The sequence below is a fragment of the Variovorax sp. PDC80 genome (assembly GCF_900115375.1).
Classification (GTDB): Bacteria; Pseudomonadota; Gammaproteobacteria; order Burkholderiales; family Burkholderiaceae_C; genus Variovorax.
The window spans coordinates 331,533-441,148 of sequence record NZ_FOWG01000003.1; the positions used below are offsets into that span (position 1 = coordinate 331,533).

The window sequence follows — 109,616 nt, forward strand, 5'->3', positions numbered from 1 at the left end:
CGCTTGTTCAGGCCGATCTGCTCGAACAGCAGGTCGGCCAGATGCGCCTTGGTGAGCGCGGGCGTCTCGAGTGCTTCGAGCGTGAATTCGACGGCATTCATTCGGGTCATCCTCTCAGGCGTCCGCCCACCTTCGCAGCCAGTTGATCGACGATGGCGCGCACGGCCGGCTCGACCTGCTCGTCGGTCAGGGTGGCGCTGTCGCCCTGGAAGCTCAGGCGCACCGCCATGCTCTTCTCGCCGGGTGCAAGGCCACCGGCCGCGGCCACCGTGCCGTCGCGCGCGGGCTGCGGACGGTAGATGTCGAACAGCACCGCGTCGCGCAGCAGGCCCTGCGCGCCACCGGTCGAACGGATGGCGTCGATCAGCGCATCGTGCGTGACGGCTTCCGCCACCACCACCGCGATGTCGCGCTCGACCGCCTGGTGCTTGGGCACGGCTTGCGCCACCGGCACGGGCCGCGCGGTGACGGCATCGAGGTCGAGTTCGAACAGCACGGCGGGCTGCGCGAAATCCCACTTCTGGCGCCAGCGCGGATGCAGCTCGCCGACGAAGCCGATGGCCTTGCCGTCGATCGTCACGCGCGCCGAGCGGCCCGGATGCAGCGCCGGATGCTCGGCAGGCTCGAAGCGCGGCACCAGCGGCGCGAGCAACGCCTCGACGTCGCCCTTCACGTCGTAGAAGTCGACGCGCTGCGCCTTGCCGTCCCAGCGCGCTTCGTCGGCATCGCCCCAGGCGAGGCCGGCCACGCGCATCGGCTGGTGCACGCCGCGCACGGTGCTGTCGGTGGTGGCCACGCTGTCGTCACGCAGGAACACGCGGCCCACCTCGAACACGCGCACGCGCGGCGCCTTGCGATCGAGGTTGAACTTGAGCACCTGCAGCAGCGAGCCGAGCAGCGACGAACGCATCACGCTCATCTGGCTCGCGATCGGGTTCAAGAGCTTGACCGGGTTGTCGTTGCCCGCGAGCTCCTTCTCCCAGTCGGCTTCGACGAAGCTGAAGTTGATGGTTTCCTGGTAGCCCAGCGCGGCGAGGCCGCGGCGCACCGCGAAACGGCTGCGCTGCGCCTCGGGACGCACGCGCGCGGTGATCGGCGCGAGCGGCGCGGTGGTCGGCAGGTTGTTGAAGCCGATCAGGCGCGCGACCTCTTCGATCAGGTCTTCCTCGATCAGCAGATCGAAGCGATGCGGCGGCGGCACGATGGTCAGCGTGCCATCGCCCTCGGTCAGCGCGAAGCCCAGCCGGCGCAGCGCGTCCACGCACTGGGCCTGGGTCAGCGGCATGCCGATCACGCGCGCGGCGCGCGCCACGCGCAGCGTCACGGGCAGCGCCTCGGGCACGCGCAGGATCTGGTCGTCCATGGCGCCGGCCTGGCCGCCGCAGATCTCGACGATCAGCTGCGTGATGCGCTCGATGATCTCGACGGTGCGGCTCGGGTCGACGCCGCGCTCGTAGCGATGGCCGGCGTCGGTCGAGAAGTTGAAGCGGCGCGAGCGGCCCTGCACCGCTTCGGGCCACCAGAACGCGGCCTCGACGTAGATGTTGCGCGTGTCGTCCGAGACCGCGGTGGCGTCGCCGCCCATGATGCCCGCGAGCGATTCGACCTCGCGTGCATCGGCGATCACACCCACCTTGTCGTCGACCGAGATGGTGTTGCCATTGAGCAGCTTGAGCTGTTCGCCAGCCTTGCCCCAGCGCACGGTGAGGCCGCCGTGGATCTTGTCGAGGTCGAAGATGTGGCTGGGCTGGCCGTACTCGAACATCACGTAGTTCGAGATGTCGACCAGCGGCGTGACGCTGCGCTGGCCGCAGCGCGCGAGGCGCTCGACCATCCAGGCCGGGGTGGCGACCTGGGTGTCGACGCCGCGCACGATGCGGCCCGAGAAACGGCCGCAGAGCTCGGGCGCCTCGACCTTCACGGGCAGCTTGTCGGCGAAGGCCACCTCGACCGGCGCCACGGTGCGCGGCTTGAGCGGCGCGCCGGTCAGCGCGGCGAGTTCGCGCGCCACGCCGTACACGCTGAGGCCGTGCGCGAGGTTGGGCGTGAGCTTGAGCGTGAGCAGCGTGTCGTCGAGCTTGAGCACTTCGCGCACGTCGACGCCGATGGGCGCGTCGGCCGCGAGTTCGAGCAGGCCACCGTGGTCTTCGCTCAGCTGCAGTTCGCGTGCCGAGCACAGCATGCCCTGGCTCTCGACGCCGCGCAGCTTGCCGAGCTTGATGAGGAAGGGCTTGCCGTCCTCGCCGGGCGGCAGTTCGGCGCCCACCAGCGCGCACGGCACCTTGATGCCGACGCGCGCATTGGGCGCGCCGCACACGATGTTGAGCAAGGCGCCCTGCCCCGCGTCGACCTGGCAGACGCGCAGGCGATCGGCGTTCGGGTGCTGGACGGCTTCCTTGATCTCGCCCACCACGATGCGCGTGAAGGGCGGCGCCGCCGGCCGGCGCTCCTCGACCTCGAAGCCGCCCATGGTGAGGGTCTCGGCCAGTTCGGCGCTGTCGATGGGCGGGTTGCAGAACTCGCGCAGCCAGGATTCCGGGAATTGCATCTCTTCGATCTCGATCTGTTTTTCTGGTGTGGAAGGTCTCGTTTCGTCTCGCGCGTCAGCCGATCACTGGAATTGCGAGAGGAAGCGCAGGTCGCCGTCGAAGAACAGGCGAAGGTCGTTCACGCCGTAGCGCAGCATCGTGAGGCGGTCGGGGCCCATGCCGAAGGCGAAGCCGATGTAGCGCTCGGGGTCGAGGCCCATGTTGCGCACCACGTTCGGATGCACCTGGCCCGAGCCCGACACCTCGAGCCAGCGACCGGCCAGCGGGCCGCTCTGGAACTGGATGTCGATCTCGGCGCTGGGCTCGGTGAACGGGAAGAAGCTCGGCCGGAAGCGCAGCACGAGGTCGTCGCGCTCGAAGAAGGTGCGGCAGAAGTCGGTGAAGACGACCTTGAGGTCCTTGAAGCTCACGTTCTCGCCGAGCCACAGGCCTTCGCACTGGTGGAACATCGGCGAGTGGGTGGCGTCGCTGTCGACGCGGTAGGTGCGGCCCGGCGCGATCACGCGGATCTCGGGCGCCTTGACCGTGCCGGTGGTGTCGGCGGCCGCGGCCGCGAACTCGGCCGCGTACTTCTTGATGTGCTGGTGGGCGTAGCGCACCTGCATCGGGCTGGTGTGCGGACGCAGGTTGTAGGGGATGCCGTCCTCGCCGTTCAGGTCGACGTAGAAGGTGTCCTGCATCGAACGCGCCGGATGGTTCGGCGGGTTGTTGAGCGAGGTGAAGCTGTGCCAGTCGCTCTCGATCTCGGGGCCGTCGGCCACGTCGAAGCCCATGCTCGAGAAGATCTCCTCGATGCGCTCGAGGGTGCGGCTCACCGGGTGCAGGCCGCCGGGGATGCGGCGGCGGCCGGGCAGGCTCACGTCGAGCGCCTCGGCGCGCAGTTGCTGCGAGAGCTCCTCGTCGGCCAGTTGCTGGCGGCGTTCGTTGAGGGCGGACTCGATCGCCTGCTTGGCCACGTTGATGGCGGCACCGCGCGACTTCTTCTCGTCGACGCTCAGTGCGGCCATGCCCTTCATCAGCTCGGTGATGCGGCCCGACTTGCCCAGGAACTGGGCCTTGGCGTTCTCGAGCTCAGCGGGGGTCTTCGCCTGCGCGAAGGCGGCACGTGCGGTGTCGACCAGGGAGTCCAACTCGTTCATAGCAACAACAGATTTCTTCGGGGAAAAATAAAAAAGGGCTGGTGCTCTTTCAAGCGCCAGCCCTTGTGCCGTGGGCGCAGGAAACTGTCCGGGGACGGTTTCCCGCTGTGCAGAATCAAGCAGCCAGCTTGGCCTTGACCTGCTCCACGATGCCCGCAAAAGCGGCCTTGTCGTGCACTGCGATGTCCGCAAGCATCTTGCGGTCGATCTCGATCCCGGCCTTGCGGATGCCGTTGGCGAACTGGCTGTAGGTCAGGCCCAGTTCACGCGAGGCGGCGTTGATACGCGCGATCCACAGTTGACGGAACACGCGCTTCTTGGTGCGGCGGTCACGGTAGGCGTATTGGCCTGCCTTCATCACCGCCTGTTTGGCGATGCGGAAGACATTGCCGCGGCGACCGCGGAAACCCTTGGCGAGTGCGAGAACTTTCTTGTGGCGGGCGCGAGCCGTTACACCACGTTTGACGCGAGGCATGTGATTACTCCTTGTTCGTCAGTTGATCAAATGCCCATGCCGGGCAGCATCGCGGCCATCGAAACCATGTTGGTTTCGTGCACCGACACCGCACCACGCAGGTGACGCTTGTTCTTGGTGGTCTTCTTGGTCAGGATGTGACGCTTGAAGGCTTGACCGCGCTTGACGGTGCCACCGGGACGAACGCGGAAACGTTTCTTCGCGCTGCTCTTGGTCTTCATTTTGGGCATGTGAATGCTCCTTTAATTTGTGCTCGTGAGGCGCCTTGGATGAACTCCATGGACTTGTTGGCCCCGAGACACTTCTTCATCCCGCCACCGCCTGCGCTTGCCTTTCGGCACGCGCCGGCGATCGACGAAATCCCTTCAAATTCTCACTTCCGTCGGCACCCGGGGCTTTCGCCGCCGGGCCCGGCCGGATCCTTCACTCAGGCGCCGACGGTGGTCGGTGCCGCGGCGGCTTCCGTCGCCGACTTTGCCGGCGCGCTGCCGGGCTTCTTGCGGCCCGGCGCGATCATCATGATCATCTGCCGGCCTTCGAGCTTCGGAAACTGCTCGACGAGGATCGTGTCGCCGAGCTCGTCGCGGATGCGCTGCAGCAGGGCCAGACCGAGTTCCTGGTGCGTGATCTCGCGCCCCCGGAAGCGCAGCGTGATCTTGCACTTGTCGCCATCCTCAAGAAAGCGCCGGATGTTGCGCATCTTGATGTTGTAGTCGCCATCGTCGGTACCGGGCCGGAACTTGATTTCCTTGACCTCGATGACCTTCTGCTTGGACTTCGCCTCGGCCGCCTTCTTCTGCTCGTGGTACTTGAACTTGCCGTACTCGATCAGGCGGCACACCGGTGGATTGGCCGCCGCGACGACCTCCACCAGATCCACGTCCTGCTCACCGGCGAGACGCAAGGCCTCCGCAAGACTCACAACACCCAATTGCTCGTTATCCGGGCCGATCAGGCGGACTTCCGGGGCCATGATTTCCCGGTTCAGGCGATGTTGGCGTTCCTCGCGGTGGCGGCGGTCGCGAAATGCAGTAGCGATGGTTGGTATCCTCTAAGTTTTGCTACAAAAAAAGTAGCGAAAGCCGCTCAGTCCTCGCGGGCAAGCGGTATATTTGGCACAGAAACATGTGGGGTGTTTCGACGACAAATCAACGCTTGTCAGCAATATCCTGGACGACCCGTTGCACGAACGATTCGAGGGACATTGCACCGAGGTCTTGGTTGCCCCGGGCGCGCACTGCGACGGCGCCAGCTTCCTTTTCCTTGTCGCCCACGACAACGATGTAAGGGAGCTTTTGCAACGAATGCTTGCGTATTTTATACGTAATCTTCTCGTTGTGCAGATCAAGCTGGACCCTAAGCCCTTGATTTTGCAGCGTTTTCGCAACTTGCGCAGCGTAGTCGGCCTGTCCTTCGCTGATATTGAGCACCGCCACCTGCACTGGCGCGAGCCAGGCGGGCATCGCGCCGGCATGGTGTTCGATCAGCATGCCGATGAATCGCTCGAGGCTGCCGACGATCGCGCGGTGCAGCATCACCGGGTGCGCGCGGCCGCTCGACTCTGTCACGTACTCGCCACCCAGGCGCTCGGCCGTGTTGAAGTCGACCTGCATCGTGCCGCACTGCCACTGGCGGCCGATCGCATCGCGCAGCGTGTACTCGATCTTCGGGCCGTAGAAGGCGCCATCGCCAGGGGCGATCACGAACTCCACGCCCGAGCGGCGCAGCGACTCCATCACCGCGTGCTCGGCCTTGTCCCAGAGCTCGTCGGAGCCCACGCGGTTCTCGGGCCGCGTCGCGACCTTGTAGAGGATGTCCGTGAAGCCGAAGTCCGCGTACACCTTCTGCAGCTGCGCCGTGTAGGCGATGCATTCGTCGAGGATCTGGTCCTCCGTGCAGAAGATGTGGCCGTCGTCCTGCGTGAAGCCACGCACGCGCATGATGCCGTGCAGCGCGCCGCTCGGCTCGTTGCGGTGGCACTGGCCGAACTCGCCGTAGCGCAGCGGCAGGTCGCGGTAGCTGCGCAGGTCGCTCTTGAAGATCAGCACGTGACCCGGGCAGTTCATCGGCTTCAACGCGTACTCGCGCTTCTCCGACTCCGTCGTGAACATGTTGTCGCGGTAGTTCTGCCAGTGGCCCGTCTTCTCCCACAGGCTCTTGTCGAGGATCTGCGGACCCTTCACTTCCCAGTAGCCCGTGTCGCGGTAGATGCCGCGCATGTACTGTTCGACCTGCTGCCAGATCGCCCAGCCCTTGGGATGCCAGAACACCACGCCCGGCGCCACTTCGTCGATGTGGAACAGGTCGAGTTCCTTGCCGAGGCGGCGGTGGTCGCGCTTCTCGGCTTCCTCGATGCGCTGGATGTACTGGTCGAGCTGCTTCTTGTCGGCCCAGGCCGTGCCGTAGATGCGCTGCAGCTGCTCGTTCTTGGCATCGCCGCGCCAGTAGGCGCCGGCCAGCTTCATGAGCTTGAAGACCTTGAGGAAGCGCGTGTTCGGCACGTGCGGGCCGCGGCACATGTCGACGTATTCCTGGTGGTAGTACAGGCCCATGGCCTGCTCGTCGGGCATGTCCTCGACCAGACGCAGCTTGTAGTCCTCGCCGCGCGACTTGAAGACCTCGATCACCTCGGCGCGCGGCGTCATCTTCTTGACCACGTCGTAGTCCTGCGCGATCAGCTCGCGCATGCGCGCCTCGATCGCCGCCATGTCCTCGGGCGTGAAGGGGCGCTCGAACGCGATGTCGTAGTAGAAGCCCTCCTCGATCACCGGGCCGATCACCATCTTGGCCGTCGGATAGAGCTGCTTGACCGCGTGGCCGACCAGGTGGGCCGTCGAGTGGCGGATGATCTCCAGGCCCTCGTCGTCCTTGGGCGTGATGATCTGGAGCTTGGCATCGTGGTCGATGACGTCGCTGGCATCGACCAGACGGCCGTCGACCTTGCCGGCCACCGTCATCTTGGCGAGGCCGGGGCCGATGGACTTGGCAACGTCGGCCACCGAGACCGGGCCGGGGTACTCGCGCTGCGAGTTGTCGGGGAGCGTGATGTGGATCATGAAAAACCTCGGGCGAAAAACAAAAAAGCGCGGTGGATGACCGCGCTTTGCTGTGGCAGGGAAGCTGGCTCGAACCAGCGCGCGCGGTTTAGCGGGCGCTTCCTTCGAAGAAGAAAACACCGCAGGTGGCTTGCGGAGTAGTTCGCGGTGTCATAACCAAAGTGCCTTTCTCGCCCTTGTTGACAGTGGAGCCTCGGATTCTAGCCGCTCGGCGCGCGGGCCGTGCCGAGCGGCCCATTACGCCACGCCCGCCGCGTTCTTGAGCCCCAGCACGTCGATCGGCTCGATCGCTGGCGGTTTGGCGAACAGCTCTGGCGCCTTCGCCATCAGCGCCTGCGCGATCGGGCCGACGAGGTGCGCCTGGCGGCCCGCCTCGGTCTCGAACGCATCGAACACGCCAAAGGTGGTCGGCGACAGCCGCAGCGCGAACCAGATCGGCGTGGTGGCTTCGTCGCGCGCCATCGCGAGGCCGGCCTCGAGGAACTGCTGGACCTCGGCCTCCTTGCCGGGCTTGGCTTCGAGGCGGGCGAACAGGGCGAACTTGATCATGGACATCTCCGGTCGTTGCAAGGTGGAAGCGGCGCGCGGATCGCAACCGCTGTGGCGACTCTAGAGTCGCCCCTCGCTCTCACCTATTGGCATTTTTGACATCTTTGATATTGTTATTGCCATGCGACTCGACATCCTCGCGCTCGACGGCGTGTTCGACACCGGCCTGGCCACGGTGGCGGACGTCTTCACCACCGCCAACGAACTGGCGGGCCTGCTCGCGCTCGGCGTGCCGCCGTTCGAGGTCCGCCTTGCCGGCTTGCGCAAGCGCGTGCGCACGGCACAAGGCCTGAGCGTGCCGGTCGTGCCGTTCGCCGCCGCCAAGGCACCCGACTGGATCGCGATCCCGGCCATCGGCGAGAAGATGCCCGAGGGCCTGGCGCGGGCGCTCGAACGCAAGGACATCGCCGATGCCGGTGTCGCGCTGCGCGAACGTGCCGACGAGGGCGCGAAGATCGCCGCCGCCTGCATCGGCACCTTCGTGCTGGCCGAATCGGGCCTGCTCGATCGTCAGCAGGCCACCACCACCTGGTGGCTCGCCTCGATGTTCCGCCAGCGCTATCCCGAGGTGCGGCTCGACGACACGCGCATGCTCGTTCCCTCCGGCCCGTCGCTGGTCACCGCCGGCGCGGCGCTCGGCCATGTCGACATGGCGCTGTGGCTGGTGCGCCAGGTCAGTCCCGAGCTGGCCGCCACGGTGGCGCGCTACCTGATCGTCGATTCGCGGCCCGCGCAATCCGCCTACGTGATCCACGACCACCTGAGCCATGCCGATCCGATGGTCGAGCGCTTCGAGCGCTGGGCGCGCGCGCGGCTGGCCGACGGCTTCTCGCTCGACGACGCGGCGCGCGCCGTCGGCACCAGCAAGCGCACGCTGGCGCGCCGGCTGCAGCAGGTGCTCGGCAAGAGCCCGCTCGGCTACGTGCAGGACCTGCGCGTCGAGCGCGCGGTGCACCTGCTCAAGACCAGCGACCGGAGCCTCGAGCAGATCGCCGCGCTGGTCGGCTATGCCGACGGCGTGACCTTGCGCACCCTGTTGCGCCAGAAGCTGGGCCGCGGCGTGCGCGAAGTGCGCATGCGCGACTGAGGCGGGCCGGGCACGGACGAAAAAAAGCCCGGCACGCGGCCGGGCTTCAAGGTGACAGCGAATGTCGAGTCAGTTGCTCAGTGGAACTGCTCTTCTTCCGTCGAGCCGGTCAATGCCTTCACGCTCGACTGGCCGCCCTGGATCACGGTGGTCACGTCGTCGAAGTAACCCGCGCCGACTTCCTGCTGGTGCGACACGAAGGTGTAGCCCTGTTCGCGCGCCGCGAATTCCGGCTCCTGCACCATGTTCACGTAGTGCTTCATGCCCTCGCCGCGTGCATAGGCGTGCGCGAACTTGAAGGTGTTGTACCAGTTGACGTGGATGCCGGCCAGCGTGATGAACTGGTACTTGTAGCCCAGGTCCGAGAGGTCTTCCTGGAAGGTGGCGATCTGCTTGTCGTCCAGGTTCTTCTTCCAGTTGAACGACGGCGAGCAGTTGTACGACAGCAGCTTGCCCGGGCAGGCGGCATGCACGGCCTGCGCGAACTCGCGGGCGAAGCCGATGTCGGGCACGCCGGTTTCGCACCACACCAGGTCGGCATAGGGCGCGTAGGCGACGCCGCGGCTGATGGCCTGCTCGAGGCCGTTCTTCACGCGGTAGAAGCCTTCCGAGGTGCGCTCGCCGGTCAGGAAGGGCTTGTCGTTGGCGTCGTGGTCGGAGGTGATCAGGTTCGCGGCTTCGGCATCGGTGCGGGCCAGCACGATGGTGGGCACGCCCAGCACGTCGGCGGCGAAGCGCGCGGCGATCAGCTTCTCGCAGGCTTCGCGCGTCGGCACCAGCACCTTGCCGCCCATGTGGCCGCACTTCTTGACGGCGGCGAGCTGGTCTTCGAAGTGCACGCCGGCAGCGCCCGCGGCGATCATGTTCTTCATCAGTTCGAAGGCGTTGAGCACGCCGCCGAAACCGGCTTCCGCGTCGGCCACGATCGGCAGGAAGTAGTCGATGAACTCCTTGTCGCCCGGGTTCACGCCACGGCCCCACTGGATTTCATCGGCGCGACGGAAGGTGTTGTTGATGCGACGGACCATGGTGGGCACCGAGTCGTACGCGTAGAGCGACTGGTCGGGGTACATGGTTTCCGAGCTGTTGCCGTCGGCGGCCACTTGCCAGCCCGACAGGTACACGGCTTCGAGGCCAGCCTTGGCCTGCTGCATGGCCTGGCCGGCGGAGATCGCGCCGAAGGCGTTCACGTAGCCCTTCTTCGAACCGCCGTTGATCTTGTCCCAGAGCTTCTCGGCACCGCGCTTGGCGAGCGTGTAGTCGATCGGGAACGAACCGCGCAGGCGCACCACGTCGGCCGCGCTGTAGCCGCGCTTCACGCCCTTCCAGCGGGGGTCCGTGGCCCATTCTTTCTCGAGGGCGGCAATCTGCTGTTCGCGGCTGAGTTGTTCGGTGAGGGTCTGGGGCATGGTCACTCCGTGAGTTGATTGAAGGGTTGGTTTTGAGCGTTTCGGCGCTGCGGCCATGGGCTTACTGTAATCGCGTCGCCCACTCTTATGTCTTATAGAAGACATATTTTTGCATCAACAAAATCAACAACTTACGGAGATATTTCTCAATGAGAAAACAACTTTCTCATATCGAGAAAAAATACTGCGGTGCAGCAGCGGTGATTTTCACGATGCGCAATCACTCTTTCGTCTGTGAAAAACGCGGGCAGGAACGCGCACCGTCAACGCCGCGAATGCGCGATCCAGTCGCCGCCCGTGATCACCGCACGCCCCTCGATGCGCGACGGATGGATCTCGTAGACCAGGCAATCGAACGCGCGGCCGTCGCTGGCCTGCACGCGCAGCCAGCGTTTGATGTACTCGCCCGAATCGTCGTCGGCGACTTCCTCGAGCCGGTCGAGCGCGGCCTCCACCTGCGCATCGATCGCGTAGATCTCGCCCGCGACGCGGCCCTCGCCACCGAGCACCATGCCCGGATAGGCACCGAGGTCGTATAGCGTGCCCGCGACCTCGGCATCGGCCACGCGGCGCGGCAGCGGCGCGAAGCGCGCGATGTCGTTGCGCCCACCCGCGCGCAAGGTGCCGTAGACGAAGACGTGGCGCACGCCCGGCGCGTGCGTCGGTTGCGGCATCATCGATGCCTCCTTTGGCATCATCGATGCCTCCTTTCCCAAATCACCCCAGTCTATTGAACCCCGCCGCACCCGCCCCAGGCCGGCTCATGGCCTACGGCTGCCTCGCGCTGAGCATGTCGCTCGTCGGCTGCTATGTCGCCCTCTCCAAGCCGCTGGTCGCGGCCTTCCCGGTGCTGCTGCTGGCCTGGCTGCGCTTCGGCATCGCGGCGCTCGCCATGCCGCACTGGCTGCGCCGCGCGCCCGACGAACCGCCGATGACGGCGCGCACGCGCTGGCTGGTGTTCCTCGAATCCTTCCTCGGCAACTTCCTGTTCTCGATCTGCATGCTGTTCGGCGTGAGCCTCACGAGCGCGGTCTCGGCGGGCGTGATCATGGCGTCGATCCCGGCGGCGGTCGCGGTGGCGAGCTGGCTGTTCCTGCGCGAACGCATCACGCTGCGCATCGGCCTCGCGATCCTCTGCGCGGCGATCGGCATCGGGCTGCTCGCGCTCGCGCCGGCGCATGCGAGCGCGCATCCGGGCACGGGAGCGTCCTCGTCGATGCCGTGGCTCGGCAACCTGCTGGTGTTCTGCGCGGTGCTCTGCGAAGCCGCCTACGCGGTGATCGGCAAGTCGCTCACCGGGCGGCTCGGCCCCAAGCGGATCTCCTCGCTGATCAACCTCTGGGGCTTCGTGCTCAGCACGCCGCTGGGCATCTGGTTCGCGCTGCAGTTCGACTTCGCCGCGGTGCGCCCCGGCCTCTGGCTGCTGTTGGTCGCCTATGCCCTCGCAGCGAGCATCTGGACCGTGTGGCTCTGGATGACCGGACTGCGCCACATTCCCGCCGCGCAGGCCGGTGTTTTCGCCGTGATGCTGCCCGTGAGCGCGGCCCTCGTGGGCGTGCTCGTGCTCGGCGAAAGCCTCTCCCTGGTGCAGCTGTTCGCGTTCGCGCTCGCTCTCGCTGGCGTCTTCCTGGCGACCTGGCCCGCGCGCCGCAGGCAAAACGGGCGCTCTCCCCTCTGAAAAAACAACAGCCTCCAATGAAAAAACCGCTTTTTCCCTTGGAAACGCGTTTTTTCTCATTTAGCATCCGCGATGCCAGTGGAGACCCTGTTTTTCATTGGTGACTGTTCAACCAAAAAAGGAAATCAACCATGGCAACTGCAAAGAAGGCTCCGGCCAAGAAAGCTCCGGCAAAGAAGGCCGCTGCTCCCGCGAAGAAGGCTGCTGCTCCCGCGAAGAAGGCCGCTGCACCGGCGAAGAAGGCTGCTGCTCCTGCCAAGAAGGCTGCTGCACCGGCGAAGAAGGCTGCTGCTCCTGCCAAGAAGGCTGCACCCGCGAAGAAGGCTGCTGCGAAGGCTCCCGCCAAGAAGCGCACCCCGAACGCCGCCTTCATGAAGGCCCTGACCCCCAGCCCCGCACTGGCTGCCGTGGTCGGCTCGACGCCGCTGCCGCGCACCGCCGTCGTGAGCAAGCTGTGGGACTACATCAAGAAGAACAACCTGCAAGACAAGGCCAACAAGCGCAACATCAACGCCGACGCCAAGCTGAAGGAAATCTTCGGCAAGGCCCAAGTGTCGATGTTCGAACTGGCCGCGCTGATCGGCAAGCACGTCAAGTAAGCGCACCACTCGAACGACCTCCGGGTCGATCAGGAAAGCCGGCGACAGCCGGCTTTTTTTCGTCCCTACCTTTTGCGAGCGCCTCAGCGCGAAGTGTCGGCACCCTGCGCAAAGAAGCGCGAGGGCGTGCAGCCGAAATGGCGCCGGAAGGTCTCGATGAACGCGCTCACCGAGCTGTAGCCCACCGTCAGCGCCACCGCCGTCACGGGCTCACCCATGCCCAGCAATTGCACCGCCTTGAGCAGCCGCGCCTGCTGGCGCCACTGCGCGAAGCTCAGGCCGGTCTCGGCGGCGAAGCGGCGCGTGAGCGTGCGGCGTGCCATGCCGATGCGATCGGCCCATTGCTCGAGCGTGTCGTCGCGCGCGGGATCGTCGGCCAGCGCGGTGGCCAGCGCGAGCAGGCGCCGCTCCTGCGGCAGCGCGAGGTGCAGCGAGGTCCGCGCGCCCGCAGCCAGTTCGTCGACCAGCACGGCCACCAGCCGCAGGCGGCGCGCTGTCTCCCCCTCTTCGCCAAGCGACACCAGCCGCCCCACCAATTCACGGATCAGCGGCGTCGACGCGAACACATGCGGCTGCGCGGGCAAGGCCGTCGTCAGCGCCGGATCGAGATAAAGACTCCACCCGGCCGTCGCGCCGTGGCTTTGCGCCGCGTGCGCGCAGCGCGGCGCGATCCAGCCGATCCATCCGGGCGGCAGCACCCAACGCCCCGCGCTGGTCTCGATCAGCTGCAGGCCGGCGCGCAGCGCGAACAGCTGGCCTTCCTCGTGCGCATGCGCGCCCGTGGTGCGCGGTGCCTCGTAGGCGTTGAGATCGAGCCGCACCACGGCCTCAGCCATCGCGTCGCTCCATCTGCGGCATGGCCCGATGGCGATACCGATTGGCACCGCGCCGCAAGCCCGCAACGTGGCGCCTGCCTAGCATCGAAGCCATCGATCCACCCTTCCCTTTCTTCTTCAAGGAGTCGCCATGAAAGCCCAGGATGTCCTGCCCGATGACCAGAACTTCGCCGTCCTCAACGGCCAGCCCGTGCGCAAGGGCTCGGTCGGTGCCTTCCTCGCCAACGTGCGCGTGCTGGAGGACGCCCAGGCCGGCGAGGCGCAGCGCCAGGCCGCGCACGAGGACCTCGTCGCGCTGATCCCCGCGCTCGAGGCGCTCGGCCTGTTCGATGTGTTCGAGCTGCGCTCCGCAGCCCTGCGCGCGGAGGTCGCGAGGCATCGCGCCGCGCTCAGCCCCGCGCCTGCTGCTGCGCCGCGCGCCTGATCGACGACAGCGTGCCGCGCGTGGTGATGACCTCGGGGTCGAGCGGAATCTCGATCAGCGTGCCGGTGTCGGCCGCCAGCGCGCGCAGCAGCGCGGCCTCGAACTGCGCGGTCTCGGTCACGCGCTCGGCCGCGTAGCCGTAGGCGCGCGCCAGCCCGCAGAAGTCGGGATTGCGCAGCGCGGTGCCGCTGGTGCGCTCGGGATACTCGCGCTCCTGGTGCATGCGGATGGTGCCGAACATGCCGTTGTTCAGCAGCACGACGATGCTCTTGCCGCCATGCTGCGCGGCCGTGGCCAGTTCCTGGCCCGTCATCAGGAAATCGCCGTCGCCCGCGATCGTGAAGGCCACCCGGCCGGTCGCGAGGCTGGTGGCGATGCCGGCCGGCACGCCGTAGCCCATGGCGCCGCTGGTGGGCGCCAGCTGCGTCTTGTGGCCCTTGGCGAGGCCGTGGTAGCGGAAGTAGCGGTGCACCCAGCTCGCGAAGTTGCCGGCGCCGTTGGTGATCGTGGCATCGGCCGGCAGGTGCTTCTGCAGCGTCGCCACCACCGCCGCCATGTCGACCGCGCCGCGCGGCGTTTCCGTGGGCATGCCGGCCAGTGCCTGCGGCTCGAGCCAGGCCTGGTAGTCGGCGTTCGCCTGCAGCGCCCAGTCCTCCCAGGGCAACGTGGGCGGCGCGCTCAGCACCTCGAGGCTGCGCGCCGCGGCGCTCATGCCGGCATTGATCGCGAGGTCGGCCTGGTAGACGCGGTTGAGCTCCTCGGCGCTGGCATGGATGTGGACCAGCGTCTGCTTCGCCTTCGGCGCCTCGAGCAGCGTATAGCCACCGGTGGTCATCTCGCCGAGGCGCGGGCCGATGGCGAGGATCAGGTCGGCGTCCTTCACGCGCTGCGCCAGCTTCGGATTGATCGCGATGCCGACGTCGCCCGCATAGAGCGGATGGTGGTTGTCGAAGGTGTCCTGGAACCGGAAGGCATTGGCCACCGGCAGGCGCCAGTTCTCGGCGAAGCGCTGCAGCGCCTGCGCGGCCTGCGCGGTCCAGCCGCCGCCGCCGGCGATCACCAGCGGCTGGCGCGACTTCAACAGCAGCTCGCGCAGGGTGCGCAGCGCGCCCGGGTCGCTCCAGGGCTCGACCGCCTCCACGCGCGGCAGCGGCCGCGCGGCGGTCTCGCTGCGCAGCATGTCCTCGGGCAGCACCAGCACCACCGGGCCGGGGCGGCCGTTCATCGCGGTCGAGAAGGCGCGCGCGATGTACTCGGGGACGCGGTTCGCATCGTCGATGCGCTCCACGCGCTTGGCGAAGCCCTTGGTGCTGGGTCCGAAGAAGCTGCCGTAGTCGACCTCCTGGAAGGCCTCGCGGTCGCGGAAATCGCTGCCCACGTCGCCGACGAACAGCACCATCGGCGTGGAATCCTGGAAGGCGTTGTGCACGCCGATCGAGGCATTGGTGGCGCCCGGGCCGCGCGTCACGAAGCAGATGCCGGGGCGGCCCGTGAGCTTGCCGTGCGCCTCGGCCATGAAGGCCGCGCCACCCTCCTGCCGGTTGACGATGAAACGCGCTCGCTCGCCGTAGGCATGGAAGCCGTCGAGCACCGCGAGGAAGCTCTCGCCGGGCACGCCGAACGCGATCTCCATGCCCTGTTCGAGCAGGCACTCGACGATCAGGTGGCCTGCGGGTTGTGATGTACTCATGAGCAGTAGAACTCCAACACTTTGTCCGCGGCGATTATGTGCGCCCGCCCCGCCTCCCTTGTTTTAATTCCCCAAATGGTTAAATTCGCGCCATGAAGGCCACCGCCCCCGACACGCTGGAACCCCGCTCGCGCGATGCCGACCGTTCGCAGCTCGCGATCCTCGCCTCGGCGCGCGACGAGTTCTCGGCGCGCGGCCTCGCGGGTGCGCGCATGGACAGCATCGCCGAGCGCGCGGGCCTCAACAAGCGGCTCATCTACTACTACTTCGGCAGCAAGGACGACCTGTTCCTCGCGGTGCTCGAGCGCACCTACGCCGACATCCGCGAAGCCGAGCAGCGGCTGCACCTCGACGAGATCGATCCGGTCGAGGCGATCCGCCAGCTGGTGTCCTTCACCTGGCACTACTACCTCGAGCATCCCGAGTTCATCACCCTGCTCAACAGCGAGAACCTGCACCAGGCCTCGCACCTCAAGCGCTCGGAACGCATCCAGGAGATGAACTCGCCGCTGGTGCAGCTGCTCGACACGGTGCTCGAGCGCGGCCGGCGCGACAACCTGTTCCGCGCGGGCGTCGATCCGGTGCAGCTCTACATCTCGATCGCCTCGCTGTGCTACTTCTACCTCTCGAACAACCACACGCTCTCGGCCATCTTCGGCCGTGACCTGCGCGCGCCCAAGGCGATGGCGCAGCGCCTCTCGCACATGACCGACCTCGTGCTCGGTTACGTGCTGCACTGACAAGCCCTTCCTCAGCCTCCCGCCGCCCCTCTCGCGGCGGCAGAGCCGCGCGCGCCATCGCCGCGCGAGACGCCTCCCATCGCCGTCCTGATCTACGGGTATCCACCAGGGTCCACCCGTTGACGCTGCCGCGCCCGCGTTCCTAGAATCAGCAATTCACTTATTGGTGAATTAAGCTCGCAACGACACCAGCGGCCTCGCCGCGCGGAGACACCACCCATGAAGCAACTCGCACGCACCGCCACGCTGGCCGCGATCGTCGGCCTGGGCGCCCTGCTCCCCGCCCTCGCCGGCGCGGAAGCCGCCTATCCCAGCAAGCCGATCCGCGTGATCGTGCCCTTCGCGGCCGGCAGCACCACCGACATCATTGCCCGCGCCATCGCCGACAAGATGGGCGCGAGCATGGGCCAGCCGCTGGTGATCGAGAACCGCGGCGGCGCCAGCGGCACCATCGGCCAGCAGGCGGTGGCCACCGCGGCGGCCGACGGCTACACGGTGATGATCCATTCCTCGTCGCACACGGTCAGCCCCTCCACCTTCGCCAAGCTGCCCTTCGACACGGTGAACGACTTCGCGGGTGTCACGCCGATCTCCTCGCTGCCCAACGCGCTGGTGATCGCGCCCTCGAAGAACATCAAGACGCTGCCGCAACTGCTGGCCGCCGCGCGCGCCAAGCCCGGCAGCATGAACTTCGCCTCGGCCGGCCAGGGCAGCGCCACGCACCTGAACGCCGAGAAGTTCAAGATGGCCGCCAAGATCGACGCCACCAACATCCCGTTCAAGGGATCGGGCGAGGCCGTCACCGAGGTGCTCTCGGGCCGCGTCGACTACTACTTCTCGCCGATCGCGCCGGTCATCGGCCAGATCAAGGAAGGCCAGTTGCTGGCGCTCGCCGTGGGTTCGCCCAAGCGCGCGGCCGCCCTGCCCGACGTGCCCACCACCGCCGAGGCCGGCGTGCCCGGCTCCGAATTCAACTTCTGGATCGGGATGATGGCGCCCGCGAAGACGCCGCGCGCCGTGGTCGACCGCCTGCACGACGAGGTGGCGAAGGCCCTCGCCACGCCCGAGGTGAAGGAGCGCTTCCTCAAGCTCGGCGCCGATGCCTGGACGCTCAAGCCCGCGCAGTTCGATGCCTACATCAAGCAGGAGATCGCGAGCAACGCCGAGCTCGTGAAGGCCGCCGGCCTCGCGGTCCAGCAGTAACGCCGCTTCCGCCAACGCCCGCCTCCCCCGCTCCGCCCGCAGCCCACCGACTTCCGACCGAACGTCCCGCGCCGCCACCGGCGCGCTCTCCATGATCCGCAAACTCCTGCTCTCCCCGGCGCTGCGCCCCTTCCTGCTGATCCTGCTGCTGCTGGTGCTGTGGGACCTGGCGATCCGCCTCTTCAAGATCCCGGCCTACCTGATCCCGCCGCCGTGGGAGGTGGTCAAGCAGCTGATCAACGAATGGCCGCGCCTGCTGGCCGAGAGCTGGAAGACCACGCTGGCCACGCTCGGCGGCTTCGGCCTCACCATCCTCATCGGCATTCCGATGGCGATGGTCATCGCCTACTCGCGGCTGGTCGAGTCCTACGTCTATCCGCTGCTGGTGTTCTCGCAGAGCATCCCCAAGGTCGCGATCGCGCCGCTGTTCGTGGTGTGGTTCGGCTTCGGCATCTTCCCCAAGGTGATCTCGGCCTTCCTGCTGGGCTTCTTCCCGGTGGTGGTCTCCACCGTGATGGGCTTCAAGTCGGTCGAGCCCGACATGCTCGACCTCGCGCGCTCGATGGGCGCGAGCCGGCTGCAGACCTTCTTCAAGATCAGCCTGCCGCAGGCGCTGCCGCAGATCTTCAGCGGCCTCAAGGTCTCGGTCACGCTGGCCGTCGTCGGCGCGGTGGTCGGCGAGTTCGTCGGCTCCAACTCGGGCATCGGCTACGTGCTGCAGGTGGCCAACGGCAACTTCGACCTGCCGCTGATGTTCGCCGCGCTGGTCGTGCTCTCGAGCATCGGCGTGATCCTGTTCGTGGCGGTCGACCTGGTCGAGCGCCTGATGATTCCCTGGCACGCCTCGCAGCGCCACGCGGACTGATCCATCCCGCCCCTTTTTCTTTCTGGTTCCTTCGCCCACGCCAACAACTCCCTGGAGACAAGACATGAAGAAACTGCTTCCCTCGCTGCTCGCCGCCGCCGCGCTCGCCACCTTCGCCATCGCCCCCGCGCATGCGCAGGGCGACAAGCCCAAGGACAAGGTCACGCTGATGCTCAACTGGTACCTCTACAGCGAGCACGCGCCCTTCTTCCTCGGCAAGGAAAAGGGCTTCTACGCCGAGGAGGGCATCGACCTCGACATCCAGGAAGGCCGCGGCTCCGCCGTCACCGCGCAGGCGGTGGCCGCCAAGTCGGCGACCTTCGGCTACATCGACGTCACGACCATGATCAAGGCCGCCGCCAAGGGCGCGCCGCTGAAGTCCACCGGCGTGCTGTTCCAGGTCAGCCCGATGTCGGTCATGGGCTTCACCGAGAAGAACATCAAGACGCCGAAGGACATCGTCGGCAAGACCGTGGCCGTCACGCCGGGCGACTCGATGTCGCAGATGTGGCCGCTGTTCCTCAAGGTCAACGACATCAAGCCCGACCAGGTGAAGATCGTCTCGGGCGACGGCCAGACCAAGCTCAATGCGGTGATCAACGGCCAGGCCGACCTGCTGCTGGGCTACGTGATGGACCAGGCCATCAAGCTGCAGGACGCCACCGGCAAGCCGGTGTCGCCGATCCGCTTCGCCGACTCGGGCGTGAACCAGATCAGCTCCGGGATCATCACCAACAAGAACCTGCTGACCGAGAACCCCGACCTGGTGAAGCGCTTCATGCGCGCCTCGACCAAGGCCGCCGAAGCCGCCGAGAAGAGCCCCGAGGCCGCGGTCGACGCGATGCTCAAGGCCAACCCCAAGGCCGGCGTGCGCGACACGCTGATCGTGGGCATGAAGCAGAGCGTGGCGCTCTATCACACCAAGGACACGGCGAACCAGCGCCCCTTCCGCGTGGCGATGAAGAACGTCAACGACTCGCTGGACCTGCTGGTGCAGTACGGCGGCATGGACGCCTCGACGCGCGGCAAACCAGAAGACTACGTGACGCTCGATTTCCTGCCGTAAACGGCTCGCCCCCAGGCTCCGCGCACTTCGTGTCGCTTCTCCCACCCCCTACCGGGGGCAACACCAGCGGCCCGGCAAAGCCGGTTCCGCGGTGTTCCCCGAAAACGCCACAAGCGCCCCGTCACCTCGTTCGCTTCGTCCTTTACTACGCTCCATGTCTCCAGTCCAACTGATCGAAGCGCGCGGCGTCTCGAAGATCTACCAAAGCAAGGATGGCCCCGTCGAGTCGCTGAAGCCGCTCGACTTCGCCATCAAGGAAGGCGAGTTCGTCTCCGTCGTCGGCCCCTCGGGCTGCGGCAAGAGCACCTTGCTGAAGATGGTGGCGGGCCTGCTGCCGATCAGCGGCGGCAGCCTCACCTTGGCCGGCAAGCCGATCCAGGGACCGCAGAAGGACGTGGGCATCGTGTTCCAGAGCGCGGTGCTGCTGCCTTGGCGCAGCGTGGAGGACAACATCCTGCTGCAGGCCGAGATGCGCCACCTGCCGATGGACGCCGCCAAGGCGCGCGCCCACGAACTGATGGCCATGGCCGGCCTCAAGGGCTTCGAGCGCAAATACCCGTGGCAGCTCTCGGGAGGCATGCAGCAGCGCGCCTCGATCTGCCGCGCGCTGCTGCACGATCCGTCGGTGCTGCTGATGGACGAGCCCTTCGGCGCGCTCGACGCGATGACGCGCGAGAAGATGAACCTCGAGCTGCAGCGCATCTGGATGGCCTCGAAGAAGACCGTGATGCTGATCACCCACAGCATCCCCGAGGCCATCTTCCTGTCGGACCGCGTGATCGTGATGAGCGAGCGCCCGGGCTCGATCGCGGCCGTCTACGACATCGAACTGCCGCGCGCCCGCACCCTGGACATGATGGCCTCGAGCGAGTTCGGCCACTACACGAAGCTGGTGCGCGCGCATTTCTTCTCGCAGGGCATCCTGGACCACTGACCATGGACGCGCCCCGTTTCCACGTCGAGGAGATCCGCTTCGCCGAGCGCGACGTCGCGCTGCGGCTGCCGTTCCGCTTCGGCGCCGCCACCGTCACCGCCTGCCCGCAGGTCTACGTGCGCGCGCGCATCCGCTTCGAGGACGGCCGCACGGCCAGCGGCTGCGCGGCCGAGATGATGGTGCCCAAGTGGTTCGACAAGAACCCCGCGCTCACCAACGAACAGAACTTCGAGCAGTTGCGCTTCGCGCTGCGCGACGCGCGCGAGGCCTACACCGGCGAGGCCGATGCCCAGACCGCGTGGACGCATTTCGCCGCCAACTACGCCGCCCTGATGGCGCGCGCCCGTGCCAAGGGCCTGCAGCCGCTGGTGGCGGGCTATGGGCCGGCCCTGATCGACCGCGCGATCTTCGATGCGCTGTGCCTGCATGCCGGCACCGGCTTCGCCGCCGCGATGAGCGCCAACCTCGGCGGCATCGACATCGCGGGCAGCGGCCTGGCCGACGACCTCGCCGGTTTCGACATGCCCGGCTTCCTCGCGCGGCAGCACCCCGCGGAGCGCATCGCCGCGCGCCACACCGTGGGCCTGGCCGACGCGATCGACGACGGCGATGCATTGCCCGATGCGCCGGCCGACGGCCTGCCCACCACGCTCGTGGCCGCCGTGCGCCGCTACGGCCTCACGCACTTCAAGCTCAAGCTCTGCGGCGACACCGCGCGCGACATCGACCGGCTCGAGCGCATCGCGCGCGCCATCGACGGCCATGCGCAGCTGGTCACGCTCGACGGCAACGAGCAGTACGCCGATGCCGATGCCTTCGCCGCCTTCCTCGACCGCCTGCTGTCCACGCCCGCGCTGTGGACGCTCGCGAAGAAGACGGTGTTCGTCGAGCAGCCGATCCGGCGCGACGCCGCGCTCGAGCGCGACGTGCGCGCGCTCGGCCGGCGCATCCCGCTGCTCATCGACGAATCCGATGCCACGCTCGATGCCTTCGTGCGGGCGCGCGAACTCGGCTACACCGGCGTGTCGAGCAAGAGCTGCAAGGGCTTCTACAAGTCGGCCGTCAACGCGGCGCGCTGCGCGCGCTGGAACGCAGCCGACGACGGCACGCGCTACTTTCTCTCGGGCGAGGACCTGACCATGCAGGCCGGCCTCGGCGTGCAGCAGGACCTGGCGCTCGTGAGCTGGCTCGGCCTCTCGCATGTCGAGCGCAACGGCCACCACTACGTCAACGGCCTCGCGGCCGTGCCCGAGGCCGAGCAGCAGGCACTGCTGCGCGCCCACCCCGATCTCTACGAATCCAGCGATGGCGCGGTGCGCCTCGCGATCCGCGGCGGACAGCTCGCCCTGTCCTCGCTCGCTTCCGCGCCCGGCTTCGCCACCGGCCAGCCCGGCGCGGGCATCTCGTGGGACGCCATGCGTTCCGTCTACTGAAGCAGCGCTTCTCCGTCCCCTCTCTCACTCAAGGAAAGAACATGCCCACCCAACGTCTAGGAATCATCATGCACGGCGTCACAGGCCGCATGGGCATGAACCAGCACCTGATCCGCTCGATCTGCGCCATTCGCGCCCAGGGCGGCGTGACGCTGTCGAACGGCGACAAGGTGATGCCCGACCCGATCCTGATCGGCCGCAACGCCGAGAAGATCGAGGCGCTGGCCAAGGCCCACGGCATCCAGCGCTGGGGGACCGACCTCGACAAGGCGCTCGAGAACAAGGACGACACCGTCTTCTTCGACGCCGGCACCACGCAGATGCGCCCCACCCTGCTGGCCAAGGCGATCCGCGCCGGCAAGCACGTCTACTGCGAGAAGCCCATCGCCACCAACCTCAACGAGGCGGTGGAGATCGCGCGCCTGGCCGAGGAAGCCAAGGAGAAGCAAGGCCTCAAGCACGGCGCGGTGCAGGACAAGCTGTTCCTGCCCGGCCTGCGCAAGCTCGACATGCTGCGCCGCGCCGGCTTCTTCGGCCGCATGCTCAGCGTGCGCCTGGAGTTCGGCTACTGGGTGTTCGAGGGCGACCTGCAGCCGATCCAGCGCCCGAGCTGGAACTACCGCAAGGAAGATGGCGGCGGGATGATCCTCGACATGATGTGCCACTGGCGCTACGTGCTCGACAACCTGTTCGGCGAGGTCAAGTCGGTGTCGTGCCTGGGCACCACCCACATCCCGAAGCGCTGGGACGAGGCCGGCCAGCCCTACGAGGCCACCGCCGACGACGCCGCCTACGCCACCTGCGAGCTCACCGGCCACAACGGCGAGCCGGTGATCGCGCAGATCAACATGAGCTGGGTCACGCGCGTGCGCCGCGACGACCTCGTGACCTTCCACGTCGACGGCACCGACGGCTCGGCCGTGGCCGGCCTGTCGAGCTGCCGCGCCCAGTCGCGCGTGGCCACGCCGCGCCCGGTGTGGAACCCCGACGAGAAGCAGACCATGAACTTCCTCGACCAGTGGCAGGAGATCCCGGACTCGCAGGTCTACGACAACGGCTTCAAGATCCAGTGGGAACACTTCATCCGCCACGTGGTGGAGGACGCGCCCTACAAGTGGACCCTGCCCGAGGGCGCCAAGGGCGTGCAGCTGGTCGAGGCCGCGCTCGAATCGTGGCAGGACCGCCGCTGGGTCGACGTGCCCGCGCTGAAGGTCTGAGACCCGGAGACCCGACCGCATGGCCCTCTCGCTCAAGCTCCCCACCGCCGGCGGCGCGCTCGCCGACTACGCGCTGCGCGGCAGCACGCCGCCGAAGCCGCCCGCGGGCGTTCGCTTCGACCGCATCGCCTACTCGGCCGCGCACGTCGTGGCCGACCCGTTCGCGGCCATCGATCCCTGGCTGCAATGCGCGGTCGACTGGGACGCCACCCTCGCCTACCGGCGCCACCTCTACGCGCTCGGCCTGGGCGTGGCGGAGGCCATGGACACCGCGCAGCGCGGCATGGGCCTGGACTGGCCGACCTCGCTCGAGCTGATCCGCCGCTCGATCGACGCCGCCAGCGACATCCCCGGCGCGCTCGTGGCCTCGGGCTGCGGCACCGACCACCTCGACCTCGATGCGGTGAAGAGCGTCGACGACGTGATCCGCGGCTACGAGGAACAGATGGCCGCCATCGAGAAGCTCGGCGGCAAGCTGATCGTGATGTGCAGCCGCGCGCTGGTGCGCGTGGCGAAGGGCCCGGCCGACTACGAGCGCGTGTACGACCGCATCCTGAGCCAGGCGAAGCAGCCCGTGGTGCTGCACTGGCTCGGCGAGATGTTCGACCCCGCGCTGGCCGGCTACTGGGGCACGACCGACGTCGATGCCGCGATGGAGACCGCGCTCGGCGTGATCGCGGCCCATCCCGACAAGGTCGACGGCATCAAGATCTCTTTGCTCGACAAGGACAAGGAGATCGCCATGCGCCGGCGCCTGCCGACCACCGGCGGCCCCGACGGCCAGGGCGTTCGCATGTACACCGGCGACGACTTCAACTACGCCGAGCTGATCGCGGGCGACAGCCACGGCAGCCATCCCACGCACGGCAAGAGCGACGCGCTGCTGGGCATCTTCGACGCCATCGCGCCGGCCGCCAGCGCCGCCCTCGGCGAACTGGCCGCGGGCCGCGTCGAGCGCTTCCACGAGATCCTCGGCCCCACCGTGCCGCTGTCGCGCCACATCTTTGCCGCGCCCACGCGCTTCTACAAGACCGGCGTGGTGTTCATGGCCTGGCTCAACGGCCACCAGAAGCACTTCACCATGGTCGGCGGCCAGCAGAGCACGCGCTCGCTGCAGCACTTCGCCGAGCTGTTCCGGCTGGCCGACGCGGCCAACCTGTTCGAGCAGCCCGAGCTCGCGGTGCGGCGCATGAAGACGCTGCTGTCGCTGCACGGCGTCGAGTGAGCCCGTCCATGCGCGATTTCTCGCAGAACCATGACTGGCTCTCGATCAACACCGCCACGGTGCGCAAGCAGTCGGGCGTCGAGGCGCCGCTCGACCGCATCGTCGACCAGTGCGCCGAGCGCGGCATCCGCGCCATCAGCCCCTGGCGCGACCAGATCGCGGCCGTCGGCATCGACAAGATCGCGCGGCAGTTGAAGGCGCACGGCATCGGGCTTTCGGGCTACTGCCGCGGCGGCTTCTTCCCGGCGCCCGATGCTGCGGGCCTGAAGGCCGCGCTCGACGACAACCGCCGCGCCATCGACGAGGCCAAGACGCTCGATGCGCCCTGCCTCGTGCTGGTGGTCGGCGCGCTGCCCGGCGCGCTCGACGGTAAGGCCGCCTACCGTGACATCGCCCGCGCACGTGGCGAGGTGCGCGACGGCATCGCGGCCTCGCTCGAGTACGCACGCGAGGTCGGCATGCCGCTGGCCATCGAGCCCCTGCACCCCATGCAGGCGGCCGACCGCGCCTGCATCAACACGCTGGAGCATGCGCTCGACCTCTGCGACGAGCTCGATGCCGGCAGGAGCGGCATGCTCGGCGTGGCGCTTGACATCTACCACGTGTGGTGGGACCCGAAGCTCCAGCAGCAGATCGCGCGCGCGGGCCGCGAGCGCCTGCTGGCGTACCACGTCTGCGACTGGCTCACGCCCACGCGCGACCTGCTGTCCGACCGCGGGATGATGGGCGACGGCGTGGTCGAACTGAAGAAGATCCGCGGCTGGGTGGAAGACGCCGGCTTCGCGGGCTTCAGCGAGGTCGAGATCTTCTCGAACCTCGACTGGTGGCAGCGGCCGGGGGCCGAGACACTCGACGTCTGCATCGAGCGGCATCGCAGCGCGGTCTGAGCACGGCCCCGGGGCGAGCAAGCCATGGCGGCCTGTGCTGCAATGCGCCCATGCCCGCCCCCAGCCTCGACGACCTGCGCCGCTACGCCGTGGCGCGCACCCTGTTCAAGCCCACCACGCTCCCCGGCGCGATCAAGAAGCTCGGCTTCGTGCAGGCCGATCCGATCCGCGCCCCGGCGCGCGCGCAGGACCTGACGCTGCGCCACCGCGTCAACGACTACCGCGCAGGCGATCTAGAGCGCCGCTACACGCGGCTCGCGATCGAGGAGGACTGCCTGGTCAACTACGGCTTCCTGCCGCGCGAGCACCTGGCGCTGATGCATCCGCGCGAGGCCGCCAAGCCCTGGGACGCCGAGACGCGGCGCAAGGCCGCCGAGGTGCTGGCCTTCGTGCGCGAGCGCGGCCGCGTGCATCCGCGCGAGGTCGAGCAGCACTTCGCGCACGGCCGCATGCGCAACTACTGGGGCGGCTCGGGCAATGCGTCGACGCATTTGCTCGACGGCATGCACTACCGCGGCCTGCTGCGCGTCGTGCGGCGCGACAGCGGCACGCGCATCTACGAGGCGGTCGAGCATGCGCCGGCCGACGAAAGCCCGGCCGGCCGCGCGCGCCGCGCCGCCGCGCTGATCGAACTGATCGTGCGCAAGTACGCGCCGCTGCCGGCCGGCAGCCTGACCTACCTGGTGCGGCTGCTCGGCTACGGCGCGCCGCACCTGGCAGCACAGACCCAGGCCGCGCTGCGCCTCGCGCGCGAGGAGCTCGCGAGCCTGCGCATCGACGGCACCACCTGGTACTGGCCGGCCGACGAGAACCCGGCCTCGCGCCGCCATGCGCCCGACGACGCGGTGCGCCTGCTCGCGCCCTTCGACCCCGTGGTGTGGGACCGCCGCCGCTTCGAGCTGCTCTGGGGCTGGACCTACAAGTTCGAGGCCTACACGCCCGCGCCGCAGCGCCAGTTCGGCTACTACGCGCTGCCGCTGCTGTGGCACGACCGCGTGATCGGCTGGGCCAACGTGAGCGCACCCGAGGGACGGCCCCAGCCCGCCTTCGGCTACGTCGAGGGCCGCAAGCCGCACGGCGCGGCCTTCCGCGCGGCACTCGACGACGAGCTCGGGCGCATGGCCGAGTTCCTCGCGGCGCGCTGAGCCGGCCGCGGGCCACCCCCGGCGGCCTGGGGTCTTGGCCCGTGCGCGACAGGGCCGGGCGCGCCGCCTGCCTAGAATCGCCCTCGCCCCGGTGCGAGCCGGGGCAAGCGTTCTCAGGGCGGGGTGCAATTCCCCACCGGCGGTGATGGCGGTGTTCTTCGAAAGAAGGTACTGCATGAGCCCGCGAGCGCCCGCGGCTTGCAACGAGCCGCGGGGTCAGCAGACCCGGTGCGATCCCGGGGCCGACGGTCACAGTCCGGATGAAAGAGAGCGCGAAATGCGGGCCGGCCCGCGCGCTTCTGCCATGGAGCGTGCGGTCTGCTCCGTGGTTTCGTGCGCCCTGATTCAGGAAACCTGCTTTTGAAGAGGCACACCATGAGTCAGATCAACGACCTTCCCCTTTCCGCCATCGCCGCGACGGACGCGCCGCGCGGCCAGCGCATCGCCTTCGTCGAGGCGCAGTGGCATTCCGACATCGTCCACCAGGCGCGCGACGCCTTCCTCGAGGAGATGGAGCGCCTGGGCGTGCCGCGCGATCGCATCGACGTCTTCGACGTGCCCGGTGCCTTCGAGATCCCGCTGCATGCCAAGCGGCTCGCGCTGTCGGGCCGCTACGCCGGCATCGTGGCCTGCGCGCTGGTGGTGGACGGCGGCATCTACCGCCATGAGTTCGTGGCCAGCACGGTGGTCAGCACGCTGATGTCGCTGCAGCTCGAGACCAACGTGCCGATCTTCTCGGCCGTGCTCACGCCGCACCACTTCCACGAGCACGTGGAGCACCGCAAGTACTTCCACCGCCATTTCGCGGTCAAGGGTTCCGAGGTGGCCGAGGCCTGCGTCAAGACGCTGAAAGGTCTGCAAGAGGTCGAAACGCTGCTGGCGGCCTGAACGCGGGCGCGCTAGTCTGGGAGGATGGCCTCCCCGTCATCCCCCACCACCCCACCTTCCGCCGCGCCTGGTCGCTACACGCTCTACGGCGCGCCCGGCTCGGGCGCCACGCCCGTGCATGCGGCGCTCACGCTGATCGGCCTCGGCGACCAGGTCGACACGGTCGACATCGCGACCTGGGAAGGCGATGCCGAGCGCGACCGCATCGCCGGCCTCAACCCGATGCGCCAGGTGCCGGCGCTGGTGCTGCCCTCGGGCGAGCTGATGACCGAGAGCGCGGCAATCCTGATCTGGCTCGGCGACCGCCATCCCGAGGCCGGCCTCTGCCCCGCGCCCGGCGATGCGCTGCGCGCGCAGTACCTGCGCTGGATGGTCTACCTGCCGGCCGCCATCTATTCGATGTTCTGGGTGCGCGACGATCCCGCGCGCCTGGTGCCCGACAAGGCGGCGCAGCCCGCGATGCTCGAGCGCTCGGCCGAGCGCGTGGCCCATTGCTGGCACCTGATGGACACGCAGATCGCCGAGCCCTCGTCCTACCTGCTCGGCGAGCGCATCGGCATGCTCGACCTCTACGTGGCCGTGATGTCGCGCTGGACACCCTGCCGCGAACGCTTCTACCGCGAGGCGCCGCGCATGGCCGAGGTGGTGAAGCGCGTCGACGCCGAACCGCGGCTGGCCGCGTTCTGGGCCGAGCGCTTTCCGTTCGCGCCGGGCTGGGAACGCGGCGAGTGACGCCCGGCGGTCCGCGGCTTCCGATAATCGCGCCATGACCCGCAAAGAAGCCACCACCGACTACCCGATGACGATCTACCACAAGCCCAACTGCAGCACCTCGCGCAACGTGCTGTCGTTGATCCGCGAAAGCGGCGTGGAGCCCGAGATCGTCGAATACCTGAAGACGCCGCCGTCGAAGAAGAAGCTGCGCGAGCTCGCCGACGCGATGGGCCTGAAGGCGCGCGAACTGCTGCGCACCAAGGAAGAACCGTACGCCGCGCTGAATCTCGACGACCCGAAGTGGAGCGACGACCAGATCCTCGGCTTCATCGTCGAGCACCCGATCCTGCTGCAGCGCCCGATCGTGGTGTCGCCGCGCGGCACGCTGATGTGCCGGCCCTGGGAGCGGGTGCGCGAGATCCTGCCTGCGGCCTAAGGGCCGTCCGCCTCGCGCAGCGTCCAGCCGTTGTCGCTGGACGCCAGCCGATGGGTCAGTGCGAGCGCGTCGAGGAAGCGCGCATCGTGCGAGGCCACGACGAGCACGCCCGGAAAGCCTTTGAGCGCCTGCTCGAGCGCGAGCACCGAGGCGATGTCGAGATGGTTCGTGGGCTCGTCGAACAACAGCATCTCGGCCGGCTCGCCGCGCCACAGCGCGCAGGCCAGCGCGGCCTTGAGCCGTTCGCCGCCGCTCAGTTGCGCGAGCGGCCGCAGCACTTCGGCCGCACCGAGCCCCAGCAGTGCGAGCCGGGTGCGCAGTTCGCCTTCGGGCAGCGGCGAATGCAGCGCGTCGAGCTGCTGCAGCAACGACCGATCGGGCGGCATCGCGGCACCGCCATCCTGATCGAGCCATGCCGAGCGCAGCGGTGCTTCGCAACGCCCGGCGATCGGCGCCTGCTGTCCCGCGAGCATGCGCAGCAGGCTGGTCTTGCCGCAGCCATTGGGGCCGCCGATGCCGATGCGCACGGGGCCCTGCAGGCACAGGTCCAGCGGCTTCGCCCCGGCCGGCTGCGCGGGCACCGCGCCCTCGAGCCACAGCACGCGGCGCCCGGCGGGAACCATCGAGCCCGGCAATGCGAGCGCGATGGCCGACGGTGGCGCCACGCCGGCGGCCGCCTCGCGCACGGCGGCATCGAGCACCGCGCGACGCTCGCGTTGCCGCTCGTGCTCGCGTCCCGCGTGGGCCTCGGCATTGCCCTGGAGGCGGCCCAGGTAGAGCCCGCCTAGATTGGCATCGCGCGCCCAGGCGGCGCCGCGTGCAACACGGCGCTGCTGCGCGTCGTGCTGCCGGCGCAGTTCGCGCAAGGCGGCGTCGCGCTCGTTGCGCGCATGCGCGAGCCGGGCCTGCGCGGCATCGGCCTCGCGCTCGCGCCAGTCGCTGTAGGCCTGCCAGCCACCGGTGCAGCCGCGCAGGCCGCCGGCCGGCGTGATCTCGACGATGCGGTCCATGCCCTCGAGCAGTTCGCGGTCGTGGCTCGCGACCACCACCACGCCGCGCCAGGCCGCGAGCCGCTCGCGCAGCCAGCGCCGCGCATCGGCATCGAGATGGTTGCTGGGCTCGTCGAGCAGCAGCGCATCGGCGCCCGAGAGAAAGGCACCGGCCAGCGCGACGCGGGTGCGCTCGCCGCCGCTCAGGCTGTCGGCGCGGCGGTCGATGGCGAAAGGCAGGCCCGCGTCGGCGAGCGCGGCCGCGAAGCGCGCGGGCAGGTCCCAGCAGCCCTCGGAATCGTCGAAGTCGGTGGGCGTGCCCTGCCCGGCCTCGATGCGCGCGAGCGCGGCGAAAGGGCGTGCGAGGCCCGCGAGCGCGGCCAAGTCCGCATCCGGCGCGGCGCCGGCGTTCTGCGCCACGTGCACGCAGCGCGACGGCCGCACGATCGCGCCCGCGGTGGGTTCGCGCCGGCCCGCGAGCAGGTCGAGCAGCATCGACTTGCCGGCGCCATTGCGCCCGACCAGCCCGATGCGCCCGGGCTGGAAGGTCTCGCAGAGATCGTCGAACAACAGGTGCCCGCCCGGCAGCGCGAGGCTGGCGTGGCGCAGCTCGAAGCTCGCGGTGGCGGAAAGAGAAAAGGAAGCGTCCGGCCCTGAACCCGGGCGCGGTGCGTGCGTGCGATGAGCCATGCCGGCCCTCCGATGAATCGTTGGCAAGGCGATGCACGGTGGTCATGCATCGCGGCGATCAAGGAAGGCTCAAAGGCGCATTTCGGGGGGACGCTCCGGAAAAAACGAAAGGGCCCTGAAAGGCCCCGGGCCGGTTTGGAGGCGGGCCTCGCGCGAAGGTTCCGCGACTTTTCTCTCTCTCTCTCTCTCTCTTCTTCAGCGCCGCAGCAGCACCGGCAGCGCCGAGGCCAGCATCGCCACGCCCGAGGCCGTCAGCAGGCTCAGCACGATCTTGCGGAAGGTGGCCTCGCTGATGCCGATGTACAGCCGCGCGCCGAGCCGCACCGGCACGAACACGGCCACCGCGACCAGGCCCAGCAGCGGGATCGTCGACACGGCGACGCCGCCGCGCGCCACGTGCAGCGAGAAGGCCACCACCAGCATCGTGAGGTTGAAGTTCTGGATCACCGCGCGCTGGGTGTCGCGCTCGAAGCCGCGCAGGGTGCACCACAGCGTGGGCACCACGCCCGAGAAGCCGCCGATGCCGGCCATGGCGCCGCCGATGGCACCGGCCACGCCGTCGGCCACCCGGCCGCCGAAGCGCACGCGCGGCAGCCGCTGCGACATCAGCATCGCGGGGCACCACAGCACCAGTACCACGCCGAGGCAGACCTTGAACAGCTCGACGTCCAGGTGCGGCAGCAGCCAGACGCCGAAGGGAATGCCCGCGAGGCCGCCGGCGACGAAGGGCCACAGCAGCTGGCGGTCGAAGCGGCGGCGCACGCTGAAGGCGGTGATCAGCTGCCCGGTCATGCCGCCGAACAGCGCGAGGATGGCCGCGAGCTGCGGGTCGAGGGTCCAGGCCCAGACCGACATCGACACCATGCTGAACGCAAAGCCGGACAGGCCCTGCACGAATCCCGCCAGCACCGCGCCGACGATCACATAGAGATACAAGGCCTGCATGCGGCCGATGATATCGGCCGCCCCCTGCGAGCGCAGGGACTCAGACCGAGGCCGGCACCAGCGCCGTGCGGCGCACGCGCGTCACGTTGAAGGCGCTCGCGATCAGCACGCCCTGCACCAGCGCCAGGCCCACGATCACGGCCACGTACTGGCCATGGTCCATCAGGCGGCCGAAGATCAGCGGCGCCACGGCCTGCCCGATGTCGAGGCCGGCATAGACCACGCCATAGACGCGGCCGGTGGCATTGGGCGGCGTCGAGCGCTTGACCAGCAGGTCGCGCGAGGGACCGGCCACGCCCGAGACGAAGCCCATGGCGCCGAACAGCACCGGCACCACCAGCGGCGGGAAGTCGGCGAAGGCCAGCACCAAGGCCAGCGCGGCGGCGATGCCGAAGCCCAGGCCCACGATGCGCTCGCAGCGCGAGGGATCGGAGGCCAGGAAGCCGCCCGCCACCATGCCGGCCGAGCTCGCCACCATGTAGACCGTGAGGCACACCGCCACGATGCCGACCGGCACCGCGTGCAGGTGGCCGGCCGCGACCGGCGCGAAGGTCTGGACCACGCTGATCACGGCCGCATAGAAGAAGAAGAAACCGAAGCACATCCACACGGCCGGGATGCGCAGGAAGTCGAACTGCCCGCCCACCGCGGCCTCGCCCTGGCCGGTGGCCTTGTGCACGGCCTTCACGTCGAGGTCGAGCACGCGGCGGTAGACCCACAGCACCAGCAGCACCACGATCGCGAGCACGCCGGCCGAGGCCAGCGCCACGCGCCACGAGGTGGCGATGGCGATCGGCACCACGAAGGCCGGCGCCAGCGCCCAGCCCAGGCTGCCGGTGATGCCGTGCACGCTGTAGGCATGGCCCAGCCGCGTGGGCGCGACCTTGCGGTTGAACAGCGTGTAGTCGACCGGGTGGAACACGCCGTTGCCGATGCCGCCGACCACGGCGCACAGCAGCAGCATCCAGTAGCTCTGCGCCAGCGCGTAGCCGAAGGCGGCCAGGCCCAGCGCGCCCAGCCCGACGAACAGCACCGGCCGCGGGCCCAGCTTGTCGACGATGAAGCCCGAGGCGGCCTGCACGATGCACGAGACCACGAAGAACACGGTCAGCACCGCGCCCAGCTCGGTGTAGCTCACGCCGAAGGCGTCCTTGAGCCAGGGGAACAGCGGCGCCAGGATCAGCTGGCTGAAGTGGCTGATCGCATGCGCCAGCCCGACCAGGCCGATCAGTTGGGCGTCGTTGCGCAGGGTGGTCGGGGGGGTGGCGTTGGGAGTGGTCGAGGCGGAGGAAGACATGGATTGCTACAAAAAACCGGGGCAAGCCCCGATGCTATGTCCGGGCTCGACGGCAGAATGGCGATACCGCGACAACATTTGTCGAAACCATGCCAAGCGAGCCCCCCACCCCTGCGGACGGCGTTCCGCGACCCGACAAGCCGCGCGCGGCCCCGGTGCCCGCGCCGGTCACCAGCGTGGCCTCGCTCACGCCGCACCTGTACGCGCCCGACGCGGTGCGGCCGCTGCGTGCCAAGGAACACTTCCTGAGCGCCGACACCTTCGTCGAGCTGCACCAGCACCCGTGGCCGCAGCTGACCTTCTCGACCCGCGGCGTGATCCGCCTCAACACCCAGGACGGCAGCTACATCGTGCCGCCCTCGCGCGCGGTCTGGGTGCCGGCCGACATGCCGCACAGCATCATGCTGATCGAGGACGCCGAGCTGCGCACCATCTACCTGCATGCCTGGCTGGGCCCGGCCTGGGAGAAATGCGAGGTGCTCGAGATCAGCCCGCTGCTGCGCGCGCTGATGCTGGCGCTGGACACCACGCCCGACGGCCTGCCGCCCACCGACGCGCATGCGCCGCAGCGCGAACGCATGATCGCGCCGCTCCTGGTCGACGAGCTCGAGCGCGCCACGCAGATCCGCATCGACGTGCCGCTGCCCGCCGACAAGCGGCTGCGCCAGCTCTGCGAGGCGCTGCTGCGCAATCCGGCCGACCGCGCCACCCTGGCCGAACGCGCCGCCAGCATCGGCGCCAGCGAACGCACGGTGGCGCGCATGTTCCGCGACCAGCTCGGCATGAGCTGGCAGCAGTGGCGCCAGCAGGCGGTGATGGCGCATGCACTGCCGCTGCTGGCGCGCGGCATGGCCGTGAGCCAGGTGGCGGCCGCCAGCGGCTATGCCACCGACAGCGCCTTCTGCGCCATGTTCAAGGCCGCCACCGGGCGTTCGCCGACCTCGTTCCAGCACCGCAAGCGCGGTCCCTCGTCCGCGCACGCCTGAGGTGCTTTGCAGCGCCCGGTCATGGGGCTCTGGCAAGATCGGCCGCCAGCCCGCCATGAACCGCCCCCTCCCCCTGCCCCTGCCCGCCGCACCGGCCACGCCCACCTGGGGCGCCGAGATCGGGCGCCGCGTGCGCAGCCTGTTCCTGCTGAAGGCGGTCGGCACCACGGTCTTCACCTGGCTGTTCTTCATCGGCTACTTCCACCTGCTGCGCAACCCGGCCTTTCCGGTCACGGTGATGCCGCTGACCGCGCTCGACGCGCTGGTCCCGTTCCAGCCCCACTTCCTGGGTGCCTACCTGTCGCTGTGGCTCTACGTGGGCGTGGCGCCCGGGCTGCAGCCGAACTTCCGCGAGCTGCTGGCCTACGGCTTCTGGGTCGGCGGGCTGTGCCTCACCGGGCTGGGCCTGTTCTACCTGTGGCCGACGCAGATACCTCCTCTGGCCATCGACGTTTCGGGCTATCCGGGCTTCGAGATGCTGCAGGGCGTGGACGCGGCCGGCAACGCCTGCCCGTCGATGCACGTGGCGGTGGCGATCTTCACCGCGGTGCGGCTCGAGCACGTGCTGCGCGAGGCCCGCACCCCGCTGTGGCCGCGGCTCTTGAACTGGCTCTGGTTCGCGGCCATCGCCTGGTCGACGCTGGCGGTCAAGCAGCACGTGGCGCTCGATGCACTGGCCGGCGCGCTGCTCGGGCTGGCCTTCGCGCTGCCCTCGCTGCGCTGGCGTCCGGGTTACCGAGCACGCTGACTCCCCCTTCCGGCCGGCATGTCCCTGCGGTGGGAGCGGATATCATTGGCGCTCACCGACCCTAGACATACGCCGAGCGAGGAAGGGATCGATTGCAATCGATCAGCGGCTGGCAAGAGAGACCACAGGCATCGCACGATGAGTTCGCTGAAGGAATTGCAGGACCTGATCCAAGAGAAGTACGGCATCGAACCGTCGACCCTCGACCCCCATGCCTCCATGCGGGAGAAAGGCGGCCTCGATTCGCTGGCGCTGGCCGAATTCCTGTTCGCCATCGAAGACCACTTCGGCATCACCATGCCCGACGAGGACGCCAACATCGACACGCTGGCCGAACTGGCCGTGCTGGTCGACAAGGTCCGCGCCGCCAAGCCAGCGTGAACACGCCTTCGGAGGTCGCCGTCACCGGGCTGGGCGTCGTCGCCCCGCACGGCGACCATCCCGACACCTTGTTCGAGGCCCTGCTGCAGGGCCGCTCGGCCATCGCGCCCGTGTTTCCCGAACTCCCCAAGCCGGCCGCCGCCGCCACCGTCGCCTTCGACGAGAGCCGCTGGTTCACCAAGCTGCAGCTCGCGGGCGTCGACCGCGTGAGCCAGCTCGCGGTGGCCGCCGCCGACCTCGCGATGCGCGATGCCGGCATTCCCGCCCTCGCCGACAGCGGCCTCGATGCCGAGCGCGTGGGCGTCTACGGCGGCTGCGGCATGGGCGGCGCGGCGGCGCTCGAGGCCGCCTACCGCGGCAACGGCCGCGTGTCGCCGCTCACCATTCCGGCCTTCATGCCCAATGCGCCGGCGGCCCATGTGTCGATGCGCCAGGGCGTGCAGGGCCCGGTGCTCACCTACTCGGTGGCCTGCGCTTCGTCGTCGGTGGCGATCGCCGAGGCCGCCAAGGCGATCCAGCGCGGCGAGGTCGACCTGGCCATCGCGGGCGGCAGCGAAGCGCTGATCGTGCCCGGCGTGGTGCTGGCCTGGCAGGCCATGATGACGCTGGCCGGCTTCCAGCCCGGCGAGGCGGCGCAGGCCGTCAAGCCCTTCGCGGCCGACCGCAGCGGCTTCGCGCTCGGCGAGGGCGCGGCCTTCGTGGTGCTCGAATCGGCCGAGCGCGCACGCCGGCGCGGCGCGCGCATCCATGCGCTGCTCGCCGGCTGGGGCCTGAGCAGCGACGCCACCCATCTCACCAAGCCCGACGCGCCCGGTCAGGCGCGCGCATTGCGCTCGGCCCTGCGCCAGGCCGGCCTGGCGCCGCGCGACGTGGGCTACTGCAACGCGCACGGCACCGCCACCCGCATCGGCGACGCGGTGGAGCGCAATGCGCTGGCCGCGGTCTGGGGCGACGATCTCGACGGCCTGCGCACCAGCTCGACCAAGGCGCTGCATGGCCACCTGCTCGGCGGCGCCGGCGCGCTCGAGGCGGTCATCACCATCCTCGCGCTGCGCGAACGCCGGCTGCCGCCCAACGTGAACGGCGGCCAGGCCGATCCCGACTGCGCGCTGAACCTCGTGGCCGCCGGCGATGCCGACGCGCCCGCGCTCGAGGCGGCGATCAGCAACTCCTTCGCCTTCGGCGGCACGAACTCGGTGCTGCTGTTCCGCCGCGCCTGAATCGCGTCGACCTCAAGCGGTCGGCAGTTCGCAGACCCAGTCGATGAAGGCCTGCACCAGCGGATCGGCCGCACGCTGCGGCGGCACGAACACGCTGTAGCCGCGGCGCGAGGGCGCCTCGTGTTCGCAGGCCAACGCCAGTTCGCCCGAGCGCAGCGCGCGCTCGACGTAGTAGCGCGGCACCAGCCCCACGCCGAGGTCGGCCCGCACCGCCTCGACCAGCATCGAGAACAGGTCGAAGCGATGGCCGGCGATCAGGTTCTCGGGCGGCTGCATCGCGGTGGGCGCCTGCGCGAACCACTCCTCCCAGGCACCGAGCCGGCTGCGCAGCTGCAGCAATGGCGCCGCGCGGAAATCGCCGCGCGCCATCTCGGCGCGGCCGCGGGCGCCGGGTGCGCACACCGCCACGCAGGCCTCGGCCATCAGCGGCTGCGTGTGGGCGCCGGGCCAGACCGCGTCGTCGTACTGCACGCCGACGTCGAAGGGCAGGTCCTCCATGTAGCGCAGCGTCGGGAAGACCTGCAGGTGCAGGCTGCAGCCCGGCTGCAGCGCCGTGAAGCCGGGCAGCCGCGGCAGCAGCCAGCCCTCGGCCAGCACCGGCACCGCGCCCACGATCAGCCGCAGGCCGTCGGTGCGCCGCGCCATCGCCTCGAGCGTGTGGTCCTGCAGCCGGATCAGGTCGCCCGAGATCTGGCCGTGGTAGCGCCGGCCGGCCTCGGTCAGCGTGGTGCCGCGCGCGGAACGCTGCACCAGCCGCACGCCGATCTGGCTTTCGAGCAGCCGCAGCTGCTGGCTCACGGCGCTGTGCGTGAGGCACAGCTCCTCGGCGGCGCGGCTCACGCCGTGCTGGCGCGCGACCGCGTCGAAGACCAGCAGCGCGCGCGTGCTCGGAATGTGACGTCGCATGGTGTTCGTTAGAAAAACTGACGGAGTCGAAGATTAAACCCCAGCACGACAGCCGACTGAAAGGAAGAATCGCCGACGCTTCGTCCCCGGCGAACCGGTGATGCCATCGTCGAGGCTTCGAATCCCTCCGGTTCCGTCGAACGACGGTTTTTCTTTCAACAGGATCCTTCACTCCCGGACTACCGCATGCCCCGTCTCGCGCCCTCTTCCCTCCGCCTCGCCCCGCTCGCCCTCGCCCTCGCGGTGTTCGGCACCGCCCCGCTCGCCCATGCGCAGAGCGCGGCGGTGGCGCCCACGCCGGCCCAGGTGAGCCCGGAGGTCGAGAAGGCCTACACGCAACTGATGGCCGCGCCCACGGTCCAGAAGCTGCTCGACGCGGTGAAGGCCGACCACGAGCGCTCGGTGGAAGACCTGAAGCTGCTGACCGAGATCGAGGCGCCGCCGTTCAAGGAACAGAAGCGCGCCGAAGCCTTCCTCGCGCGCATGAAGGCACTGGGCCTGGCCGACGCGAAGATCGATGCCGAAGGCAATGTGGTCGGCCTGCGCAAGGGCACGGGCCACGGTCCGAAGCTGCTGATCTCGGCCCACCTCGACACCGTGTTCCCGGCCGGCACCGACGTGAAAGTGAAGGAGCGCGAGGGCAAGCTGTTCGCCCCGGGCATCTCCGACGACACGCGCGGCCTGTCGGTGCTGCTGTCGTGGCTCAAGGTGCTCAACGACAACAAGATCCAGACCCGCGGCGACCTGCTGTTCGTCGGCAATGTCGGCGAGGAGGAACTCGGCAACCTGCGCGGCATGAAGGCGATCTTCCGCGACCACCTCGACATCGACGGCATGGTCGGCCTCGAGCCCTCGCCCGACGGCAACGTGCTGGTGCTGGGCACCGCGAGCCATCGCTACGAAGTGAGCTTCAAGGGCCCGGGCGGCCACAGCTTCGGCGCCTTCGGCCAGGTGCCCAGCGCGATCCACGGCATGGGCCGCGCCATCGCCAAGATCGCCGAGGTGCGCACGCCCAGCTTTCCCAAGACCACCTTCACGGTCGGCACGGTCGGCGGCGGCACCTCGGTCAACACCATCGCGCCCGATGCGCGCATGGCGATCGACATCCGCTCGGACGACATGGCCTCGCTGCTCGAGGCCGAGAAGAAGATCCTCGCCACGCTCGACGAAGCCGTGGCCGAGGAGAACAAGCGCTGGAACGTGAACACGCTGAGCGTGAGCACCAAGCTGATCGGCGACCGCCCCGGTGGCCGCACCCCACCGGATTCGGTGATCGTCGAGGCCGCCACGCGCGCCAACGCGGCCTTCGGCCACAAGACCTTGCTGCGCGGCGGCAGCACCGACGCCAACGTGCCGATCTCGCTGGGCATCCCCGCGATCATCATCGGCGGCGGCGGCAAGACCGGCGGCTTCCACGCGCTCAGCGAGTGGATCGACGTGACCGACGGCTGGAAGGGCGCGCAGAACTCGCTGGTGACCGTGCTCGGCCTGGTCGGCGTCGCGGGCGTGAGCGAGCCGCTGCTGCCCAAGCGCCCGGCGCGCACGCGCTGAGCCGGTCCGCGCGGCGACCTCCTTTCGCCACCGGGGCGGCGTATGCTGTGCCCGCATATCCATTCGCACCAAGGAGGTCGCCATGAAGTTCCGTTCCACCCTGATCGCGCTCGCCCTGCTCGCGGCCGGCGTCTCGGCCAGCGCCGAATCGAAGCTGCTCGACCAACTCAAGAACCAGATGGGCGGCGGCGCGGCCAGCGCCGGCAGCAACGGTGGCAGCAGCGGCGGCGCGACCGCCGGGCTGGCCGAGAACCTCGGCTTCTCGATGCCCGCGATCGGCAACAACACCATGGGCAACGCGGCCGGCGTGCTGCAGTACTGCATCAAGAACAACTACCTGGGCGGCGGCGACGCGGCCTCGGTCAAGGACAAGCTGCTGGCCAGGATCACCGGCCAGAAGCAGCAGCAGACCGGCTTCGCGAACGGCGCCAAGGGCCTGCTCAAGGGCGGCGACGGCCAGACGCTCAACTTCAAGCTGCTGACCTCGAAGGTGAAGGAAAAGGGCTGCGACTACGTGCTGAAGAACGCGACCAAGCTGCTCTGAGGCCCGGGGCCCCGGCAGCGGCGATGCCGGGGTAAACCGTGCTGCGCCGGCACCGCGCGGCGCACTAACATCGCACGGTCGCGGCATTTTTCCTCTTCCCTTCGTTCCCGTGCCGCGTCCGCCCACGCCCCGCGTGCGCGACAGACCGCTTTCCATGACGCCGCCACCCGCCACCTCCGCTTCTTCCCCGTCCCTGCGCCAGCGCCTGGCGCGCTGGGTTCCCTGTCTGGGCTGGCCCCGCCCCTCCGCCGCCCTGCTGCGCGGCGAGGCGATGGCCGGCATCACGGTCGCGCTGATGGTGATCCCGCAGGGCGTGGCCTATGCGGCGCTCGCGGGCATGCCACTGGTCACCGGCGTCTACGCGGCGCTGTTCCCGGCGCTGATCGCCGTGATGTTCAGTTCCTCGCAACGGCTGTCGGTCGGTCCGACCGCGCTCACCAGCCTGCTCGTGGGCGCCTCGCTCGCGCCGCTGGCGGTGGCCGGCAGCCCCGAATGGGTGGCGATGGCGGTGTGGCTCACGCTGATGTCGGGCGCGATCCAGATCGTGCTGGGCGCGGGCGGCTTCGGCTGGATGCTGCGGCTGGTGAACTCGCCGGTGCTGATCGGCTTCACGCAGGGCGCGGCGGTGCTGATCGCGATCTCGCAGCTGCCGGCGCTGCTGGGCTTCACCGGGCGCACCATCCCGCAGGTGCTGCGCGGCGACGGCCCGCTGCCCGACCTCACGGCCATCGCCTTCGGCCTCGGCGGCATCGCCGTGCTGTGGCTGGGCAAGCGCTTCGTGCCGCGCTTTCCCACCACCATGGCGCTGGTGGCCGGCGCGGCCGCGCTGAGCTGGGGCATCAGCTATGCGCTGCGCGGCGGCGCGGTGGTCGGCAGCCTGCCCTCGGGCCTGCCCGATTTCTACTGGCCCGGCCTGTTGCCGGCCAGCACCTTCAGCGCGCTGGTGCTGCCGGCGCTGATGATCACGCTGGTGAGCTTCCTCGAGACCGCCTCGAGTGCCAAGGTCGACAACGCGCGCGCCGGCACGCTGTGGAACGAGAACCAGGACCTGATCGGCCAGGGCCTGGCCAAGCTGGCCTCGGGCTTCACGGGCGCCTTTCCCACCAGTTCCTCGTTCTCGCGCTCGGCGATCACGCTCTACGCCGGCGCGCAGACCGGCTGGGCCACGCTGTTCAGCGTGGTCGTCGTGGCCGGCGCGCTGCTGTGGCTGATGCCGCTGCTCTACCACGTGCCGCAGGCGGTGCTGGCCTCGGTGGTGGTGACGGCCATCCTCGGGCTGGTCAAGCCCTCGAGCTTCACGGCGCTGTGGCGCATCTCGCGGCTCGAGGCCGGCATCGCCATCGGCACCTTCGTGCTCACCATCGCGACCGCACCCAGCATCTACTGGGGCGTGCTCGGCGGCCTGCTCGCGAGCCTGGCGAACTACATGTACCGCCACCTGCATCCGCGCATCATCGAGGTCGGCCTGCATCCCGACGGCAGCCTGCGCGACCGCCACCTGTGGAAGCTGCCGCCGCTGGCGCCGCACCTGCATGCGCTGCGCATGGACGCCGAACTCGACTTCGCCTCGGCCTCCACGCTCGAGCGCGCGCTCACGGTGGCGCTGGCCGACCGGCCCGACCTCACCGACGTGTGCCTGTTCGCCCAGCCGATCAACCGCATCGACATCACGGGCGCCGAGGTGTTCGGCTCGATCCGCCGCATGCTCGAGTCGCGCGGCGTGCGGCTGCACCTGAGCGGCCTCAAGCTGCCCGCGATGCAGGTGCTGGAACGCGCCGGCCTGCTGGCGCCGGGGCCGCTGCTGTTCAGCTACCGCACCGACGGCGAGGCGCTGGCCGCGCTGGTGCCGCGCATCGAGGTGCCGCTGCCTACCGAGGCCGAGGCCCAGGCCGCGCACTGAGCGAGCGCCCATGAAGACCACGATCGAGGAACTGCTGGCCTTCCGCACCGTGGTCGACACCGGCTCGATCACGGCCGCGGCCGAGCAGCTCTCGCAGACGGTCTCGGGCGTGAGCCGCGCGCTGAGCCGGCTCGAGCAGAAGCTGGCCACCACGCTGCTGCGCCGCACCACCCGGCGGCTCGAGCTGACCGAGGAAGGCGCGGCCTTCCTGCAGCGCACCCGCGCCATCCTCGACGCCATCGACGAGGCCGAGGAGCAGATGGCCTCGCGCCGCGAGCAGCCCGCGGGCCGGCTGCGCGTGAATGCCGCCTCGCCCTACATGCTGCATGCGGTGGTGCCGCTGGTGGCCGAGTTCCGCCGCCGCTATCCGCAGATCGAGCTCGAGCTCGACACCGACGACCTGCCGATCGACCTGCTGGAGCGCCGCACCGACATCGCGATCCGCATCGGCCCGCTGCGCGACTCCACGCTGCATGCGCGCCCGCTGGGCACGCACCGGCTGCGCGTGCTCGCGAGCCCGGCCTACCTCGAGGCCCATGGCCGGCCGCGCAAGGTGGAGGAGCTCGCCACGCACGCGCTGCTGGGCTTCACCCAGCCCGAGTCGCTCAACCGCTGGCCGCTGCGCGGCCCGCATGGCGACGAATGGCAGATCGTGCCCGGCCTCGCGGCCTCGAGCGGCGAGACCCTGCGCCAGCTCGCGCTGGCCGGCGTGGGCATGGTGTGCCTGTCGGACTTCATGACCGCGGCCGACCGCGCGAGCGGCGCGCTGGTGCAGGTGCTGGCCAGGGACACGGTCGACGTGCGCCAGCCGGTCAACGCGGTCTACTACCGCAATACGCAGCTGTCGGCGCGCATCACCTCGTTCCTGGATTTCCTGGCCGAGCGGCTCGCGGACTGAGCCGCGCCGCGCAGGCTACTGCGCCTTGGCGACGAAGGGCTCGACCGCCGCCGAGCGGATCTCGTAGCCGCTCACGCCCATGTCGGCCGAGGCGTAGCGCGCCGCGCGCAGGGTGCCGCGCACATGCACCGTGTCCATCGCATGCAGGCCCTTCACCGTCTCGTGGGCGATCACGCGCACGATCTGGTTGGCCGGCGGCGGCGGCGTGTGGATGCAGGCGCCGAAGTACGGCACCAGCAGGAACTCGCGGATGCCGTCGGGCGAGGCGTCCAGCGGCACCACGAAGCCGGTCAGGCGGCCGTCGACGCCGTCGAGCGCCACGTTCACCGGCGCGTTGTCCCAGACCGCGCGCATCTCGTCGAGCATCTGGATCGCGCGCGGGTCGTTGTCGCGCAGCGATTCGAGGCTGATGTTGCGGTAGCGCTGGGTCGGGTCCCAGCTCTTGGGGATCAGTTCCTCCCACTTGAGCTCGGGCGCCACGCCGGCGGCCGCGCTGGCCGGCGCGGCACGCTCGGGTCCGCATCCGGCCAGCAGCCCCGCGGCCAGTGCCAGCGAGAGGGCGACGGCCCGCACGGGCCGCCAATGCATCGGGAAAGCGGTCATGGCCTGGATTGTGCAAGCAGCGCCCTGGCGCAGGTTTAAGCAGGACTTAACCGGCCCCTCCCCAAAAGCGGCCGAACACGACAGAATCGCGCGCACCACGAAACATGAGGAGCAGCACATGGCGGCAACGGTCTGGCTGGGGTTGACTTCGTTGGGGATCGTCCATACGGCGATCAGCCTGGTGGCTTTGGCGGCGGGGGCACTGGCCCTGATCCGCTACAAGGAGATCTCCTGGCGCACCGGCCTCGGCCGGCTCTACGTCTGGACCACGGTGCTGACCTGCCTCACGGGCTTCGGCATCTTCCAGCATGGCGGCTTCGGCCGGCCGCACGTGCTGGGCATCGTGACCCTGCTGGCGCTGGCCATCGGCTTCCAGGCCGGGCGCGGCCGGCTCTTCGGGCGCTTCGCGCGCCATGCCGAGCTGGCGGCCTATTCGGCCACCTTCATGTTCCACTGGATTCCGACCTTCACCGAGACGCTGACGCGGCTGCCGCTCGGCGCGCCACTGCTGCCGAACGCCGATGCGCCCGAACTCAAGGCGATCACCGGCGTGCTGCTGGTGCTCTATGCGGTGGGCCTGAGCCTGCAGATCCGGCGGTTGCGCGGAGGCACCGCGCCGCTCAGTCCCCCCGGACCGGTCCGCGCAGGCTCTTGACCTGCGAGCGCTGGCTCTTGCCCTCGAGCCGGCGCTGCTTCGAACCGTAGGTGGGCTTGGTGGCGCGCCGCGCGCGCGGCACCGTCGCCACGCTGTCGACCACGGCCTGCAGGCGCGCGATCGCATCGGCGCGGTTCATCTCCTGGCTGCGGTGCTGTTGAGCCTTGAGCACCAGCACGCCCTCCTGCGTGATGCGGCTGTCGCGCAGCGCGAGCAGCCGTTCCTTCAGGTCCTCGGGCAGCGAACTCGCGCGGATGTCGTAGCGCAGGTGGACCGCGCTCGAGACCTTGTTGACGTTCTGCCCGCCCGCGCCCTGGGCACGGATCGCGCTGAAATCGATCTCGGATTCGTCGACGAGGATGGGGGGACGGTGCTGCACGGGCTGCATTGTGCGCGGTGCGGCGAAGCGGAAGGCTGGAGGGAGCGTGGGGAGAGCGGTCTGGAAGGAGGCATGTCGCGTCGGGCAGACCACCCCGCCCGACGCGCTGCACACACCCGGAGTCCTCTCCTCGATCACTCGCTCCTCCTCTCCGGGCAGGCAGAAGATTAGCGGGGGTGTCGCTTCGGGCCATCCTCCTTGTGGAGGATGCCGCCACACACCGCGTTCCGTTGCTCGCGCCGGATCAGACGCGCTCGAACACCGCGGCGATGCCCTGCCCACCGCCGATGCACATCGTGACCAGCGCATAGCGGCCCTGCACGCGGTGCAGCTCGGCGATCGCCTTCACCGCGATGATCGCGCCCGTGGCGCCCACCGGATGGCCCAGCGAGATGCCCGAGCCGTTGGGATTGACCTTGGCCGGGTCGAAGCCCAGCTCCTGGATCACCGCGCAGGCCTGGGCCGCGAAGGCCTCGTTCGACTCGATCACGTCGAAGTCGCTGACCTTGAGGCCGGTGCGCTCGAGCACCTTGCGCGTGGCCGGCACCGGGCCGATGCCCATGTAGGCCGGCTCCACGCCCGCGTGCGCATAGCCCACGAGGCGCGCCAGCGGCTTCAGGCCCTCGGCCTTCGCGCGCGCGCCCTCGGCCAGCACCAGCGCGGCGGCGCCGTCGTTGATGCCCGAGGCATTGCCGGCCGTGACCAGGCCATCCTTCTTGAAGGCGGGCTTCATCTTGGCGAGCGTCTCCAGCGTGGTGTCGGCGCGCACGTGCTCGTCGGTGTCGAACAGCACCACGCCCTTGCGCGTCTTGACCTCGACCGCAACGATCTGCTCCTTGAAGCGGCCCGCGGCGATGGCGGCCGCGGCACGCTGCTGGCTGGACACGGCCAGCGCGTCCTGCTGCTCGCGCGTGATGCCGTAGCGCGCGGCCACGTTCTCGGCCGTGATGCCCATGTGGATCTTCTCCCACGGGTCGTGGAGGATGCCGAGCATGTAGTCGAGCAGCTGCACGTCGCCCATGCGCGCGCCGTAGCGCGCGGCGGTGTCGAAGTACGGGCCGCGGCTCATCGATTCGGAGCCGCCGCCGATCGCGATGTCGCAGTCGCCGAGCGCGATCGCCTGCGCCGCCGACACGATGGCCTGCAGGCCCGAGCCGCAGAGGCGGTTGACGTTGAAGGCCGGCGTCTCGATCGGGCAGCCGGCATCGATGGCGGCCACGCGGCTGAGGTAGGCGTCCTTGGTGTCGGTGGGGATCACGTTGCCCATCACCACGTGGCCGATGGCCGCGGGCGCGACGCCGCTGCGCTCGATCGCGGCCTTGACCGTGGTGGTGGCCAGCTGGGTGTTGGGCACGTCCTTCAGCGAACCGCCGAAGGTGCCGATGGCCGTGCGGGCGCTGCCGACGACGAAGATCTCGCGTGAGGTCATGAACTGCTCCTGGATGAAATGAACAAGAAAAGGGGAAAAGGGATCAGCGGCCTTCGAAGCGCGCCGGCTTCTTCGCGAAGAAGGCGTCGACGCCGCTGCGGAAATCCTGGCTCGCGGCGCAGACCTGGAAGGCCGCCGATTCGGCGGCGAGCTGTGCCGGCAGCTCACGCTCGAAGCTGCCGCGCATCAGCCGCCGCAACTGGCCCAGCGCCACGGTCGGCCCATTGGCCAGGCGCTGCGCCAGCGCCATCGCCTCGCCAGCCAGCGCATCGGCCGGCAGCACGCGGTTGACGAGGCCGATGCGCTCGGCCTCGGGCGCGTCGAGCATGTCGCCGAGCATCGCGATCTCGAGCGCGCGGCGCAGCCCGACCCAGCGCGGCAGCGCCCACGAGGCGCCGACGTCGCAGCTCGCGCCGATGTTGACGTAGGCCAGGTTGAAGCGCGAGCCCTCGGCCGCGAGCACGAAGTCGGCCTGCAGCATCAGGCTCAGGCCAGCGCCGGCCGCCACGCCGTGCACCTGCGCGACCACCGGCGCGTCGATGGTGGCGAGCACTTCCAGCGCCTCGTGCAACGGGCCGATCAGCGCGGCCGCGCCGCCCTGCGGATCGGCGCTCAGCAGCGCGAGGTCGCCGCCGGCCATGAAGCCCTTGCCGGCGCCGCTCATGAGCACCGCGCGCACCGAACGGTCGGCCGCGATGGCGCGCACCGCCGCGAGGAAGGCCTGCGCCATCGGCACGTCGATGGCGTTGAGCGCCGCCGGGCGGTTGAAGCGCAGCGTGGCGACCGCGCCTTCGCGGCCGAACTCGAGCGGGGTGTCGGGGGTGGTTGTGTCGGTCATCGTTGTCTGCTCCATGGCGTGGGAAGTTCAGGCGGCGGTCGCGCGCGGCTTGCGCCGCGCCGGTGCCGCGGGCACCGGCTGCAGCACGCCGTTGAGCAGCAGCGCGATCGCCTGGTCGGCGATCTGCTCGGGGGTGAGGTCGCCGTCGCGCCGGTACCAGCGGCCGATCCAGCTCAGCGCGCCGGCCAGCATGAAGGCGGCCATCTTCGGGTCGCAGGGCGCGATCGAGCCCTCGGCGATGCCCTCGTCGATCAGGCGGCGGAACTCGTGGTCGATGCCGGCCTTGAGGCGGCGCAGCTCCTTCTTGAGCGGCTCGGGCAGCGGGTCCTCGCCGATGCGGATCACGCACTTGCCGAACTCCTCGCAGACGATGGCCGAATAGCTGCGCATGCAGGCCATGAGCTGGTCGAGCGCGCGGCCCCCGTTGCGGCGCACCTCGTCGATGCCCTCCTGCATCATGCCCAGCGCGGCACGCACGCACTCGAGCAGGATGTCGTCCTTGCTCTTCACGTAGTAGTAGAGCGTGGGCTTGGTCACGTGCAGCCGCTCGGCGATGTCGTCGAGCGAGGTGGCATGGAAGCCGCGCTCGTTGAACAGCTGCGCCGCCGTCTGCAGCACGGCCTGGCGCTTGAGTTCGCGCTGCATCGCGCGCTGGGCCGAGGGCACCCAGGGCGATTCGTCGGCGGCCTCGGCGGTCTCGGTGGAAGGGGCCTTGGCGGCGGAGGCACGGCGCTTGGTGAGGGTCATGGGGCGATCCGGGTTTGCGCGCAGGGGTAAGTCCTGATGCCGCGGCGAAGTCGCGTCTGGAAGATCGCGGACGTTACCGAGGAGTAGAAATTCTACGGGCAAGTAGCCCGCGATGCGGATGCCGGAGGAACCCTGAGGCGGCGGCGCATCGCTCACTTGCTTTTTCCCTCCTCGTCCAGAAGCCCGGACACAGGACACGACTCGACGCCATGCACGCCGACACCGAGCGCCCGCGCGCCACCTCGCCCGCCGACGGAAGCGCCGCCGCGCCCGTGCTGCGCGTGGAGGCGCTCACCCTGGCCTTCGGCGGCGTGAAGGCGCTCAGCGGCGTGGGCTTCGACGTGCAGCCCGGCTCGATCACCGCGGTGATCGGTCCCAACGGCGCGGGCAAGACCTCGCTGTTCAACACGGTCTCGGGCTTCTACCGGCCGACCGCCGGCCGCGTGGTCTTCGAGGGCGCGGACATCACGCGGCTGCCGGCGCCCAGGCGCGCCGCGCTCGGGCTGGCGCGCAGCTTCCAGAACATCGCGCTGTTCCGCGGCATGACGGTGCTCGACAACATCAAGCTCGGCCGTCACGTGCACCTGAAGGCCAACGTGTTCGACGCGCTGTTCTACCTGGGCCGCGCGCGCCGCGAGGAGGCCGAGCTGCGCCGCGATATCGAGGAGCGGATCATCGACTTCCTCGAGATCGACCACATCCGCCATGCCAGCGTGGCCGCCCTGCCCTACGGCCTGCAGAAGCGCGTGGAGATGGCGCGCGCGCTCGCGATGCGCCCCAAGGTGCTGATGCTCGACGAGCCGGTGGCCGGCATGAACCGCGAGGAGACCGAGGACATGGCGCGCTTCATCCTCGACGTGCGGCGCGAATGGGGCATCACGGTGCTGATGGTGGAGCACGACATGGGGATGGTGATGGACCTGTCGGACCACGTGGTGGTGCTCAACTTCGGCCAGGTGATCGCGCAGGGCACGCCGGCGCAGGTGCAGGCCGATCCCGAGGTGGTGCGCGCCTACCTGGGCGCGGGCGACGTGGGCGAGCTGCGGCGCAGGCTGCGCGGCCAGGCGGCGGCCACCGCGACAACGGCAACGGCGGTGGCGTGATGGATTGGGCCTACCTGTTCGAGATCGCGCTGACCGGGCTGGCCGGCGGCGGACTCTATGCGCTCGCGGCGCTGGCCTTCGTGCTGGTCTACAAGGCCACGCGGGTGGTCAACATCGCGATCGGCGAGATGCTGATGATCGGCGCCTACCTGTTCTTCGCCTTCGCCGCGACCTTCTCGCTGCCGATCTGGCTCGCGGTGCTGGGCTCGGTGCTGGGCACGGGCCTGCTGGGCGCGGTGATCGAGCGCACGATGATCCGCCCGCTGCTGGGCGAACCGCCGATCTCGGCCTTCATGGTGACGGTGGGCCTGGCCTCGGTGCTGGTGGGCCTGGTCGAGATCGTCTGGACCGCCGACCAGCGCCGGCTGCCCGAGTTCATGCCGAGCGCGCCGGTGATGGTGGGCGAAGCCTTCCTCGCGCCCAAGGTGGCCTACGGCGCGCTCGCGGCGCTGGTGCTGATCGTGCTCGTGCTGCTGCTGTTCCGCTTCTGGCGCGGCGGCGTGGCCTTGCGTGCCACGGCGTCGGACCAGGGCGCGGCCTACATGATGGGCATCAACGTGCCGCGCGTGTTCTCACTGGCCTGGGTGGCCTCGGCCATGATCGCGGCGGTCGCCGGCATCGTGGTCGGCGCGATCGGCGGCATCTCCTCCTCGATGGGGATCTTCGGTCTCTCGGTGCTGGTGGTGGTGATCGTGGGCGGTCTGGACAGCGTGCTCGGCGCGCTGGTGGGAGGGTTGTTCATCGGGCTGGTCGAGGCGCTGGCCGGGTCCTACCTCGGCGGCGAATACAAGCTGCTCGCGACCTTCGTGGTGTTGGTGATCGTGCTGATGATCCGGCCTTACGGGTTGTTCGGTACGCATGAGATCGAGAGGCTCTGAATGAGGGTCTCTTCTTTCACGCGATCGCTTTGTTCGGGGTGGGCTCACGCCGACGGGGTACTCCCCTCCGCGAATGTCCCCCGGCCTGCGGCCTCCTCCTTTATTTCGCTGCGGGGAGTACCCCATCGACGTGAGCCTGGACACGGCGGTAGAACCGGCCGCACAACGACTGCGCTCCTCGTGCACAGGGCAGTGGGTGCTTCCCGCAGCGAAATAAAGGAGGAGCCGAAGGCGGGGGACATTCGCGGAGGGAAGTACCCGCTGTCCTGTGCACGCGCCCCGGCGCATCCTCGCCCCTCTTCAAGACAGGCACGCAGATGCGCATAGGCACCCTCAAGCAAAGCTACATCGCAGACGCCGCGCTGTTCGACTCCCGCACCCAGAAGACCTGGCTGTGGGTCGGCGCCGCCCTGCTCGTGCTGTTCCCCTTCATGGCCAGCGACTACTGGCTCTACCTCGCCTGCCTCGTCGCCATCAACGTCGCGAGCGCCACCGGCCTCAACATCCTCACCGGCTACACCGGCCTCGTGAGCATGGGCCAGGCCGCGTTCATGGGCCTCGGTGCCTACACCGTCGCCATCCTGCAGATTCGCTTCGGCACACCCTTCCTGTTCAACCTCTTCGCGGGCGGCGTCGTGGCCATGGTGGGTGGTCTCGTCGTCGGCATTCCCTCGCTGCGGGTCAAGGGTTTGTACCTCGCCATCGCCACCATCGCGGCCTCGTTCATCACCCACTTCCTGTTCGCCAACCTCAAGCTCACTGGGGGCACCACCGGCCTGTCGCTGCCGCCCGCGCAGCTCTTCGGCGTCGCACTCGACACCTCGTTCCGTTTGTACTGGCTGATCCTGCCGATCACCGTGCTGATGCTGCTGGGCGCCGCCAACCTGTTTCGCACCCGCGTGGGCCGCGCCTTCATCGCCATCCGCGATCGCGACATCTCGGCCGAAGTGTTGGGCATTCCGCTGCTGCGCTACAAGCTGCTCTCGTTCGGCCTCTCGTCGTTCTATGCCGGCGTGGCCGGCGGCCTCTGGGCCTACTTCTTCCGCGTCGTCACGCCCGAGAGCTTTCCGCTGTTGATGTCGATCTTCTTCCTCGCCGCCATCATCGTCGGCGGCATGGGCTCGATCCTCGGCGGCATCCTCGGCGCCGTGTTCATGACCATGGTGCCCGAGCTGCTCAAGCTGGTGTTCGACCTGCTGCCGGGCGGCCACGAGATGACCGTCTTCCTGTCGCCGGTGCGCACGGTCGTCTTCGGCCTGCTGATCGTCGGCTTCCTGGTGTTCGAGCCGCACGGGCTCGCCGAAGTGTGGCGGCGCATTCGCCGTTTCTTTCATCTGTGGCCTTTCAAGAACTGACAAGGAGACGAAGCATGGCATCCGACAAGAAGACCCCCGTCCTGCGCCGCCGCGAACTCATCGTGGCCGCCGGCGCCGCGCTCGCAGCGCCGCTCAGCGTGCATGCCCAGGCGGGCGAGGACATCGTCATCGGCGGCTCGATCCCGATGACCGGCGTGTTCGCCTTCGCGGGCATCGGCATCAATGCCGGCATCGCCGACTACGTGAAGATCGTCAACGACGCCGGCGGCATCAAGGGCCGCAAGTTGCGCTACGTGCCCGAGGACACCGGCTACAAGGTCGACGTCTCGGTCGCCACCTACAAGAAGATCACCAGCCAGAACAAGGTCAACCTCTACTACGGCGATTCGACCGGCTTCTCGAAGACCATCAACCCCGAGCTCGACCGCAGCGGCCAGATCCTCATGGCCGGCGCCTCGTTCGCCACCGAGCTCAACGACCCGGCCAAGTACCCGAACCAGTTCCTGGTCGGCCCCGACTACACCGAGATGATCGGCATCCTGCTGCGCCACATCGCCAAGGAGAAGCCCGGCGCGAAGGTGGCCTTCGTCTATTCCGACTCCGAGTTCGGCCGCGACCCCATCGAGTCGAGCGAGGCGGCCGCCAAGAAGCTGGGCCTCACGGTGCCCGTCAAGATCATGACGCCCGCGGGCAGCGTCGACGTCTCGACCGAGGTCATCAAGCTGCGCCGCGCCGCGCCCGACTACACCATCTTCCACGGCTACGTGCTCGCGCCCATTCCCGAGTTCGTGCAGCAGGGCAAGCAGATGGGCATGACCACCAAGTGGATGGGCACCTTCTGGACCATGGACAGCTCCACCGTCATGAAGATGGGCGAGGCCGGTGACGGTTTCATGGGCGTCATGCCCTACCGCTACTACTACGACACCTCGGCCAAGGCGCCGATGCTCGAGAAGATTCGCGCCCTGCGCCCCGAGTACCAGAGCACCGCCTACACCCAGGGTTTCCTCACCGCCATGCTGTTCACCGAGGCCGCCAAGCGCACCCTCGATGCCGGCAAGCCGCTGGACGGCAAGAACCTCAAGGCCGCGCTCAACAGCATCAAGGACTTCGACACCGGCGGCCTGATCGGCGTGCCGATCACCATCAAGGGCAACTCCATTCCCGTGGGCCGCGTCTACCGCGCCGACATGAAGGCGCAGAAGATGGTGGCGGCATCCGACTGGATCTCGCTCGACAAGTGAGCGGACGGCGGCGATGAACACCGGCGGCGGCAGCCCCATCCTCGAGGTCAACAACATCGAGGTGGTCTACAACAAGGTCGTGCAGGTGCTGCGCGGCCTGTCGCTGGCCGTGCCGCGCGGGCAGATCGTGGCGCTGCTGGGCAGCAACGGCGCCGGCAAGTCGACCACGCTCAAGGCCATCTCGGGCCTGCTGCCGCTCGAGGACGGCGTGCTCGAGGCCGGGCGCATCGCCTTCGACGGCCAGCCCACCGAGCGGCTCGCGCCGCAGCAGCTGGTGCGGCGCGGCCTCGCGCACGTGATGGAGGGACGGCGCGTGTTCGAGGACCTGACGGTCGAGGAGAACCTCGTGGCCGCCACCTACGCACGCGCCGGCCGCGGCGCGCAGGCACGCGACTTCGACGCCGTCTATGCCTACTTCCCGCGGCTGCACGAGCGGCGCCGCGGCCTCGCGGGCTACCTCTCGGGCGGCGAGCAGCAGATGCTCGCGATCGGCCGCGCGCTGGTGGCCGAGCCCCAGCTGATCCTGCTCGACGAGCCCTCGCTCGGCCTCTCGCCCAAGCTGGTGGAGGAGATCTTCGGGATCATCGCGCGCATCAACGCCGAGCGCGGCGTGTCGATGCTGCTGGTGGAGCAGAACGCCAGCCTCGCGCTGGCCGTGGCCGACAGCGGCTACATCATGGAGAACGGAAAGATCGTGATCGACGGCAGCGCCGAGCGGCTCGCGGCCGACCCCGACGTGCGCGAGTTCTACCTGGGCGTCGGCGGTGCCGGCGAATCGAGGAGCTTTCGCGAGTTGAAGCACTACAAGCGGCGCAAGCGCTGGTTGTCATGACGCATCCCCTCCCCGAACGAAGCCTGCCGCAGATGCTGCGCGAGCAGGCGCGCGCGCAGGGTGCGCGCATCGCGATCCGCCAGAAGGACTTCGGCATCTGGCATCCGCTGAGCTGGGCCGACTACCACCGGCGCGCGGTCCACGTCGGCCTGGGCTTCGCGGCGCTGGGCCTGGCGCGCGGCGGCCATGTGGGCGTGATCTCGGAAAACCGCGTCGAATGGGTGCTGGCGCAGATGGGCGCGGGCCTGATCGGCGCCGTGACCGTGGGCGTCTATCCCACCAGCCCGACCAACGAGGTGGCCTACGTGGTCGGCCATGCCGACATCGAGATCGTGGTCTGCGAGGACCAGGAACAGGCCGACAAGGTGCTCGAGGCCATCGACGCGCTGCCGCGGCTGCGCCGCATCGTCGTGATCGAGATCAAGGGCCTCGCGAGCTACGGGCCCGAAGCGCGCGAACGCCTCCTGAGCTTCGCCGAGCTCGAAGCGGCCGGCGCCGCGCTGCAGGCGCGCGAGGGCGATGCGCGCATCGACGCCGCGCTGGCCACGCAGTCGCTCGACGACATCGGCCTCATGATCTACACCTCGGGCTCCACCGGCGCGCCCAAGGGCGCGATGATCTCGTGGCGCAACATCCGCGGCGTGGTGCCGGGCATCGTCGAGCGGCTGCAACTCGATGCGCGCACCACCCACCTGTCGTACCTGCCGCTGTGCCACGTGGCCGAGCAGATGCTGACCAGCTTCGTGCCGCTGTACCTGGGCTCGCAGGTCAACTTCGGCGAATCGATACGCACCGTGCAGGAGGACCTGCGCGAGGTCGCGCCCACCATGTTCCTCGGCGTGCCGCGCATCTGGGAGAAGCTGCACGCCTCCATCAGCATCAAGATGCAGGACACCGGCCGGCTGCGCCGCTCGCTCTACCGCCGCGCGCTGGCCACCTGCGCGCCGCTGGCCGAGAAGCCGCGCGCGCAGTGGAGCCTGGGCGAACGGCTGCGCTTCGGCCTCGCCTACTGGAGCGTGCTGCGCGCGCTGCAGAACTTCATCGGCCTGCGCAACGCGCGCGTGGCGCTGACCGGCGCCGCGCCGATCCCGCCCGACGTGGTGCGCTTCTTCCGCACGCTGGGCGTGCCGCTGGTCGAGGTCTACGGCCTCACCGAATCGACCGGCATGGTCAGCGGCCACCGGCTCGACCAGGTGAAGGTGGGCACCGTGGGGCCGGCCACCGAGGGCGTGGAGCACCGCGTGGGCGACCAGGGCGAGCTGCAGATCCGCGGCGAGATGGTGTTCCGCGGCTACTACAAGAACCCCGAGGCCACGGCCGCCTCGATCCGCGACGGCTGGCTGCACACCGGCGACGTGGTGGCCGAGGAAGGCGGCCAGCTGCGCATCGTCGACCGGCTCAAGGACATCATGATCACCGCGGGCGGCAAGAATCTCACGCCCTCGGAGATCGAGAACACGATGAAGGCCAGCCCCTACGTCAAGGAATGCATCGTGATCGCCGAGGGGCGCAAGTTCGTCTCGGCACTGGTGCAGATCGACTACGAGACCGTGGGCAAATGGGCCGAGGCACAGCGCCTGGCTTTCACGCACTTCCGTTCGCTGGTCGAGCTGCCGCGCGTGCGCGAGCTGATCGACGCCGAGCTGCAGCGCGGCAATGCGCGCCTCGCGCAGGTGGCCCAGGTGCGGCGCTTCCACCTGCTAACCAAGGAACTCGACCACGACGATGGCGAGGTCACCGCGACCATGAAAGTGCGGCGCTCGAGCATCTACAAGACCTATGCGGGGGAGATCGAGGCGCTGTACGCCTGAGGGTCGCCAGAAAAGAAAAGGCCGGCGCGAAGCCGGCCTTTCGTGATCTGAAAAAACTGCAGCCGTGTTGCAGCTGCTTACTCGCCGCGCGTCGCGGGCCGGGCCTGCACGTCCGTCACGTTGCCGCCGCGCTCGCGCAGCAGCGGGCTGCGCACCGACTCGCCACGCGCGCGCGCATTGGCCACATCGGCGGCCGAGGGCTCGGCCGGCTGGGCGGCGCTGCGGAAACGTTCGAAGCCCGAACGCGGGTTGAAGCGCATCACCCACGGCGTCACGGGCTTGCCCGTGAGACGGCCCCAGGCGTAGCGCACGCCCCACACCGCGGCCAGCAGCACCACGGCAACCGCCAGGCTGGCCGCGAAGACCAGGCCCAGCATCACGAGGATCACGCGAAGAATGAAGTTCATCATTCCATCTTAGGCCGAGGCTTCGGCCGCAGGTTCCCCGGTTTTTCCGGGATTTCCTGCTTTTGCGAAGCCGAACTGGCCCGGCGAGCGGATCGGGTCGGTCGTGACCTCGATCGTGTCCTTCGGCCCGAAGCTGCCGTCGAGCAGCAGCCGCGAGAGCGGATTCTCGATGCGCTGCTGGATCGCGCGCTTCAGCGGACGGGCACCGAACACCGGGTCGAAGCCGACCTTGGCGATCTCGGCCAGCGCCGCCGGCGACACCTCGAGGCCCAGGTCCATCTTCGCGAGCCGTGCCTGCAGCACCTTGAGCTGGATCGCGGCGATCGATTCGATGTTCTTCGCGTCGAGCGCATGGAACACCACCGTCTCGTCGATGCGGTTGAGGAACTCGGGGCGGAAGTAGTTCTTCAGCTCGTCCCACACCGCTTCCTTGATCTCCTCGCCCGGCTTGCCCACCATGGCCTGGATGATCGGCGAGCCGATGTTGCTGGTCATCACGATCACCGTGTTCTTGAAGTCCACGGTGCGGCCCTGGCCATCGGTCAGGCGGCCATCGTCGAGCACCTGCAGCAGCACGTTGAACACGTCCGGGTGCGCCTTCTCGACCTCGTCGAGCAGCACCACGCTGTAGGGCTTGCGGCGCACGGCTTCCGTCAGGTAGCCGCCCTCCTCGTAGCCCACGTAGCCGGGCGGCGCGCCGATCAGGCGGGCCACCGAGTGCTTCTCCATGAACTCGCTCATGTCGATGCGGATCAGGTGGTCTTCGCTGTCGAACAGGAAGCCCGCGAGCGCCTTGCAGAGTTCGGTCTTGCCCACGCCTGTGGGGCCGAGGAACAGGAACGAGCCCGTGGGGCGGTTCGGATCGGACAGACCCGAGCGCGAGCGGCGGATCGCGTTCGCGACCGCGCCGATGGCCTCGTCCTGGCCCACCACGCGCTCATGCAGCTTGTCCTCCATCACGAGCAGCTTGTCGCGCTCGCCCTGCATCAGCTTGGCGACCGGGATGCCGGTGGCGCGCGCCACGACCTCGGCGATCTCTTCCGCGCCGACCTGGGTGCGCAGCAGCGTGTGCGCGCTCGACTTGCCCTTGCTGGCCTCGCTGGCCTCGGCCTCCTTCAGGCGCTTCTCGAGCGCCGGCAGCTGGCCGTACTGCAGCTCGGCGACCTTGTTGAAGTCGCCCTTGCGCTTCCATTCCTCGATCTGGAACTTGATCTTGTCGATGTCCTCGCGCACGTGCGCGCTGCCCTGGGCCTGGGCCTTCTCGGCCTGCCAGATCTCGTCGTAGTCGGCGATCTCCTTCTGCAGCTTGGCGATCTCGTCCTCGATCAGGCCGAAGCGCTTCTGCGAGGCCTCGTCCTTCTCGCGGCGCACGGCCTCGCGCTCGATCTGCAGCTGGATCAGGCGGCGGTCGAGGCGGTCCATCACCTCGGGCTTGGAGTCCATCTCGATCTTGATCTTGGCCGCGGCCTCGTCGATCAGGTCGATGGCCTTGTCGGGCAGGAAGCGGTCGGTGACGTAGCGGTCGGAGAGCTCGGCCGCGGCCACGATGGCCGGGTCGGTGATCTGCACGCCGTGGTGCACCTCGTACTTCTCCTGCAGCCCGCGCAGGATGGCGATGGTGGCCTCGACGCTGGGCTCGCCCACGATGATCTTCTGGAAGCGGCGCTCGAGCGCGGCGTCCTTCTCGATGTACTTGCGGTATTCGTCGAGCGTGGTGGCGCCCACGCAGTGCAGCTCGCCGCGGGCGAGCGCTGGCTTGAGCATGTTGCCCGCGTCCATCGCGCCCTCGGCCTTGCCGGCGCCGACCATGGTGTGGAGCTCGTCGATGAAGACGATGGTCTGGCCCTCGTCCTTCGCGAGTTCGTTGAGCACGGTCTTCAGCCGTTCCTCGAACTCGCCGCGGAATTTGGCGCCCGCGAGCAGCGAGGCCATGTCGAGCGACAGCACGCGCTTGCCCTTGAGCGAATCGGGCACCTCGCCCGCGACGATGCGCTGCGCGAGGCCTTCGACGATGGCGGTCTTGCCCACGCCGGGTTCGCCGATCAGCACGGGGTTGTTCTTGGTGCGGCGCTGCAGCACCTGGATCGCGCGGCGGATCTCCTCGTCGCGGCCGATGACCGGATCGAGCTTGCCCAGGCGCGCGCGCTCGGTGAGGTCGAGCGTGTATTTCTTGAGCGCCTCGCGCTGGCCTTCGGCATCGGCGCTGTTCACGCCCTGGCCGCCGCGCACCGCGTCGATCGCGGACTCGAGCGACTTGCGCGAGAGGCCGTTCTCCTTGGCGATCCGGCCGACGTCGCTCTTGCTGTCGGCCACGGCCAGCAGGAAGAGTTCGCCCGCGATGAACTGGTCGTTGCGCTTGAGGGCTTCCTTCTCGGTCGCCTGCAGCAGCTTGCCGAGCTCGGGGCCGACCTGCACGATGTCGTGGCCCTGCACCTGGGGCAGCTTCTTGATGGCCGCCTCGGCGGCCTGGGCGAGGCCGGGCACGTTGACCCCGGCGCGCTCGAGCAGCGCGCGCGGGCCGTCGTCCTGGCGCAGCATCGCGGCCAGCAGGTGGGCCGGCTCGATGTAGGCGTTGTCGTTGCCGAGCGCGAGCGACTGCGCGTCGCCCAGCGCTTCCTGGAACTTGGTGGTGAGTTTGTCTTGTCGCATGGTGGTATTCCTGCATCCAAAATAGGGCTGTTCGGGCACGATTCAAGGTTGCGGGCCGGGCCCGCGTGGCGGGCACGGCTATTGCACGATGCCCGCACCCTTCCGCCCGTAGGCATTTCTCTCTTCTCGAATGGAGTCGATCATGGTTTTTTCAATGCAGCGCGTCCAACCGGTGCGCCGCGCGCTCGGCGTGGGCCTCCTCGCGGCGGCCCTGGGCATGGCCGGGCTGGCACAGGCCCAGAGCGGCACGCCGATCCGCATCCTGGTCGGCTTCCCGGCCGGCGCCGGCACCGACGCGATCGCGCGCACGCTGGGCGAGAAGCTCAAGGACGAGCTCGGCGCGCCGGTGGTGGTCGAGAACCGCGCGGGCGCGGGCGGGCAGATCGCCGCGCAGGTGCTGAAGTCCTCGCCGGCCGATGGCCACACGCTGTTCCTCACGCACGACCACACGATCTCGATCCTGCCGCAGGTGGTCAAGAACCCGGGCTTCAATCCCGCCACCGACTTCGTGCCCGTGGCCGGCTTCGCGACCTTCGCCAACGTGCTCGCGGTGTCGGGCGGCACGCCGGCCAAGAGCATCGACGAGTACGTCAAGTGGGTGCGCACGCAGAAGGGCGGCAAGGAGACCATCGGCATCCCGGCGCCGGCCTCGATCCCCGAGTTCCTCGTGAAGATGATCTCGGACAAGTACAAGATCGACGTGCAGCCCGCGCCCTACCGCGGCAGCGCGCCGATGACGGCCGACATGCTGGGCAACCAGATCACGGCCGGCATCGCCTCGGTGCCCGACTTCATCGAGAACCACAAGGCCGGCAAGCTGCGCATCGTGGCTTCGATCGGCGCCAAGCGCCAGGCGCTGCTGCCCAACGTGCCGACCTTCACCGAGCTGGGCTTCGCGAACCTCGAGGACCTGCCCTACTACGGCATCTTCGCGCCCGTAGGCACGCCGCAGCCGATCATCGACAAGTACGGCGAGGCGCTGCAGAAGGTGCTGGCCATGCCCGACGTGAAGCAGAAGCTCACCACGCTGGGCCTGACGGTCGGCTACGAGCCGCAGGGCCAGTTCGCGGGCCGCGTGCGCAGCTACACGCAGACCTGGGAGCGGATCATCCAGTCGAGCGGCTTCAAGCCGCTGTGAGGGCGTTCAGGCGTTCGACGCGCTGATGCCCCAGCGCGCGAGCGCCGCGTCGTCCGCGACGCGCGCGTCGACCCAGCGGGCGCCCTCGGGCGTCTGCTCCTTCTTCCAGAACGGCGCCTGGGTCTTGAGGTAGTCCATCAGGAACTCGCAGGCCTGGAAGCTCTCGCCGCGATGCGCCGAGGCCACCGCCACCATCATGATCTGCGCGAGCGGCTGCAGCAGGCCCACGCGGTGGATCACGCGCACGCCGAGGATGTCGAAGCGCTTGTGTGCTTCGTCGATCATGGCCTCGATCGATTTCTCGGTCATGCCGGGATAGTGCTCGAGCTCCATCGACGCGACATCGGCGCCGTCGTTGCGATCGCGCACGGTGCCGATGAAGCTGCAGACGGCGCCGATGCGCGCGTCGCTCGCGCGCAGGGCGGCGACTTCGGCGCCGAGATCGAAATCGGCCGTCTGGATGGTGACGCGTTGCGGAAATGCCATGTGCAAATTGTGGCACCGCGGCGCTCGCGGCTAAACTCCAGCCCCATGTTCGCCCTGACCGCACGTTCGCCCGCACCTTCGACCGAAGGCACGAACGGCGCACGCCTGGGCGGCAAAGCCAAAAAACCAAAGCTCGTCTGACCGGAGCTTCGGTTCCGTCGTCGGATGAGCGACGGAACCGGCACAGGCACTGGCCCCGCATGGGTTGCGCGCGCATCGGACGATGGTTCCTTCCATCGGTCGATCGTCGAAAGGACGCCCGCGTGCCCGCCAACCATCCCTCCTCCGCCACCGCCGCTCCCGATTTCTCGGGCCTGTGGATTCCCCTCGTGACCCCGTTTCGCGACGGCGCGCTCGACCATGCGGCGCTGGCCGCGCTCACGCGCCGCCTGGCCGCCGACGGCGTGGCCGGCTTCGTGGTCTGCGGCTCCACCGGCGAGGCCGCGGCGCTCGACGAGACCGAGCAGCTCGCGGCGCTCGACACGGTGGCCGAGGCCGCGGGCGGCCTGCCGCTGATCATGGGTCTCTCGGGCTACCACCTGGGCAAGACCACGGCCTGGGTGCGCCGGCTCGCGCAGCGCCCGCTCGCGGGCCTGCTGGTGCCGGCGCCGCACTACATCCGGCCCTCGCAGGCCGGCCTGCTCGAGTGGTTCGGCGCCATCGCCGAGGCCAGCGCCGCGCCGCTGCTGATCTACGACATCCCCTACCGCACCGGCGCCACGATCGCGCGCGACACGCTGCTGGCGCTGGCCGCCAACCCGCGCATCCGCGGCATCAAGGACTGCGGCGGCGACGCGGGCAAGACCCGCGCCGTGATCGCCGATGGCCGGCTGCAGGTGCTCGCGGGCGAGGACGGCCAGATCTTCGGCACCGTGGCCGAGGGCGGCGTGGGCGCGATCGCGGCCAGCGGCCACGTGCAGACGGCGCGCTTCGTGCGGCTGATCGCGCTGCTGCGCGAGGGCCGGCTGGCCGAGGCGCGCGCGCTGTGGCAGCCGCTGCAGCCGCTGGTCGAGGGCCTGTTCACGGAAGCCAATCCGGGCCCGCTGAAGGCCCTGCTGGCGCACCAGGGCGCGTTGCGCGACGAGCTGCGCTCGCCGATGACGCGCGCCTCGGACGCGCTGCGCGAGCGCCTGGTGGCGCTGGACGCGGCCCTCAGCCGCCCGTGACGGGCGGGAAGAACGCGACCTCGCAGCCTTCGTGCGGGGCTGCGGCCTCGTCGCTCATGGTGTGGTCGAGCGCCATGCGCAGCGCGCGGCCGCGCGCGAGCACCGTGGCGTAGGCGCCGCCGCGCGCGATCAGCTCGTCGCGCAGCGCGGCCAGCGTGGGCGCCGCGGTGTCGATGGTTTCGTCGCTCTTGCCGAGCGCTTCGCGCACCGAGGCGAAATAACGGAGATGGACCTTCATGCGCGTCAGGACAGCAGGGCTGCGAGGGGAATGAATTCGACCGGATCGCCGGCCCGGATGGTCTGGCCCGAGGGGTTGTCGACCAGTCCGTCGCCCCAGACCATCGAGGTCAGCACGCCCGAGCTCTGGTTGCCGAACAGGTCGAGCCCGCCCTGGGCATTGCGGCGCGCGCGCAGGAACTCGCGGCGCTTGTCGGCGCGCGGCCAGTCGAAGTCGGCGCGCATGCGCACCGGCTCGGGCGTGAAGCGGCTGGCGCCCTGCAGGGTCAGCAGGAAGGGCCGCACCAGCATCAGGAAGGTCAGAAAGCTCGACACCGGGTTGCCGGGCAGCCCGGTGACATGGCAGTGGCCCTGCGCGTCTCCCCGGCCCGAGCGCGGGATCGAGCCGTAGGCGAAGGGCTTGCCGGGCTTCATCGAGAGCGACCAGAGCTCGATCTCGCCGAGCGCCTGCAGCGCGGCGCGGATGTGGTCCTCCTCGCCGACCGACACGCCGCCGGTGGTGATGATCAGGTCGTTGTGGTCGGCCGCCTCGCGCAGCGCCTCGATGGTGGCCTCGCGCCGGTCGGGCACGATGCCGAGGTCGTGGACCTCGCAGCCCAGCCGGTGCAGCAGCGCGCGCATGAAGAAGCGGTTGGAGTTGTAGATCGCACCGGGCTTCATCGCCTCGGGCGGGACCTCGCCGGGCATCACGAGCTCGTCGCCGGTGGACAGCAGCGCCACGCGCGGCTTGCGCGCGACCGGCAGCCGGTCGAAGCCGATGCTGGCCGCCAACCCCAGCGCGGCGGGCGTGAGACGCTCGCCCTTGCGCAGCACCACGTCGCCGGCCGCCACGTCCTCGCCGGCGCGGCGGATCCACTGGCCGGCCGCGGGCACGATCTCGATGCGCACGCTGCCCAGGCCGCCCTCCTCGGCGACGGCGGCGGTGTCTTCCTGCATCACGACCGCATCGGCGCCCTCGGGAATCTGCGCGCCGGTGAAGATTCGTGCCGCGGTGCCGGGCAGCAGCGGCGTGCCGACCGTGCCCGCGGGAATGCGCTGCGCCACCTTCAGCAGCGCGCCGGGCGCGGCGCAATCGGCCACGCGCAGCGCGTAGCCGTCCATCGCGCTGTTGTCGCGCGGCGGCACGGTGAGGCCGGCCACGAGGTCCGCGGCCAGCACGCGGCCGTCGGCATCGAAGGTGCTGACCAGCTCGGACGGCAGTGCCGGCCGGGCCTTGGCGAGCAGTTGGGCGATCGCGTCGTCGAGCGGCAGCAGCGGCGGCCGGCGCGAGGAGGCGGCGAAGGGAACAGCGGGAGAGTCAGCCATGGTGCTCGGGGTTGTAGTCGAAGCGCTCGCCGCTGTCGATCAGCCAGCGCGCGATGGCCTCGGCGTCGTCGAGGTCGAACACCGGCCGCTCGGTGGGCACCGGCAGCGCGGCATTGGCGGCGATCGCGACGACGAAGGGATCTTCGGGATAGAGCGAGGGCCGCGGATCCTCGCCCTCGTCGGACGGGCGCCAGACCTCGATCTTGAGCAGGTCGCTGTGGCGGAAGCCCTCGACCAGCACCCAGTCTGCGCCACTGTAGAGCTCGGCGATCAGTTGGTGCACGTCGAGATCGACCGGGGTCTCGAACTCGCGCATCAGCGCCAGCCGCCGGTCGGAGGCGACCACCACCTCGAAGGCACCGGCCTCGCGGTGGCGCCAGGTGTCCTTGCCCGGATGGTCGATGTCGAACTTGTGGTGCGCGTGCTTGACCACCGACACGCGCAGTCCGGCGCGCTTGAGCACGGGAATCAGCCGCTCGACCAGCGTGGTCTTGCCGGCGCCCGAGTAACCGGCGAAGCCGACCACTTTCATCCGATGTCTCCGATGCTATTCAGGGGATAGCTTTGAATGCCAATCGGGGGCGGCCGCCCGGCCACCCCTTGGTGTCGATCGCTCAGTCGCAGTGTTCCGCGATGTAGGCCTTCACCGCTTCGGCATCGGCCGGCAGCTTGACCACGCGCTTGGGCAGCGCCTCGATGCCCTCGAACTTCGCGGGCCGCGCGGGCTCCTCGCCCAGGGCCTCGACCAGCGTGGCAGCGAACTTGATCGGCAGCGCGGTCTCGAGCACCACCATCGGCACGCCCGGCGCCAGGTGCGCGCGCGCGGCCTTGAGGCCGTCGGCGGTGTGCGGGTCGACCAGGGTGGCGAAGCGCTTCTCGGTGTCGCGGATGGTCGCGAGGCGGTCGGCGTGCGTGCTGCGGCCGCTGCGGAAGCCGAAGCGCGACGCGGCCTGCGCGAAGGCGGGATCGGCGCTCAGGTCGAAGAAGCCCTGGCGGTTCAGGTCGTCGACGAACAGGCTGCGCAGCTTGCCGCTGTCGCGGCCGACCAGGTCGAACACGAAGCGCTCGAAGTTGCTGGCCTTGCTGATGTCCATCGACGGGCTCGAGGTCTCGTGCGTGTCGGCCGCGCCGCGCACGCGGTAGACGCCGGTGCGGAAGAACTCATCGAGCACGTCGTTCTCGTTGGTGGCGGCCACCATCGTGTGGATCGGCAGGCCCATCATGCGCGCCACGTGGCCGGCGCAGATGTTGCCGAAGTTGCCCGAGGGCACGGTGAAGCTCACCGGCTGTTCGTCATTCGCCGTGGCCTGGAAGTAGCCGGCGAAGTAGTAGACCACCTGCGCCAGCAGCCGCGCCCAGTTGATCGAGTTGACGGTGCCGATGCGGTACTTGCGCTTGAAGGCCAGGTCGTTCGAGACCGCCTTCACGATGTCCTGGCAGTCGTCGAACACGCCCGTGATGGCGATGTTGTGGATGTTCTCGTCCTGCAGGCTGAACATCTGTGCCTGCTGGAACGGGCTCATGCGGCCGTCGGGCGAGGTCATGAAGACGCGCACGCCCTTCTTGCCGCGCATCGCGTACTCGGCCGCGCTGCCGGTGTCGCCGCTGGTGGCGCCCAGGATGTTGAGCTCGGCGCCGCGGCGGGCCAGCTCGTACTCGAACAGGTTGCCCAGCAGCTGCATCGCCATGTCCTTGAAGGCCAGCGTGGGGCCGTTGGACAGGGCTTCGAGGTAGACGCCGTCCTCGAGCTCGCGCAGCGGCACGATCTCGTCACTGCCGAAGACCTCGGCGGTGTAGGTCTTCGCGCAGAGCGCCTTCAGGTCGGCCGGCGGGATGTCGTCGATGTAGAGCGACAGGATCTCGAAGGCCAACTCGGCATAGGACAGCGAACGCCACTTCGCGAGCGTGGCGGCATCGACCTGCGGATAGCGCTCGGGCAGGTAAAGGCCGCCGTCGGGCGCGAGGCCCTCGAGCAAGATTTCGCAGAAGCGTTTGCGGTCGGGATGGCCGCGGGTGCTCAGGTAGTTCACTTCAACTCTTCCTTTCGGATGCGCACGATGGGCTCGAGCACCGTCGGCAGCGCCTGCAGCTCGGCCATGACTTCGTCGACCGTGCCTTCGCGCGCGTCGTGCGTGAGGATGATCAGGTCGGTCTGGGTCGAGCCCTCGCCGCCGACCTCGTCGGCTTCGCGCTGCAGCACGGCGTCGATGCTGATGCCGGCGGTCGCGAGCAGGCCCGTGACCTTGGCCAGCACGCCGGCCTGGTCGGCCACGCGCAGGCGCAGGTAGTAGCTGGTGACCACCTCGGCCATCGGCAGCACCTGCAGGTCGCTCAGCGCATCGGGATGGAAGGCCAGGTGCGGCACGCGGTGCGCGGCATCGGCCGTGTGCAGGCGCGTGATGTCGACCAGGTCGGCGATCACCGCGCTGGCGGTGGGCTCGCTGCCCGCGCCCTTGCCGTAGTAGAGCGTGGTGCCGACGGCGTCGCCATGCACCACCACGGCGTTCATCGCGCCCTCGACGTTGGCCAGCAGGCGCTTGCTCGGCACCAGCGAGGGATGCACGCGCAGCTCGATACCCTTGGCAGTGCGCTTGGTGACGCCCAGCAGCTTGATGCGGTAGCCGAGCTGCTCGGCGTACTTGATGTCCTGCGCGGCCAGCTTGGTGATGCCCTCGATGTGGGCCTTGTCGAACTGCACCGGGATGCCGAAGGCCAGCGCGCTCATCAGCGTGACCTTGTGGCCAGCGTCGACGCCCTCGATGTCGAAGGTGGGATCGGCTTCGGCATAGCCCAGGCGCTGCGCTTCCTTGAGCACGGTCGCGAAGTCCAGGCCCTTGTCGCGCATCTCCGAGAGGATGAAGTTGGTGGTGCCGTTGATGATGCCGGCCAGCCACTGGATGCTGTTGGCCGTGAGGCCTTCGCGCAGCGCCTTGATGATCGGGATGCCGCCGGCCACCGCGGCCTCGAAGGCCACCATCACGCCCTTGGCATGCGCGGCCGCGAAGATCTCGGTGCCGTGCACCGCGAGCAGCGCCTTGTTGGCCGTGACCACGTGCTTGCCGGCCGCGATGGCCTCGAGCACCAGCTGCTTGGCGATGCCGTAGCCGCCGATCAGCTCGATCACGATGTCGATGTCGGGATTGGCGATGACCTCGCGCGCGTCGCCGACCACCTTGACGCCGTCGCCGGCCACTTCGCGGGCGCGCGCGGTGTCGAGGTCGGCCACCATGGTGATCTCGATGCCGCGGCCGGCGCGGCGCTTGATTTCCTCCTGGTTGCGCTGGAGCACCTTGAAGGTGCCGCTGCCGACCGTGCCTGCACCGAGCAGGCCTACTTGGATGGGTTTCATGGGGAGAGTCGCGTTCATGGTTTGGATGGGGTGGTGGACGGCGCGGCGCTCACGACGCGGCTGACGTAGCGCGGCAGCGACCAGGCGCCACCGGCGAAGCCGCGGCACATATGGTCGCTCTCGGCGGCCGTGCGCACGAAGCCCTGGCCGTCGAAATGCCAGGTCTCGCTGGACCAGCAGTCGCCGATGCCGCGGCCCTTGAAGCTGGAAGTGATGCTGGCGTCCTTGTCGTCGTACTCGCCGTTGGCCTCGAGCGCGACCGGCGCATAGGGCGGCTTGTCGTTGGCCAGCCATTGCAGGCTGGAGTAGTTGTAGGCGCCCATGCCGCAACCCAGCGACAGCAGCACCCTGGTGCCGGTGAGGCGATGCACCTCGAGCGACTTCGGGTCGACCTTCTCGCTGTTGTTGCAGTACTCGAGCGCCTTCTTGAGGTCGAGCGAGGGGAAGATGCGCGCCGCCAGGGCGTCGTCGCCGGGCTTCGGCTTCGCGGGCTGGACCGCGCGCACGACGGGCGCGGGCACGGCCGCCGGCACCGTCGATTCGGCCTTGCCACCGGGGCGCACCAGCGCGCCGGGGGTGTCGATGCGGCCCTGGGCCTCGTCCATCTTGAGCAGCACGGCATTCAGGCCCGAGAGCGAGAGCTGCCATTCGCGGCCGCCGCCGGCCGCGAGTTTGGCGCTGTCGGCCTTGAGCAGCTCGGGCAGCACGGCACGGATCTGGGCGGCATCGAGGCTCAGGGCATCGTTCTTCAGGCCCGGCACCACGGCCTTGCCGACCGTCAGGCGCAAGGGGCCCTTGACGTCCTCGGTGCCGATCTGCAGGTCGATCTCGAGCGCGGTGCCCGGCCCGGCGGCACGCGTGATGCGCATCGAGACCGGCTCGTTGGCGCCGGTTTCGGACTGGTAGCCGGCCGCGCGGCAGGTGCGCGTGTTGTCGCAGGCCAGTTCCCAGTCGTTGTGCGTGAAGGACACCGGCGCCTTGGCGGCAGGCCCGGCGGCCGAGGCGGACAACGCGGCGAGCGACAGGGCCGCGGCGGCGCAGGCGGCTTTCATGACTCCGTCTTGCGGCGCAGGCGGTACTGCTCCAGGAACTTCGCGATGCGGTTGATGGCCTCGCGCAGGTCGTCCTCGTGGGGCAGGAACACGATCCGGAAGTGGTCTGGCGTGGCCCAGTTGAAGCCGGTGCCCTGCACCAGCATCACGCGGGTTTCCTTCAACAGCTCGAGGAAGAACTGGCGGTCGTCCTCGATCGGGTAGACCTTCGGGTCGAGCTTCGGGAACATGTAGAGCGCGGCGCTGGGCTTGACGCAGCTCACGCCGGGGATCGCGGTGATCAGCTCGTAGGCCAGGTCGCGCTGGCGGCGCAGCCGGCCGCCCTCGCCCACCAGCTCGTTGATGCTCTGGTAGCCGCCGAGCGCGGTCTGGATCGCCCACTGGCCGGGCACGTTGGCGCACAGCCGCATGTTCGAGAGCATGTTCAGGCCCTCGATGTAGTCGCGCGCGGCGCGCTTGTCGCCCGACACCACGAGCCAGCCGGCGCGGTAGCCGCAGGAGCGGTAGCTCTTGGACAGCGAGTTGAAGGTCAGCGTGAGCACGTCGCTCGACAGGCTGGCGATCGCCGTGTGCTTCACGTCGTCGTAGAGCACCTTGTCGTAGACCTCGTCGGCGAAGATCACGAGGCCGTGTTCGCGCGCGATCTCGACGATGCTCTTGAGCAGCGCGTCGGAATAGAGCGCGCCGGTCGGGTTGTTCGGGTTGATGACCACGATGCCCTTGGTGCGCGGCGTGATCTTGGCGCGGATGTCCGCCAGATTGGGCATCCAGCCGTTGTCCTCGTCGCACAGGTAGTGCACCGGCGTGCCGCCCGACAGGCTCGTGGAGGCGGTCCACAGCGGATAGTCGGGGGCCGGCAGCAGCAGCTCGTCGCCATCGTTGAGCAGCGCATTGGTGGACATGGCGATCAACTCGCTGGCGCCGTTGCCCAGGTAGATGTCGTCGAGGGTCACGCCCGCGATGCCCTGCTTCTGCGTCTCGTGCATCACCGCCTTGCGCGCGGCGAAGACGCCCTTGCTGTCCGAGTAACCGGCCGAGGTGGGCAGGTTGCGGATCATGTCCTGCTGGATTTCCTCGGGCGCATCGAAGCCGAACACGGCGAGATTGCCGATGTTGAGCTTGATGATCTTCTGGCCGTCCTCCTCCATCTGCTTCGCCGCGTCCATGATCGGACCGCGAATGTCATAGAGCACGTTGGCCAGCTTGGCCGATTTCTTGAGCTGCTTCAAAGGGCCCTCCCGGGCGCGGTTCATGCAAGAAAGTGTGAAGACTGCGTGGATCGCCGCGCGGCCCGCAAAGGCCCTGGCGAGCCTCGTGTCACTAGGGAAAACCTATAATTTGACCACAGTTCCCAGTGCCCCGATGAAGCTCCAGCCCGACAAATCCGACACCCAGACCCTCACCGCGCACGGCCCGGGCTGGGTCGCCATCAACAACGAAAAGGTCGAGGGCAGCGTGGTCGTCGGCTCGCGCGGCGAGCGCTTCGAATGGAACTGCAGCCGCTTCGAGGACCTGGGCCCCGAGCACTTCGCCCAACTGGCCGCGCTGGGCGCCGAACTGGTCATTTTCGGCAGCGGCGCGCGCATCCGCTTCCCGCAGCCCGCGTGGCTCAAACCCCTGATGGCCCAGCGCACCGGCGTGGAGACCATGGACACCCCCGCGGCCTGCCGCACCTACAACATCCTGGCCGGCGAAGGCCGGCACGTGGTCGCGGCCCTGCTGGTCGAGCGGCCCCAGGGTGGCTGAGAGAGGGGTTTTCGGGGTAAAATCTCGGGTTGCGAACCGCCTGGCGCGCTCCTTTTGGGGGCCACCGGGCACCCAGAGTTAGCAACGACCAATCTTCCATCAACCGAGGACCCGAGATTTTGGCGAGCGGCACCGAAAGGCGCTTCAGCTCGACACAGGCAGGCTCGGGCAGTGGAAACAAACGGAGAAAACAAGTTTCATGGCGATCGTTGTCAACAAACCCATTCCCGAATTCGACGCCAACGCCACCGGTGGCCTCAAGGTTTCGAATACTTCGCACCTCGGCCATGTCCTGGTCCTGTATTTTTACCCGAAAGATAACACTCCGGGGTGCACGACCGAAGCCATGCAATTCCGCGATCGCTACAAGGACTTCGAAAAAGCCGGTGCCACGGTGTTCGGCGTCTCGCGCGACAACATGAAGTCGCACGACGAATTCAAGGCCAAGCTCGAGCTGCCGTTCGAACTGATCGCCGACACGGAAGAGAAGATGTGCCACATGTTCGGCGTGGTCAAGAACAAGATCATGTACGGCAAGAAGGTCAAGGGCATCGAGCGCAGCACCTTCCTGATCGGCGCCGACGGCATCCTGAAGGCCGAATGGCGTGGCCTCAAGGTGCCGGGCCACGTCGACGAAGTCCTCAAGGCCGTCAAGACCCTGAAGAAGCCGGCCTAAGCCACCGAGTCCGCCCGGTCGAAGGTTTCACCCGCGTGTCAGGCGTGCGCAAATGCGCTTTCGCGTGGGGAATGTCCAACGAACGGCGTAAAGTGGTCCTGACGCCCCAGAGGCGGTGTGCATAATGGCCGCATGCTGTTGAGCTCCACGACCGCATCCTCCGAACAAAGCCGCCTGGGTCTTCAGGCGGCTTTTTCGTTTTCTGGTTCCCACCTTTTTGCGAGCGACCTGACACATGCCATTGCCCCCCGCCCCCACGAAACGTGCCGCACTGCTTTCTCCGGACGCGATTGACGCGCCCGCCCGTTCTTCGCACAGGGGGTCCCGCCGGTCCGGCGATGCACGCGCCGACACCGAGGCGCCGAGCGGACCGCAAGCGCTGGAACTGTTCGACCGGCATTCGGCCGAAGTCCCCGGCGGCGGCCTCGAAGCCCCGCCGGCACCGGCCGCCCGCCCCCGCCGCAAGCCCCGCTCGACACCCGCGCCCACCCCGGCGCCGCAACAGCAGCAGGCCCTGACCCGTTCGGCGCCGGCCGAAGCCCCGCGTGCCGAGGCGCCCGCGCCGCAGCCGGCACCGAAGCCCAAGCGCAGCCGCTCGAGCGGTCCCGCCAAGCTCTTCGTGCTCGACACCAACGTGCTGCTGCACGATCCGATGTGCCTGTTCCGCTTCGAGGAACACGACATCTACCTGCCGATGATCGTGCTCGAGGAGCTCGACGGCCACAAGAAGGGCACGACCGAGGTCGCGCGCAATGGCCGCCAGACCAGCCGCACGCTCGATGCCCTGGCCGCCGCGCAGGACGCCGACATCGCCAAGGGCCTGAAGCTCGACACCACCGGCCATCGCGAGGCCGGCGGCAAGCTGTTCTTCCAGACCGAGCCGCTCGACTACGCGCTGCCGCTGAGCCTGCCCCAGGGCAAGGCCGACAACCAGATCCTCGGCGTGGTGCACGCGCTGCGCGACCTCTACGCCAAGGAGGCGCCCGACCGCGCCAGGCGCGAGGTGGTGCTGGTGTCGAAGGACATCAACATGCGCGTCAAGGCGCGCGCGCTGGGCCTGGACGCCGAGGACTACCAGAACGACAAGACGCTGGAAGACGGCGACCTGCTCTATTCGGGCTCGCTCGCCCTGCCGCCCGACTTCTGGACCCGCCAGAGCAAGACGGTGGAGAGCTGGCAAAGCGGCAGCAGCACCTTCTACCGCATCAGCGGCCCGATCGTGCCCAACCTCTACATCAACCAGTTCGTGTTCTTCGAGGCGCCCGGCGAGCCGAGCATGTATGCGCGCGTCACCGAGATCCGCGAGAAGACCGCGGTGCTCAAGACGCTCAAGGACTACAGCTCGGGCAAGAACGCGGTGTGGGGCGTGAACACGCGCAATCGCGAGCAGAACTTCGCGATGAACCTGCTGATGGACCCCGAGATCGACTTCGTCACGCTGACCGGCACGGCCGGCACCGGCAAGACGCTGATGGCGCTGGCCTCGGGCCTCACGCAGGTGCTCGACGATCGCCGCTACACCGAGATCATCATGACCCGCGCCACCGTGAGCGTTGGTGAAGACATCGGCTTCCTGCCCGGCACCGAGGAAGAGAAGATGGGCCCCTGGATGGGCGCGCTCGACGACAACCTCGAGTTCCTCGCCAAGGGCGACGGCGGCGGTGCCGGCGAATGGGGGCGCGCGGCCACCAACGAGCTGATCCGCAGCCGCATCAAGGTCAAGAGCATGAACTTCATGCGCGGGCGCACCTTCCTCAACAAGTACGTGATCATCGACGAGGCGCAGAACCTCACGCCCAAGCAGATGAAGACGCTGATCACGCGCGCGGGTCCGGGCACCAAGATCATCTGCATGGGCAACCTCGCGCAGATCGACACGCCCTACCTCACCGAAGGCTCCTCGGGCCTGACCTTCGCGGTCGACAAGTTCAAGGGCTGGCCGCACGGCGGGCACATCACGCTGGCGCGCGGCGAACGCTCGCGACTGGCCGATTTCGCGAGCGACGTGCTCTAAGACACCGCCTCGCCGGCCCCGAGCCCGCGCCCGCTCCCCGGAGCAGCGCGGGCTTTTCTTCGTCGCGCGATGACAGGCTCCTGACAAGACGTTGTCAGGAGCCGGTCCGCACCATCGAGGCTCTTCATCACCAACGAAAGAGAGCCCTTCATGTCCAAGACCATCAGCTGGTTCGAGATCCCCGTCGCCGACCTGGACCGTGCCCAGGCCTTCTACGAAACCGTGCTCGGCCGCAAGCTGCGCCGCGAGACCCTCGGCGGCGACCCCTTGGCCGTGTTCCCCTACGACGATCCCGCGACCGGCGGCGCCCTGCAAGCCGGCGCGAAGGGGGCGGCGAAGGCGGGCACCGGCATCCGCATCTACCTCGACTGCGCACCCAGCATCGACGCCGTGCTGTCGCGCATCGAGGCGGCCGGCGGGCAGATCGTGGCGTCCAAGTCGGCGCTGCCGCCCGGCATGGGCTTCATCGCCCATCTGCGCGACACCGAAGGAAACGAAGTCGGCCTGCACGCCCTCGCCTGAAGCGCCATGCCGCAGCGCAACTGGATTGCAGTCGCGAGCGCCGAGCATGCCCGGCGCGGGCGCGACCACCGACCGCAGGGCTTCATGCAGACCTGCCACGGCAAACCGGGCCCGCTCCGGCGGGTCGCCGCGGGCGACCGCGTGGCCTACTATTCGCCGGCCACGGTGTTCGGCGGCACCGACAGGCTGCAGAGCTTCGTGTCGATCGGCATCGTGCAGCCTGGCGAGGCCTACGAATTCGACATGGGCGGCGGCTTCGTGCCCTGGCGCCGCGACGTGCGCTATGCCGTCGCGCACGAGACACCGATCGCACCGATGATCGAGCGCCTCGCCTTCATCGAGAACCCGAAGCAATGGGGCTACAAGTTCCGCTTCGGCCTGTTCGACATCGGCGATGCCGACATGGCCTTGATCGCGCGCTGCATGAAGGCCGACCTGAAGACACTGGCCCTTTGAACCAGACAACCCGAACACCTCCGCAGGAGAAGACCCCCATGGAACCCGTGCGACTACATCACGACGCCTTCGCGGTCGCAGGCCTCACGGTCCGCACCACCAACCGCGAAGAGAACGACCCCGCGACCGCCCGCATCGGCGCGCTGTGGGGGCGCTTCTTCGGCGAGCAGACCTACGAAACGACGCCGCATCGCACGGGCGACACGCGCATCTTCGGCGTCTATGCCGCCTATGAATCCGATGCCCACGGCCCCTTCGACCTGACGGTGGGCGTGGCCGTCTCGGGCGGTGCGGACAGCGTGGCCATCGAGGCCGGCGACTACCTGGTCTTCGACGGCCAGGGCGAAATGCCGCAGATGGTGATCGCCACCTGGCAGCGCATCTGGCAGTATTTCGAGGCGCACCCGGACATCGCGCGCCGCTACCGCAGCGATTTCGAAGCCTACGACGGGCCGGACAAGGTGGCGATCCACATCGGAGTTTCATGAGCCCCCCGAAGCGCTGGCGCGACCGACTGGCCAGCTACCCTCACCTGCCGAGCGTCAAGCCGATCCCCGACGCGCTGCGCGCGCGGCGCGGCGAGGGCACCATCGCCACGCCCTCGCCGGCCGAGGTCGAGGCGGCGATGCGCGATGTGCCCGAAGGGCGGCTCGCCACGGTCTTCGGCATCGGCGAGGACATCGCGGCGCGGCACCAGGCCAGCATCGGCTGCACCGTGACCACGGCGATCTTCGCGCGCATGGTGGCCCATGCGGTGGAGGAGTCGGCCGGCGGCAAGGGGACGGCGCGCGATGCCGTCGTGCCCTGGTGGCGCACGCTCAAGAGCGGCGGCGAACTCAATGCGAACTACCCCGGCGGCGTCGAGGCGCAGATGTCGCGGCTCGAGGCCGAGGGCCACACCGTGGTGCAGCGCGGCAAGCGCTACTTCGTCGAAGACTTCGCGAAGAAGCTGGCGGGAACGCGCTGATGCGCCGCGCCGATCGCCTGTTCCAGATCGTCCAGCTGATCCGCGGCCGGCGCCTGACCACGGCCGCCTTCCTGGCCGAGCGGCTCGAGGTGTCGGAGCGCACGGTCTACCGCGACATCGCCGACCTGCAGCACCAGGGCGTGCCGATCGAGGGCGAGGCCGGCGTGGGCTACCGGCTCGGCGCGGGTTTCGAACTGCCGCCGCTGATGTTCACCCAGGACGAGGCCTCGGCGCTGGTGGCCGCGGCCCGGCTCGCGCAGAGCTGGGTCGACCCGGCGATGGCGCGCGACATCGAGACCGGGCTGGGCAAGATCCTCTCGGTGCTGCCGCCTTCGGCACGCGTGTCGGCCGAGGCGCTCGCGCTCTACGCGCCCGCGCTGGGGCTCAGCGACCTGCTGCGCGAACGCCTGCAGACGCTGCGCGAAGCGGTGCAGTCGCACCACAAGCTGCACCTGGTCTACCGCGACGTGGCGGGCGAGCCCAGCGAGCGCACGGTGCGGCCGCTGGGCTGCTTCTATTGGGGCAAGGTCTGGACGCTGTCGACCTGGTGCGAGCTGCGCGAGGACTTCCGCGGCTTTCGCATCGACCGCATCGACGCGGTCGAGGTGCTGGCCGAGCGCTTTCGCGACGAGCCCGGCAAAGCGATGGCCGACATGCTGCGCCAGGTGAAGGCCGAGGCGGCCGAGGCCAAGCGGCTGCAGAAGAGCTGGCCCGAGGGCGTTCCGACCGCGCCCGATGCGGGCGTCGCGCTCGCGCGCTCCACCGAGCCGCGCTGAAGGCGCTAACTCAAAAGTCGTCGCTGCCCATCGCCATGTTCTCGAATTTGGTGAGGGGCTTCAGGAAGGCCAGCTTGACGGTGCCCGTCGGGCCGTTCCGGTGCTTGCTGATGATCACCTCGGCCACGCCCGGCTCCTTCGACTCCTTGTTGTAGTAGTCGTCGCGGTAGATGAACATGATGATGTCCGCGTCCTGCTCGATGGCGCCCGATTCGCGCAGGTCGCTCATCATCGGGCGCTTGTCGGTGCGGCTCTCGACGCCGCGGCTGAGCTGCGACAGCGCAATCACCGGGCACTTGAGCTCCTTGGCCAGCATCTTCAGGCCGCGCGAGATTTCGCCCACGGCCGTGGCCCGGTTCTCGTCGCCCGACATGCTGGTCGACATCAGCTGCAGGTAGTCGACCACGATCAGGCCGAGGCGGCCGTACTGGCGTGCCAGCCGGCGCGCATTGGCGCGCAGTTCGCTGGTCGACAGGCCCGGGGTCTCGTCGATGTGCAGCGACACGGTGCGCAGCTTCTCGATGGCCTCGGTCAAGCGCGGCCATTCCTCGTCGGTGAGCTTGCCGGTGCGCAGGTGGCCCTGGTCGATGCGGCCGATCGAGCCGACGATACGCACCGCGAGCTGGGAGGCACCCATTTCCATCGAGAACACCGCCACCGGCAGCCCCTCGTTGAGCGCCACGTGCTCGGCGATGTTGATCGCCAGCGAGGTCTTCCCCATCGAAGGACGCGCGGCCAGCACGATCATGTCGCCGGGCTGCAGGCCCGAGGTCATCTTGTCGAACTCGTAGAAGCCGGTGCGAACGCCCGTGATGTCGTTCGGGTTGTCGGCCATCTCGGTCACGCGGTCCAGCAGCTCGACCACCAGGGCATCCATGCTCTGGAAGCCCTGCTTCATCCGCGTGCCTTCCTCGCCGATGTTGAAGATCTTCTGCTCGGCCTCGTCGAGGATCTTGTCGACCGTCTTGCCCTGCGGGTTGAAGGCGTTGGTCGCGATCTCGTCGCTGGCCGAGACCAGCTTGCGCAGGATCGAGCGCTCGCGAACGATCTCGGCGTAGCGGCGGATGTTGCTCGCGCTCGGCACGTACTGCGCGAGCGAGTTCAGGTAGACCAGCCCGCCGCTCTCGTCGGCCTTGCCGAGCGTCTGCAGCTGCTCGTAGACCGTGATCACGTCGGCAGGCTTGCTGCCGTTGATCAGGCCGCCGATGGCGGCGAAGATCAGCTTGTGCTCATGGCGGTAGAAATCGCCGTCGACCAGCAGGTCGCCCATGCGGTCCCAGGCCGTGTTGTCGAGCAGCAAGCCGCCCAGCACGCTCGATTCGGCCTCGATCGAGTGCGGCGGAATACGCAGCTGCGCGACCTGGCGGTCGGAGGGATCGTTGTCGGCGTAGGAGAAGACGGCGGCCATGGGCTTCCTTGCAACCCTCCATGCTAGCCCGCGCACCCCGCGGCGTCACGTGGACAAGGTTGTGAATAACAGGTGAACTTCCGGTGCAGCGGGCGGGACAACTTCCGCCGGCGGGCACAAAAAACAAAAGCCGCCCGAAGGCGGCTTCTGGCAGCGCATCTAGGACGCGCCGGAACGATCAGGCGGTTTCGCCGTAGACCGTCACGTTGATGTCGACCACCACGTCGGTGTGCAGCGAGACGCTGACGGTGGTGTCGCCGACGGTCTTGATCGGGCCGTTCGGCAGGCGAACCTGCGACTTCGCGACCTTGTAGCCTTGCTTGCCCAGTTCTTCAGCGATGTCGCTGTTGGTGACCGAGCCGAACAGGCGGCCGTCGACGCCAGCCTTCTGCGTCAGCTTGACGGTCGTGCCGCCGAGCTTTTCGCCCTGGGCTTGCGACTCGGCCAGCTTGGCAGCGGCTGCCTTTTCGAGTTCGGCGCGCTTGGCTTCGAACTCGGCCTTGTTGGCGGCGGTGGCGCGGCGGGCGCGGCCCGACGGGATCAGGAAGTTGCGGGCGTAACCGTCCTTGACCTTGACGATTTCACCGAGGGTGCCGAGGTTGACGACCTTGTCCAGAAGAATGACTTGCATGCTGTGTCTCCTTCTTAGACGCGGTGCTGGTCGCTGTACGGGACCATGGCGAGGAAGCGGGCGCGCTTGATCGCGGTGTTGAGCTGACGCTGGTAGATCGCACGGGTGCCGGTCAGGCGGGCCGGGATGATCTTGCCGTTTTCGCTGATGAAGTCACGCAGCGTGTCGATGTCCTTGTAGTCGATTTCCTCGACGCCAGCGACGGTGAAGCGGCAGAAACGCTTGCGCTTGAACAGCAGCGACTGGGTGTTGCGCTTCGGGCGCTTGTCTTTGTTGAATTTCTTGAACGTGGCCATTGTGGGACCTCTTGTCGAAAATTAATCTTGCTGAAAATCCTGGATGTGCAGGACCGGAAGCTTGCCGTTGGCCGGTGTCGAGAGGAACCCCTGGAATCGCCAGAGACTTCCCATCGACTGCTTCGCGAGCCGCTCGGCGATGGCGCCGAACGCAACGGCCTTGAGGGCCGTCTTCACCTGCCTGGACTGTCCCGCCACCTGAAGGGTCGACTCGTGTTCGAGCTTCAGGTCGATGGCGGGCAAACCGGCCGGGGTGAATCGCAAGGCACCGAGTTCGGCAACATGGGCGGACAGCAGAAGCTGGTTGACCCCGGTTGCCGCAGCGGCAGCACTCACGCCGACATCAGTTGTTGTTGTTGGCGGCGGCGTATTCGGCCTGTTGAGCCTTGCGGGCTTCTTCGCGCTCGACCGTCTTCATCATCGACGAAGGACCGGTGTCGGCCTTCTTCTTCTGAACGGTCAGGTGGCGCAGCACGGCGTCGTTGAACTTGAAGGCGTGTTCCAGTTCGCTCATCACGGCCTGTTCGGCTTCGATGTTGACGCACAGGTAGTGCGCCTTGTTGAGCTTGTTGATCTGGTAAGCCAGTTGACGACGGCCCCAGTCCTCGACGCGGTGGATCTTGCCGCCGCCGGTCGTGATCAGGCCCTTGTAACGCTCCAGCATGGCCGGAACTTGCTCGCTTTGATCCGGGTGGATCAGCAGAATGATTTCGTAGTGACGCATGGCACTCCTTGTGGGTTTCTTCTTCCGCTTTTTGCCCGGAAGAAGGGGTTGAAGCCACCCGCAGCGTCGGCGCAGTGTGGCAAGGCAAAGCCGGCTATTGTAGCCATATCTTTGGCGAAACGCCAAATCGGGCGCTCGAGCGGCCCGGATGACCGCCCAGATTCAGTCGTAGAGCGCCCGGTCCAGCGGCTCGGCCTTCTCGGCCCCGACCGCCGCGCGGATCTTCGGCGCCAGCGCCACGAGGTCCTCGTAGCCCCCGGCCCCCTCCACCTGCAGGTTGAGCCGTACGCCCTTGAGCCCGAGGCTGGCCGTGAGCCGCGTGGCGATGGGATAGGCGTCCGTATAGCGCTGCTGGCTGCTGCGGCCGGAACCGGCCTTGGGCGCGCCCTCGGCGGAGCTCGCGGGCGTTTCCGCGACGGCGCCGCCCAGCGGGCTCAGCAAGCCCAGCGCGACCATCTGGTCGATGTCCTCGCGCGCGATGCCCGCGCCGGCCGCGATCACGTCGTCGACCGAACGCTTGCCGTCGAACAGGATGAAAGCGGTGCGCTGCCGCGGCGACAGCGGGACCGAGCGGTCCTTGAGGACCTGCTGGCCGGTCTCCGTCTTGACAAGAATCATGCGTGTCTCCCGGCGGTGCTGTGACCGACGCCCGCTGCGAGCGGGATCGCCGCGCGCCACGGAAGGAAGGCCGGTGCGCGCCGCTTCGTGATGAATTTCACGAGTCTGACACCGGAAACGCCATTCCCGAAGATGGGCACCCGCCTGACACGGGAATCCCCCGATGGGGATTCCCGCAGGTCGGTCGCCGGCTCAGCGCTTGGCGAGCTGCTGCCAGGTGTCGATCACGCTGTCGGGATTGAGCGAGATCGACTCGATGCCCTGCTCCGCCAGCCACAGCGCGAAGTCGGGATGGTCCGACGGGCCCTGGCCGCAGATGCCGACGTACTTGCCCTTGTCCTTGCAGGCCTTGATGGCGCGGCTCAGCATGGCTTTCACGGCCGGATCGCGCTCGTCGAAGTCGGCCGCCAGCAGCTCGAGGCCCGAGTCGCGGTCCAGGCCCAGCGTGAGCTGGGTCAAGTCGTTCGAGCCGATCGAGAAGCCGTCGAAGTACTCGAGGAACTCGTCGGCCAGGATGGCGTTGCTCGGCACCTCGCACATCATGATCAGCTTGAGATCGTTGTCGCCGCGCTTCAGGCCGTACTTGGCCAGCAGGCCGGTCACGCGCTCGGCCTGGCCCAGCGTGCGCACGAAGGGCACCATGATCTGCACGTTGGTCAGGCCCATGTCGTTGCGCACGCGCTTGAGCGCCTCGCATTCCATGGCGAAAGCCTGGCCGAAGTCCTCGCTGAGGTAGCGCGCCGCGCCGCGGAAGCCCAGCATCGGGTTCTCTTCCTCGGGCTCGTAGCGGCTGCCGCCGATCAGCTTGCGGTACTCGTTCGACTTGAAGTCCGACAGGCGCACGATCACCTTCTTGGGCCAGAAGGCCGCGGCGATGGTGGCGATGCCCTCGGCCACCTTGTCGACGTAGAAGGCGCGCGGCGAGGCATGGCCGCGGGCCACCGACTCGACGGCCTTCTTGAGGTCGTTGTCGACGTTCGGGTAGTCGAGGATCGCCTTCGGGTGCACGCCGATGTTGTTGTTGATGATGAACTCGAGCCGCGCGAGGCCCACGCCGTGGTTGGGCAGTTGCGCGAAGTCGAAGGCCAGTTGCGGGTTGCCGACGTTCATCATCAGCTGGATGTCGATCTCGGGCATCACGCCGCGCTGCACCTCGGTGACCTCGGTCTCGAGCAGGCCGTCGTAGATGTAGCCGGTGTCGCCCTCGGCGCAGCTCACGGTGACCAGGGTGCCGTCCTTCAGCAGGTCGGTGGCGTCGCCGCAGCCGACCACGGCCGGAATGCCCAGTTCGCGCGCAATGATGGCCGCGTGGCAGGTGCGCCCGCCGCGGTTGGTGACGATGGCCGCGGCGCGCTTCATCACCGGCTCCCAGTTCGGGTCGGTCATGTCGGTGACCAGCACGTCGCCGGCCTGCACCTTGTCCATCTCGCTGATGCTGTGGACCAGCCGCACCGGGCCGGTGCCGATCTTCTGGCCGATCGCGCGGCCCTCGGCCAGCACGGCGCCGCGGCCCAGCAGCTTGAAGCGCTGCTCGGCCTTGCCCTGCTGCTGGCTCTTCACGGTCTCGGGACGCGCCTGCAGGATGTAGATCTGGCCGTCGGTGCCATCCTTGCCCCACTCGATGTCCATCGGGCGGCCGTAGTGCTGCTCGATCACCAGCGCGTACCTGGCGAGCTGCTCGACCTCGTCGTCGGTCAGCGAATAGCGGTTGCGCTGCTCGGCCTTCACGTCGGTGGTCTTGACCAGCTTGCCGGAAGCCTTCTTCTCCTCGGGCGTGGCGAACTCCATCTGGATCAGCTTGGAGCCCAGGTTGCGGCGGATCACCGCGCGCTTGCCGGCGTTGAGCGTGGGCTTGTGGACGTAGAACTCGTCGGGGTTCACGGCGCCCTGCACCACGGTTTCGCCCAGGCCGTAGCTCGAGGTGATGAACACCACGTCCTCGAAGCCCGACTCGGTGTCGATGGTGAACATCACGCCGGCCGCGCCGAGGTCGGAGCGCACCATGCGCTGTACGCCGGCCGACAGCGCCACCACGTCGTGGGCGAAGCCCTTGTGCACGCGGTAGCTGATGGCGCGGTCGTTGTAGAGGGAGGCGAACACCTCCTTCATCTTGCGCAGCACGTCCTCGATGCCGACGACGTTCAGGAAGGTCTCCTGCTGGCCGGCGAAGGAGGCGTCGGGCAGGTCTTCGGCGGTGGCCGAGGAACGCACGGCGAACGAGGCCTGCGGATTGCCGGCGCTCAGGGCGGCGAAAGCGTCGCGGATGGCCTTCTCGAGGTCGGCCGGGAACGGCTGGGCCTCGACCATGGCGCGGATCTCGGCGCCGGCGGTGGCCAGCGCGCGCACGTCCTCGGTGTCGAGCGCGGCCAGGCGCTTGCTGATCTTGTCGGCCAGCCCGTCGTGGGCCAGGAACTGGCGGAAACCATGGGCGGTGGTCGCGAAGCCCGTGGGCACGCGCACGCCCTGGGGCAGCTGCGAGATCATCTCGCCGAGGCTGGCGTTCTTGCCGCCAACCGCCTCGACGTCGGTCATTCTCAGGTTTTCAAACGGTACGACCAGGGCGGTCGCGTCGAAAAGTGCAGACATGGGAAAGCTCCAGAAGTTGAAACCTGCTGCATTCCATGCGGACGGCGCGGCACGATCGTTGTCGTTGCTTTGGGTGCGGACGCGGTGGGCATGGAAGGAAAGATACGGTGGGTGCCGAGGGGCGGAATCCCGATAATGGGGCGGATTGTAGGCGCGCCGGGGCCGCGCGCGTCGCAGGACAACACCGCCAGACCATGCACACACGAACTGTCTTCTTCGTTTCCGACGGCACGGGCATCACGGCCGAGACTTTCGGCAACGCCGTGCTCGCCCAGTTCGAGATGAAACCGCGCCACGTGCGGCTGCCCTTCACCGACACGGTCGACAAGGCCCACCAGGCGGTGCGGCAGATCAACCACACGGCCGAACTCGAGGGCGTGCGCCCGATCGTCTTCACCACGCTGGCCAACATGGACGTGCTGGAAGTGATCGAAACCGGCTGCAAGGGCATGCTGCTGGACATGTTCGGCACCTTCGTGCGCCCGCTCGAGATCGAGCTGGCGATGAAGTCCAACCACCGCATCGGCCGCTTCAGCGACGTCAGCAAGAGCAAGGAATACAACGACCGCATCGCCGCGATCGACTTCAGCCTGCAGCACGACGACGGCCAGAGCAACCGCGACCTGCAGGGCGCCGACGTCATCCTGGTGGGGGTGAGCCGCAGCGGCAAGACGCCCACCTCGCTCTACCTGGCGATGCAGCACGGCCTGAAGGCGGCCAACTACCCGCTGATTCCGGAAGACTTCGACCGCCGCCAGCTGCCGCCGGCGCTCATGCCGCACCGCAAGAAGATCTTCGGCCTGACCATCCAGCCCGAGCGGCTCAGCGAGATCCGCAACGAGCGCCGGCCGAACTCGCGCTACGCCAGCATCGAGAACTGCCGCCACGAGGTCAGCGAGGCCGAGGCCATGATGCGGCGCGCCGGCATCCGCTGGCTCTCGACCACCACCAAGTCGATCGAGGAGATCGCGACCACGATCCTGCAGGAGCTGCGGCCGGAGCGGCTGACCTACTGACCGGCTGACCGCCCGTCCGCGGTCCTAGCCGAACAGGTACTGCACCGTCCCGTCCGCGCCGACCACGCTCTGGCACGGCATGCGCCAGACCGCCTCGATCAGCACGGGCGCCAGCACTTCGCCGGTCGGGCCCTGGCACAACCCGCCAGGGGTATTGGGCACGCCCAGCACCACCACCTCGTCGGCATAGCGCCGCGCCAGGTTCAGGTCGTGCAGCACCACCACCACGCCGACGCCCTGCCCGGCCCAGCCGCGCAACAGCCGCATCGCGGCATGCTGGTGGGCCAGGTCGAGCGCGGCCGTCGGCTCGTCGAGCAGCAGCCAGCGCGCGGCCCCGTCGGCGCGCCGATGCCACAGCTGCGCCAGCACCCGCGCCATGTGCACGCGCGCCTTCTCGCCGCCCGACAGCGTGTTGAGGATGCGCGGCGCGAGCGCCGACACGTCGGTCAGCGCCATCGCCGCGGCGACGATCGCGTCCTCGTCGGGCGCGGGCGCCAGCCGGTGCGGATAGCGGCCCAGCGCGACCACGTCGCGCGCGCTGAAGTCGAAGGCGACCGCGCTTTCCTGCGGCATCAGCGCGCGCCGCAGCGCGAGTGCCGGCATGCCGTGGGCGCGCAGCGGCCGGTCGTCGAGCAGCACCCGGCCCGCCGTGGGCTCGCGCTGCCCCGACAGCACCGACAGGAGGGTCGACTTGCCCGCGCCATTGGGGCCGAGGATCGCCGTCACCCGGCCGGGCGCGAGTTGTACCGTGGCCCGTGAGAGCAGCGCCTTGGCGCCGATGCTTACCTCGGCATCCTCGCAACGCAGCCCGAGGTTCAGGTCCGGCGCCTTCATATGCGCCCCCGGAAGTGCCGCAGCATCAGCAGGAACATCGGCACGCCGATGAAGGCCGTGAGCACGCCCAGCGGCAGCTCGGCCGGCGCCATCGCGGTGCGCGCCACCGTGTCGGCCACCAGCACCAGCGCAGCGCCCAGCAGCGCCGAGGCGGGCAGTACCACCCGGTGGTCGGGTCCGGCCACCATGCGTACCCAGTGCGGTGCGATCAGGCCGATGAAGCCGATGATCCCGGTGGTGGCCGTCACGGCGCCCACCGCCACCGCCGTGACGACGATGGCGCGCCGCTTGATGCGCTCCACGTCCACGCCCAGCAGCGCCGCCTGCGACTCGCCCAGCGCGATGGCATTGAGCGGCGCGGCCAGCGAGGTCGCCGCCACGCAGGACAGCAGCACCGCCACGCCGACCAGGATCACCGCGCTCCAGCGCGCGCCGCCCAGGCTGCCGAGCAGCCAGAACTGCAGGCTGCGCAGTTGCTCGTCGGTGGCCATCACGCTGAGGAAGCCGAGGCCCGCGCCCGCCAGCGCATTGACCGCGATGCCCGCGAGCAGCATCAGCGCCATGCGCGTGCCGCCCTCGCTGCGCGACAGCGCGTAGATCAGCAAGGTGACCGAGAGGCCGCCGCCGAAGGCCATCACCACCAGCGTCCAGCTGCCGAGCGTGCGCGGCAGCACCGGCATGAACCAGGCGCCCAGCACGATGGTCACGCCGGCCGCCAGCGCGGCGCCGCTGCTGATGCCCACCAGGCCGGGATCGGCCAGCGGGTTGCGAAACAGCCCCTGCATCAGCGTGCCCGCCATGCCCAGGCCCGCGCCGGCCGCCACGCCGAGCACGAGGCGCGGCAGGCGGATGTTGACGAACACCAGGTATTCGGGCGACCTGTCGGCCGCGATGCCCTGCCCCAGCGAGCTCAGCACGTTCCAGAGTTGCGGCAGGCTGATCGCGTAGGCGCCCGATACCGCGCCGAGCGCCAGCGCGAAGGCGAGGAGCAGCGCGCAGCCGGCCAGCACGGCCCGCGGCGGGAAGCGCTGGCTCATGCCACCGCGGCCATGAACTTCGGATGCAGCTCGGCGATCGCCGCCGGCATGCGCGGGCCGAAGCCCAGCAGCAGCAAGGCGTCGAGCGTGACCAGCGAGCGCTTCCTGAACGCGGGCGTGAGCGCCAGTTCGGGCCGCTGCCAGAAGCGCTCGATGCCGCCATGGGCCTCGATGCTCTGGTCGCTGGTCATGACGATGTCGGGCGCGGCCGTGGCCATGGCCTCGGCGGTCATCGGGCGGTAGCCCTCGAAGCCGCCGAGCGCATTGACGCCGCCCGCATAGCCGATCACCGCGTGCGCGGCGGTCTTCTCGCCCGACACCTGCGGGCTCGCGCTGTGCGAGAGCACGAACAGCACGCGCGGCTTGCGGCCCTGGGCGGCCGCCACGCGCTGCTGCACCTGCGCCCATTCGGCATCGAGCCTGGCCTGCAGCGCGCGCGCCTGCGCCTCGCGGGCCGCGGCGCGCCCCACCACCTGGATCTTGCGCTGCACCTCGCCCCAGCTGTGGTCGGCTTGCACGATCTCGACCTTGACGCCGGCCGAGCGCACCTGGTCGAGCACCACCGGCGGACCCGACTCGTTGGTGGCGATCACGGCATCGGGCTTGAGCGACAGCAGCCCCTCGGCCGAGAGCTGCCGCATGTAGCCGACCTTGGGCGTGCCGCGCGCCGCGGCCGGATAGAGGCTGGTGGTGTCGGTGCCGACGAGCTGGCCCTCGGCGCCGAGCAGGTACACCACCTCGGTGATGGCGCCGCTCACGGTGATGAGCCGCGGCAGTTTCTTCGCCTCGGGCGACTGGGCGAACAGGGGCAGCGCGGCGGCGCCGAACGAGGCCGCGGCGGCGAGGCGCAGTGCGTCGCGGCGGCGGACGAGGGAGGGGGAGATGCGTTCTTCGGTCATGGAGAAAAAACGTGGGGCAAGGAGAAAAACGTCCGCGCGATCAGGCGGCCGGTGTCGCCGCGGGCAACCGCGCGAGCCCGCGCACCAGCTTGCGCCAGTCCTCGCGCTCGGGCACGCCGGGCTTGCGCGCGCCGAAGAACATCGCCATCAGTTCGCCCTCGCCGTCGAAGGCCTCGACCGAGGTCACATGGCCGTCGCTGGTGGGCTTCTCGACGATCCACACGCTCGCGATGCGGTCCTCGCGCAGGTGCAGGTTGAAGCCGGGGTCGAGCACGTTGAGCCAGCGCATCGGCGCAGCGTCGCCACGTGCCGGCATCTCCATCGGCTCGACCCGCACCACCGGCCCGGTGTGGATCTGGATGCAGCCGGGGCTGCCCACGAAGACCATGATCGGCGTGCCGCTGAAGGCCGCTTCCTGCAGCAGGTCGCCCACCGCATGCAGCGCTGCGCGCTGCGTGAACTCGCCCTCGGTGAGCCGGAAGCTCTGCTGGCGCTCGGCATCGAACTTCTTGAGCAGGCCGAAGAACTCGTGCGTGTCCTGCATGCCGCGCCAGGCCTCGGCCAGCGCGCCGGCGTCGATGGCGGCGTCGGCGCGCGGCGCGGGCTTGGGCTCGGCCGGCTTGAACGCCACCTGAAGCTCCGGCGCCGCATGCGCATCGATCACCGCCTGCAGTGCGCCACGGTCGGTGGCCTCGCGCACGAAGATCTTGTGCACCGCCAGGCCGTGCGCGTCGAAGAACTGCAGGCTCAGCGAGGACGGCACGCCAGGGTTGGCGGCCGCCTCGTCCACCGCGAAGCCCGCGTGCCAGCGGCTGAAGAACAGCCGCAGGTCGATCGCCTCGCCGAGCGCGAGCCCCATGGCCTCGCCGCCCGAGAGCTTCTCGTAGATGCCGGTCTTCTCGTGCACCGTGGTCTCGTTGCGCGTGAGCGCCAGCAGCGGCCCGCAGGCCTCGAGCGACTGCAGCAGCGCGAGCCACGGCCCGCGCAGCGGCGTGGCGCGCAGGGCCTTGTCGTACGCGCCCGCATGGGCCGCGATCGCGGCGCCCTCGGCCAGCCCCATGGCCGCCGCGGCGTCCTTGTGGCGCATGCCCTTGGCGCGCAGCTCGGCGAAACGGTGGCGGATGTCGTCGGCATTCATCGTTGGTGGTCCTTCCTGGTTTGAATTCGGTGGCTCAGAAGTCGGCCACGAGCGAGACGTTGAAGCTGCGTCCCGGCTGCGTGTAGGCATCGCGGATCAGCGCGGTGGAGGTCAGGCCGCGCACGTCGCTCCACATCCAGTAGCGCTTGTTCGTGAGGTTCGTGATCGAGGCGTTCAGGCGCAGGTCGCGGTTGATGCGCCACTGCGCGCTCAGGTCCAGCGTGGTCGCCGAGGGCGTGAGGAACTGCACGCCGCCGGTGGTGATCTCGGCCCCATCCACGTCGGAGCGCTTCTTGGCCGCATGGTGCACCGCGTCGAGCCGCACCGACCAGGCCGGCGCCTTGTAGGCCAGGCCGAGGTTGATCTTGCGCGGATCGATGGAGTTCAGCGGCCGGTTGTTGCTGCGGTCGCGCCCGCGCGTCTGGCCCCAGGCGAAGGGCACCGAGAAACCCATGCCGTTGTCGGTGAAGTCGAGCTCGCCCTTGACCTCGAAGCCGCTGATGCGCGCGCGGCCGATGTTGACCGACTGGAAGGTGGCCGGGTTCACGCGCGAGCCGAACACGCCGCCGACCTGGCGGTCGTTCTCGATCAGGTCCTTGTAGTTGCCGCTGAAGGCGGCGACGTCGAAGTTCAGCAGGCCGGTGCGCCCGCGCACGCCGAGCTCGACGTTCTGGCTCTTCTCGGGCTTGAGGTTGGGGTTCGGGATCGTGCGGTAGCCCGAGATCGTGTTCTCGAAGAAGTTGTTGACCTGGAACGCGTTCGGCGCCTTGAAGCCCGAGGCGTAGTTGCCGTAGACGCTCCATTGCGGCGTGGCGCGGAACAGCACCCCGAGCTTGGGCGAGACCGCCGAGCCCGAGAGCGAGACCGCCTGTGCGCCGAAGCCGGCCTGATCGGCATCGAGCGAGAAGCGGTCGAAGCGGATGCCGGGCGTGATGCTCCAGCGGTCATGGATGAACTCGTCCTGCACATAGAAGGCCGAGGAGGTTTCGCGCGTGTCGGGGAAGCGCTTGAGCGGGTAGCTCTCGCCGGCAGGCGGCACCAGGCCGGTCTGCAGGTTCTCGACGTTGGTGCGCGCGTAGTCGAAGCCGTAGGTGATCTTCTGGGCCCAGTCACCGGTGCGCACCAGCTTGTCGGCCTGCAGGCCGAACTGCCAGGTGCTCTCGTCGTAGGTGACGTCGCGCGAGCGGTCGGCGGCGCTGAAGCGGTCCTCGAAGATGTACTCGCGCGACTTCGACTTCTGGTAGCTCACCGTGGTCTGCAGGCTGTCGGCCATCACGGAGTTGAGGCGCAGCCGGCCGTCGTAGGTGAAGCGGTCGCGCTGCAGGTCGGTGCGGGCGTTGAGGCCGACCACCGAGGTCGAGGCATAGGGCGGCTTCGCGAGGCCCGACAGCAGGTCGTAGCGGCTGGTCTTCTCGATATGCTCGAAGGTGAAGCCGTGGCGCTGGTCGGCATTCGGCGTGAGGATGACCTTGGCCAGCAGCGCGCCGCTGCGGTCGCGCTGCGGGTTGGGTGTGGTGCGGTCGGCGTTGGGCGCGTTGTAGCTGCCGCGGTTCTCGAGCTCGTGCGAGCGGCCGAGGTTGGCCGAGAGCAGCCACTGCAAGGTCTCGTTAGGCTTGCCCGCGAGCGTGACGCCGGCGCGCCGGCCGTTGTCGTCGCCGCTGTAGCCCAGGCTGGCGCTGCCGCCGAAGCTCTTGCCGTCGCGCAGGAACGAGGACGGATCGCGCGTGATGAAGTTGACCAGGCCCGCGAGGCCGTCGGAGCCGTAGAGCGCCGAGGCCGGGCCCTTGAGGATCTCGATGCGCTCGATCAGGCCGATGTCGAAGTAGTCGCGGCCGAAGGCGTTGGCGCTGAAGACATAGCTGCGCGGTGTGCGGATGCCGTCGGTCAGCAGCAGCACGCGGTTGCCGTCGAGGCCGCGGATGTTGAAGCCGGCATTGTTGTCGCGGCCGGTGTTGCCCTGCGCGAGCCCGAAGCGTGCCGGCGAGCGCTTGACCGAGACGTTCGGCAGGTCGCGCACCGCGTCGCGGATGTCGTTGATCTGCTTGGACTCGAGGGTCTCGCGGTTGAGCACTTCGACGCTGACCGGCAGCGCGTCCTTCTCCTGTTCGGAGCGCGAGCCGCTGACCACGATCTCGCCGAGCGCGGCAACCTGCTGCGGGGGTGGCTGCTGGGCCCAGGCGGGCGTCGCGGCACCGAAGCCGCTGGCGATCAGCCAGGGCAGCAGCGCGCGGCGTGCGCGCACGGGTCGGGAAGAGGAAGAAGAGGAGAACGGGCGCTCGAAGCGCGAGAAACGTGTAGAGGTGGCGGCCACGAAAAAGGTCCGGCAAGCGTTGGAATGGACAACGGCTTGCTGGACCTCGGCGCAGCGGAAGCTGCGCGGCTGACCTGGCTGGCGGCGGGAGGCTCGGTTCCCTTTTCTTGGTGTTCTCGCCGCGGTGCGCGGCGCGCGAGCCTCTGAAAACTATTTTATGAGAATAATTCTCATCTGACCGCCGATGTACCCACTCAAGCTGGGGCTGAAGTACGGATCAGGTGATCGAATGCACCGAGTGCCGCCTTCGCTCCGTCGCCGGCCGCGATGATGATCTGCTTGAACGGCACCGTGGTCGCGTCACCCGCGGCGAACACGCCGGGCACCGAGGTCTGGCCCTTCGCATCCACCACGATCTCGCCGTGCTTCGACAGTTCGATCGTGCCCTTGAGCCAGTCGGTGTTGGGCACCAGGCCGATCTGGATGAACACGCCCTCGAGGTCGACGCGCTTGGCTTCGCCGGTCGCGCGGTCCTTGTAGACCAGGCCGTTGACCTTCTGGTCGCCGGTGATCTCGGTGGTCTGCGCGTTGGTGAACACGTCGACGTTCTTCAGGCTGTGCAGCTTGCGCTGCAGCACGGCGTCGGCGCGCAGTTGCGTGTCGAACTCGATCAGCGTGACATGGCCCACGATACCGGCCAGGTCGATCGCCGCCTCGACGCCCGAGTTGCCGCCGCCGATCACGGCCACGCGCTTGCCCTTGAACAGCGGGCCGTCGCAGTGCGGGCAGTAGGCCACGCCCTTGTTCTTGAACTCGTGCTCGCCGGGCACGTTGATGTTGCGCCAGCGCGCGCCGGTCGAGATGATCACGGACTTGCTCTTGAGCGACGCGCCGCTCTCGAGCTGCACCTCGATCAGGCCCTCGCCCGGAATCAGCGCCTTGGCGCGCTGCAGGTTCATGATGTCGACCTCGTAGTCGCGCACGTGCTCCTCGAGCGCATGGGCGAACTTCGGTCCCTCGGTCTCCTTGATCGAGATGAAGTTCTCGATGCCCATGGTGTCGAGCACTTGGCCGCCGAAACGCTCGGAGGCCACGCCGGTGCGGATGCCCTTTCGCGCGGCATACACGGCCGCCGCGGCGCCCGCGGGGCCGCCACCGACGATCAGCACGTCGAACGGGTCCTTGGCGGCGATCTTCTTGGCTTCGCGCTCGACGCCACTGTTGTCGATCTTCGCGAGGATCTCTTCCAGGCTCATGCGGCCCTGGCCGAACTCGGTGCCGTTGAGGAACACGGTGGGCACGGCCATCACCTGGCGTTCCTTCACTTCTTCCTGGAAGGTGCCGCCCTCGATCATCGTGGTGCGGATGCGCGGGTTCTGCACCGCCATCAGGTTCAGCGCCTGGACCACGTCGGGGCAGTTGTGGCAGGTCAGCGAGACGTAGATCTCGAACTCGAAATCGCCGTCGAGCGCCTTGATCTGGTCGAGCACGGCCTGCTCCACCTTCGGCGGGTAGCCGCCGATCTGCAGCAGCGCGAGGATCAGCGAGGTGAATTCATGGCCCATCGGCAGGCCGGCGAAACGCGGGCCGTGGTTTTCGCTCGGGCGGTTGACCGAGAACGAGGGCTTGCGGTGGTTGTCGTCGCGGCTTTCGCTCAGGCGGACCAGCGGCGAGGCTTCCGCCACGTCCTTCAGCAGCGACAGCACTTCGTCCGAGGCCTTGCTGTCGTCGAGCGAGGCGACGATCTCGATCGGCTGCGTGGCGCGGTCGAGGTAACTCTTCAATTGGGCTTTGGTGCTGGCGTCGAGCATGAGGAACTCTCTTTCGATAACTGGAAACTATCAACTGGGGACAAGAAAGCCCGGGGGCCTCGTGAGCGCCCGGGCTTTCGCGCGGAGCGCCTTAGATCTTGCCGACGAGGTCGAACGACGGGGCGATGGTCTTGTCGCCTTCATTCCACTTGGCCGGGCAGACTTCGTTCGGGTGGGCGGCGGTGTAGACGGCTGCCTTGAGCTTGCGCAGGGTTTCCTTGACGTCGCGGGCGATCTCGTTGGAGTGCACTTCGGCGGTCTTGATGATGCCTTCGGGGTTGATCACGAAGGTGCCGCGCAGTGCCAGGCCTTCTTCGGGGATGTGCACGCCGAAATTGTTGGTCAGCGTGTGGGTCGGGTCGCCCACCAGCGGGAACTTGGCCTTGCCGACGGCCGGCGACGTGTCGTGCCAGACCTTGTGCGAGAAGTGCGTGTCGGTGGTCACGATGTAGACCTCGGCACCCAGCTTCTGGAATTCGGGGTAGTTGTCGGCCGCGTCTTCGACTTCGGTCGGGCAGTTGAAGGTGAAAGCCGCCGGCATGAAGATCAGCACGGACCACTTGCCCTTGAGCGTCTCGTCGGACACATCGATGAACTTGCCGTTGAGGTAGGCCTGGGTCTTGAAGGGCAGGACTTGGGTGTTGATCAGGGACATTGCTGGTTTCCTTGGTGGTGATGAAAGAAGCGAACCATGAGTATAGCTACCAAATGGCATCTTTCAATAGTTCATAGCTATTAAATGCATTGCAGCCCCCTATGTCTTGCGATGGGCGGGCCGCATACCTGGCGGCATGGCTCGCCCTCCGGATACGAACGTGTATCAGCATCAAACGCATGCAGAGCGCGAATGCATGGCTTTGCTTGCGCCACCCTCCTTCGCGCTCCGACAATCGCGGCCTTTACTGCTTTCATAACAAGGAAAAACACCATGAAGGGCGATCCCAAGGTCATCGAGCATCTGCAGGCGCAGCTCAAGAACGAGCTGACTGCGATCAACCAGTACTTCCTTCACTACCGCATGCTCAAGCATTGGGGCCTCGACAAGCTGGCCAAGAAGGAATACGAAGAATCGATCGGCGAGATGAAGCATGCCGACAAGCTGATGGACCGCATCTTCATGCTCGACGGCCTGCCGAACCTGCAGGACCTCGGCAAGCTGAACATCGGCGAAGACGTGCCCGAACTGCTGCGCTGCGACCTCGGGGCCGAGACCGGCGCGCAGGCCACGATCAAGGACGGCATCGCGCATTGCGAATCGGTGCGCGACTACGTCTCGCGCGACTTGCTGCAGGAAATCCTCGACGACACCGAGGAGCACATCGACTTCCTCGAAACCCAGATCGACCTGATCGACCGCGTCGGCCTGCAGAACTACCTGCAATCGCAGATGGGCGAACTCGAGTAAGCCTCGCCCTCGCGCGCCACACGGCACGCCACGAACAACTGCGGGACTTCGGTCCCGCTTTTTTTGGCCCGGCGTTTTCGCTTTACCAAACTTCACATGCTATTCAATCGATAGCATAAGACAAAGGATTTACCTTCGATCCCGCCGGATCGACCGCCTCGGCAAGGGTCGGGCCCGATTGCCAAACGAAATCAATTCTCATTTGCGAGCCTAAAATGCCGGCCGCCAATGAATGCCGCCCCGACCGACAACCGCCGCCGTGCCTACTGGCTCAAGACCCTGCACGAATGGCACTGGGTCAGCTCCGCCATCTGCCTGATCGGCATGGTGCTGTTCAGCGTCACCGGCTTCACGCTCAACCACGCGGGCCAGATCGAGGGCAAGCCGCAGGTCACGCGGCTGCACGCGACCATCGACGAGGCGCTGCGCACCCGCCTCGAAGCGACCATGGCCGAGGTCAAGTCGAACACCGCGCTCAAGGGCAAGGCCGCGCTGCCCGCCGAACTCCAGGCCTGGGTGCGCCAGCGCTGGGACATCGACACCGCCGGCCGCGAGGCCGAATGGTCGGACGACGAGATCTACCTGTCACTGCCCCGCCCCGGCGGCGACGCCTGGCTGCGCCTCAGCCTGGCCGACGGCGAGGCCGAATACGAGCGCACCGACCGCGGCTGGCTCTCCTACTTCAACGACCTGCACAAGGGCCGCAACACCGGCACCGCCTGGAGCTGGTTCATCGACATCTTCGCGGGTGCCGCGCTGGTCTTCTCGATCACCGGCCTGTTCATCCTCAAGATGCATGCGGGCAACCGCCCCTTCACCTGGCCGATGGTGGGCATGGGGCTGGTGGTGCCGGTGCTGCTCGCGCTGCTTTTCATCCACTGACTTTGGTTTCGTCCGTTTCGTGAAAGAGGTTCCTCTCGTGCACATCCGCTACTCGCTCGCACCGCTCGCCATGTCGGCGCTCTTCGCCGCCCCGGCCTTCTCGGCCAGCCTCGGCGTCAACATCGAGGTGCCGCGCCTCAACGTGTCGGAGTACCACCGTCCCTACATCGCGACCTGGATCGAGCGCGCCGACAACACCGTGGCGGGCACGCTGGCGGTCTGGTACGACGTGCGCACCAAGACCAACAACCCCGAGGGCGAAGGCACCAAGTGGCTCAAGGACATGCGTCAGTGGTGGCGCCGCGGCGGCCGCGACCTGTCGGTGCCGATCGACGGCGTGACCGGCGCGACCAAGCCCGCGGGCAAGCACCAGCTGAACTTCAGCGACGGCAGCGCGCCGATGCCGCAACTGGCGCCGGGCAGCTACAAGCTGGTGGTGGAAGCCGCGCGCGAAGTCGGCGGCCGCGAGGTCGTGAGCATCCCGTTCCAGTGGCCGCCGACCAGCGCCTCGCAGCCGAGCGCTTCGGGCAAGGAAGAACTGGGCGAGATCAAGCTCGAGCTCAAGCCCTGACCGCCGCACCGCCCCGCACCTTCGCCGCCCACCTTCAAGGAATCGCCATGAACACCCTCCGCCTGCGCGCCGCCGCCATTGCCGCCGCCTTCGTCGCCATCGCCCCGCTGTCCCACGCGCACAACGCCTGGCTGCTGCCCTCGGGCACCGTGTTCTCGAAGGCCGACACGGTCAGCGTCGATGCCGCGGTGTCGAACGACCTGTTCGTCGCCAACCATGCGCCGCTGCGCCTCGAGGGCCTGCAGATCACCGCGCCCGACGGCAGCGCCATCAAGCCCGAGAGCGAAGCCAAGCTCAAGCAGCGCAACGTGTTCGACGTGCCGGTCGCGCAGCCCGGCACCTACCGCATCGCCGTGATCAACGGCGGCGCCTTCGCGAGCTGGAAGGACAAGGCCACCGGCCAGAACAAGCGCGCACGCGGCACGCCCGAGACCATCGCCAAGGAGATTCCGGCCGACGCGCAGGACGTGACCATCACCCAGTCGGCGGGCCGCATCGAGACCTTCGTCACCGTCGGCAAGCCCTCGGCGCTGAAGCCGATCGGCCAGGGCCTGGAGCTGATCGCCAGCGGCAGCCCGACCGACCTCGTGAAGGGCGAGAAGGCCAGCTTCACGCTGCAGCTCGACGGCCAGCCCGCCAAGGACCTCGAAGTGACGGTGACCGCGGGCAACACGCAGTACCGCGACAAGCTCGAGGAGTTCAAGGTCAAGACCGACGACAAAGGCCAGTTCAGCGTGACCTGGCCGAGCGCCGGCATGTACTGGCTCGACGTGTCCACGCGCGACAACAAGACCACCGTGCCGAACGCCAAGGAGCGCCGCCTGAGCTACGCGGCCACGCTCGAAGTGATGCCCTGACCCCGAGCGACGTTTCGCGCACCGCCTTGGGCATTTCGTTCGCCTCCCGCAGTTCCTGGCACGGCGGCTACGCCAACGCGGCGGTGCCGCGCCTCGCCGATCCGGCCCGCCTGCACCAGCTGGCCGGCCGGACCATGGGCACGACCTGGTCGCTGCGCTTCGACAACCCGGCCATGCGGCCGCTCGCCGCGGTGCGGGAGGCGGTCGAGTCGGCATTGGCGCGCGTGATCGCACAGATGAGCCACTGGGAGGCCGACGCCGAGATCTCGCGCTTCAACCGCGCGCCGGCGGGCACGCGGCACACGCTGTCGGCCGAGTTCGCGCGCGTGATGGCCTGCGCGCTGCAATGGGCCGAGGACAGCGGCGGCGCGATCGATCCGACGGTTGGCGCGCTGGTCGCCAGTTGGGGTTTCGGCCCCGATGCAAACGATGGCCCCATCGACACGGACGCCCTTGAAGCGGCACGCGAGCGCACGGGCTGGCGAAAGCTCGCCTTCGACATGGCCGATGACGCAACGGCCACGCTGATCCAACCCGGCGGCTTCGCGCTCGATCTGTCGGGCGTCGCCAAGGGCTTCGCAGTCGATCACGGCGTCGAGGCCTTGCGCGCGCTCGGCCTCGAGGATTTCCTGTTCGAGATCGGCGGCGAACTGCGCGGCGTGGGCCGCCGTCCCGGCGGACAGCCATGGCGCGTGCAGGTCGACGGCGAACTGCCCGCGCCGGTGCACGTGGCGCTCGACGGCCTCGCGATCGCCACCTCGGGCGACCGCTGGCACCAGCGCGAGCACGCAGGCCGCCGCTGGTCGCACACCATCGATCCGCGCAGCGGCGAACCCGTGCCCGCCGGGCTCGCGAGCGTCACGGTGCTGCATGCGCAGTGCATGCACGCCGACGCGCTCGCCACGGTGCTGACGGTGCTCGGGCCCGAGGAAGGCTTCGCCTTCGCCGAGGCGCGTGGCATCGCGGCGCTGTTCGTCGCGCATGCGGCGGACGGCGACGGACCGCCGAGCCTGCGCGCGACCCCGGCCTGGGCCGAACGGACCGCCTCCGCATGAACGACACGCTGCTGCGCGCGCTGGCCGCGGGCTCCACCGTGGCCGCCTACGGCGCGATGTGCCTGGCGATCTACACGCGCGAACGCCGCGCCGTCGCGGCCACCGCGCGCGCCGCGCAGGCACTGGCGGGCGACGGCACAACGCCTTCGACGCTGGTGCTGTTCGCCAGCCAGACCGGCCAGGCCGAGGCCATCGCCTGGCAGACCGCGCGCCGCCTGCGTGCGGCCGGCACGCCGGTGCGCGTGATGGAACTCAATGCGCTCGACGCCGCCACCCTGCGCGACGCGCGGCAGGCGCTGTTCGTGGCCAGCACCTATGGCGAAGGCGATGCGCCCGACGGCGCCAGCCTGTTCGCCGAAAAGGCGATGGCCGAGCAGCCCGATCTGTCCGCGCTGCGCTATGCGGTGCTGGCCCTGGGCGACCGCCAGTACGCGAACTTCTGCGGGTTCGGGCGCCAGCTCGACGACTGGCTGAGCGGCCGGGGCGCAACACCGTCCTTCGCGCGCGTCGAGGTCGACAACGGCGACCCCGAAGCGCTGGCCACATGGCATGCCCAGTGGGGAGATGCCGAGGTCGCGCACGACGAGGAAGACAGCAGCGCCTTCGCTCCGTGGCGTCTCGTGCATCGCAGCTTGCTCAATCCCGGCAGCGCGGGCGCACCGGTCTTCCTGCTCGGCCTGGTACCGCAGGCCGGCACGATGCCGGCCTGGGACTCGGGCGACCTGGTGCAGATGGCGGTCGCGAGCGATCCCACGCGACCGCGCGACTACTCGATCGCCTCGCTGTCCGCCGACGGCGAACTGCAGCTGCTGGTGCGGCAGGAGCAGCACCCCGACGGCACGCTGGGCATGGCCTCGGGCCATCTGACCTCGACGCTGGCCATCGGCGACACGGTGACGCTGCGCCTGCGCGCGCACCGCGGCTTCCGTCTCGAGGGCAATGCTTCGCGCCCGCTGATCCTGATCGGCAACGGCACTGGCCTCGCCGGCCTGCGCGCCCATCTGCGCGCGCGCGTCGCGGCGGGCCGGCACGAGAACTGGCTGGTGTTCGGCGAACGCCACGCGGCGCACGACTTCCTCTGCCGCGACGAGATCGAGGCCTGGCAGCGCGAAGGCGCGCTGGCGGCGCTCGACATGGTGTTCTCGCGCGACCAGGCCGAACGGCTCTACGTGCAGCACCGGCTGCTGCAGCGCGCCGATGCGCTGCGCGAATGGCTCGCGCGCGGCGCGGCGGTGTACGTGTGCGGCAGCCTGCAAGGGATGGCCGCGGGCGTGGATGCCGCGCTGCGGCAGGTGGCCGGCGAAACGCTGTGGGCCGAGCTGGTCGGCTCGGGGCGCTACAGGCGCGACGTGTACTGAGCCACGCGAGGCCCACCAGCCTCCGTGGAGGCCTGACAGCAGGCCTACCAGCGACTCCGCGCTGTCAACAATTCCCCCAGAATTAGAGTTGCTTCAGTGCAACAAAGTATCTACTTTACAAAGCGCCTGCCGGCAAAAGTACTAAGCCCCGTATTGATAAACATTATCATTTGACACGGTTTTTACCTTTGCCCTCCCGCAGGTCCACTCACCCAGCCAGCCCCCGGTGCCTCCTCGGCACGCGCGCAGGGCATCGCCAGTCGAGTTCTCAGGGCCGTTTTTTCCTTCTTCGAGAACCTTCATGGCCAACTCCTATATCAAGAGCCGGAAGCACGCTGTCGCGCGCGCCGTTCCCCAGGTCTCGGGCGCCGCAGCCGCCACGCTGATCGCCCTCTCCGCCCCCGCCATCGCCCAGCAGCAGCCCTCGCGCGTGCTGCCCGAGATCCGCGTCGAAGGCTCGGTCGCCGCCGACTTCAAGGCCGATACCTCGGCCAATCCCAAGTTCACGGCACCGCTGGTGAACACGCCGCAGACCGTGCAGGTGATCAAGGAACAGGTGCTGCGCGACCAGGGCGCCACCACGCTGACCGAAGCGCTGCGCAACACCCCCGGCGTGGGCACCTTCTTCCTCGGGGAGAACGGCAACACCAACACGGGCGACGCGGTGTTCATGCGCGGCTTCGACAGCTCGAGCGCGATCTTCGTCGACGGCATCCGCGACGTCGGCTCGATCTCGCGCGACACCTTCAACATCGACCAGGTCGAAGTCGTGAAGGGCCCCTCGGGCACCGACGTGGGCCGCACCTCGCCCACCGGCTACATCAACCTCGTGACCAAGAAGCCCAAGCTCGACGACAGCTTCACGGGCTCGCTGGGCTTCGGCAGCGCCGACTTCAAGCGCGGCAGCATCGACTGGAACAAATCGCTGAGCGGCGAGAACGGCATCGGTGCGGCCTTCCGCCTGAACGCCGTGGCCGAGGACGCCGGCGTGGCCGGCCGCGATTTCGTGAAGAACAAGCGTTGGGCGATCGCGCCCTCGCTGGCCCTGGGCCTGAACAGCCCGACGCGCTTCTACTTCGATCTGGTGCACGTCAAGCAGAACAACATCCCCGACGGCGGCGTGCCCACCATCGGCCTGCCGGGCTACTCGACGCCCGATCCGAAGCGCGGCTACCTGAGCTACGCCGCGCCGGTGCGCTCGAAGAACTTCTACGGCACCAGCGCGGACTTCGACAACGTCACGACCGACATGTTCACCGCGCGCGTCGAGCACGACCTGACGCCGGACATCACGATCCGCAACACGACGCGCTATGCCAAGACGCAGCAGGACTACCTGCTGACCTCCTTCATGGGCAGCACGGCCAACCTGCTGACGCCAAATCAGTTCCTCCCCCTCGGCTGGACCGTGGCGCGCAGCTCGCCCACCAATAAGGACCAGGAAAACACGATCTTCACGAACCAGACGAACGTGAGCGCGAAGTTCAACACCGGCAGCGTGGGCCACACGCTCAATGCCGGCGTCGAGCTGATCCGCGAGAAGCAGGACTCGAACGGCTACTACGGCCAGAACGTCAAGGTCTTCAACGTGCCCGGCTTCACCAACAGCGGCGCCTGGCCGGCGGCCAACGTCTACGCACCGAACCCCTACGTGTTCGGCGGCTACAACCGCATCCAGAACGGCACCACCACCTCGGGCGAAACCACCACCGTCGGCGCCTATGTGTTCGACACGGTCAAGTTCAACGAGCAGTGGATGCTGACCGGCGGCCTGCGCTACGACCACTACTCGACCAAGTTCGACTCGACGGCACTGAACGCCACCACCGGCGCACTGACCCCGACCAACCTCAAGCTGTCGGACAGCCTGTGGTCGGGCAAGATCGGCCTGGTCTACAAGCCGACCGAGAACGGCAGCCTCTATGCGGCCTACGGCACGGCGGCACAGCCCCCCGGCGGCGCCAACTTCCAGCTCGCAGCAGGCGGCACCGGCAACAGCGCCGCGCGCACCGACTTCCTGCCGCAGAAGGCCAAGACCTACGAACTCGGCACCAAGTGGGACGTGCTCAACAAGCACGTGGCGCTGACGGCCGCGCTCTACCGCACCGACGTCAGCAACGAAGTGGTGCAGGACGCGATCTCGCAGCAGTACTACCAGACCGGCAAGAAGCGCGTGCAGGGCATCGAACTCGGCGTGTCGGGTGCGATCACCGACAACTGGGGCGTGACCACCGGCTTCACGACGATGAACACCCGCGTGCTCAGCGGCCCCTCGGTGCTGGCCGACGGCTCGACCTCGCTGGCCTACACCCCGAAGCGCGCCTTCACGCTGTGGACCACCTACCAGCTTCCGTTCGGCCTGACGATCGGCGGCGGCGCGCGCTACAACGGCAAGCTGTACCGCGGCACCGACGGCGCGGTCGGCACGCCGGCCTACGTCGAGTCGTACTGGGTGGTCGACGCCATGGCGTCCTACCGGATCAACAAGAACGTCGATCTGCAGCTGAACGTCTACAACCTGTTCGACAAGGACTACGTGGCGGCCATCAACAAGTCGGGCTACCGCTACACGCCGGGCACGCCGCGCTCGTTCAAGGTCACCGCGAACTTCGCGTTCTGATCGTTCGCCACGGCGCGCCACCGGCCAGGGCCGGGGCGCCGCGGTGCGACACTCGAGCCCCGGCCCGCGCCGGGGCTTTTTTCCTTCCGGAGTTCCCGAAGATGATGCTGCATGTGCCCGAAGTGCTGAGCCCGGACCAGGTGCGCAGGATGCGCGCCACGCTCGATGCCACCCAGTGGGTCGACGGGCGCGAGACCGTCGGCGACCAGGGCGCGCAGGTCAAGCGCAACCGGCAGCTGTCCGAGCATTCGCCGGTCGGACGCGAGCTCGCCAAGACCGTGCTGGCCGCGCTGGCGCGCAATCCGCTGTTCTTTTCGGCCGCCCTGCCCGCGCGCTTCGTGCCGCCGCTGTTCAACCGCTACGAGGGCGGCGAGCACTACGGCCTGCACGTCGATGGCGCGGTGCGCGCCGTGCCCGGCAGCGAGCAGCCGCTGCGCACTGACCTGTCGTGCACCCTGTTTCTCTGCGACCCCGACGATTACGACGGCGGCGAGCTCGAGGTGGTCGACACCTACGGCTCGCACGAGGTCAAGCTGCCGGCCGGCGATCTGATCCTGTATCCGTCGAGCAGCCTGCACCGGGTGCACCCGGTGACCCGGGGCGCGCGCGTGTGCGCCTTCTTCTGGGCCCAGAGCATGGTGCGCAACGACCAGCAGCGCGCAATGCTGTTCGAACTCGACCAGAACATCCAGAAACTGCGCGCCCGGCTGGGCGAATCCCAGGAAACCGTGGCCCTGACCGGCCACTATCACAACCTGCTTCGGCTCTGGTCGGAGATATAGCCGGACCACCCCTCATAGCGAATAGCTGTCGCGCCGGGCGCTGACGAATACGATAGTTATTGCAAATGCGAGGGATTCTTATTTATAATCGCTACATCCAACAGCCAGCCAAACTGCCGCTTTCACAGCCATGATCGTTTGCATTTGCCGCCGAGTCTCCGACCGCGAAATCGCACGCCATGTGCGCGCGGGGATGACCTTCGACGAAGTGCAATTCGAACTCGGCGTGGCCACCCAGTGTGGCCAATGTGAAGGATGTGCGCGCGATATCGTCGCGCAGTGCAGCGCTTCGCACCCGGTCGCGGCCCTGCACTGCGAATCGGAACCGAAGTCGATCCAGCTTGCCAACTCCATCAAGGAAAGCAAAGCATGGAACTCGTCTCTGCACTCGGCGGCAGCCTGATCCTGGTGGCGGGCTCCGTCTGGTGGATCCTTCGTAAATAGAAGTAGACGTCGTCGTAGCGGTTTTGCTGCAATCGGGGCACGTACCCACGTGCTCGCACTCGAATGGTTGATCGTGTCTGACCGCTTTGCCCCCCCTCCCTCCGTTTTCGGCCTCTCGCGCAACGCTGCCATCGCCGGCGGCGTGATCGTCTTCCACGCCGCCGCGCTCTGGGCGCTGCAGAGCGGCCTGCTCCGCCGGGCCGCCGAAGTGGTGATCCCGGTCGAGATCATGAGCCAGTTCGTCGAGCCGCCGAAGCCCACGCCTCCGCCGCCGCCTCCCCCACCGCCGCCGCCCCAGCCGCGCGTGAAGGCGCCGCCGCCGCCCCGGCCGCAAGCCATCCGCGAGCCCAAGCCCACGCCGGCGCCGCAAGCCCCCGTGGGCGATCCGGAACCACCGCCGCCGGCCCCGACACCGCCCTCGCCGCCGCCCGCGCCTCCCGCGCCGCCGGCTCCTCCGCCGGCACCGCCCGCACCGCCCAAGGTGGTCGAAGTGACGGCCGCGCAGGCACAGTGGCTGCGTCCTCCGGCCCCGGTCTATCCGCAGTTGAGTTCGCGGCTCGGAGAGGCCGGCACGGTGACCATTGCCGTGTACTTCAACCGCAGCGGCCTCGTGCGCCGTGCCGAAATCCTCAAGTCCAGCGGCTACGACCGCCTCGACCGCGCGGCCCGCGATGCGGTGCTGAAGTCGTCCGTGACCGTGAGCAACTATCCGAACGCGAGCGACGAGACCCTCTTCATGCTGCCCGCGCCCATCGTTTTCAACCAACCTAAGTAACTGAGACCCCTATGGATTCCCAATTTGGCTTGATGAATGTCTGGCACCAAGGCGACTTCGTCACCAAGGCCGTCGCGGTGCTGTTGATCGCCATGTCGCTCGCGTCGTGGATCGTGATCATCGTCAAGGCGCTCGACGTCATCCGCTACAAGCGTCTCGCCAAGCAGTCGCAGGACTTCTGGCACAGCGAGGATTTCGCCACCGCGCTCAACAAGCTCGGCAAGGACGACAGCAACCCCTTCCGCGCCCTGGCGCTCGAGGGCCGCGAAGCCGCCGCGCATCACCGCAACACCAAGGCGCACCTGCATGACGCGCTCGACGTCAGCGACTGGATCACGCGTTCGCTGCGCAACGGCATCGACGCCTTCACCGCGCGCCTGCAGACCGGCCTGGCTGTGCTGGCGTCGGTCGGTTCGACCGCGCCCTTCATCGGCCTGTTCGGTACCGTCTGGGGCATCTACCACGCGCTGATGAGCATCGGCTCGGCCGGCCAGGCCACGATCGACAAGGTCGCGGGCCCGATCGGCGAAGCGCTGATCATGACGGCCCTGGGCCTCGCGGTCGCCATTCCCGCCGTGCTTGGCTACAACGCCCTGGTGCGCGGCAACAAGTTCGTGCTGACCAAGCTCAACGCCTTCGCGCACGACCTGCACGCCTACTTCGTGACCGGTGCCCGCGTCCAGAGCGGCGCCGAATCGATCGTGGTTCCGCTCAAGAAGGGCTGAACATCATGGCTTTCGGAACCCAAGACGAACCCGATGAGGTGATGAACGAGATCAACATGACGCCGCTGGTCGACGTCATGCTGGTGCTCCTGATCATCTTCATCATCACCGTGCCGGTGATGAAACACGCGGTGAACATCGACCTGCCGCGCGCCACCAGCGAACCCGAGCAGCCGAAGCCCGAGAACATCCTGTTCAGCGTGACGGCCGAGGGCGACTACTACTGGAACGACCAGAAGATCTCCGACAGCGAGCTGCCAACCCGCCTCGCCGCCGAGGCCGCCAAGGAGCCGCAGCCCGAGCTGCACATCCGCGGCGACAAGGCGGTGCGCTACGAACGCGTGGCCAAGGCGATGTCGGAGGCGCGCGAAGCCGGCGTGCGCAAGATCGGTTTCATCACCGAACCCGACGCGAAATAACTGCCCCGCGGGTCACAAAATTTTTCATCGCAGCGATTGACTTCTTGTTGAGAATTATTATCATTCAATCATCGCTTCGATAAGAGGAATTCGAGATGCCAGCCACCACCAACGCCTTTGCTGTTCTGAGCCACCCTTCGCTCGATCAATCGGGCGGCGGTCACGCCACCATCCAGGCTCAACGACCGGTTCCGATGGTCGAGAGCACCGAACTGCTCAAGGGCAGCAAGACCGTCGGCATCATGCACAACGGCTCGCTGTACCGCCTGCAGGCCACCAAACTGGGCAAGCTGATCCTGACCAAGTAGGTCCCGGTCAGCCGCCCCTCGCGCAAGTTTCATCGTGGGGCGACTCCAGGAGATTCATTTCTCCGAAGGGTCGTTTTTTGCTAGCCAACGGTTCGCCGACTAGCCAAGCTTTTTTTCACGCTGAACGTCCAATCAAAAACGCCGACTCTCGAGTCGGCGTTTTCGTTCGTGCAGGCGCCGAGGCGCCCGCGCGGCAGCTCAGAGACCGAGAGCCGCGATGCCGGCCTTGGCGACCTGCGCATCCTCGTTCGACTTCACGCCGCTGACGCCCACGGCACCGATCACGTGGCCGTCCTTCACGATCGGCACGCCGCCTTCGAGCAGGCCGTGCACCAGCGGTGCCGTCAGGAAAGCGGTGCGGCCGCCGTTGATGATGTCCTCGTAGACCTTGCTCTCGCGGCGGCCCAGGGCGGCCGTGTGGGCCTTGGCCGGTGCGATGTGCGAGGACAGCGCGGCCGCGCCGTCGAGGCGCTGCAGCCACAGCAGGTTGCCCGCGTCGTCTGCGATGGCGATCGTCACGGCCCAGTTGTTCTTGAGCGCCTCGGCTTCGGCGGCGGCGGCGATCAGCTTGACATCGGCGAGTTCAAGGAATGATTTGGTTTGCATGATGGTGATCAAAGTCTTGTTGCGTCGAACCCCAGAGCATACCGGCCCGCCGTGCGGCCTCCCCCCTGTCGGACGGCGCGCCGTCTAAGGAACACCCCCCATACGGTCTTTGCGGGCCGCGCTCTTGCAGACTTCTAGAATGCGCCCAACTGCTACGGCAGCAACCACAGGAGCTTCGGCCATGAACGACCGCGTTACAACCCTCGACACTTCCACCGGCTACGGTCAGGTGCTGCCGCAGGCTGACCGCCAACGCGTGCTGCGCAACACCTACTGGCTGCTGGCGCTGAGCCTTCTTCCCACCGTGCTGGGCGCCTGGCTGGGCGTGCAGACCGGCATCACCCGTTCGCTGACCGGCGGCCTCGGACTCATCGTCTTCCTCGGCGGTGCCTTCGGCTTCATGTTCGCGATCGAGAAGACCAAGAACTCGGCCGCCGGCGTGCCGGTGCTGCTGGCCTTCACCTTCTTCATGGGCCTGATGCTCTCGCGCCTGATCTCGATGGTGCTGGGCTTCAAGAACGGTCCCGAACTGATCATGACGGCCTTCGGCGGCACCGCCGGCGTGTTCTTCGTGATGGCCTCGCTGGCCACCGTGATCAAGCGCGACCTGTCGGGCATGGGCAAGTGGCTCTTCGTCGGCGCGATGGTGCTGATGGTCGGCGCGGTCATCAACGTGTTCGTCGGCTCGACCGCCGGCATGTTCGCGATCTCGGTCGCCGCCATCGGCATCTTCTCGGCCTACATGCTCTATGACCTGAAGCAGATCATCGACGGCGGCGAAACCAACTACATCAGCGCGACCCTCGCCCTGTACCTCGACCTGTTCAACGTGTTCCAGAGCCTGCTGGCGCTGCTGGGCCTCGCGGGCGGCGAACGCGACTGACGCTTCCTCTTTCGATGGCCTCGCAGGCTATCGATCGGTGAAAAAAGAAAGGGCCCTTCGGGGCCCTTTCTCATTGCGACGTCAGGCCCGTCTCATTCGCGTTCGAACACCGCGATCGACTCCACATGCGCCGTGTGCGGGAACATGTTCACCACGCCCGCGTGCGTGCAGCGATAGCCGGCCTGATGCACCAGCAAGCCGGCATCGCGCGCCAGCGTCGACGGATTGCAGCTCACATAGACGATGCGCTTCGGCGGCGTCCAGCCGCCCGTGCGCAGCTCGGGCTGCTGGTGCAGGTCCGCCATCGCCTTGGCCAGCGCGAAGGCGCCCTCGCGCGGCGGGTCGACCAGCCACTTGTCGGCCTGCCCGTCGGCGACCAGCATCTCGGGCGTCATCTCGAACAGGTTGCGCGCCACGAACGACGCTGGCGACAGCGCGCGCCGCGCGGGGGTCGCGGGCTGGTTCTTCCGGAAGTTCTCGGTGGCCCGCGCCACCAGCGTGTCGCTGCCCTCGATGCCCAGCACCTCGCGCGCGCGGCTCGCCAGCGGTAGCGTGAAGTTGCCGAGGCCGCAGAACCAGTCGATCACGCGCTCGTCGGACTGCACGTCGAGCAGGCGCAGCGCCTTGCCCACGAGCGCGCGGTTGATGTGCGGATTGACCTGCGTGAAGTCGGTGGGCCGGAACGGCATCGTCACGCCGAACTCGGGCAGCCCGTAGGCCAGCGGCGTGCCGCCCTCCTCCAGCAGCCGCACGGTGTCGGGCCCCTTGGGCTGCAGCCACCATTGCACCTGCTCGTTCTTCGCGGCGAAAGCCTTGAGGCGACCGATGTCGGCGCCCGACAGCGGCTCGAGATGCCGCAGCACCAGCGCGATGGTGCCGAGCGCCTGGGTGCCCGGCGCATCGCCACAGGCCAGTTCGATCTGCGGGCAGGTGTCGCGCGCGTCGAGCGAGGCGATCAGCGCGCGCAGTGGCATCAGCATCTGGCTGACCTGCTTGGGCAGCACGGGACAGACCTGCATGTCGGCCAGGTAGCGGCTCTTGCGCTCGTGAAAGCCGATCAGCACCGTGCCCTTCTTGACCACGTGGCGCACCGACAGGCGCGCGCGGTAGCGGTAGTGCCAGGCCGGGCCCTCGAGCGGACGCAGCAGGTTCTCGGGGCGGACCTTGCCGAGGTGCCAGAGGTTGTCCTCGAGCGCGCGCTGCTTCACCGCCACCTGCGCCGCGGCGTCGAGGTGCTGCATCTTGCAGCCGCCGCAGGCGCCCGTGTGCAGGCCGAAGTGCGGGCAGCCGGGCCGCACGCGCTGCGAGGACTCGCGCCGGATCTGCGTGACCGTGCCCTGCTCCCAGTTGTTCTTGCGGCGATGCACGTTGAGCTGCACCTCTTCGAAGGGCAGCGCACCTTCGATGAACACGACCATGCCGTCGGCCTTGTGCGCCACGCCCTGCGCATCGAGGTCCAGCGATTCCACGTGCAGCCATTCGCCGCCGGCGTTCGTGGGGGTGTCCGTGGGGGATTTATCTTTCTTGATGGATTCCGTCATGCCCCGATTGTCTCAGCGTGGGAAGAGGCCCTCGCGCGGAACCCGGCGGAGCTAGAACAGGGCGTCCCGCCCCACGCCCGAACGCGCGAGCTGGCGCCGCATCTTCGCGAGCGCCTCGTTCTGGATCTGGCGCACGCGCTCGCGCGTCAGGCCCAGCCGCACGCTCAGCACCTCGAGCGTCTCGGGCTCGCGGTCGTGCAGGCCGTAGCGGCCTTCGAGCACCTCGCGCTCGCGCGCATCGAGCGCGGCCACCCAGCCGTCGAGCAGGCGTTCGACCTCGTGCGCCTGGGTCGCGCCCGTGGGATCGCTCTCCTCGCTGTCCGCCGCGACCGAATCGGACAGCGCGTAGCTCTCTTCGCCATGCGACTCGCCCGCGTCGAGCGAGCGCGGCGCCTCGGCCAGCGCCAGCAGGTCGGCCACCGACTGCACGTCCGAGCCCAGCAGCGCCGCCACGTCTTCCACGCGCACCCCGTCGGGCCGGCGCGCGAGGAACTCGGGATCGCCCTCGAGCGTGCGGCGCGCGCGCAGCACTTGCTGCAGTTCGCGCACGATGTGCACCGGCAGGCGGATCGTGCGGGACTGGGTCATCAGCGCGCGCTCGACCGACTGGCGTATCCACCAGGTCGCATAGGTCGAGAAGCGGAAGCCGCGCTCGGGCTCGAACTTGGTGATCGCATGCATCAGGCCAAGGTTGCCCTCCTCGATGAGGTCGGAGAACGGCACGCCGCGGTTGAGGTAGGCCTTGGCGATGTTGACCACGAGCCGCAGGTTGTGCTCGATCATGGACTGGCGCGCCGCGAAGTCGCCGGCCCGCGCGGCGCAGGCAGCCGCGTATTCCTGCTCGGGGGTGAAAAGCTCGGTGCGCCGGATGCGGCGCAGGTAGACGGTGAGCGCGTCGGCCGTGTCGTCGCCGGTGCGCGCGAGCGCTTCGGCGTTCGGCTCGGGCGCGATCAGGCCATCGGGTGACGAGACAGGCGGTGAGGCCTCACCGCCGGATACCGCTTCGGCCGTGCTGCCCGCCGACCGGCGCACGGGCAGCGTGCGACGGGGGCGGGAACCGGCCATGGCATCACCGGTTCGGGAGGTAGCGCGCCGGATCGACCGGCTTGCCCTGGCGACGGATCTCGAAGTGCAGCTTCACGCGATCGGCATCGCTGCTGCCCATCTCGGCGATCTTCTGGCCCTTCTGGACCGACTGGTCTTCCTTCACGAGCAGCGTCTGGTTGTGCGCGTAGGCCGTGAGGTAAGTGTTGTTGTGCTTCAGGATGATCAGGTTGCCGTAGCCGCGCAGGCCCGCACCCGCATAGACCACGCGACCGTCGGCGGCGGCCAGCACCGGGTCGCCGGCCTTGCCGCTGATGTCGAAGCCCTTGTTCTTGGCATCGTCGAAGCCCGCGATCAGCGACCCATGGGCGGGCCAGATCCAGCCGATGTCCTCATCGCCACCCGATGCAGCCGGGCTCGAGGGCGAGGCCGTGACCGGCGGCTTGGTGCCCGCAGCGGCGGCACCGCTCGCGGCCGCGCCAGGCACGACTGCAGGCTGCGGCGTCACCGGCTTGGTGACGACGCCGTTCTCGTTCGGCGCCGACGGCGCGGCGGCCACGGTGGAACCCGGGCCCGAGGGCGGAATCACGCGCAGCACCTGCCCCACCTCGATCAGGTCGGGGTTGTCGAGGTTGTTCCAGCGAACGAGGTTCTGCCAGGTCTGGCCGGTGTCGTTGGCGATGCGGCGGATGGTGTCGCCGGGACGCACGGCGTAGTAGCCCGGCTTGCCAAAGTTCTCGATGCCGGCCAGCGGCTTGCCCGAGGCGTCGGTGGTGATGGTCGGACCGCCCGGAACGGGCGCGGCCGCGCCGGGGGCGCGAGTCATCGTGCCGCGGTCTTCGACCGGTGCCGGGCCGCGCGGCGTGGAACACCCCGCGATCACGAGCACGACGGCCAACGTGACGCCAGCGTACCAACTCCGATTGCCAAAACCCTGCATTTGTTATTCCTTCAAGCAACGCCCGATTTTAGGGGGACAAAGTGAACCGCCTCAAGAATGAGGCGCTCGAGACCGCGGGCCGTCTTGTCGATCACGACGAGGGCCTGGCCGCCCTTCGCCGAGTGCGTCGGCGCGACGATTCGCCCCCCCACCGCGAGCTGTTCGATCCAGGCCTCGGGCACCGCCTCGCCACCGGCGGCGGCGATGATGCCCGCATAGGGCGCACCCTTGGCGTAGCCGACTATGCCGTCGCCGAACATCAGGTGAACCGTGGCCAGCCGGAAGTGCCGCAGATTGGTCCGTGCCCGCTCGTGCAGGCCGCGCAACCGTTCGATGCTGTAGACCTCCGTGGCCACGTGGTTCAACACCGCAGCCTGGTAGCCGCAACCGGTGCCGATCTCGAGCACGCGCCCCAGACGGTCCTGCGGCTTGCCACTCAGAGCCGGGGCCGCGAGCAAAAGTTCGATCATGCGCGCAACGACGCTGGGCTTGGAGATGGTCTGGCCCAGTCCGATCGGCAGGCTGGTGTCTTCATAGGCCTGGTTGACCAGCGCGCTGTCGACGAAGCGATGCCGCTCGACAGCGCCCATGGCGCGCAGCACGCGCGCATCCGAAATCCCCTGCGCGGCCAGCTTCTGCACCATGCGCGTACGCACCGCGTCGGAGGCCATCGATGGCGTCGACGGGACCGGCGGCTTGGGCGACACGGCGGGCTGCCGTCCGCGCAGCGCGGACGAAGCCGGCGTCGAAGCCGAGACGGTGGGCGCGAGGCGAGCCGGAAATCCAGGCCGTTGGGTCGCCATGTCAGTCGGCGAGCCGGACCACCGCGTCGCGCCACTGGCCCAGGTTGGCGTGGTCGGTCAGGTCGATCTGCAACGGCGTCAGCGCCACGTGGCCCTCGGCCGTGGCATGGAAGTCGGTGCCCTCGCCGCTGTCCTTGGCGCTGCCCGCGCCGGCGATCCAGTACATCGTGTCGCCACGCGGGCTTTCCTGCGTGATGACCTTCTCGGCCGCGTGGCGGCGGCCCAGACGGCACACCTTCACCGGCTTTAGCTCGTCGAACGGCCGGTTCGGCACGTTGACGTTGAGCAGGAAGGCGCCACCCTCGAGCATGCGCTCGCGCTCGATGCGCTGCACCAGCCGGCGCGCCACCTGGGCCGCCGCGTCGACATGGGCCCAGCCCTTCTCGATCTGCGAGAACGCGATCGCGGGAATGCCGAACAGGTAGGCCTCCATGGCTGCGCCGACGGTGCCCGAATAGATGGTGTCGTCGCCCATGTTGGCGCCGTTGTTGATGCCCGAGACCACGAGGTCGGGCCGGTAGCCGAGCAGGCCCTTGAGCGCGATATGCACGCAGTCGGCCGGGGTGCCGGTCACGTAGCGGAAGCCGTTGTGCGCGGTGTGGACGTAGAGCGGTGCGGCCAGCGTCAACGCGTTCGACTTGGCGCTGTTGTTGTGCTCGGGCGCCACCACCTCGACGTCGGCCAGATCCTTGAGCGCGTCGTGCAGTGCGACGATGCCTGGCGCCTGGAAGCCATCGTCGTTGGAAATGAGTATCTTCATGATGCGGTGCGGTGCAACGGATTGTAGGCGTCGGGTGCGTCGCAGCAGGGACAAGGACACGCGAGGGCGACGCCTATCATCGCGCGCTTCATTGCCTCAACATTACTACCCGTTTCGAAGGAGACCGAGCATGCACGCATGGCTTTGCGAGAACCCCGTCGGCGTCGACGCGCTCACCTGGAAAGAGCTGCCCACGCCGACACCCGGCCCGGGCCAGGTGCTGATCGAGATCCGGGCCGCGAGCCTGAATTTCCCCGACCTGCTGATCGTGCAGAACAAGTACCAGATGAAGCCGCCGCTGCCCTTCGTGCCGGGCTCGGAATACGCGGGGATCGTCCAGGCCGTGGGCGAAGGCGTCACGCACCTCAAGGTCGGCCAGAACGTTGCCTGCCTCTCGGGCACCGGCGGCTTCGCCACCCACACGCTGGCGCCCGCAGCACTGTGCATGCCGCTGCCCGAAGGTTTCGGCCATGTCGACGCCGCAGCCTTCATCATGATCTACGCGACCTCGTGGCACGCCCTGATGGACCGCGCGCAGCTCAAGGCCGGCGAAACCGTGCTGGTGCTCGGCGCGGCGGGCGGCGTGGGCACGGCCGCCATCCAGATCGCCAAGGCGGCCGGCGCCAAGGTGATCGCGGCGGCTTCCACCGACGAGAAATGCGAGCTGTGCCGCTCGATCGGTGCCGACGCGACGATCAACTACACCACGCATGCGCTGCCCAACGGTTTCAGGGATGCCATCAAGGCCGCGACCGACGGCAAAGGCCCGGACGTCATATACGACCCGGTCGGTGGCGATTTCGCGGAACCCGCATTTCGCTCGATCGGATGGCGCGGCCGCTATTTGGTCGTGGGTTTTGCGTCGGGCCCGATTCCCTCGCTGCCATTGAACCTCACGCTGTTGAAAGGCGCGTCGCTGGTCGGCGTGTTCTGGGGCGATTTCGCCAAGCGCGAGCCGAAGGCCAACGCGCAGATGATGGCCGAATTGGCGCAATGGTATGGCCAGGGAAAGATCAAGCCGGTGATCGACAGCACGATGCCGATGGCCGAATTGAAAGCCGCCTACGCGCACATGGGCTCGCGCGGCGTCAAGGGAAAGCTCGTGATGGTGAACTGATCGCCACGGACCTGGGCATCCCGAGATGGGTGTCCATGCCCGCAATAAAAAAAGCCCGCGCATGCGGGCTTTTTTATTGCGGAGTCGGCCAGCGCGTGTTCGCGCACCACGCTCACTTGATCTCGAAATCCGTCAGCGACTTGCCGGCGGCCAGCGCCTCGGTCACCCAGCGCGGCTTGCGGCCACGGCCACCGGACCAGGTTTCGCCGGTCGGGCTGCGGTACTTGGCGGCGGCCTTGGGCGCCGGCGTGCTGGCGGCGCGCTTGACGGAAACGGCACGGCCGGCCGAAAGCTTCAAATCCGACGCGGTCAGACCATAGTCGGCGATCTTCTTGCGAATCTCCTCGATCACCCCGGCACGTTCATGGTTGCGCAGTTCTTCGGCCTGCTTGCGCAATTGCGCGATCTGTTCGTCGTGCTTCTGGATCTGGGAATTGATATCTGCGAGCGTCGAGGCCATTGGCGAACTCCTGTAAATGAAAACGCCCGCAGTTTAATTCAGTTTGCAATTGATTTTGAGCAAACCCGAGCAGAAAAATCCGGGCCGCTTGGCGTTTTACAACAGCCGAGGGGGTAAAACGCCCCGTTCTTGGGCAAGATCGAAGGCTGGGCCAGGGTTTTGAACGCTCGGCTGCAATGGCACAGCGAAGAAATTGAATGCCGCGGTACCGCCGTGGCCCGTTTCGGCTCGCTCGCGCCTATTCGGAAGCAGGAAAGAAATGCCCGGCCCGGCATTGCATGCAAAAGGCGCTATAGCCGCGCCCCAAAAGAAAAACGGCCCTGGATCGCTCCAGGGCCGTTTCTTCGGAATTCATATGGGGTGGCTGATGGGACTCGAACCCACGACGACCAGAATCACAATCTGGGACTCTACCAGCTGAGCTACAGCCACCGTAATAGAGTCCACGATTATAGCCATAAAAGCCGCGCGCCCGACCCCGGTTTGAAAGAATGATGCGCGCGGCCCACTCAACCCGCCGCCAGCGGGCCGGAAGGCGCCACCTGCGGCGCCTCCTCGTGCGCGGCGTCCTTCTGCCGGATCGAACCATCCGACCGTTCGAAGGTGCCGATCAGCAGGCCGCTGGCGATCGCATGCGCCTTCAGTTCGTCGACCACCTCGTCCCGCCCGGGCGCCACGGAGAACTCGTGTGCCCGGTCGAGCGCGAACAGCTGGAAGGCATAGCGATGCACACCGTGCCCGGGCGGCGGATCGGGCGGCAGCCAGGCGGCCTGCAGCCCGGAATTGCGCCCGGCATGCACCGTGTCCTGCCCTTCGTTGCCCTGGCTCGGCAGCGCCGCCTCGACCAACCGGGTGTCGCCGGGCGGCAGGCTGACGACGATGGCATGCACCAGCGGGTTCGGCGTGGGCGAATCCGCGTCCTCCACCACCAGCAGCAGCGAGGCGGTGCCTTGCGGCACGCCCTCCCACTGCAGGGGCGGCGACAGCCCTTCGCCATCGGCCGTGTAGCGCGGCGGAATCGGCGCGTGATCGGCAAAGGCCAGGCTGGTCAGCGAAATAGTGGCCATGCCTTCGCGCAGGCCGAGCGTGTTGAAAACGATCTTGTCCAGGCCGGCACGCACGCCGTGAAGGGCCTGGCCGATGACTTCGGGCAACTTTTCGAGCATGCCAAGGGTATAGCGTCCCGTTCGCCGCAGCCCTGTAGGACGCCACAGCGGGCCGGCCGCAGCCGTCGGCGCCAAATCGCGCAGCCTTGCATCCCGATTCGTCTGCACGCGCTTTCGCAGCGCCCGCGCGGCGCATCCGGCCGCTATCATGGCCGCGCCCTGCCATGCGGGCGCCGCTTCATTCACGAACCAAAGGGATCACTCATGAGCATCGTCTGGACCATCCTGATCGGCTTCGTCGTAGGTCTGGTGGCACGCGCCGTCAAGCCGGGCGACGACTCCGCGGGCTTCATCGTCACCACGCTGATCGGCATCGCGGGCTCGCTGATCGTCACCTACGTCGGCCAGTCGCTCGGCTGGTACACCGCCGGCCAGGGCGCCGGCTTCATCGCGTCGGTGCTCGGCGCGATCGTGCTGCTGATCCTCTACGGCCTCATCAAGCGCAAGAGCTGAGCCGCCAGGCCATCGGGCGGGGCCGATGCCACGCAAACCCCGCGCGCACCACCATGTCTACGTGGTCGAACTCGACGACCGCGTCTGGAACATCGGCCGCTTCCGGCGCGCCAATCCCGATTACCAGCTCGGCAAGCCCTTCGTCTACGTGGGCATGACCGGGCTCGATCCCGACATCCGCTTCGACAAGCACAAGGCCGGCATCCAGGCCAACAGCTTCGTGCAGGACTACGGCCTGCACCTGCTGCCCGCGCTCTACGAGCGCTACAACCCGATGAACTATGAAGACGCGCGCTCGATGGAAGTCGAGCTC

The 109,616-nt window shown here is 68.4% G+C and carries 113 protein-coding genes, 1 tRNA gene and 1 riboswitch (2 of these 115 cut by a window edge); of the genes, 60 read left to right on the forward strand and 54 right to left on the reverse strand.

The genetic code is table 11. The features are described 5' to 3' along the window. From BM109_RS11395 to BM109_RS11430, 8 genes are all read right to left on the reverse strand, one after another. Positions 1 to 101 carry the beginning of an integration host factor subunit alpha gene (locus BM109_RS11395; RefSeq protein ID WP_093342889.1) on the reverse strand. It extends 271 nt beyond the left edge of the window, so only the first 101 of its 372 coding nucleotides appear in the window; the start codon lies at positions 99 to 101; its stop codon lies off the left edge, out of view. Positions 102 to 106: 5 nt separating this feature from the next. Continuing rightward, positions 107 to 2,548, reverse strand: coding sequence for a phenylalanine--tRNA ligase subunit beta (gene pheT, locus BM109_RS11400; RefSeq protein WP_093342891.1), 2,442 nt, complete (start codon positions 2,546 to 2,548; stop codon positions 107 to 109). A gap of 63 nt (positions 2,549 to 2,611) precedes the next feature. Then, entirely contained in the window at positions 2,612 to 3,688 is a 1,077-nt protein-coding gene (gene pheS, locus BM109_RS11405; protein ID WP_057596654.1) for a phenylalanine--tRNA ligase subunit alpha, read from the reverse strand. A gap of 115 nt (positions 3,689 to 3,803) precedes the next feature. Further along, a complete protein-coding gene (rplT, locus tag BM109_RS11410) occupies positions 3,804 to 4,163 on the reverse strand; it encodes a 50S ribosomal protein L20 (RefSeq protein ID WP_012747009.1) in 360 nt (119 codons plus the stop codon). A 26-nt stretch (positions 4,164 to 4,189) separates the two neighbouring features. Next, on the reverse strand, positions 4,190 to 4,393 hold the full coding sequence (gene rpmI / locus BM109_RS11415; protein WP_057596107.1) for a 50S ribosomal protein L35: 204 nt from the start codon (positions 4,391 to 4,393) through the stop codon (positions 4,190 to 4,192). Between the two features lie 197 nt (positions 4,394 to 4,590). Next, on the reverse strand, positions 4,591 to 5,211 hold the full coding sequence (gene infC / locus BM109_RS11420) for a translation initiation factor IF-3 (protein ID WP_093342892.1): 621 nt from the start codon (positions 5,209 to 5,211) through the stop codon (positions 4,591 to 4,593). A 100-nt stretch (positions 5,212 to 5,311) separates the two neighbouring features. After that, positions 5,312 to 7,219 carry a threonine--tRNA ligase gene (gene thrS, locus BM109_RS11425; RefSeq protein ID WP_093342894.1) on the reverse strand — a complete coding sequence of 636 codons (1,908 nt, stop codon included), beginning with the start codon at positions 7,217 to 7,219 and terminating at the stop codon, positions 5,312 to 5,314. Between the two features lie 237 nt (positions 7,220 to 7,456). Beyond that, positions 7,457 to 7,768 (reverse strand): putative quinol monooxygenase, encoded by a 312-nt coding sequence (locus BM109_RS11430; RefSeq protein WP_093343463.1) that lies wholly within the window; start codon positions 7,766 to 7,768, stop codon positions 7,457 to 7,459. Between the two features lie 121 nt (positions 7,769 to 7,889). Between BM109_RS11430 and BM109_RS11435 the strand changes: the two genes are divergently transcribed. Further along, positions 7,890 to 8,855: a GlxA family transcriptional regulator gene (locus BM109_RS11435; RefSeq protein WP_093342895.1), complete on the forward strand. Its 966-nt coding sequence runs from the start codon at positions 7,890 to 7,892 to the stop codon at positions 8,853 to 8,855. Positions 8,856 to 8,932: 77 nt separating this feature from the next. Here BM109_RS11435 and aceA read toward each other — a convergent pair whose 3' ends face one another. Continuing rightward, positions 8,933 to 10,264: an isocitrate lyase gene (aceA, locus tag BM109_RS11440; RefSeq protein WP_093342897.1), complete on the reverse strand. Its 1,332-nt coding sequence runs from the start codon at positions 10,262 to 10,264 to the stop codon at positions 8,933 to 8,935. Between the two features lie 263 nt (positions 10,265 to 10,527). Then, the gene (locus BM109_RS11445) at positions 10,528 to 10,938 is read right to left on the reverse strand and encodes a gamma-glutamylcyclotransferase family protein (RefSeq protein ID WP_093343465.1); all 411 of its coding nucleotides are present in this window, start codon (positions 10,936 to 10,938) and stop codon (positions 10,528 to 10,530) included. A gap of 89 nt (positions 10,939 to 11,027) precedes the next feature. Between BM109_RS11445 and BM109_RS11450 the strand changes: the two genes are divergently transcribed. Together BM109_RS11450 and BM109_RS11455 are read left to right on the forward strand one after the other, a co-directional pair. Continuing rightward, complete coding sequence (locus BM109_RS11450) at positions 11,028 to 11,942, forward strand: DMT family transporter (RefSeq protein WP_177239321.1); 915 nt, start codon at positions 11,028 to 11,030, stop codon at positions 11,940 to 11,942. A gap of 131 nt (positions 11,943 to 12,073) precedes the next feature. After that, entirely contained in the window at positions 12,074 to 12,541 is a 468-nt protein-coding gene (locus tag BM109_RS11455; RefSeq protein ID WP_093342900.1) for an SWIB/MDM2 domain-containing protein, read from the forward strand. Positions 12,542 to 12,624: 83 nt separating this feature from the next. Here BM109_RS11455 and BM109_RS11460 read toward each other — a convergent pair whose 3' ends face one another. Beyond that, complete coding sequence (locus BM109_RS11460; protein ID WP_093342901.1) at positions 12,625 to 13,377, reverse strand: AraC family transcriptional regulator; 753 nt, start codon at positions 13,375 to 13,377, stop codon at positions 12,625 to 12,627. Between the two features lie 130 nt (positions 13,378 to 13,507). Between BM109_RS11460 and BM109_RS11465 the strand changes: the two genes are divergently transcribed. Next, entirely contained in the window at positions 13,508 to 13,801 is a 294-nt protein-coding gene (locus BM109_RS11465) for a hypothetical protein (RefSeq protein WP_093342903.1), read from the forward strand. Here the strand turns inward: BM109_RS11465 and BM109_RS11470 are convergent. Further along, positions 13,767 to 15,491 carry a thiamine pyrophosphate-binding protein gene (locus tag BM109_RS11470; RefSeq protein WP_093342904.1) on the reverse strand — a complete coding sequence of 575 codons (1,725 nt, stop codon included), beginning with the start codon at positions 15,489 to 15,491 and terminating at the stop codon, positions 13,767 to 13,769. The genes BM109_RS11465 and BM109_RS11470 overlap by 35 nt on opposite strands. Positions 15,492 to 15,583: 92 nt before the next feature. Between BM109_RS11470 and BM109_RS11475 the strand changes: the two genes are divergently transcribed. The 13 genes from BM109_RS11475 to arsC all read left to right on the forward strand — a co-directional run bounded on the left by BM109_RS11475 (position 15,584) and on the right by arsC (position 28,244). Then, a complete protein-coding gene (locus tag BM109_RS11475; protein WP_281077614.1) occupies positions 15,584 to 16,231 on the forward strand; it encodes a TetR/AcrR family transcriptional regulator in 648 nt (215 codons plus the stop codon). Between the two features lie 219 nt (positions 16,232 to 16,450). Then, positions 16,451 to 17,434 carry a tripartite tricarboxylate transporter substrate binding protein gene (locus BM109_RS11480; RefSeq protein WP_093342906.1) on the forward strand — a complete coding sequence of 328 codons (984 nt, stop codon included), beginning with the start codon at positions 16,451 to 16,453 and terminating at the stop codon, positions 17,432 to 17,434. A gap of 91 nt (positions 17,435 to 17,525) precedes the next feature. Next, positions 17,526 to 18,299, forward strand: a complete 774-nt coding sequence (locus tag BM109_RS11485; protein ID WP_093342908.1) for an ABC transporter permease — start codon at positions 17,526 to 17,528, stop codon at positions 18,297 to 18,299. A 64-nt stretch (positions 18,300 to 18,363) separates the two neighbouring features. Further along, the gene (locus BM109_RS11490; protein WP_093342909.1) at positions 18,364 to 19,365 is read left to right on the forward strand and encodes an ABC transporter substrate-binding protein; all 1,002 of its coding nucleotides are present in this window, start codon (positions 18,364 to 18,366) and stop codon (positions 19,363 to 19,365) included. A gap of 154 nt (positions 19,366 to 19,519) precedes the next feature. Further along, the gene (locus BM109_RS11495; protein WP_093342911.1) at positions 19,520 to 20,299 is read left to right on the forward strand and encodes an ABC transporter ATP-binding protein; all 780 of its coding nucleotides are present in this window, start codon (positions 19,520 to 19,522) and stop codon (positions 20,297 to 20,299) included. Between the two features lie 2 nt (positions 20,300 to 20,301). Continuing rightward, the gene (locus BM109_RS11500; RefSeq protein ID WP_093342912.1) at positions 20,302 to 21,732 is read left to right on the forward strand and encodes an enolase C-terminal domain-like protein; all 1,431 of its coding nucleotides are present in this window, start codon (positions 20,302 to 20,304) and stop codon (positions 21,730 to 21,732) included. Between the two features lie 41 nt (positions 21,733 to 21,773). Beyond that, a complete protein-coding gene (locus tag BM109_RS11505; protein ID WP_093342914.1) occupies positions 21,774 to 22,949 on the forward strand; it encodes a Gfo/Idh/MocA family protein in 1,176 nt (391 codons plus the stop codon). Between the two features lie 19 nt (positions 22,950 to 22,968). Further along, positions 22,969 to 24,174: a dihydrodipicolinate synthase family protein gene (locus BM109_RS11510; RefSeq protein ID WP_093342915.1), complete on the forward strand. Its 1,206-nt coding sequence runs from the start codon at positions 22,969 to 22,971 to the stop codon at positions 24,172 to 24,174. Between the two features lie 8 nt (positions 24,175 to 24,182). Continuing rightward, entirely contained in the window at positions 24,183 to 25,061 is an 879-nt protein-coding gene (locus tag BM109_RS11515) for a sugar phosphate isomerase/epimerase family protein (RefSeq protein ID WP_093342917.1), read from the forward strand. A gap of 50 nt (positions 25,062 to 25,111) precedes the next feature. Next, a complete protein-coding gene (locus BM109_RS11520; protein ID WP_093342918.1) occupies positions 25,112 to 26,206 on the forward strand; it encodes a DNA glycosylase AlkZ-like family protein in 1,095 nt (364 codons plus the stop codon). 105 nt (positions 26,207 to 26,311) lie between these two features. Beyond that, positions 26,312 to 26,482: riboswitch (FMN riboswitch) on the forward strand. Positions 26,483 to 26,581: 99 nt separating this feature from the next. Then, a complete protein-coding gene (locus tag BM109_RS11525; RefSeq protein WP_093342920.1) occupies positions 26,582 to 27,094 on the forward strand; it encodes a 6,7-dimethyl-8-ribityllumazine synthase in 513 nt (170 codons plus the stop codon). 24 nt (positions 27,095 to 27,118) lie between these two features. Further along, the gene (locus BM109_RS11530) at positions 27,119 to 27,826 is read left to right on the forward strand and encodes a glutathione S-transferase family protein (RefSeq protein ID WP_093342921.1); all 708 of its coding nucleotides are present in this window, start codon (positions 27,119 to 27,121) and stop codon (positions 27,824 to 27,826) included. Positions 27,827 to 27,860: 34 nt separating this feature from the next. Continuing rightward, entirely contained in the window at positions 27,861 to 28,244 is a 384-nt protein-coding gene (gene arsC, locus BM109_RS11535) for an arsenate reductase (glutaredoxin) (protein ID WP_093342923.1), read from the forward strand. On the opposite strand, the gene BM109_RS11540 is transcribed toward arsC, so the two are convergent. The 3 genes from BM109_RS11540 to BM109_RS11550 all read right to left on the reverse strand — a co-directional run bounded on the left by BM109_RS11540 (position 28,241) and on the right by BM109_RS11550 (position 32,165). Further along, positions 28,241 to 29,923, reverse strand: a complete 1,683-nt coding sequence (locus tag BM109_RS11540; RefSeq protein ID WP_093342924.1) for an ATP-binding cassette domain-containing protein — start codon at positions 29,921 to 29,923, stop codon at positions 28,241 to 28,243. The genes arsC and BM109_RS11540 overlap by 4 nt on opposite strands. Positions 29,924 to 30,118: 195 nt before the next feature. Then, positions 30,119 to 30,868 carry a sulfite exporter TauE/SafE family protein gene (locus BM109_RS11545; protein ID WP_093342926.1) on the reverse strand — a complete coding sequence of 250 codons (750 nt, stop codon included), beginning with the start codon at positions 30,866 to 30,868 and terminating at the stop codon, positions 30,119 to 30,121. Positions 30,869 to 30,908: 40 nt separating this feature from the next. Then, positions 30,909 to 32,165: an MFS transporter gene (locus tag BM109_RS11550; RefSeq protein WP_093342927.1), complete on the reverse strand. Its 1,257-nt coding sequence runs from the start codon at positions 32,163 to 32,165 to the stop codon at positions 30,909 to 30,911. Positions 32,166 to 32,254: 89 nt separating this feature from the next. On the opposite strand from BM109_RS11550, the gene BM109_RS11555 reads away from it, so the two are divergent. The 4 genes from BM109_RS11555 to BM109_RS11570 all read left to right on the forward strand — a co-directional run bounded on the left by BM109_RS11555 (position 32,255) and on the right by BM109_RS11570 (position 35,500). After that, positions 32,255 to 33,151, forward strand: coding sequence for an AraC family transcriptional regulator (locus BM109_RS11555; protein ID WP_256222509.1), 897 nt, complete (start codon positions 32,255 to 32,257; stop codon positions 33,149 to 33,151). Between the two features lie 55 nt (positions 33,152 to 33,206). After that, a complete protein-coding gene (locus tag BM109_RS11560) occupies positions 33,207 to 33,899 on the forward strand; it encodes a phosphatase PAP2 family protein (protein WP_093342930.1) in 693 nt (230 codons plus the stop codon). 138 nt (positions 33,900 to 34,037) lie between these two features. After that, the gene (locus tag BM109_RS11565; protein ID WP_057597863.1) at positions 34,038 to 34,280 is read left to right on the forward strand and encodes an acyl carrier protein; all 243 of its coding nucleotides are present in this window, start codon (positions 34,038 to 34,040) and stop codon (positions 34,278 to 34,280) included. Beyond that, positions 34,277 to 35,500: a beta-ketoacyl-[acyl-carrier-protein] synthase family protein gene (locus BM109_RS11570; protein ID WP_093342932.1), complete on the forward strand. Its 1,224-nt coding sequence runs from the start codon at positions 34,277 to 34,279 to the stop codon at positions 35,498 to 35,500. The genes BM109_RS11565 and BM109_RS11570 overlap by 4 nt, the downstream gene beginning before the upstream one ends. Before the next feature lie 12 nt (positions 35,501 to 35,512). On the opposite strand, the gene BM109_RS11575 is transcribed toward BM109_RS11570, so the two are convergent. Continuing rightward, positions 35,513 to 36,406, reverse strand: coding sequence for a LysR substrate-binding domain-containing protein (locus tag BM109_RS11575; RefSeq protein WP_093342933.1), 894 nt, complete (start codon positions 36,404 to 36,406; stop codon positions 35,513 to 35,515). 186 nt (positions 36,407 to 36,592) lie between these two features. On the opposite strand from BM109_RS11575, the gene BM109_RS11580 reads away from it, so the two are divergent. The 4 genes from BM109_RS11580 (at position 36,593) to BM109_RS11595 (ending at position 41,299) form a co-directional block, all read left to right on the forward strand. Continuing rightward, entirely contained in the window at positions 36,593 to 37,957 is a 1,365-nt protein-coding gene (locus tag BM109_RS11580; protein WP_093342935.1) for a M20/M25/M40 family metallo-hydrolase, read from the forward strand. An 82-nt stretch (positions 37,958 to 38,039) separates the two neighbouring features. Beyond that, the gene (locus tag BM109_RS11585) at positions 38,040 to 38,501 is read left to right on the forward strand and encodes a DUF2501 domain-containing protein (protein ID WP_093342937.1); all 462 of its coding nucleotides are present in this window, start codon (positions 38,040 to 38,042) and stop codon (positions 38,499 to 38,501) included. 154 nt (positions 38,502 to 38,655) lie between these two features. Then, a complete protein-coding gene (locus tag BM109_RS11590) occupies positions 38,656 to 40,401 on the forward strand; it encodes a SulP family inorganic anion transporter (RefSeq protein WP_093342938.1) in 1,746 nt (581 codons plus the stop codon). 10 nt (positions 40,402 to 40,411) lie between these two features. Then, complete coding sequence (locus BM109_RS11595; protein WP_093342940.1) at positions 40,412 to 41,299, forward strand: LysR family transcriptional regulator; 888 nt, start codon at positions 40,412 to 40,414, stop codon at positions 41,297 to 41,299. 15 nt (positions 41,300 to 41,314) lie between these two features. On the opposite strand, the gene BM109_RS11600 is transcribed toward BM109_RS11595, so the two are convergent. Next, positions 41,315 to 41,902, reverse strand: coding sequence for a DUF3299 domain-containing protein (locus BM109_RS11600; protein WP_256222511.1), 588 nt, complete (start codon positions 41,900 to 41,902; stop codon positions 41,315 to 41,317). Between the two features lie 118 nt (positions 41,903 to 42,020). Here BM109_RS11600 and BM109_RS11605 point away from each other — a divergent pair, with 118 nt between their 5' ends. Next, positions 42,021 to 42,557: a hypothetical protein gene (locus tag BM109_RS11605; protein ID WP_093342941.1), complete on the forward strand. Its 537-nt coding sequence runs from the start codon at positions 42,021 to 42,023 to the stop codon at positions 42,555 to 42,557. On the opposite strand, the gene arfB is transcribed toward BM109_RS11605, so the two are convergent. The 4 genes from arfB to BM109_RS11625 all read right to left on the reverse strand — a co-directional run bounded on the left by arfB (position 42,523) and on the right by BM109_RS11625 (position 45,950). Further along, positions 42,523 to 42,945, reverse strand: a complete 423-nt coding sequence (arfB, locus tag BM109_RS11610; RefSeq protein ID WP_093342943.1) for an alternative ribosome rescue aminoacyl-tRNA hydrolase ArfB — start codon at positions 42,943 to 42,945, stop codon at positions 42,523 to 42,525. The genes BM109_RS11605 and arfB overlap by 35 nt on opposite strands. A gap of 235 nt (positions 42,946 to 43,180) precedes the next feature. Further along, positions 43,181 to 44,365, reverse strand: a complete 1,185-nt coding sequence (locus BM109_RS11615; RefSeq protein WP_093342944.1) for an acetyl-CoA C-acyltransferase family protein — start codon at positions 44,363 to 44,365, stop codon at positions 43,181 to 43,183. Between the two features lie 43 nt (positions 44,366 to 44,408). Beyond that, positions 44,409 to 45,203 (reverse strand): enoyl-CoA hydratase/isomerase family protein, encoded by a 795-nt coding sequence (locus BM109_RS11620; protein ID WP_093342945.1) that lies wholly within the window; start codon positions 45,201 to 45,203, stop codon positions 44,409 to 44,411. Positions 45,204 to 45,230: 27 nt separating this feature from the next. After that, complete coding sequence (locus BM109_RS11625; RefSeq protein ID WP_093342946.1) at positions 45,231 to 45,950, reverse strand: TetR/AcrR family transcriptional regulator; 720 nt, start codon at positions 45,948 to 45,950, stop codon at positions 45,231 to 45,233. Between the two features lie 209 nt (positions 45,951 to 46,159). Here BM109_RS11625 and BM109_RS11630 point away from each other — a divergent pair, with 209 nt between their 5' ends. From BM109_RS11630 to BM109_RS11655, 6 genes are all read left to right on the forward strand, one after another. Then, a complete protein-coding gene (locus tag BM109_RS11630) occupies positions 46,160 to 47,053 on the forward strand; it encodes an ABC transporter ATP-binding protein (protein WP_093342947.1) in 894 nt (297 codons plus the stop codon). Beyond that, the gene (locus tag BM109_RS11635) at positions 47,053 to 47,931 is read left to right on the forward strand and encodes a branched-chain amino acid ABC transporter permease (RefSeq protein ID WP_057595845.1); all 879 of its coding nucleotides are present in this window, start codon (positions 47,053 to 47,055) and stop codon (positions 47,929 to 47,931) included. The genes BM109_RS11630 and BM109_RS11635 overlap by 1 nt, the downstream gene beginning before the upstream one ends. A gap of 317 nt (positions 47,932 to 48,248) precedes the next feature. After that, the gene (locus tag BM109_RS11640) at positions 48,249 to 49,286 is read left to right on the forward strand and encodes a branched-chain amino acid ABC transporter permease (RefSeq protein ID WP_093342949.1); all 1,038 of its coding nucleotides are present in this window, start codon (positions 48,249 to 48,251) and stop codon (positions 49,284 to 49,286) included. A 14-nt stretch (positions 49,287 to 49,300) separates the two neighbouring features. Then, positions 49,301 to 50,491, forward strand: a complete 1,191-nt coding sequence (locus BM109_RS11645) for an ABC transporter substrate-binding protein (protein ID WP_093342950.1) — start codon at positions 49,301 to 49,303, stop codon at positions 50,489 to 50,491. A gap of 13 nt (positions 50,492 to 50,504) precedes the next feature. Next, a complete protein-coding gene (locus BM109_RS11650) occupies positions 50,505 to 51,323 on the forward strand; it encodes an ABC transporter ATP-binding protein (protein ID WP_093342951.1) in 819 nt (272 codons plus the stop codon). Continuing rightward, complete coding sequence (locus BM109_RS11655) at positions 51,320 to 53,134, forward strand: AMP-dependent synthetase/ligase (protein WP_093342953.1); 1,815 nt, start codon at positions 51,320 to 51,322, stop codon at positions 53,132 to 53,134. The genes BM109_RS11650 and BM109_RS11655 overlap by 4 nt, the downstream gene beginning before the upstream one ends. Before the next feature lie 77 nt (positions 53,135 to 53,211). Here the strand turns inward: BM109_RS11655 and BM109_RS11660 are convergent, their stop codons facing one another. After that, positions 53,212 to 53,541: a hypothetical protein gene (locus BM109_RS11660; protein WP_256222512.1), complete on the reverse strand. Its 330-nt coding sequence runs from the start codon at positions 53,539 to 53,541 to the stop codon at positions 53,212 to 53,214. 9 nt (positions 53,542 to 53,550) lie between these two features. Then, a complete protein-coding gene (gene clpB, locus BM109_RS11665; RefSeq protein ID WP_093342956.1) occupies positions 53,551 to 56,190 on the reverse strand; it encodes an ATP-dependent chaperone ClpB in 2,640 nt (879 codons plus the stop codon). A 142-nt stretch (positions 56,191 to 56,332) separates the two neighbouring features. Here clpB and BM109_RS11670 point away from each other — a divergent pair, with 142 nt between their 5' ends. Next, positions 56,333 to 57,328, forward strand: coding sequence for a Bug family tripartite tricarboxylate transporter substrate binding protein (locus tag BM109_RS11670; RefSeq protein WP_093343468.1), 996 nt, complete (start codon positions 56,333 to 56,335; stop codon positions 57,326 to 57,328). A gap of 6 nt (positions 57,329 to 57,334) precedes the next feature. Here the strand turns inward: BM109_RS11670 and BM109_RS11675 are convergent, their stop codons facing one another. Then, positions 57,335 to 57,814 (reverse strand): molybdenum cofactor biosynthesis protein MoaE, encoded by a 480-nt coding sequence (locus BM109_RS11675; protein ID WP_093342958.1) that lies wholly within the window; start codon positions 57,812 to 57,814, stop codon positions 57,335 to 57,337. A 263-nt stretch (positions 57,815 to 58,077) separates the two neighbouring features. Between BM109_RS11675 and BM109_RS11680 the strand changes: the two genes are divergently transcribed. Beyond that, on the forward strand, positions 58,078 to 58,980 hold the full coding sequence (locus tag BM109_RS11680) for a 4-hydroxy-tetrahydrodipicolinate synthase family protein (protein WP_256222513.1): 903 nt from the start codon (positions 58,078 to 58,080) through the stop codon (positions 58,978 to 58,980). On the opposite strand, the gene BM109_RS11685 is transcribed toward BM109_RS11680, so the two are convergent. The 7 genes from BM109_RS11685 to BM109_RS11715 all read right to left on the reverse strand — a co-directional run bounded on the left by BM109_RS11685 (position 58,967) and on the right by BM109_RS11715 (position 66,152). After that, the gene (locus BM109_RS11685) at positions 58,967 to 59,218 is read right to left on the reverse strand and encodes a MoaD/ThiS family protein (RefSeq protein WP_057595854.1); all 252 of its coding nucleotides are present in this window, start codon (positions 59,216 to 59,218) and stop codon (positions 58,967 to 58,969) included. The two genes, BM109_RS11680 and BM109_RS11685, sit on opposite strands and share 14 nt — an antisense overlap. Before the next feature lie 5 nt (positions 59,219 to 59,223). After that, entirely contained in the window at positions 59,224 to 60,522 is a 1,299-nt protein-coding gene (gene glp, locus BM109_RS11690; RefSeq protein WP_093342959.1) for a molybdopterin molybdotransferase MoeA, read from the reverse strand. Further along, a complete protein-coding gene (gene mobB / locus BM109_RS11695; RefSeq protein WP_093342961.1) occupies positions 60,515 to 61,054 on the reverse strand; it encodes a molybdopterin-guanine dinucleotide biosynthesis protein B in 540 nt (179 codons plus the stop codon). The genes glp and mobB overlap by 8 nt, the downstream gene beginning before the upstream one ends. Before the next feature lie 82 nt (positions 61,055 to 61,136). Further along, positions 61,137 to 62,552 carry a threonine synthase gene (thrC, locus tag BM109_RS11700; protein WP_093342962.1) on the reverse strand — a complete coding sequence of 472 codons (1,416 nt, stop codon included), beginning with the start codon at positions 62,550 to 62,552 and terminating at the stop codon, positions 61,137 to 61,139. Then, positions 62,549 to 63,871: a homoserine dehydrogenase gene (locus BM109_RS11705; protein WP_057595858.1), complete on the reverse strand. Its 1,323-nt coding sequence runs from the start codon at positions 63,869 to 63,871 to the stop codon at positions 62,549 to 62,551. The genes thrC and BM109_RS11705 overlap by 4 nt, the downstream gene beginning before the upstream one ends. A gap of 14 nt (positions 63,872 to 63,885) precedes the next feature. Next, positions 63,886 to 64,923, reverse strand: coding sequence for a DUF1176 domain-containing protein (locus BM109_RS11710; protein WP_093342963.1), 1,038 nt, complete (start codon positions 64,921 to 64,923; stop codon positions 63,886 to 63,888). After that, on the reverse strand, positions 64,920 to 66,152 hold the full coding sequence (locus tag BM109_RS11715) for a pyridoxal phosphate-dependent aminotransferase (protein WP_093342965.1): 1,233 nt from the start codon (positions 66,150 to 66,152) through the stop codon (positions 64,920 to 64,922). Before BM109_RS11715 ends, BM109_RS11710 begins: the two co-directional genes overlap by 4 nt. A 133-nt stretch (positions 66,153 to 66,285) precedes the next feature. On the opposite strand from BM109_RS11715, the gene BM109_RS11720 reads away from it, so the two are divergent. From BM109_RS11720 to BM109_RS11755, 8 genes are all read left to right on the forward strand, one after another. After that, the gene (locus BM109_RS11720) at positions 66,286 to 66,669 is read left to right on the forward strand and encodes an Mth938-like domain-containing protein (protein ID WP_093342966.1); all 384 of its coding nucleotides are present in this window, start codon (positions 66,286 to 66,288) and stop codon (positions 66,667 to 66,669) included. 199 nt (positions 66,670 to 66,868) lie between these two features. After that, on the forward strand, positions 66,869 to 67,345 hold the full coding sequence (locus BM109_RS11725; RefSeq protein ID WP_057595862.1) for a peroxiredoxin: 477 nt from the start codon (positions 66,869 to 66,871) through the stop codon (positions 67,343 to 67,345). A gap of 235 nt (positions 67,346 to 67,580) precedes the next feature. Continuing rightward, positions 67,581 to 69,359: a PhoH family protein gene (locus BM109_RS11730; protein ID WP_093342968.1), complete on the forward strand. Its 1,779-nt coding sequence runs from the start codon at positions 67,581 to 67,583 to the stop codon at positions 69,357 to 69,359. A gap of 150 nt (positions 69,360 to 69,509) precedes the next feature. Next, positions 69,510 to 69,881, forward strand: coding sequence for a VOC family protein (locus BM109_RS11735; protein ID WP_093342970.1), 372 nt, complete (start codon positions 69,510 to 69,512; stop codon positions 69,879 to 69,881). 6 nt (positions 69,882 to 69,887) lie between these two features. After that, positions 69,888 to 70,337 (forward strand): EVE domain-containing protein, encoded by a 450-nt coding sequence (locus BM109_RS11740; RefSeq protein ID WP_093342971.1) that lies wholly within the window; start codon positions 69,888 to 69,890, stop codon positions 70,335 to 70,337. Between the two features lie 38 nt (positions 70,338 to 70,375). Then, the gene (locus BM109_RS11745) at positions 70,376 to 70,825 is read left to right on the forward strand and encodes a GyrI-like domain-containing protein (protein WP_093342973.1); all 450 of its coding nucleotides are present in this window, start codon (positions 70,376 to 70,378) and stop codon (positions 70,823 to 70,825) included. Next, a complete protein-coding gene (locus BM109_RS11750; protein WP_093342975.1) occupies positions 70,822 to 71,304 on the forward strand; it encodes an MGMT family protein in 483 nt (160 codons plus the stop codon). The genes BM109_RS11745 and BM109_RS11750 overlap by 4 nt, the downstream gene beginning before the upstream one ends. Next, positions 71,304 to 72,080 (forward strand): helix-turn-helix transcriptional regulator, encoded by a 777-nt coding sequence (locus BM109_RS11755; protein ID WP_093342977.1) that lies wholly within the window; start codon positions 71,304 to 71,306, stop codon positions 72,078 to 72,080. The genes BM109_RS11750 and BM109_RS11755 overlap by 1 nt, the downstream gene beginning before the upstream one ends. 10 nt (positions 72,081 to 72,090) lie before the next feature. Here BM109_RS11755 and dnaB read toward each other — a convergent pair whose 3' ends face one another. From dnaB to ppsA, 7 genes are all read right to left on the reverse strand, one after another. After that, positions 72,091 to 73,488 (reverse strand): replicative DNA helicase, encoded by a 1,398-nt coding sequence (dnaB, locus tag BM109_RS11760; protein WP_093342979.1) that lies wholly within the window; start codon positions 73,486 to 73,488, stop codon positions 72,091 to 72,093. A 178-nt stretch (positions 73,489 to 73,666) separates the two neighbouring features. Further along, positions 73,667 to 74,119 (reverse strand): 50S ribosomal protein L9, encoded by a 453-nt coding sequence (rplI, locus tag BM109_RS11765; protein ID WP_093342980.1) that lies wholly within the window; start codon positions 74,117 to 74,119, stop codon positions 73,667 to 73,669. A 14-nt stretch (positions 74,120 to 74,133) separates the two neighbouring features. Beyond that, positions 74,134 to 74,415, reverse strand: coding sequence for a 30S ribosomal protein S18 (gene rpsR / locus BM109_RS11770; protein ID WP_007830781.1), 282 nt, complete (start codon positions 74,413 to 74,415; stop codon positions 74,134 to 74,136). A gap of 21 nt (positions 74,416 to 74,436) precedes the next feature. Beyond that, positions 74,437 to 74,751: a primosomal replication protein N gene (gene priB / locus BM109_RS11775; protein WP_093342982.1), complete on the reverse strand. Its 315-nt coding sequence runs from the start codon at positions 74,749 to 74,751 to the stop codon at positions 74,437 to 74,439. 7 nt (positions 74,752 to 74,758) lie between these two features. Continuing rightward, positions 74,759 to 75,139 carry a 30S ribosomal protein S6 gene (rpsF, locus tag BM109_RS11780; RefSeq protein WP_057595983.1) on the reverse strand — a complete coding sequence of 127 codons (381 nt, stop codon included), beginning with the start codon at positions 75,137 to 75,139 and terminating at the stop codon, positions 74,759 to 74,761. Between the two features lie 162 nt (positions 75,140 to 75,301). After that, complete coding sequence (locus BM109_RS11785) at positions 75,302 to 75,757, reverse strand: hypothetical protein (RefSeq protein ID WP_093342984.1); 456 nt, start codon at positions 75,755 to 75,757, stop codon at positions 75,302 to 75,304. Positions 75,758 to 75,949: 192 nt separating this feature from the next. Beyond that, positions 75,950 to 78,343: a phosphoenolpyruvate synthase gene (gene ppsA / locus BM109_RS11790; protein WP_093342985.1), complete on the reverse strand. Its 2,394-nt coding sequence runs from the start codon at positions 78,341 to 78,343 to the stop codon at positions 75,950 to 75,952. 194 nt (positions 78,344 to 78,537) lie between these two features. On the opposite strand from ppsA, the gene BM109_RS11795 reads away from it, so the two are divergent. Beyond that, positions 78,538 to 79,359 (forward strand): posphoenolpyruvate synthetase regulatory kinase/phosphorylase PpsR, encoded by an 822-nt coding sequence (locus BM109_RS11795; RefSeq protein WP_057595986.1) that lies wholly within the window; start codon positions 78,538 to 78,540, stop codon positions 79,357 to 79,359. A 24-nt stretch (positions 79,360 to 79,383) separates the two neighbouring features. On the opposite strand, the gene BM109_RS11800 is transcribed toward BM109_RS11795, so the two are convergent. From BM109_RS11800 to ahpC, 7 genes are all read right to left on the reverse strand, one after another. After that, positions 79,384 to 80,193: a heme ABC transporter ATP-binding protein gene (locus tag BM109_RS11800; protein ID WP_093342987.1), complete on the reverse strand. Its 810-nt coding sequence runs from the start codon at positions 80,191 to 80,193 to the stop codon at positions 79,384 to 79,386. Next, complete coding sequence (locus tag BM109_RS11805; protein WP_093342989.1) at positions 80,190 to 81,230, reverse strand: FecCD family ABC transporter permease; 1,041 nt, start codon at positions 81,228 to 81,230, stop codon at positions 80,190 to 80,192. Before BM109_RS11805 ends, BM109_RS11800 begins: the two co-directional genes overlap by 4 nt. Further along, positions 81,227 to 82,129, reverse strand: a complete 903-nt coding sequence (locus tag BM109_RS11810; protein ID WP_093342990.1) for a heme/hemin ABC transporter substrate-binding protein — start codon at positions 82,127 to 82,129, stop codon at positions 81,227 to 81,229. The genes BM109_RS11805 and BM109_RS11810 overlap by 4 nt, the downstream gene beginning before the upstream one ends. A gap of 40 nt (positions 82,130 to 82,169) precedes the next feature. Then, positions 82,170 to 83,267: a hemin-degrading factor gene (locus BM109_RS11815; RefSeq protein WP_093342992.1), complete on the reverse strand. Its 1,098-nt coding sequence runs from the start codon at positions 83,265 to 83,267 to the stop codon at positions 82,170 to 82,172. A 34-nt stretch (positions 83,268 to 83,301) separates the two neighbouring features. Then, on the reverse strand, positions 83,302 to 85,578 hold the full coding sequence (locus tag BM109_RS11820; protein WP_256222517.1) for a TonB-dependent hemoglobin/transferrin/lactoferrin family receptor: 2,277 nt from the start codon (positions 85,576 to 85,578) through the stop codon (positions 83,302 to 83,304). 194 nt (positions 85,579 to 85,772) lie between these two features. After that, on the reverse strand, positions 85,773 to 87,329 hold the full coding sequence (gene ahpF, locus BM109_RS11825; RefSeq protein ID WP_093342995.1) for an alkyl hydroperoxide reductase subunit F: 1,557 nt from the start codon (positions 87,327 to 87,329) through the stop codon (positions 85,773 to 85,775). 91 nt (positions 87,330 to 87,420) lie between these two features. After that, entirely contained in the window at positions 87,421 to 87,984 is a 564-nt protein-coding gene (gene ahpC, locus BM109_RS11830) for an alkyl hydroperoxide reductase subunit C (RefSeq protein WP_057595992.1), read from the reverse strand. A 273-nt stretch (positions 87,985 to 88,257) separates the two neighbouring features. Between ahpC and bfr the strand changes: the two genes are divergently transcribed. The 13 genes from bfr to hemP all read left to right on the forward strand — a co-directional run bounded on the left by bfr (position 88,258) and on the right by hemP (position 99,530). Next, positions 88,258 to 88,734: a bacterioferritin gene (gene bfr / locus BM109_RS11835; RefSeq protein ID WP_056583098.1), complete on the forward strand. Its 477-nt coding sequence runs from the start codon at positions 88,258 to 88,260 to the stop codon at positions 88,732 to 88,734. Positions 88,735 to 88,962: 228 nt separating this feature from the next. Further along, positions 88,963 to 89,616 carry a PepSY-associated TM helix domain-containing protein gene (locus BM109_RS11840; RefSeq protein WP_093342996.1) on the forward strand — a complete coding sequence of 218 codons (654 nt, stop codon included), beginning with the start codon at positions 88,963 to 88,965 and terminating at the stop codon, positions 89,614 to 89,616. Between the two features lie 70 nt (positions 89,617 to 89,686). Next, positions 89,687 to 90,187: a DUF2271 domain-containing protein gene (locus BM109_RS11845; RefSeq protein ID WP_177239332.1), complete on the forward strand. Its 501-nt coding sequence runs from the start codon at positions 89,687 to 89,689 to the stop codon at positions 90,185 to 90,187. A gap of 47 nt (positions 90,188 to 90,234) precedes the next feature. Then, a complete protein-coding gene (locus BM109_RS11850) occupies positions 90,235 to 91,044 on the forward strand; it encodes a DUF4198 domain-containing protein (RefSeq protein ID WP_093342999.1) in 810 nt (269 codons plus the stop codon). A 26-nt stretch (positions 91,045 to 91,070) separates the two neighbouring features. Further along, a complete protein-coding gene (locus tag BM109_RS11855; RefSeq protein WP_093343001.1) occupies positions 91,071 to 92,099 on the forward strand; it encodes an FAD:protein FMN transferase in 1,029 nt (342 codons plus the stop codon). Then, entirely contained in the window at positions 92,096 to 93,457 is a 1,362-nt protein-coding gene (locus BM109_RS11860) for a sulfite reductase subunit alpha (RefSeq protein WP_093343002.1), read from the forward strand. The genes BM109_RS11855 and BM109_RS11860 overlap by 4 nt, the downstream gene beginning before the upstream one ends. Before the next feature lie 301 nt (positions 93,458 to 93,758). After that, positions 93,759 to 96,077: a catecholate siderophore receptor Fiu gene (locus tag BM109_RS11865; protein WP_093343004.1), complete on the forward strand. Its 2,319-nt coding sequence runs from the start codon at positions 93,759 to 93,761 to the stop codon at positions 96,075 to 96,077. Positions 96,078 to 96,178: 101 nt separating this feature from the next. Continuing rightward, a complete protein-coding gene (locus tag BM109_RS11870) occupies positions 96,179 to 96,859 on the forward strand; it encodes a Fe2+-dependent dioxygenase (RefSeq protein WP_093343005.1) in 681 nt (226 codons plus the stop codon). A gap of 130 nt (positions 96,860 to 96,989) precedes the next feature. After that, entirely contained in the window at positions 96,990 to 97,262 is a 273-nt protein-coding gene (locus BM109_RS11875) for a (2Fe-2S)-binding protein (RefSeq protein WP_082322199.1), read from the forward strand. A gap of 114 nt (positions 97,263 to 97,376) precedes the next feature. Beyond that, positions 97,377 to 98,078, forward strand: coding sequence for an energy transducer TonB (locus BM109_RS11880; protein WP_093343469.1), 702 nt, complete (start codon positions 97,377 to 97,379; stop codon positions 98,076 to 98,078). 11 nt (positions 98,079 to 98,089) lie between these two features. Next, positions 98,090 to 98,803, forward strand: a complete 714-nt coding sequence (locus BM109_RS11885) for a MotA/TolQ/ExbB proton channel family protein (RefSeq protein WP_057590302.1) — start codon at positions 98,090 to 98,092, stop codon at positions 98,801 to 98,803. Positions 98,804 to 98,808: 5 nt separating this feature from the next. Then, complete coding sequence (locus BM109_RS11890) at positions 98,809 to 99,222, forward strand: ExbD/TolR family protein (protein ID WP_093343007.1); 414 nt, start codon at positions 98,809 to 98,811, stop codon at positions 99,220 to 99,222. A gap of 95 nt (positions 99,223 to 99,317) precedes the next feature. Next, the gene (hemP, locus tag BM109_RS11895; RefSeq protein WP_093343008.1) at positions 99,318 to 99,530 is read left to right on the forward strand and encodes a hemin uptake protein HemP; all 213 of its coding nucleotides are present in this window, start codon (positions 99,318 to 99,320) and stop codon (positions 99,528 to 99,530) included. 198 nt (positions 99,531 to 99,728) lie between these two features. On the opposite strand, the gene BM109_RS11900 is transcribed toward hemP, so the two are convergent. Beyond that, positions 99,729 to 100,136 carry a GlcG/HbpS family heme-binding protein gene (locus BM109_RS11900; protein WP_093343471.1) on the reverse strand — a complete coding sequence of 136 codons (408 nt, stop codon included), beginning with the start codon at positions 100,134 to 100,136 and terminating at the stop codon, positions 99,729 to 99,731. Positions 100,137 to 100,317: 181 nt separating this feature from the next. Here BM109_RS11900 and BM109_RS11905 point away from each other — a divergent pair, with 181 nt between their 5' ends. Then, positions 100,318 to 101,019 (forward strand): Bax inhibitor-1/YccA family protein, encoded by a 702-nt coding sequence (locus tag BM109_RS11905; protein ID WP_093343010.1) that lies wholly within the window; start codon positions 100,318 to 100,320, stop codon positions 101,017 to 101,019. 92 nt (positions 101,020 to 101,111) lie between these two features. On the opposite strand, the gene rlmD is transcribed toward BM109_RS11905, so the two are convergent. Genes rlmD through surE form a run of 5 tightly spaced genes read right to left on the reverse strand, consistent with a single transcriptional unit; the run spans position 101,112 to position 106,107 of the window. Continuing rightward, complete coding sequence (rlmD, locus tag BM109_RS11910; protein ID WP_093343011.1) at positions 101,112 to 102,560, reverse strand: 23S rRNA (uracil(1939)-C(5))-methyltransferase RlmD; 1,449 nt, start codon at positions 102,558 to 102,560, stop codon at positions 101,112 to 101,114. A gap of 51 nt (positions 102,561 to 102,611) precedes the next feature. Beyond that, positions 102,612 to 103,625, reverse strand: coding sequence for a sigma-70 family RNA polymerase sigma factor (locus tag BM109_RS11915; RefSeq protein WP_093343013.1), 1,014 nt, complete (start codon positions 103,623 to 103,625; stop codon positions 102,612 to 102,614). 4 nt (positions 103,626 to 103,629) lie between these two features. Beyond that, positions 103,630 to 104,544, reverse strand: coding sequence for a peptidoglycan DD-metalloendopeptidase family protein (locus BM109_RS11920; protein ID WP_093343014.1), 915 nt, complete (start codon positions 104,542 to 104,544; stop codon positions 103,630 to 103,632). An 11-nt stretch (positions 104,545 to 104,555) separates the two neighbouring features. Further along, on the reverse strand, positions 104,556 to 105,347 hold the full coding sequence (locus tag BM109_RS11925) for a protein-L-isoaspartate(D-aspartate) O-methyltransferase (RefSeq protein ID WP_093343016.1): 792 nt from the start codon (positions 105,345 to 105,347) through the stop codon (positions 104,556 to 104,558). Position 105,348: 1 nt separating this feature from the next. Beyond that, a complete protein-coding gene (gene surE, locus BM109_RS11930; protein WP_093343018.1) occupies positions 105,349 to 106,107 on the reverse strand; it encodes a 5'/3'-nucleotidase SurE in 759 nt (252 codons plus the stop codon). A 130-nt stretch (positions 106,108 to 106,237) separates the two neighbouring features. On the opposite strand from surE, the gene BM109_RS11935 reads away from it, so the two are divergent. Then, positions 106,238 to 107,224, forward strand: a complete 987-nt coding sequence (locus tag BM109_RS11935; protein WP_057590318.1) for an NADPH:quinone oxidoreductase family protein — start codon at positions 106,238 to 106,240, stop codon at positions 107,222 to 107,224. A 112-nt stretch (positions 107,225 to 107,336) separates the two neighbouring features. On the opposite strand, the gene BM109_RS11940 is transcribed toward BM109_RS11935, so the two are convergent. The 3 genes from BM109_RS11940 to BM109_RS11950 form a co-directional block, all read right to left on the reverse strand. Continuing rightward, positions 107,337 to 107,684, reverse strand: a complete 348-nt coding sequence (locus tag BM109_RS11940) for an H-NS histone family protein (protein ID WP_093343020.1) — start codon at positions 107,682 to 107,684, stop codon at positions 107,337 to 107,339. Between the two features lie 356 nt (positions 107,685 to 108,040). Continuing rightward, positions 108,041 to 108,116 (reverse strand) — tRNA-His (locus tag BM109_RS11945). 77 nt (positions 108,117 to 108,193) lie between these two features. Next, the gene (locus BM109_RS11950) at positions 108,194 to 108,850 is read right to left on the reverse strand and encodes a YbhB/YbcL family Raf kinase inhibitor-like protein (RefSeq protein WP_093343022.1); all 657 of its coding nucleotides are present in this window, start codon (positions 108,848 to 108,850) and stop codon (positions 108,194 to 108,196) included. A gap of 204 nt (positions 108,851 to 109,054) precedes the next feature. Between BM109_RS11950 and BM109_RS11955 the strand changes: the two genes are divergently transcribed. Together BM109_RS11955 and BM109_RS11960 are read left to right on the forward strand one after the other, a co-directional pair. Beyond that, entirely contained in the window at positions 109,055 to 109,303 is a 249-nt protein-coding gene (locus BM109_RS11955) for a GlsB/YeaQ/YmgE family stress response membrane protein (protein WP_093343024.1), read from the forward strand. Positions 109,304 to 109,328: 25 nt separating this feature from the next. Beyond that, positions 109,329 to 109,616, forward strand: partial view of a hypothetical protein gene (locus tag BM109_RS11960; protein ID WP_093343026.1) — the 5' portion only. It continues 45 nt past the right edge of the window; the window shows 288 of its 333 coding nt (coding positions 1-288); it begins with the start codon at positions 109,329 to 109,331; its stop codon lies off the right edge, out of view.

Excerpts from the sequence above, each read along its gene's own strand:
- pheT (WP_093342891.1), bottom strand. The coding sequence starts at position 2,548 with ATGCAATTCCCGGAATCCTGGCTGCGCGAGTTCTGCAACCCGCCCATC.
- pheS (WP_057596654.1), bottom strand. The coding sequence starts at position 3,688 with ATGAACGAGTTGGACTCCCTGGTCGACACCGCACGTGCCGCCTTCGCG.
- rplT (WP_012747009.1), bottom strand. The coding sequence starts at position 4,163 with ATGCCTCGCGTCAAACGTGGTGTAACGGCTCGCGCCCGCCACAAGAAA.
- rpmI (WP_057596107.1), bottom strand. The coding sequence starts at position 4,393 with ATGCCCAAAATGAAGACCAAGAGCAGCGCGAAGAAACGTTTCCGCGTT.
- thrS (WP_093342894.1), bottom strand. The coding sequence starts at position 7,219 with ATGATCCACATCACGCTCCCCGACAACTCGCAGCGCGAGTACCCCGGC.
- BM109_RS11430 (WP_093343463.1), bottom strand. The coding sequence starts at position 7,768 with ATGATCAAGTTCGCCCTGTTCGCCCGCCTCGAAGCCAAGCCCGGCAAG.
- BM109_RS11435 (WP_093342895.1), top strand. The coding sequence starts at position 7,890 with ATGCGACTCGACATCCTCGCGCTCGACGGCGTGTTCGACACCGGCCTG.
- aceA (WP_093342897.1), bottom strand. The coding sequence starts at position 10,264 with ATGCCCCAGACCCTCACCGAACAACTCAGCCGCGAACAGCAGATTGCC.
- BM109_RS11445 (WP_093343465.1), bottom strand. The coding sequence starts at position 10,938 with ATGCCGCAACCGACGCACGCGCCGGGCGTGCGCCACGTCTTCGTCTAC.
- BM109_RS11450 (WP_177239321.1), top strand. The coding sequence starts at position 11,028 with ATGGCCTACGGCTGCCTCGCGCTGAGCATGTCGCTCGTCGGCTGCTAT.
- BM109_RS11455 (WP_093342900.1), top strand. The coding sequence starts at position 12,074 with ATGGCAACTGCAAAGAAGGCTCCGGCCAAGAAAGCTCCGGCAAAGAAG.
- BM109_RS11460 (WP_093342901.1), bottom strand. The coding sequence starts at position 13,377 with ATGGCTGAGGCCGTGGTGCGGCTCGATCTCAACGCCTACGAGGCACCG.
- BM109_RS11465 (WP_093342903.1), top strand. The coding sequence starts at position 13,508 with ATGAAAGCCCAGGATGTCCTGCCCGATGACCAGAACTTCGCCGTCCTC.
- BM109_RS11470 (WP_093342904.1), bottom strand. The coding sequence starts at position 15,491 with ATGAGTACATCACAACCCGCAGGCCACCTGATCGTCGAGTGCCTGCTC.
- BM109_RS11475 (WP_281077614.1), top strand. The coding sequence starts at position 15,584 with ATGAAGGCCACCGCCCCCGACACGCTGGAACCCCGCTCGCGCGATGCC.
- BM109_RS11480 (WP_093342906.1), top strand. The coding sequence starts at position 16,451 with ATGAAGCAACTCGCACGCACCGCCACGCTGGCCGCGATCGTCGGCCTG.
- BM109_RS11485 (WP_093342908.1), top strand. The coding sequence starts at position 17,526 with ATGATCCGCAAACTCCTGCTCTCCCCGGCGCTGCGCCCCTTCCTGCTG.
- BM109_RS11490 (WP_093342909.1), top strand. The coding sequence starts at position 18,364 with ATGAAGAAACTGCTTCCCTCGCTGCTCGCCGCCGCCGCGCTCGCCACC.
- BM109_RS11495 (WP_093342911.1), top strand. The coding sequence starts at position 19,520 with ATGTCTCCAGTCCAACTGATCGAAGCGCGCGGCGTCTCGAAGATCTAC.
- BM109_RS11500 (WP_093342912.1), top strand. The coding sequence starts at position 20,302 with ATGGACGCGCCCCGTTTCCACGTCGAGGAGATCCGCTTCGCCGAGCGC.
- BM109_RS11505 (WP_093342914.1), top strand. The coding sequence starts at position 21,774 with ATGCCCACCCAACGTCTAGGAATCATCATGCACGGCGTCACAGGCCGC.
- BM109_RS11510 (WP_093342915.1), top strand. The coding sequence starts at position 22,969 with ATGGCCCTCTCGCTCAAGCTCCCCACCGCCGGCGGCGCGCTCGCCGAC.
- BM109_RS11515 (WP_093342917.1), top strand. The coding sequence starts at position 24,183 with ATGCGCGATTTCTCGCAGAACCATGACTGGCTCTCGATCAACACCGCC.
- BM109_RS11520 (WP_093342918.1), top strand. The coding sequence starts at position 25,112 with ATGCCCGCCCCCAGCCTCGACGACCTGCGCCGCTACGCCGTGGCGCGC.
- BM109_RS11525 (WP_093342920.1), top strand. The coding sequence starts at position 26,582 with ATGAGTCAGATCAACGACCTTCCCCTTTCCGCCATCGCCGCGACGGAC.
- BM109_RS11530 (WP_093342921.1), top strand. The coding sequence starts at position 27,119 with ATGGCCTCCCCGTCATCCCCCACCACCCCACCTTCCGCCGCGCCTGGT.
- arsC (WP_093342923.1), top strand. The coding sequence starts at position 27,861 with ATGACCCGCAAAGAAGCCACCACCGACTACCCGATGACGATCTACCAC.
- BM109_RS11540 (WP_093342924.1), bottom strand. The coding sequence starts at position 29,923 with ATGGCTCATCGCACGCACGCACCGCGCCCGGGTTCAGGGCCGGACGCT.
- BM109_RS11545 (WP_093342926.1), bottom strand. The coding sequence starts at position 30,868 with ATGCAGGCCTTGTATCTCTATGTGATCGTCGGCGCGGTGCTGGCGGGA.
- BM109_RS11550 (WP_093342927.1), bottom strand. The coding sequence starts at position 32,165 with ATGTCTTCCTCCGCCTCGACCACTCCCAACGCCACCCCCCCGACCACC.
- BM109_RS11555 (WP_256222509.1), top strand. The coding sequence starts at position 32,255 with ATGCCAAGCGAGCCCCCCACCCCTGCGGACGGCGTTCCGCGACCCGAC.
- BM109_RS11560 (WP_093342930.1), top strand. The coding sequence starts at position 33,207 with ATGAACCGCCCCCTCCCCCTGCCCCTGCCCGCCGCACCGGCCACGCCC.
- BM109_RS11565 (WP_057597863.1), top strand. The coding sequence starts at position 34,038 with ATGAGTTCGCTGAAGGAATTGCAGGACCTGATCCAAGAGAAGTACGGC.
- BM109_RS11575 (WP_093342933.1), bottom strand. The coding sequence starts at position 36,406 with ATGCGACGTCACATTCCGAGCACGCGCGCGCTGCTGGTCTTCGACGCG.
- BM109_RS11580 (WP_093342935.1), top strand. The coding sequence starts at position 36,593 with ATGCCCCGTCTCGCGCCCTCTTCCCTCCGCCTCGCCCCGCTCGCCCTC.
- BM109_RS11585 (WP_093342937.1), top strand. The coding sequence starts at position 38,040 with ATGAAGTTCCGTTCCACCCTGATCGCGCTCGCCCTGCTCGCGGCCGGC.
- BM109_RS11590 (WP_093342938.1), top strand. The coding sequence starts at position 38,656 with ATGACGCCGCCACCCGCCACCTCCGCTTCTTCCCCGTCCCTGCGCCAG.
- BM109_RS11595 (WP_093342940.1), top strand. The coding sequence starts at position 40,412 with ATGAAGACCACGATCGAGGAACTGCTGGCCTTCCGCACCGTGGTCGAC.
- BM109_RS11600 (WP_256222511.1), bottom strand. The coding sequence starts at position 41,902 with ATGACCGCTTTCCCGATGCATTGGCGGCCCGTGCGGGCCGTCGCCCTC.
- BM109_RS11605 (WP_093342941.1), top strand. The coding sequence starts at position 42,021 with ATGGCGGCAACGGTCTGGCTGGGGTTGACTTCGTTGGGGATCGTCCAT.
- arfB (WP_093342943.1), bottom strand. The coding sequence starts at position 42,945 with ATGCAGCCCGTGCAGCACCGTCCCCCCATCCTCGTCGACGAATCCGAG.
- BM109_RS11615 (WP_093342944.1), bottom strand. The coding sequence starts at position 44,365 with ATGACCTCACGCGAGATCTTCGTCGTCGGCAGCGCCCGCACGGCCATC.
- BM109_RS11620 (WP_093342945.1), bottom strand. The coding sequence starts at position 45,203 with ATGACCGACACAACCACCCCCGACACCCCGCTCGAGTTCGGCCGCGAA.
- BM109_RS11625 (WP_093342946.1), bottom strand. The coding sequence starts at position 45,950 with ATGACCCTCACCAAGCGCCGTGCCTCCGCCGCCAAGGCCCCTTCCACC.
- BM109_RS11630 (WP_093342947.1), top strand. The coding sequence starts at position 46,160 with ATGCACGCCGACACCGAGCGCCCGCGCGCCACCTCGCCCGCCGACGGA.
- BM109_RS11635 (WP_057595845.1), top strand. The coding sequence starts at position 47,053 with ATGGATTGGGCCTACCTGTTCGAGATCGCGCTGACCGGGCTGGCCGGC.
- BM109_RS11640 (WP_093342949.1), top strand. The coding sequence starts at position 48,249 with ATGCGCATAGGCACCCTCAAGCAAAGCTACATCGCAGACGCCGCGCTG.
- BM109_RS11645 (WP_093342950.1), top strand. The coding sequence starts at position 49,301 with ATGGCATCCGACAAGAAGACCCCCGTCCTGCGCCGCCGCGAACTCATC.
- BM109_RS11650 (WP_093342951.1), top strand. The coding sequence starts at position 50,505 with ATGAACACCGGCGGCGGCAGCCCCATCCTCGAGGTCAACAACATCGAG.
- BM109_RS11655 (WP_093342953.1), top strand. The coding sequence starts at position 51,320 with ATGACGCATCCCCTCCCCGAACGAAGCCTGCCGCAGATGCTGCGCGAG.
- BM109_RS11660 (WP_256222512.1), bottom strand. The coding sequence starts at position 53,541 with ATGAACTTCATTCTTCGCGTGATCCTCGTGATGCTGGGCCTGGTCTTC.
- clpB (WP_093342956.1), bottom strand. The coding sequence starts at position 56,190 with ATGCGACAAGACAAACTCACCACCAAGTTCCAGGAAGCGCTGGGCGAC.
- BM109_RS11670 (WP_093343468.1), top strand. The coding sequence starts at position 56,333 with ATGGTTTTTTCAATGCAGCGCGTCCAACCGGTGCGCCGCGCGCTCGGC.
- BM109_RS11675 (WP_093342958.1), bottom strand. The coding sequence starts at position 57,814 with ATGGCATTTCCGCAACGCGTCACCATCCAGACGGCCGATTTCGATCTC.
- BM109_RS11685 (WP_057595854.1), bottom strand. The coding sequence starts at position 59,218 with ATGAAGGTCCATCTCCGTTATTTCGCCTCGGTGCGCGAAGCGCTCGGC.
- glp (WP_093342959.1), bottom strand. The coding sequence starts at position 60,522 with ATGGCTGACTCTCCCGCTGTTCCCTTCGCCGCCTCCTCGCGCCGGCCG.
- mobB (WP_093342961.1), bottom strand. The coding sequence starts at position 61,054 with ATGAAAGTGGTCGGCTTCGCCGGTTACTCGGGCGCCGGCAAGACCACG.
- BM109_RS11705 (WP_057595858.1), bottom strand. The coding sequence starts at position 63,871 with ATGAAACCCATCCAAGTAGGCCTGCTCGGTGCAGGCACGGTCGGCAGC.
- BM109_RS11710 (WP_093342963.1), bottom strand. The coding sequence starts at position 64,923 with ATGAAAGCCGCCTGCGCCGCCGCGGCCCTGTCGCTCGCCGCGTTGTCC.
- BM109_RS11720 (WP_093342966.1), top strand. The coding sequence starts at position 66,286 with ATGAAGCTCCAGCCCGACAAATCCGACACCCAGACCCTCACCGCGCAC.
- BM109_RS11725 (WP_057595862.1), top strand. The coding sequence starts at position 66,869 with ATGGCGATCGTTGTCAACAAACCCATTCCCGAATTCGACGCCAACGCC.
- BM109_RS11730 (WP_093342968.1), top strand. The coding sequence starts at position 67,581 with ATGCCATTGCCCCCCGCCCCCACGAAACGTGCCGCACTGCTTTCTCCG.
- BM109_RS11735 (WP_093342970.1), top strand. The coding sequence starts at position 69,510 with ATGTCCAAGACCATCAGCTGGTTCGAGATCCCCGTCGCCGACCTGGAC.
- BM109_RS11740 (WP_093342971.1), top strand. The coding sequence starts at position 69,888 with ATGCCGCAGCGCAACTGGATTGCAGTCGCGAGCGCCGAGCATGCCCGG.
- BM109_RS11745 (WP_093342973.1), top strand. The coding sequence starts at position 70,376 with ATGGAACCCGTGCGACTACATCACGACGCCTTCGCGGTCGCAGGCCTC.
- BM109_RS11750 (WP_093342975.1), top strand. The coding sequence starts at position 70,822 with ATGAGCCCCCCGAAGCGCTGGCGCGACCGACTGGCCAGCTACCCTCAC.
- BM109_RS11755 (WP_093342977.1), top strand. The coding sequence starts at position 71,304 with ATGCGCCGCGCCGATCGCCTGTTCCAGATCGTCCAGCTGATCCGCGGC.
- dnaB (WP_093342979.1), bottom strand. The coding sequence starts at position 73,488 with ATGGCCGCCGTCTTCTCCTACGCCGACAACGATCCCTCCGACCGCCAG.
- rplI (WP_093342980.1), bottom strand. The coding sequence starts at position 74,119 with ATGCAAGTCATTCTTCTGGACAAGGTCGTCAACCTCGGCACCCTCGGT.
- rpsR (WP_007830781.1), bottom strand. The coding sequence starts at position 74,415 with ATGGCCACGTTCAAGAAATTCAACAAAGACAAGCGCCCGAAGCGCAAC.
- rpsF (WP_057595983.1), bottom strand. The coding sequence starts at position 75,139 with ATGCGTCACTACGAAATCATTCTGCTGATCCACCCGGATCAAAGCGAG.
- BM109_RS11785 (WP_093342984.1), bottom strand. The coding sequence starts at position 75,757 with ATGATTCTTGTCAAGACGGAGACCGGCCAGCAGGTCCTCAAGGACCGC.
- ppsA (WP_093342985.1), bottom strand. The coding sequence starts at position 78,343 with ATGTCTGCACTTTTCGACGCGACCGCCCTGGTCGTACCGTTTGAAAAC.
- BM109_RS11795 (WP_057595986.1), top strand. The coding sequence starts at position 78,538 with ATGCACACACGAACTGTCTTCTTCGTTTCCGACGGCACGGGCATCACG.
- BM109_RS11800 (WP_093342987.1), bottom strand. The coding sequence starts at position 80,193 with ATGAAGGCGCCGGACCTGAACCTCGGGCTGCGTTGCGAGGATGCCGAG.
- BM109_RS11805 (WP_093342989.1), bottom strand. The coding sequence starts at position 81,230 with ATGAGCCAGCGCTTCCCGCCGCGGGCCGTGCTGGCCGGCTGCGCGCTG.
- BM109_RS11810 (WP_093342990.1), bottom strand. The coding sequence starts at position 82,129 with ATGACCGAAGAACGCATCTCCCCCTCCCTCGTCCGCCGCCGCGACGCA.
- BM109_RS11815 (WP_093342992.1), bottom strand. The coding sequence starts at position 83,267 with ATGAATGCCGACGACATCCGCCACCGTTTCGCCGAGCTGCGCGCCAAG.
- ahpF (WP_093342995.1), bottom strand. The coding sequence starts at position 87,329 with ATGCTCGACGCCAGCACCAAAGCCCAATTGAAGAGTTACCTCGACCGC.
- ahpC (WP_057595992.1), bottom strand. The coding sequence starts at position 87,984 with ATGTCCCTGATCAACACCCAAGTCCTGCCCTTCAAGACCCAGGCCTAC.
- bfr (WP_056583098.1), top strand. The coding sequence starts at position 88,258 with ATGAAGGGCGATCCCAAGGTCATCGAGCATCTGCAGGCGCAGCTCAAG.
- BM109_RS11840 (WP_093342996.1), top strand. The coding sequence starts at position 88,963 with ATGAATGCCGCCCCGACCGACAACCGCCGCCGTGCCTACTGGCTCAAG.
- BM109_RS11845 (WP_177239332.1), top strand. The coding sequence starts at position 89,687 with ATGTCGGCGCTCTTCGCCGCCCCGGCCTTCTCGGCCAGCCTCGGCGTC.
- BM109_RS11850 (WP_093342999.1), top strand. The coding sequence starts at position 90,235 with ATGAACACCCTCCGCCTGCGCGCCGCCGCCATTGCCGCCGCCTTCGTC.
- BM109_RS11860 (WP_093343002.1), top strand. The coding sequence starts at position 92,096 with ATGAACGACACGCTGCTGCGCGCGCTGGCCGCGGGCTCCACCGTGGCC.
- BM109_RS11865 (WP_093343004.1), top strand. The coding sequence starts at position 93,759 with ATGGCCAACTCCTATATCAAGAGCCGGAAGCACGCTGTCGCGCGCGCC.
- BM109_RS11870 (WP_093343005.1), top strand. The coding sequence starts at position 96,179 with ATGATGCTGCATGTGCCCGAAGTGCTGAGCCCGGACCAGGTGCGCAGG.
- BM109_RS11875 (WP_082322199.1), top strand. The coding sequence starts at position 96,990 with ATGATCGTTTGCATTTGCCGCCGAGTCTCCGACCGCGAAATCGCACGC.
- BM109_RS11885 (WP_057590302.1), top strand. The coding sequence starts at position 98,090 with ATGGATTCCCAATTTGGCTTGATGAATGTCTGGCACCAAGGCGACTTC.
- BM109_RS11890 (WP_093343007.1), top strand. The coding sequence starts at position 98,809 with ATGGCTTTCGGAACCCAAGACGAACCCGATGAGGTGATGAACGAGATC.
- hemP (WP_093343008.1), top strand. The coding sequence starts at position 99,318 with ATGCCAGCCACCACCAACGCCTTTGCTGTTCTGAGCCACCCTTCGCTC.
- BM109_RS11900 (WP_093343471.1), bottom strand. The coding sequence starts at position 100,136 with ATGCAAACCAAATCATTCCTTGAACTCGCCGATGTCAAGCTGATCGCC.
- BM109_RS11905 (WP_093343010.1), top strand. The coding sequence starts at position 100,318 with ATGAACGACCGCGTTACAACCCTCGACACTTCCACCGGCTACGGTCAG.
- rlmD (WP_093343011.1), bottom strand. The coding sequence starts at position 102,560 with ATGACGGAATCCATCAAGAAAGATAAATCCCCCACGGACACCCCCACG.
- BM109_RS11915 (WP_093343013.1), bottom strand. The coding sequence starts at position 103,625 with ATGGCCGGTTCCCGCCCCCGTCGCACGCTGCCCGTGCGCCGGTCGGCG.
- BM109_RS11920 (WP_093343014.1), bottom strand. The coding sequence starts at position 104,544 with ATGCAGGGTTTTGGCAATCGGAGTTGGTACGCTGGCGTCACGTTGGCC.
- BM109_RS11925 (WP_093343016.1), bottom strand. The coding sequence starts at position 105,347 with ATGGCGACCCAACGGCCTGGATTTCCGGCTCGCCTCGCGCCCACCGTC.
- surE (WP_093343018.1), bottom strand. The coding sequence starts at position 106,107 with ATGAAGATACTCATTTCCAACGACGATGGCTTCCAGGCGCCAGGCATC.
- BM109_RS11935 (WP_057590318.1), top strand. The coding sequence starts at position 106,238 with ATGCACGCATGGCTTTGCGAGAACCCCGTCGGCGTCGACGCGCTCACC.
- BM109_RS11940 (WP_093343020.1), bottom strand. The coding sequence starts at position 107,684 with ATGGCCTCGACGCTCGCAGATATCAATTCCCAGATCCAGAAGCACGAC.
- BM109_RS11950 (WP_093343022.1), bottom strand. The coding sequence starts at position 108,850 with ATGCTCGAAAAGTTGCCCGAAGTCATCGGCCAGGCCCTTCACGGCGTG.
- BM109_RS11955 (WP_093343024.1), top strand. The coding sequence starts at position 109,055 with ATGAGCATCGTCTGGACCATCCTGATCGGCTTCGTCGTAGGTCTGGTG.